The 113617-nt window shown below is 65.3% G+C and carries 111 protein-coding genes and 6 pseudogenes (1 of these 117 cut by a window edge); 82 read left to right on the top strand and 35 right to left on the bottom strand.

Annotation, left to right across the window (positions count from 1 at the left end; translation table 11 throughout):
* Nucleotides 1–845, top strand: partial view of an FtsX-like permease family protein gene (locus tag AB0M24_RS30360; protein ID WP_363775414.1) — the final stretch only. The gene continues 922 nt to the left of window position 1, outside the view; the window shows 845 of its 1767 coding nt (coding positions 923–1767); the start codon falls outside the window, past its left edge; the stop codon is at nt 843–845.
* On the opposite strand, the gene AB0M24_RS30355 is transcribed toward AB0M24_RS30360, so the two are convergent.
* Nucleotides 846–1616, bottom strand: a complete 771-nt coding sequence (locus tag AB0M24_RS30355; RefSeq protein ID WP_363775411.1) for a hypothetical protein — start codon at nt 1614–1616, stop codon at nt 846–848.
* A 56-nt stretch (nt 1617–1672) separates the two neighbouring features.
* Here AB0M24_RS30355 and AB0M24_RS30350 point away from each other — a divergent pair, with 56 nt between their 5' ends.
* From AB0M24_RS30350 to AB0M24_RS30320, 7 genes are all read left to right on the top strand, one after another.
* A complete protein-coding gene (locus AB0M24_RS30350) occupies nt 1673–2665 on the top strand; it encodes a class I SAM-dependent methyltransferase (RefSeq protein ID WP_363775408.1) in 993 nt (330 codons plus the stop codon).
* A 197-nt stretch (nt 2666–2862) separates the two neighbouring features.
* Nucleotides 2863–4200 (top strand): ammonium transporter, encoded by a 1338-nt coding sequence (locus AB0M24_RS30345; RefSeq protein ID WP_363775405.1) that lies wholly within the window; start codon nt 2863–2865, stop codon nt 4198–4200.
* Nucleotides 4197–4535, top strand: coding sequence for a P-II family nitrogen regulator (locus tag AB0M24_RS30340; RefSeq protein WP_363775402.1), 339 nt, complete (start codon nt 4197–4199; stop codon nt 4533–4535). Before AB0M24_RS30345 ends, AB0M24_RS30340 begins: the two co-directional genes overlap by 4 nt.
* Before the next feature lie 21 nt (nt 4536–4556).
* Nucleotides 4557–6881, top strand: a complete 2325-nt coding sequence (locus AB0M24_RS30335) for a [protein-PII] uridylyltransferase (protein WP_363775399.1) — start codon at nt 4557–4559, stop codon at nt 6879–6881.
* A gap of 364 nt (nt 6882–7245) precedes the next feature.
* Nucleotides 7246–8256, top strand: a complete 1011-nt coding sequence (locus tag AB0M24_RS30330) for a hypothetical protein (protein ID WP_363775396.1) — start codon at nt 7246–7248, stop codon at nt 8254–8256.
* Nucleotides 8257–8324: 68 nt separating this feature from the next.
* On the top strand, nt 8325–8885 hold the full coding sequence (locus tag AB0M24_RS30325; RefSeq protein WP_363775393.1) for an AAA family ATPase: 561 nt from the start codon (nt 8325–8327) through the stop codon (nt 8883–8885).
* On the top strand, nt 8882–9496 hold the full coding sequence (locus tag AB0M24_RS30320) for an HAD-IA family hydrolase (protein WP_363775390.1): 615 nt from the start codon (nt 8882–8884) through the stop codon (nt 9494–9496). The genes AB0M24_RS30325 and AB0M24_RS30320 overlap by 4 nt, the downstream gene beginning before the upstream one ends.
* Here the strand turns inward: AB0M24_RS30320 and AB0M24_RS30315 are convergent.
* Together AB0M24_RS30315 and AB0M24_RS30310 are read right to left on the bottom strand one after the other, a co-directional pair.
* On the bottom strand, nt 9489–9797 hold the full coding sequence (locus AB0M24_RS30315; protein WP_363775387.1) for a hypothetical protein: 309 nt from the start codon (nt 9795–9797) through the stop codon (nt 9489–9491). The two genes, AB0M24_RS30320 and AB0M24_RS30315, sit on opposite strands and share 8 nt — an antisense overlap.
* A gap of 64 nt (nt 9798–9861) precedes the next feature.
* The gene (locus tag AB0M24_RS30310; RefSeq protein WP_363775383.1) at nt 9862–13071 is read right to left on the bottom strand and encodes a hypothetical protein; all 3210 of its coding nucleotides are present in this window, start codon (nt 13069–13071) and stop codon (nt 9862–9864) included.
* Between the two features lie 25 nt (nt 13072–13096).
* Between AB0M24_RS30310 and AB0M24_RS30305 the strand changes: the two genes are divergently transcribed.
* Genes AB0M24_RS30305 through AB0M24_RS30295 form a run of 3 tightly spaced genes read left to right on the top strand, consistent with a single transcriptional unit; the run spans nt 13097 to nt 16202 of the window.
* Nucleotides 13097–13561 (top strand): NUDIX domain-containing protein, encoded by a 465-nt coding sequence (locus AB0M24_RS30305; protein ID WP_363775380.1) that lies wholly within the window; start codon nt 13097–13099, stop codon nt 13559–13561.
* A gap of 26 nt (nt 13562–13587) precedes the next feature.
* Complete coding sequence (gene ffh / locus AB0M24_RS30300; RefSeq protein ID WP_363775377.1) at nt 13588–15144, top strand: signal recognition particle protein; 1557 nt, start codon at nt 13588–13590, stop codon at nt 15142–15144.
* 2 nt (nt 15145–15146) lie between these two features.
* Nucleotides 15147–16202 (top strand): amidohydrolase family protein, encoded by a 1056-nt coding sequence (locus AB0M24_RS30295; RefSeq protein ID WP_363775374.1) that lies wholly within the window; start codon nt 15147–15149, stop codon nt 16200–16202.
* Here AB0M24_RS30295 and AB0M24_RS30290 read toward each other — a convergent pair.
* Entirely contained in the window at nt 16199–16672 is a 474-nt protein-coding gene (locus tag AB0M24_RS30290) for a carboxymuconolactone decarboxylase family protein (RefSeq protein ID WP_363775371.1), read from the bottom strand. The two genes, AB0M24_RS30295 and AB0M24_RS30290, sit on opposite strands and share 4 nt — an antisense overlap.
* Before the next feature lie 116 nt (nt 16673–16788).
* On the opposite strand from AB0M24_RS30290, the gene AB0M24_RS30285 reads away from it, so the two are divergent.
* The 16 genes and pseudogenes from AB0M24_RS30285 to AB0M24_RS30210 all read left to right on the top strand — a co-directional run bounded on the left by AB0M24_RS30285 (nt 16789) and on the right by AB0M24_RS30210 (nt 27953).
* Nucleotides 16789–17664 carry an RNA polymerase sigma-70 factor gene (locus AB0M24_RS30285; protein WP_363775368.1) on the top strand — a complete coding sequence of 292 codons (876 nt, stop codon included), beginning with the start codon at nt 16789–16791 and terminating at the stop codon, nt 17662–17664.
* A gap of 422 nt (nt 17665–18086) precedes the next feature.
* Nucleotides 18087–18863 carry a type II CAAX endopeptidase family protein gene (locus AB0M24_RS30280; protein WP_363775365.1) on the top strand — a complete coding sequence of 259 codons (777 nt, stop codon included), beginning with the start codon at nt 18087–18089 and terminating at the stop codon, nt 18861–18863.
* Nucleotides 18863–19594 (top strand): 5-oxoprolinase subunit PxpA, encoded by a 732-nt coding sequence (locus AB0M24_RS30275; RefSeq protein WP_363775362.1) that lies wholly within the window; start codon nt 18863–18865, stop codon nt 19592–19594. The genes AB0M24_RS30280 and AB0M24_RS30275 overlap by 1 nt, the downstream gene beginning before the upstream one ends.
* Nucleotides 19595–19720: 126 nt before the next feature.
* Nucleotides 19721–20164, top strand: a complete 444-nt coding sequence (rpsP, locus tag AB0M24_RS30270) for a 30S ribosomal protein S16 (protein ID WP_363775359.1) — start codon at nt 19721–19723, stop codon at nt 20162–20164.
* The gene (locus AB0M24_RS30265; protein ID WP_030468017.1) at nt 20161–20400 is read left to right on the top strand and encodes an RNA-binding protein; all 240 of its coding nucleotides are present in this window, start codon (nt 20161–20163) and stop codon (nt 20398–20400) included. Before rpsP ends, AB0M24_RS30265 begins: the two co-directional genes overlap by 4 nt.
* Before the next feature lie 20 nt (nt 20401–20420).
* Nucleotides 20421–20936, top strand: a complete 516-nt coding sequence (gene rimM / locus AB0M24_RS30260; RefSeq protein ID WP_363775355.1) for a ribosome maturation factor RimM — start codon at nt 20421–20423, stop codon at nt 20934–20936.
* The gene (gene trmD, locus AB0M24_RS30255) at nt 20926–21672 is read left to right on the top strand and encodes a tRNA (guanosine(37)-N1)-methyltransferase TrmD (RefSeq protein ID WP_363775352.1); all 747 of its coding nucleotides are present in this window, start codon (nt 20926–20928) and stop codon (nt 21670–21672) included. The genes rimM and trmD overlap by 11 nt, the downstream gene beginning before the upstream one ends.
* 152 nt (nt 21673–21824) lie before the next feature.
* A complete protein-coding gene (gene rplS / locus AB0M24_RS30250) occupies nt 21825–22184 on the top strand; it encodes a 50S ribosomal protein L19 (protein ID WP_109634051.1) in 360 nt (119 codons plus the stop codon).
* Nucleotides 22185–22187: 3 nt separating this feature from the next.
* A pseudogene (gene lepB, locus AB0M24_RS30245) lies at nt 22188–22919 on the top strand (signal peptidase I); the annotation flags it as partial.
* Between the two features lie 16 nt (nt 22920–22935).
* A complete protein-coding gene (lepB, locus tag AB0M24_RS30240) occupies nt 22936–23799 on the top strand; it encodes a signal peptidase I (RefSeq protein ID WP_363775348.1) in 864 nt (287 codons plus the stop codon).
* Nucleotides 23796–24587, top strand: coding sequence for a ribonuclease HII (locus AB0M24_RS30235; RefSeq protein WP_363775345.1), 792 nt, complete (start codon nt 23796–23798; stop codon nt 24585–24587). Before lepB (AB0M24_RS30240) ends, AB0M24_RS30235 begins: the two co-directional genes overlap by 4 nt.
* The gene (locus tag AB0M24_RS30230) at nt 24587–24910 is read left to right on the top strand and encodes a DUF2469 domain-containing protein (RefSeq protein ID WP_030468024.1); all 324 of its coding nucleotides are present in this window, start codon (nt 24587–24589) and stop codon (nt 24908–24910) included. Before AB0M24_RS30235 ends, AB0M24_RS30230 begins: the two co-directional genes overlap by 1 nt.
* 189 nt (nt 24911–25099) lie before the next feature.
* Nucleotides 25100–25471, top strand: coding sequence for a YraN family protein (locus AB0M24_RS30225; protein ID WP_363775341.1), 372 nt, complete (start codon nt 25100–25102; stop codon nt 25469–25471).
* Between the two features lies 1 nt (nt 25472).
* A pseudogene (locus tag AB0M24_RS30220) lies at nt 25473–26393 on the top strand (ATP-binding protein); the annotation flags it as partial.
* A 334-nt stretch (nt 26394–26727) separates the two neighbouring features.
* A complete protein-coding gene (locus AB0M24_RS30215; RefSeq protein WP_363775338.1) occupies nt 26728–27357 on the top strand; it encodes a NucA/NucB deoxyribonuclease domain-containing protein in 630 nt (209 codons plus the stop codon).
* Nucleotides 27345–27953 (top strand): hypothetical protein, encoded by a 609-nt coding sequence (locus AB0M24_RS30210; protein ID WP_363775335.1) that lies wholly within the window; start codon nt 27345–27347, stop codon nt 27951–27953. Before AB0M24_RS30215 ends, AB0M24_RS30210 begins: the two co-directional genes overlap by 13 nt.
* Before the next feature lie 73 nt (nt 27954–28026).
* Here AB0M24_RS30210 and AB0M24_RS30205 read toward each other — a convergent pair whose 3' ends face one another.
* From AB0M24_RS30205 to AB0M24_RS30160, 10 genes are all read right to left on the bottom strand, one after another.
* On the bottom strand, nt 28027–28617 hold the full coding sequence (locus AB0M24_RS30205; protein ID WP_363775332.1) for an ATP-binding protein: 591 nt from the start codon (nt 28615–28617) through the stop codon (nt 28027–28029).
* A gap of 241 nt (nt 28618–28858) precedes the next feature.
* Nucleotides 28859–29215, bottom strand: coding sequence for a recombinase family protein (locus tag AB0M24_RS30200; protein WP_363775329.1), 357 nt, complete (start codon nt 29213–29215; stop codon nt 28859–28861).
* A gap of 117 nt (nt 29216–29332) precedes the next feature.
* Nucleotides 29333–29689, bottom strand: coding sequence for a hypothetical protein (locus AB0M24_RS30195; protein WP_363775326.1), 357 nt, complete (start codon nt 29687–29689; stop codon nt 29333–29335).
* Nucleotides 29689–30336 carry a dTMP kinase gene (gene tmk, locus AB0M24_RS30190; RefSeq protein WP_363775323.1) on the bottom strand — a complete coding sequence of 216 codons (648 nt, stop codon included), beginning with the start codon at nt 30334–30336 and terminating at the stop codon, nt 29689–29691. The genes AB0M24_RS30195 and tmk overlap by 1 nt, the downstream gene beginning before the upstream one ends.
* Nucleotides 30314–30892: a 3'-5' exonuclease gene (locus tag AB0M24_RS30185; RefSeq protein WP_363775320.1), complete on the bottom strand. Its 579-nt coding sequence runs from the start codon at nt 30890–30892 to the stop codon at nt 30314–30316. Before AB0M24_RS30185 ends, tmk begins: the two co-directional genes overlap by 23 nt.
* On the bottom strand, nt 30889–32040 hold the full coding sequence (locus AB0M24_RS30180; RefSeq protein WP_363775317.1) for a radical SAM protein: 1152 nt from the start codon (nt 32038–32040) through the stop codon (nt 30889–30891). Before AB0M24_RS30180 ends, AB0M24_RS30185 begins: the two co-directional genes overlap by 4 nt.
* A 128-nt stretch (nt 32041–32168) precedes the next feature.
* Nucleotides 32169–32999, bottom strand: a complete 831-nt coding sequence (locus AB0M24_RS30175) for a helix-turn-helix transcriptional regulator (protein ID WP_363775314.1) — start codon at nt 32997–32999, stop codon at nt 32169–32171.
* A 25-nt stretch (nt 33000–33024) separates the two neighbouring features.
* Nucleotides 33025–33540: a DUF6879 family protein gene (locus AB0M24_RS30170; protein ID WP_363775562.1), complete on the bottom strand. Its 516-nt coding sequence runs from the start codon at nt 33538–33540 to the stop codon at nt 33025–33027.
* A gap of 8 nt (nt 33541–33548) precedes the next feature.
* Nucleotides 33549–33785 carry a hypothetical protein gene (locus AB0M24_RS30165; RefSeq protein WP_363775311.1) on the bottom strand — a complete coding sequence of 79 codons (237 nt, stop codon included), beginning with the start codon at nt 33783–33785 and terminating at the stop codon, nt 33549–33551.
* Between the two features lie 338 nt (nt 33786–34123).
* Nucleotides 34124–36136 carry an ATP-binding protein gene (locus tag AB0M24_RS30160; protein WP_363775308.1) on the bottom strand — a complete coding sequence of 671 codons (2013 nt, stop codon included), beginning with the start codon at nt 36134–36136 and terminating at the stop codon, nt 34124–34126.
* Between the two features lie 378 nt (nt 36137–36514).
* Here AB0M24_RS30160 and AB0M24_RS30155 point away from each other — a divergent pair, with 378 nt between their 5' ends.
* Nucleotides 36515–37186: a hypothetical protein gene (locus tag AB0M24_RS30155; protein WP_363775305.1), complete on the top strand. Its 672-nt coding sequence runs from the start codon at nt 36515–36517 to the stop codon at nt 37184–37186.
* Between the two features lie 79 nt (nt 37187–37265).
* Here AB0M24_RS30155 and AB0M24_RS30150 read toward each other — a convergent pair whose 3' ends face one another.
* Nucleotides 37266–37952 (bottom strand): hypothetical protein, encoded by a 687-nt coding sequence (locus AB0M24_RS30150; protein WP_363775302.1) that lies wholly within the window; start codon nt 37950–37952, stop codon nt 37266–37268.
* Nucleotides 37953–38548: 596 nt separating this feature from the next.
* On the opposite strand from AB0M24_RS30150, the gene AB0M24_RS30145 reads away from it, so the two are divergent.
* From AB0M24_RS30145 to AB0M24_RS30130, 4 genes are all read left to right on the top strand, one after another.
* On the top strand, nt 38549–38770 hold the full coding sequence (locus tag AB0M24_RS30145) for a hypothetical protein (protein ID WP_363775299.1): 222 nt from the start codon (nt 38549–38551) through the stop codon (nt 38768–38770).
* A gap of 210 nt (nt 38771–38980) precedes the next feature.
* Nucleotides 38981–39841, top strand: coding sequence for a sigma-70 family RNA polymerase sigma factor (locus AB0M24_RS30140; protein ID WP_363775296.1), 861 nt, complete (start codon nt 38981–38983; stop codon nt 39839–39841).
* A 154-nt stretch (nt 39842–39995) separates the two neighbouring features.
* A complete protein-coding gene (locus tag AB0M24_RS30135) occupies nt 39996–40568 on the top strand; it encodes a hypothetical protein (RefSeq protein WP_363775293.1) in 573 nt (190 codons plus the stop codon).
* 418 nt (nt 40569–40986) lie between these two features.
* Nucleotides 40987–42648 (top strand): hypothetical protein, encoded by a 1662-nt coding sequence (locus AB0M24_RS30130; protein WP_363775290.1) that lies wholly within the window; start codon nt 40987–40989, stop codon nt 42646–42648.
* A gap of 1059 nt (nt 42649–43707) precedes the next feature.
* Here the strand turns inward: AB0M24_RS30130 and AB0M24_RS30125 are convergent.
* The gene (locus AB0M24_RS30125; RefSeq protein WP_363775287.1) at nt 43708–44250 is read right to left on the bottom strand and encodes a hypothetical protein; all 543 of its coding nucleotides are present in this window, start codon (nt 44248–44250) and stop codon (nt 43708–43710) included.
* 178 nt (nt 44251–44428) lie between these two features.
* Between AB0M24_RS30125 and AB0M24_RS30120 the strand changes: the two genes are divergently transcribed.
* The 7 genes from AB0M24_RS30120 to AB0M24_RS30090 all read left to right on the top strand — a co-directional run bounded on the left by AB0M24_RS30120 (nt 44429) and on the right by AB0M24_RS30090 (nt 49580).
* The gene (locus tag AB0M24_RS30120; protein ID WP_363775284.1) at nt 44429–44746 is read left to right on the top strand and encodes a hypothetical protein; all 318 of its coding nucleotides are present in this window, start codon (nt 44429–44431) and stop codon (nt 44744–44746) included.
* The gene (locus tag AB0M24_RS30115) at nt 44743–44916 is read left to right on the top strand and encodes a hypothetical protein (protein ID WP_363775281.1); all 174 of its coding nucleotides are present in this window, start codon (nt 44743–44745) and stop codon (nt 44914–44916) included. Before AB0M24_RS30120 ends, AB0M24_RS30115 begins: the two co-directional genes overlap by 4 nt.
* A gap of 292 nt (nt 44917–45208) precedes the next feature.
* Nucleotides 45209–47368, top strand: a complete 2160-nt coding sequence (locus AB0M24_RS30110; protein ID WP_363775278.1) for a hypothetical protein — start codon at nt 45209–45211, stop codon at nt 47366–47368.
* A 78-nt stretch (nt 47369–47446) separates the two neighbouring features.
* A complete protein-coding gene (locus AB0M24_RS30105; RefSeq protein ID WP_363775275.1) occupies nt 47447–47641 on the top strand; it encodes a hypothetical protein in 195 nt (64 codons plus the stop codon).
* 47 nt (nt 47642–47688) lie between these two features.
* On the top strand, nt 47689–48204 hold the full coding sequence (locus AB0M24_RS30100) for a hypothetical protein (RefSeq protein ID WP_363775272.1): 516 nt from the start codon (nt 47689–47691) through the stop codon (nt 48202–48204).
* Nucleotides 48205–48350: 146 nt separating this feature from the next.
* Nucleotides 48351–49079: a replication-relaxation family protein gene (locus AB0M24_RS30095; RefSeq protein ID WP_363775269.1), complete on the top strand. Its 729-nt coding sequence runs from the start codon at nt 48351–48353 to the stop codon at nt 49077–49079.
* Between the two features lie 216 nt (nt 49080–49295).
* The gene (locus AB0M24_RS30090) at nt 49296–49580 is read left to right on the top strand and encodes a hypothetical protein (protein WP_363775266.1); all 285 of its coding nucleotides are present in this window, start codon (nt 49296–49298) and stop codon (nt 49578–49580) included.
* 498 nt (nt 49581–50078) lie between these two features.
* Here the strand turns inward: AB0M24_RS30090 and AB0M24_RS30085 are convergent, their stop codons facing one another.
* Complete coding sequence (locus AB0M24_RS30085; protein ID WP_363775263.1) at nt 50079–51272, bottom strand: L-histidine N(alpha)-methyltransferase; 1194 nt, start codon at nt 51270–51272, stop codon at nt 50079–50081.
* A 246-nt stretch (nt 51273–51518) separates the two neighbouring features.
* On the opposite strand from AB0M24_RS30085, the gene AB0M24_RS30080 reads away from it, so the two are divergent.
* A complete protein-coding gene (locus tag AB0M24_RS30080) occupies nt 51519–51815 on the top strand; it encodes a hypothetical protein (RefSeq protein ID WP_363775260.1) in 297 nt (98 codons plus the stop codon).
* A 182-nt stretch (nt 51816–51997) separates the two neighbouring features.
* A complete protein-coding gene (locus AB0M24_RS30075; protein WP_363775257.1) occupies nt 51998–52495 on the top strand; it encodes a hypothetical protein in 498 nt (165 codons plus the stop codon).
* 840 nt (nt 52496–53335) lie between these two features.
* Here AB0M24_RS30075 and AB0M24_RS30070 read toward each other — a convergent pair.
* Entirely contained in the window at nt 53336–53557 is a 222-nt protein-coding gene (locus tag AB0M24_RS30070) for a helix-turn-helix transcriptional regulator (protein WP_363775254.1), read from the bottom strand.
* A 242-nt stretch (nt 53558–53799) separates the two neighbouring features.
* Between AB0M24_RS30070 and AB0M24_RS30065 the strand changes: the two genes are divergently transcribed.
* The 7 genes from AB0M24_RS30065 to AB0M24_RS30035 all read left to right on the top strand — a co-directional run bounded on the left by AB0M24_RS30065 (nt 53800) and on the right by AB0M24_RS30035 (nt 61040).
* Nucleotides 53800–54918 carry a hypothetical protein gene (locus AB0M24_RS30065; protein ID WP_363775251.1) on the top strand — a complete coding sequence of 373 codons (1119 nt, stop codon included), beginning with the start codon at nt 53800–53802 and terminating at the stop codon, nt 54916–54918.
* Nucleotides 54919–55077: 159 nt separating this feature from the next.
* Nucleotides 55078–56019, top strand: coding sequence for a toll/interleukin-1 receptor domain-containing protein (locus tag AB0M24_RS30060; RefSeq protein WP_363775248.1), 942 nt, complete (start codon nt 55078–55080; stop codon nt 56017–56019).
* Between the two features lie 102 nt (nt 56020–56121).
* Nucleotides 56122–56475 carry an Lsr2 family protein gene (locus tag AB0M24_RS30055; RefSeq protein ID WP_363775245.1) on the top strand — a complete coding sequence of 118 codons (354 nt, stop codon included), beginning with the start codon at nt 56122–56124 and terminating at the stop codon, nt 56473–56475.
* Between the two features lie 184 nt (nt 56476–56659).
* Nucleotides 56660–57631: an NPCBM/NEW2 domain-containing protein gene (locus AB0M24_RS30050; protein WP_363775242.1), complete on the top strand. Its 972-nt coding sequence runs from the start codon at nt 56660–56662 to the stop codon at nt 57629–57631.
* A 39-nt stretch (nt 57632–57670) separates the two neighbouring features.
* Complete coding sequence (locus AB0M24_RS30045) at nt 57671–58885, top strand: hypothetical protein (protein ID WP_363775239.1); 1215 nt, start codon at nt 57671–57673, stop codon at nt 58883–58885.
* Nucleotides 58886–59212: 327 nt separating this feature from the next.
* Nucleotides 59213–60046 carry an ETEC_3214 domain-containing protein gene (locus AB0M24_RS30040; RefSeq protein WP_363775236.1) on the top strand — a complete coding sequence of 278 codons (834 nt, stop codon included), beginning with the start codon at nt 59213–59215 and terminating at the stop codon, nt 60044–60046.
* Nucleotides 60047–60116: 70 nt separating this feature from the next.
* On the top strand, nt 60117–61040 hold the full coding sequence (locus AB0M24_RS30035) for a hypothetical protein (protein WP_363775233.1): 924 nt from the start codon (nt 60117–60119) through the stop codon (nt 61038–61040).
* Between the two features lie 35 nt (nt 61041–61075).
* Here the strand turns inward: AB0M24_RS30035 and AB0M24_RS30030 are convergent, their stop codons facing one another.
* The 6 genes from AB0M24_RS30030 to AB0M24_RS30005 all read right to left on the bottom strand — a co-directional run bounded on the left by AB0M24_RS30030 (nt 61076) and on the right by AB0M24_RS30005 (nt 68330).
* A complete protein-coding gene (locus AB0M24_RS30030; protein WP_363775230.1) occupies nt 61076–62509 on the bottom strand; it encodes a site-specific integrase in 1434 nt (477 codons plus the stop codon).
* Nucleotides 62509–62730, bottom strand: a complete 222-nt coding sequence (locus AB0M24_RS30025; RefSeq protein WP_363775227.1) for a helix-turn-helix domain-containing protein — start codon at nt 62728–62730, stop codon at nt 62509–62511. Before AB0M24_RS30025 ends, AB0M24_RS30030 begins: the two co-directional genes overlap by 1 nt.
* A gap of 55 nt (nt 62731–62785) precedes the next feature.
* Nucleotides 62786–63562, bottom strand: a complete 777-nt coding sequence (locus AB0M24_RS30020) for a replication-relaxation family protein (protein ID WP_363775223.1) — start codon at nt 63560–63562, stop codon at nt 62786–62788.
* 175 nt (nt 63563–63737) lie between these two features.
* Nucleotides 63738–65933, bottom strand: coding sequence for a type IV secretory system conjugative DNA transfer family protein (locus tag AB0M24_RS30015; RefSeq protein ID WP_363775220.1), 2196 nt, complete (start codon nt 65931–65933; stop codon nt 63738–63740).
* A 158-nt stretch (nt 65934–66091) separates the two neighbouring features.
* Complete coding sequence (locus tag AB0M24_RS30010) at nt 66092–66403, bottom strand: hypothetical protein (RefSeq protein WP_363775217.1); 312 nt, start codon at nt 66401–66403, stop codon at nt 66092–66094.
* 334 nt (nt 66404–66737) lie between these two features.
* The gene (locus AB0M24_RS30005) at nt 66738–68330 is read right to left on the bottom strand and encodes a recombinase family protein (protein WP_363775215.1); all 1593 of its coding nucleotides are present in this window, start codon (nt 68328–68330) and stop codon (nt 66738–66740) included.
* 55 nt (nt 68331–68385) lie between these two features.
* Here AB0M24_RS30005 and AB0M24_RS30000 point away from each other — a divergent pair.
* Together AB0M24_RS30000 and dprA are read left to right on the top strand one after the other, a co-directional pair.
* Nucleotides 68386–68997 (top strand): annotated as a pseudogene (locus tag AB0M24_RS30000) (ATP-binding protein); the annotation flags it as partial.
* Nucleotides 68998–69738: 741 nt separating this feature from the next.
* Nucleotides 69739–70977 carry a DNA-processing protein DprA gene (gene dprA, locus AB0M24_RS29995; RefSeq protein ID WP_363775212.1) on the top strand — a complete coding sequence of 413 codons (1239 nt, stop codon included), beginning with the start codon at nt 69739–69741 and terminating at the stop codon, nt 70975–70977.
* A 157-nt stretch (nt 70978–71134) separates the two neighbouring features.
* Here the strand turns inward: dprA and AB0M24_RS29990 are convergent, their stop codons facing one another.
* The gene (locus AB0M24_RS29990) at nt 71135–71659 is read right to left on the bottom strand and encodes a hypothetical protein (RefSeq protein ID WP_363775209.1); all 525 of its coding nucleotides are present in this window, start codon (nt 71657–71659) and stop codon (nt 71135–71137) included.
* 157 nt (nt 71660–71816) lie between these two features.
* On the opposite strand from AB0M24_RS29990, the gene AB0M24_RS29985 reads away from it, so the two are divergent.
* Both AB0M24_RS29985 and AB0M24_RS29980 read left to right on the top strand, forming a co-directional pair.
* Nucleotides 71817–72794, top strand: a complete 978-nt coding sequence (locus AB0M24_RS29985) for a tyrosine recombinase XerC (protein ID WP_363775206.1) — start codon at nt 71817–71819, stop codon at nt 72792–72794.
* A pseudogene (locus tag AB0M24_RS29980) lies at nt 72769–73781 on the top strand (FliA/WhiG family RNA polymerase sigma factor). The gene AB0M24_RS29985 and the pseudogene AB0M24_RS29980 overlap by 26 nt, the downstream one beginning before the upstream one ends.
* Before the next feature lie 767 nt (nt 73782–74548).
* On the opposite strand, the gene AB0M24_RS29975 reads toward AB0M24_RS29980, so the two are convergent.
* On the bottom strand, nt 74549–75028 hold the full coding sequence (locus AB0M24_RS29975; protein WP_363775203.1) for a M23 family metallopeptidase: 480 nt from the start codon (nt 75026–75028) through the stop codon (nt 74549–74551).
* A gap of 357 nt (nt 75029–75385) precedes the next feature.
* Between AB0M24_RS29975 and rpsB the strand changes: the two genes are divergently transcribed.
* From rpsB to AB0M24_RS29940, 7 genes are all read left to right on the top strand, one after another.
* Nucleotides 75386–76207, top strand: a complete 822-nt coding sequence (rpsB, locus tag AB0M24_RS29970; protein ID WP_363775200.1) for a 30S ribosomal protein S2 — start codon at nt 75386–75388, stop codon at nt 76205–76207.
* Nucleotides 76208–76278: 71 nt separating this feature from the next.
* Nucleotides 76279–77094, top strand: a complete 816-nt coding sequence (gene tsf / locus AB0M24_RS29965) for a translation elongation factor Ts (protein WP_363775197.1) — start codon at nt 76279–76281, stop codon at nt 77092–77094.
* Nucleotides 77095–77179: 85 nt separating this feature from the next.
* Nucleotides 77180–77926 (top strand): UMP kinase, encoded by a 747-nt coding sequence (gene pyrH, locus AB0M24_RS29960; protein WP_363775194.1) that lies wholly within the window; start codon nt 77180–77182, stop codon nt 77924–77926.
* 61 nt (nt 77927–77987) lie between these two features.
* The gene (frr, locus tag AB0M24_RS29955; protein ID WP_363775191.1) at nt 77988–78545 is read left to right on the top strand and encodes a ribosome recycling factor; all 558 of its coding nucleotides are present in this window, start codon (nt 77988–77990) and stop codon (nt 78543–78545) included.
* A gap of 69 nt (nt 78546–78614) precedes the next feature.
* Nucleotides 78615–79472 (top strand): phosphatidate cytidylyltransferase, encoded by an 858-nt coding sequence (locus AB0M24_RS29950; protein ID WP_363775188.1) that lies wholly within the window; start codon nt 78615–78617, stop codon nt 79470–79472.
* A gap of 31 nt (nt 79473–79503) precedes the next feature.
* Nucleotides 79504–80040 carry an RNA polymerase sigma factor gene (locus AB0M24_RS29945; RefSeq protein ID WP_363775185.1) on the top strand — a complete coding sequence of 179 codons (537 nt, stop codon included), beginning with the start codon at nt 79504–79506 and terminating at the stop codon, nt 80038–80040.
* Nucleotides 80037–80570: a hypothetical protein gene (locus tag AB0M24_RS29940; protein WP_363775182.1), complete on the top strand. Its 534-nt coding sequence runs from the start codon at nt 80037–80039 to the stop codon at nt 80568–80570. The genes AB0M24_RS29945 and AB0M24_RS29940 overlap by 4 nt, the downstream gene beginning before the upstream one ends.
* Here AB0M24_RS29940 and AB0M24_RS29935 read toward each other — a convergent pair whose 3' ends face one another.
* Entirely contained in the window at nt 80571–81389 is an 819-nt protein-coding gene (locus AB0M24_RS29935) for a VOC family protein (protein ID WP_363775179.1), read from the bottom strand. It abuts the gene before it with no gap.
* A 94-nt stretch (nt 81390–81483) separates the two neighbouring features.
* Here AB0M24_RS29935 and AB0M24_RS29930 point away from each other — a divergent pair, with 94 nt between their 5' ends.
* The 4 genes from AB0M24_RS29930 to AB0M24_RS29915 all read left to right on the top strand — a co-directional run bounded on the left by AB0M24_RS29930 (nt 81484) and on the right by AB0M24_RS29915 (nt 89047).
* On the top strand, nt 81484–82227 hold the full coding sequence (locus tag AB0M24_RS29930) for a class I SAM-dependent methyltransferase (protein WP_363775176.1): 744 nt from the start codon (nt 81484–81486) through the stop codon (nt 82225–82227).
* Nucleotides 82224–83024 carry a GNAT family N-acetyltransferase gene (locus tag AB0M24_RS29925; protein WP_363775173.1) on the top strand — a complete coding sequence of 267 codons (801 nt, stop codon included), beginning with the start codon at nt 82224–82226 and terminating at the stop codon, nt 83022–83024. Before AB0M24_RS29930 ends, AB0M24_RS29925 begins: the two co-directional genes overlap by 4 nt.
* Before the next feature lie 119 nt (nt 83025–83143).
* A complete protein-coding gene (locus tag AB0M24_RS29920; RefSeq protein WP_363775169.1) occupies nt 83144–88042 on the top strand; it encodes a fibronectin type III domain-containing protein in 4899 nt (1632 codons plus the stop codon).
* Between the two features lie 30 nt (nt 88043–88072).
* Nucleotides 88073–89047, top strand: coding sequence for an aldo/keto reductase (locus AB0M24_RS29915; RefSeq protein ID WP_363775166.1), 975 nt, complete (start codon nt 88073–88075; stop codon nt 89045–89047).
* Nucleotide 89048: 1 nt separating this feature from the next.
* Here AB0M24_RS29915 and AB0M24_RS29910 read toward each other — a convergent pair whose 3' ends face one another.
* Nucleotides 89049–89435, bottom strand: coding sequence for a PadR family transcriptional regulator (locus tag AB0M24_RS29910; protein ID WP_363775163.1), 387 nt, complete (start codon nt 89433–89435; stop codon nt 89049–89051).
* Nucleotides 89436–89638: 203 nt separating this feature from the next.
* Here AB0M24_RS29910 and rlmN point away from each other — a divergent pair, with 203 nt between their 5' ends.
* The 5 genes and pseudogenes from rlmN (at nt 89639) to AB0M24_RS29885 (ending at nt 92926) form a co-directional block, all read left to right on the top strand.
* Complete coding sequence (gene rlmN / locus AB0M24_RS29905; protein ID WP_363775160.1) at nt 89639–90745, top strand: 23S rRNA (adenine(2503)-C(2))-methyltransferase RlmN; 1107 nt, start codon at nt 89639–89641, stop codon at nt 90743–90745.
* An 82-nt stretch (nt 90746–90827) separates the two neighbouring features.
* Entirely contained in the window at nt 90828–91073 is a 246-nt protein-coding gene (locus AB0M24_RS29900) for a plasmid stabilization protein (RefSeq protein ID WP_363775157.1), read from the top strand.
* The gene (locus AB0M24_RS29895) at nt 91070–91501 is read left to right on the top strand and encodes a type II toxin-antitoxin system VapC family toxin (RefSeq protein ID WP_363775154.1); all 432 of its coding nucleotides are present in this window, start codon (nt 91070–91072) and stop codon (nt 91499–91501) included. Before AB0M24_RS29900 ends, AB0M24_RS29895 begins: the two co-directional genes overlap by 4 nt.
* Nucleotides 91502–91505: 4 nt before the next feature.
* Nucleotides 91506–91670 (top strand): annotated as a pseudogene (locus tag AB0M24_RS29890) (23S rRNA (adenine(2503)-C(2))-methyltransferase RlmN); the annotation flags it as partial.
* A gap of 611 nt (nt 91671–92281) precedes the next feature.
* Nucleotides 92282–92926, top strand: a complete 645-nt coding sequence (locus AB0M24_RS29885; RefSeq protein WP_363775151.1) for a hypothetical protein — start codon at nt 92282–92284, stop codon at nt 92924–92926.
* A gap of 174 nt (nt 92927–93100) precedes the next feature.
* Here the strand turns inward: AB0M24_RS29885 and AB0M24_RS29880 are convergent.
* Both AB0M24_RS29880 and AB0M24_RS29875 read right to left on the bottom strand, forming a co-directional pair.
* Nucleotides 93101–93469 (bottom strand): annotated as a pseudogene (locus tag AB0M24_RS29880) (carbonic anhydrase).
* A 64-nt stretch (nt 93470–93533) separates the two neighbouring features.
* Nucleotides 93534–94679, bottom strand: coding sequence for a ricin-type beta-trefoil lectin domain protein (locus AB0M24_RS29875; protein ID WP_363775147.1), 1146 nt, complete (start codon nt 94677–94679; stop codon nt 93534–93536).
* A gap of 178 nt (nt 94680–94857) precedes the next feature.
* Between AB0M24_RS29875 and AB0M24_RS29870 the strand changes: the two genes are divergently transcribed.
* Together AB0M24_RS29870 and AB0M24_RS29865 are read left to right on the top strand one after the other, a co-directional pair.
* Nucleotides 94858–96447 carry a serine/threonine-protein kinase gene (locus AB0M24_RS29870; RefSeq protein WP_363775144.1) on the top strand — a complete coding sequence of 530 codons (1590 nt, stop codon included), beginning with the start codon at nt 94858–94860 and terminating at the stop codon, nt 96445–96447.
* Nucleotides 96448–96491: 44 nt separating this feature from the next.
* Entirely contained in the window at nt 96492–97931 is a 1440-nt protein-coding gene (locus tag AB0M24_RS29865; RefSeq protein ID WP_363775559.1) for a serine/threonine-protein kinase, read from the top strand.
* Here AB0M24_RS29865 and AB0M24_RS29860 read toward each other — a convergent pair.
* On the bottom strand, nt 97918–98280 hold the full coding sequence (locus AB0M24_RS29860) for a helix-turn-helix domain-containing protein (RefSeq protein WP_363775556.1): 363 nt from the start codon (nt 98278–98280) through the stop codon (nt 97918–97920). The genes AB0M24_RS29865 and AB0M24_RS29860 overlap by 14 nt on opposite strands.
* A gap of 103 nt (nt 98281–98383) precedes the next feature.
* Between AB0M24_RS29860 and AB0M24_RS29855 the strand changes: the two genes are divergently transcribed.
* The gene (locus tag AB0M24_RS29855) at nt 98384–99283 is read left to right on the top strand and encodes an NADP-dependent oxidoreductase (RefSeq protein ID WP_363775141.1); all 900 of its coding nucleotides are present in this window, start codon (nt 98384–98386) and stop codon (nt 99281–99283) included.
* On the opposite strand, the gene AB0M24_RS29850 is transcribed toward AB0M24_RS29855, so the two are convergent.
* The gene (locus tag AB0M24_RS29850) at nt 99280–99537 is read right to left on the bottom strand and encodes a DUF2631 domain-containing protein (RefSeq protein WP_363775138.1); all 258 of its coding nucleotides are present in this window, start codon (nt 99535–99537) and stop codon (nt 99280–99282) included. The two genes, AB0M24_RS29855 and AB0M24_RS29850, sit on opposite strands and share 4 nt — an antisense overlap.
* Before the next feature lie 155 nt (nt 99538–99692).
* On the opposite strand from AB0M24_RS29850, the gene AB0M24_RS29845 reads away from it, so the two are divergent.
* Entirely contained in the window at nt 99693–100832 is a 1140-nt protein-coding gene (locus AB0M24_RS29845) for an ABC transporter ATP-binding protein (protein WP_363775135.1), read from the top strand.
* Nucleotides 100825–101949 (top strand): spermidine/putrescine ABC transporter substrate-binding protein, encoded by a 1125-nt coding sequence (locus AB0M24_RS29840; RefSeq protein ID WP_363775132.1) that lies wholly within the window; start codon nt 100825–100827, stop codon nt 101947–101949. The genes AB0M24_RS29845 and AB0M24_RS29840 overlap by 8 nt, the downstream gene beginning before the upstream one ends.
* Here AB0M24_RS29840 and AB0M24_RS29835 read toward each other — a convergent pair.
* A complete protein-coding gene (locus AB0M24_RS29835; protein ID WP_363775129.1) occupies nt 101936–103063 on the bottom strand; it encodes a cytochrome P450 in 1128 nt (375 codons plus the stop codon). The two genes, AB0M24_RS29840 and AB0M24_RS29835, sit on opposite strands and share 14 nt — an antisense overlap.
* A gap of 132 nt (nt 103064–103195) precedes the next feature.
* Here AB0M24_RS29835 and AB0M24_RS29830 point away from each other — a divergent pair, with 132 nt between their 5' ends.
* The 3 genes from AB0M24_RS29830 to AB0M24_RS29820 all read left to right on the top strand — a co-directional run bounded on the left by AB0M24_RS29830 (nt 103196) and on the right by AB0M24_RS29820 (nt 105702).
* Nucleotides 103196–104035 (top strand): ABC transporter permease, encoded by an 840-nt coding sequence (locus AB0M24_RS29830; protein WP_363775126.1) that lies wholly within the window; start codon nt 103196–103198, stop codon nt 104033–104035.
* The gene (locus AB0M24_RS29825) at nt 104032–104838 is read left to right on the top strand and encodes an ABC transporter permease (RefSeq protein ID WP_363775123.1); all 807 of its coding nucleotides are present in this window, start codon (nt 104032–104034) and stop codon (nt 104836–104838) included. The genes AB0M24_RS29830 and AB0M24_RS29825 overlap by 4 nt, the downstream gene beginning before the upstream one ends.
* Nucleotides 104839–104916: 78 nt before the next feature.
* Complete coding sequence (locus tag AB0M24_RS29820) at nt 104917–105702, top strand: winged helix-turn-helix domain-containing protein (RefSeq protein ID WP_363775120.1); 786 nt, start codon at nt 104917–104919, stop codon at nt 105700–105702.
* Nucleotides 105703–105716: 14 nt separating this feature from the next.
* Here the strand turns inward: AB0M24_RS29820 and AB0M24_RS29815 are convergent, their stop codons facing one another.
* Nucleotides 105717–106157 (bottom strand): hypothetical protein, encoded by a 441-nt coding sequence (locus tag AB0M24_RS29815; RefSeq protein WP_363775117.1) that lies wholly within the window; start codon nt 106155–106157, stop codon nt 105717–105719.
* 173 nt (nt 106158–106330) lie between these two features.
* Between AB0M24_RS29815 and AB0M24_RS29810 the strand changes: the two genes are divergently transcribed.
* The 3 genes from AB0M24_RS29810 to AB0M24_RS29800 are packed head-to-tail and all read left to right on the top strand — an operon-like array spanning nt 106331 to nt 109412.
* Nucleotides 106331–107935, top strand: a complete 1605-nt coding sequence (locus AB0M24_RS29810; RefSeq protein WP_363775114.1) for a histidine kinase — start codon at nt 106331–106333, stop codon at nt 107933–107935.
* Entirely contained in the window at nt 107932–108582 is a 651-nt protein-coding gene (locus tag AB0M24_RS29805; RefSeq protein WP_363775111.1) for a response regulator transcription factor, read from the top strand. Before AB0M24_RS29810 ends, AB0M24_RS29805 begins: the two co-directional genes overlap by 4 nt.
* Entirely contained in the window at nt 108582–109412 is an 831-nt protein-coding gene (locus AB0M24_RS29800) for an aminoglycoside phosphotransferase family protein (protein ID WP_363775108.1), read from the top strand. The genes AB0M24_RS29805 and AB0M24_RS29800 overlap by 1 nt, the downstream gene beginning before the upstream one ends.
* Nucleotides 109413–109463: 51 nt before the next feature.
* On the opposite strand, the gene AB0M24_RS29795 is transcribed toward AB0M24_RS29800, so the two are convergent.
* Entirely contained in the window at nt 109464–109730 is a 267-nt protein-coding gene (locus AB0M24_RS29795; RefSeq protein WP_363775105.1) for a GlsB/YeaQ/YmgE family stress response membrane protein, read from the bottom strand.
* Between the two features lie 135 nt (nt 109731–109865).
* Here AB0M24_RS29795 and dxr point away from each other — a divergent pair, with 135 nt between their 5' ends.
* From dxr to ispG, 3 genes are read left to right on the top strand one after another with little or no spacing between them, the layout of a single operon-like run.
* Entirely contained in the window at nt 109866–110996 is a 1131-nt protein-coding gene (gene dxr / locus AB0M24_RS29790; protein ID WP_363775102.1) for a 1-deoxy-D-xylulose-5-phosphate reductoisomerase, read from the top strand.
* A 7-nt stretch (nt 110997–111003) separates the two neighbouring features.
* Nucleotides 111004–112215: a site-2 protease family protein gene (locus AB0M24_RS29785; protein ID WP_363775099.1), complete on the top strand. Its 1212-nt coding sequence runs from the start codon at nt 111004–111006 to the stop codon at nt 112213–112215.
* Between the two features lie 55 nt (nt 112216–112270).
* Complete coding sequence (gene ispG, locus AB0M24_RS29780) at nt 112271–113401, top strand: flavodoxin-dependent (E)-4-hydroxy-3-methylbut-2-enyl-diphosphate synthase (RefSeq protein ID WP_363775553.1); 1131 nt, start codon at nt 112271–112273, stop codon at nt 113399–113401.
* Nucleotides 113402–113617 lie beyond the last annotated feature (216 nt).

The raw sequence follows: 113617 nt of genomic DNA, 5'->3' as shown, positions 1-113617 counted from the left end.
CGTTGCCGTTGGCGATCGGGATCTTCGGGCTGTTCCTGACGTCCTACCTGCCGGGCTTCGCGGAGCTGACGTCGTTGTTCGTGATCGCGACGCTCGTGGGTGTCGCGGTGGTGGGTCCGTGGGTGTGTCTGCAGGTCGGTCATCTGCTGGCACGGGCGTCCAGCGCCACCGCGGTGCTGGCCGGGCGTCGGATCGAACACGACCCGAAGGCGTCGTTCCGCGCGGCGAGTGCGCTGGTGTTCGCGGCCTTCGCGGCGACCTATCTGAGCGGTCTGGTCAGCGCGTACGGGGACGAGCCCGGCACCGGGACACCACCGGGCGTCGTGACCGTGTTCGACGGCCGTGACCGCGAGATCGTCAGCGACGGCACGGTGGAGGACGAGGAACGCATCCGCACCCGCGAGGCCGTGGCCGCCCCGCGCGCCATCATCAACACCCGCCGCGAGTTCGTGCTGCGAGAGCAACGGTTCTGGGGCGACGTCGAAACCGCCGTCCACTTCGCCATCGCGGCCGTCGTGGTGGTGGCGGCCTGCGGTGTCGCGACCGGCGCGGTGGGAGGCGTGCTCGAACGGCGGCGCTCGTTCGCGTTGCTGCGGGCGGCCGGCACGACGGTCGGTCAGCTGCGGAAGGTCGTGCTGCTGGAGACCTCGGTGCCGCTGGTGGCGATGACGGGTCTCGGTGTTCTGCTGGGCGTCGTGACGTTGTTCGCGACTCGTGGCCCGCTGCCGACGCTCGGGTTCGCGGTCGTGGTCGCGAGCGGTCTGGCAGCCGCGTTGCTGATCGCGGCGACTCCGTTGGTGTTGCTGAGTCAGAGCACTCACGCCGAGGTCGTCCGCCGCGAATGATCAGCAGCTCCCGTCGCCCCACCTCGGGTGCGGCGGACCGCACCACACCCGGTTGGCGTGCGCGTCCTCCTCGCGAGGCCCCGGCCCGGAGACGAACAGCTCCCCGCCCTGGTCGGCGAGCCGCATGATGGTCGAGGTCCGTCCCTGGTGCACGTACTCGACCACGACCTTCCACTCGTACCTCTTGTCGTGCGCGAGCACAGTGGCACTGACGGACTTCTCCTGGACGTTCTGCCCGGAGAACTGCCACGGCAGTGTCGTGTCGTCCTGCCGGCGCGCCTTCCAGGAGAAGTGCTCGTGCGCGGTCACCTCGTACTGCGAGTCGAAGGTCTTCCTGCCGCGAGGTTCCTGCGGCGTGCAGTGGTAGAGGTACGAGGGAGACGTGAAGTACGGCCACGATCTCACGTGGCTGATGCGCACATCGGTGACCTGTACTTCTCGGAACGGCTTCGAGATCACCCTGACGTTGATGGTCGGAGACTTCGCGTGGGCGATGCCGTTCAGCATCCGGTACGGCTCGTCACAGCTCCGCGACGGCTCGACCGGACCGGTCGCGGGCGACGGCGTCAGCTGGTCCACGTGCGTCGCCGAGACGAGGGTCCAGCCCTCCGCGCCCGACCGCGAGATCTCGACGAGCACGGGTTCCTCCGCGAGCGTCGGCACCACGACCGGTGGCGGCGCCTCGTCGGCAGGCCGGGCGACGAAGGACCAGGTGACACCGGTGAGCACCAGACCGGCCACGGCGGCGACCGCGATCTCCGAACGGCGCATGACCCGACGGTAGCGAACGAAATGGCGGAACCGCGCGAATCCGAGATCATGGGCAGATGACCTCTCCGGTGGAACGGTTCCAGCTCGCCATGGCCGCTGAGGCGAAGCTGTCGTCCTGGTCGGCGGGCGCGCAGATGCTGGCCCTCGTCGACTTGCTGCGGGACAAGGGCTGGCTGCGGTTTCTCGGCGAGCCCCGCGAGTTCGACGCACTCGCCACGTTCAGCGGCCTGCCCGTGTCGCGCGTGCGAGACGTAGTCGACGTGCTGACCGCGCACGGGATCGCTGAGGTGAACGGGACCGTGCGGCTCACCTCGGAGTTCCGCGAGTTCAGCGCCCCTGACGCGTTCATCGGGCTGGACGACGCCGTGGACAACGCGTTGGTGCTGCTGCGCGCGGTGCCGGAGATCGACGCACCGCTGACCGAGCCGGACGCGCTGGCCATCGCGAAAGCGGCGGGAGGCAGGGCGGGCGAGATCGGCGCGGCGGTCTACGCCTTGTTGCTCGCTCAGCTCGACGAGATCCCGGCCGCGATCAGCCGTGGCCGGTGGCTCGACATCGGCTGCGGGGTCGCCGGCGCCACGCTCTCGCTCGCCTCGACGCACCCGGAGATGCGGGCGACGGCGATCGAGCTGCTGCCGACCGTGGCCAAGGAGGCGCAGCGGCGGGCCGAGGAACTGGGCGTCGCCGATCGCGTCGACATCCGGTGCCTGGACGCGCGTGACTTCGCGGAACGGGACGCGTTCGCCGGGGCGTTCTGGGCGCAGCCGTTCTTCCCCGAGGACAGCAGGCCCGGCACGCTCGCGATGATCCTCGGCGCCCTGGAGCCCGGCGGCGAACTGTTCCTGCAGGAGATGGAGTCCGAACCCGAGGGCGACGGGCTGGGCGCCTACCGGTTGCGGCGGCTGGTCTACCAGGGGTGGGGAGTGCCGTTCGGCAGGCCCGCGGAGGACCTGGCGGCCGAGGCTGAGGCCGTGGGGTTCGAGCTCGTGCGGATCGCGGTGACCGACTTCGGCCGGTGTGTGGTGGCGCGCAAACCCAGGGAGGCGTGACCCGGACGAGTGAGGCCGGCGACTACTTCTCGTTATCCCCTGTGTGCCGTGAGGTGGCCGAATCGAGACCGTGAACGGCGCGAAACGCAGACGTAACACGTCCAGGTCGTCAGTTCACCTCCGCGAAACGTTCGGCGTAAGTGGGGGAAACAGGACATCTCGATGCTCCCTGCAACCGACGTGCAGTGGAGGTCGAAGTGAACACAGGTGACACGGCCTGGGTGCTGATCAGCGCAGCGCTGGTCATGCTCATGACGCCGGGCCTGGCCTTCTTCTACGGGGGCATGGTCCGATCCAAGAGCGTCCTGAACATGCTCATGATGAGCTTCATTTCCCTGGCCGTGGTCAGCATCCTGTGGGTGTTGTACGGCTACAGCCTGGCGTTCGGCAACGACCTCGGTGCCGGCCTGCTGGGCAACTTCGACAACATCGGGCTGAAGGGCATCTTCGGCACGGTGGGCGGTCCGGCGGACCACCAGTTCCCGACGATGGCGTTCGTGATGTTCCAGCTGATGTTCGCGATCATCACGCCCGCCCTGATCTCCGGTGCGATCGCCGATCGCGCGAAGTTCTGGGGCTGGACGCTGTTCATCGGCCTCTGGGTGACGATCGTGTACTTCCCGGTGGCGCACTGGGTGTTCGCCTTCTCGAGCGCTGACGGCTCGGTCGTCGGTGGCTGGATCGCGAACAACCTCAAGGCTCTCGACTTCGCCGGTGGTACCGCGGTCCACATCAACGCCGGTGCCGCGGGTCTCGCGGTCGCGCTGGTGCTCGGCAAGCGCAAGGGCTGGCCGAAGGAGCCCATGCGGCCGCACAACCTCCCGTTCGTGCTGCTCGGTGCCGCTCTGCTGTGGTTCGGCTGGTACGGCTTCAACGCCGGTTCGGCGCTGGGTGCCAACGAGACCGCCGCCGTCGCGTTCACCACGACCACCGTCGCCACCGCCGCCGCCGTCCTCGGCTGGCTGCTCGTCGAGCAGTTCCGCGACGGCAAGCCGACCACGCTCGGTGCCGCGTCCGGTGCGGTCGCCGGCCTCGTCGCCATCACCCCGGCGTGTGCGTTCGTCAGCCCGCTCGGCGCCATCGCGATCGGTGTCATCGCCGGTGCGCTGTGCAGCCTCGCCGTCGGCCTCAAGTTCCGCTTCGGCTACGACGACTCGCTCGACGTCGTCGGTGTCCACCTCGTCGGCGGCCTCGTCGGTACGCTGCTGATCGGCTTCTTCGGCACCACCAGCATCAACTCGGCCGGCGCGGACGGCCTGTTCTACGGCGGTGGCTTCGGTCTCCTCGGCAAGCAGGCCATCGCGGCCGTCGCGGTGCTCGCCTTCTCGTTCGTCCTCACGTTCATCATCGCGTTCGTGGTGAACAAGACGGTCGGCTTCCGCGCTGACGAAGAGTCCGAGGTGGGTGGCATCGACGAGGCGGAGCACGCCGAGTCGGCCTACGAGTTCGGCGCGTTCTCCAGCGCCCGCGGTGCGAACAAGGGCAGTGTGGCCGCGGGTGCGACCGCGGTTCTCGAGGGGAGCAACAAGAAATGAAGCTGGTCACCGCGATCATCAAGCCGTTCACGCTCGACGACGTGAAGAGCTCCCTTGAGCAGCTCGGGGTGCTGGGCATGACCGTCAGCGAGGTGCAGGGCTACGGCCGCCAGAAGGGCCACACCGAGGTCTACCGCGGCGCCGAGTACTCGGTGGACTTCGTGCCGAAGATCAAGATCGAGGTCGTCATCGACGACACGCAGGTCGAGAAGGTGCTGGAAGCGGTCGTCGAGGCCGCCCGCACCGGCAAGATCGGCGACGGCAAGGTGTGGGTGACTCCGGTCGACACAGTCGTCCGTGTTCGTACGGGTGAACGTGGATCGGATGCGCTGTAACTAATCTTGGGGAGACGGCCCGTGGAGAACAACGAAACGGCCGTCGTCACGGCTGACGACCTGGTGCGAGCGCGCGAACGCCTGCTCGCCCCAGGTCGTCGTCGCTTGGCCGCCGAACCTTTGCGCGAAGCACTCGTGGACCTGCACGAGTTCTGGTTGACCAAACACGCGGGGGGAGCGGGGATATCCGGATCGGGTATCGCGCTCGTGGCGGTCGGCGGGCTGGGGCGGCGCGAGCTCGTGCCCTACTCCGACCTCGACCTGGTGCTGGTGCACAGCGGTGTCAAGAACATCGACGAGGTCGCCGAGAAGCTCTGGTACCCGTTGTGGAACTCCGGCATCGGGCTCGACCACTCGGTCCGGACCGTCGGTGAGGCTCTGCGGGTCGCCGCGGGCGATCTGCGCACTGCGTTGGGACTGCTGGACATCCGGCACATCGCCGGCGATCCGGAGGTCACGGTCAAGCTCGCCGACGGTGCGAAGCAGGCGTGGCGCGGCAACGTGCGCAACCGGCTGGACGAGATCGCCGAGTCGTCGCAGAAGCGCTGGGCCCGCAGCGGCGAGATCGCGCACCGCGTCGAACCCGATCTGAAGCACGGGCGGGGTGGCCTGCGCGATCTGACCATTTTGGACGCGCTGTCGTTGGCACAGCTCGTGGATCGGCCCTCCGCCGACGTGGACGAGGCGCGCAAGCTGTTGCTGGACGTGCGCACCGAACTTCGCCGGGTCGCTCGCAAGCCTCGTGACGTGCTGCGGGCGCAGGACGGTGACGAGGTGGCCTCCGCTCTCGGTTTGGCCGACCGGTTCGCTTTGGCCCGTTCGCTTTCTTCCGCCGCACGCACTGTCGTCTACGCGTTCGACGTGGCGACCCGCGCGGCTCGTGCGGCCGCACCGAAACGCGGGCTCGGGGCGTTCCTCCGCGGACAGCCACCACGCCGCCCGTTGGACGAAGGTGTTGTGCTGCACGGGTCTGAGGTGTCGCTGGCCCGTGACGCGATTCCCAGCCGTGATCCCGCGTTGTTGTTGCGCGTCGCGACGGCGGCGGCACGCAGCAAGCACCCGATCGCGACCGGCACGCTGTCCCGGCTCGCGGACTCGGCGCCCGAACTGCGCCAGCCGTGGCCGCGCGAGGCCCGCGAGGAGCTGTTGGCGTTGCTGGGCAGCGGCACCGGACTCGTGGACGTCGTGGAGGCGTTGGACCGCACGGACCTGTGGGGCCGGTTGTTCCCCGAGTGGGGCGCTGTCCGGGATCTTCCTCCGCGCGACGCCGCGCACATGTGGACGGTCGACCGGCATCTCGTGCAGACGGTGGCGCACGCCGCCCGGCTGGTGACCACGGTGTCCCGGCCGGACCTGTTGCTGCTCGGCGCGTTGGTCCACGACATCGGCAAGGGGCGGCAGCAGGACCACTCCGAGGTGGGTGCCGCGCTGGCGACCCAGATCGGTGAGCGGATCGGGTTGTGGCCGCAGGACGTCGAGACGTTGTCGATGATGGTCCGGCACCATCTTCTGTTGCCGCACACCGCGACACGGCGTGACGTCGAGGACGAGGCGACAGTGCACCGCGTCGTGGAGACGCTCGGTGGCGATCCCGTTCTGCTGGAACTGTTGTACGCCTTGGCGGAAGCCGACTCTCTCGCGACCGGTCCGGGTGTGTGGACGGACTGGAAGGCCTCGCTGATGGCCGACCTGGTCGCCCGCTGCCGCAAGGCGATGGCCGGCGAGGCGTTGCCCAAACCGGAACCGCTCGACCCCGCGCACGTGGCAATGGCGGAACGTGTTGCGGCGTCCGGAAAACCGGACGTGCTGCTGGAGAAGCAGGACCACGCGGCGATCGTGACGGTGCTCGTGCCGGACCGGCCCGGCGTGCTGTCCAAGGCCGCCGGCGTGCTCGCGTTGAACTCGCTGGAGGTCCACGCTGCGACGTTGCGCTCGCACGGTGGCGCGACGGTGGACGCGTTCACGGTGTCGCCGCGCTTCGGCTCGCTGCCGGACGCGTCGCTGCTGCGCGAACAGCTGGCGCGGGCGATCGAGGGCTCGTTGCCGTTGGCGGACAAGCTCGCCGCGAAGGAACGCGACTACGGTGGCCCGCCGCTCGACCCGCCGCCCGCGAAGGTGCTCTGGTTCGACGACGAGGCGACCGGCGCGGTGGTGCTGGAGCTGCGCGCGGCCGACCGGATCGGGCTGCTGCACCGCGTGGCCGGCGCGTTGGAGCAGTGCGGCGTAGACGTGCAGTGGGCGCGCGTGTCGACGTTGGGCGCGACGGTGGTTGACTCGTTCAGCATCACGGCCACCGACCTGGACCGGAAGCGGATCGAACGGGCGGTGCTGGAGGCGGCCAGGTAGTGGTTGAGTAGCTCTACGCACAACCACTCGGGGGTGCTCACGCTCCTTTCCTGTTCCGGAACCTTGCAGTCTTGTGGTGTCCGGAAAGCGTCCTCGAGGGGTGGAACACTTTCTGGACGGGTTGACCCGGCCGGGGCAGGCCGGCAGTGATCATTCGCGGCGCTGGGGGAGGCACCGTGCAATGTCACCGCCCGACGCTCCGGCCGGTGTTTCCCCTTGTGCGCAGATCCGTTCTCGTCCTGTCCGCGCCTGGCTTCCCCCAAGCGGTTCTCCGGCGCTGACAACGAGACAGCTTGCTGGACAACGGCGGCGCGACGCGGGCAGGGTGGCAGGTAAGGGATTCGCGAAGCTGGGGGTATGCATCGTGAAGAACAAACTGTCATTGGCCTGCGTCGTGGCCGTCGTCGTCTCCTTGTCCGGGCCGGTAGCGCGTGCTGCCGGCGTCGAGGACCTCGGCACGTTGCCGGGAGACACGCGCAGCACCGCGCAGGACATCAACGAAGGTGGCGCCGTCGCAGGGGTTTCGGCGGGCGTCTCGCAGCACGCGGTGCGCTGGGATCCAGGCGCACCCGTGAAGAAGCTGGCCGACCTCGGTTCCGACACGTGGGCGGCCGCCATCAACAGCCAGCGCATCGTCGTGGGCTACGCCGTCGACTCGACTGGTCGCGCACAACCGGCCCGGTGGGACTTCAGTGGTTCGCTGACCGTGTTGACCGTGCCGGGTGCGGCCAGCGGGGTCGCGTACGACGTCAACGACTCCGGTTCGGTCACCGGGAACGCGGTGATCAACGGCGTGAGCCACGCGGTCGTGTGGGACAGCGCCGGGGTGGCCACGGTTCTCGGTGAGGGTTCCGGGCGCTACCTCACCCAGTCCGGCACGGTGATCGGTTACTCGGGTGACCAGCCGGCGCGGTGGGACAGCGGCCTCTACGTCTACGACAACCACGGTGCTTTGCTGTCCGGCCACAACGAGGCCGCCGACGCCGTGGGCACGTCCGGCGGCGAGGGCGTGCTCTGGCTCGGTCGTCGTCGCTCGCTGCTGGGCGCCGGCACCAGCCCGCGTGACATCTCCGACAACGGCTGGGCGGTCGGCGTCTCGGGCTCGCAGGCCGTCCGCTGGGAGGCCTCCGAGTTCACCACCGCCCAACCGCTGGCCCCGGCCCCGTCCGCCGCGCAGAAGGTCAACAACGCGGGCACTGTCGCGGGCACCGCCGGTTCGTGGGCTGTGACGTGGAATACAGCCGGCGTGCAGACAGCGCTGCCGGTGCTCTCGGGTTCGAACCGCAGCGCCGTGTCGGGTTTGACCGAGAACGGCCAGGTCATCGGCATCGCAGGTTTCGCGGACGGCACGTGGCGGGCAGTCGTGTGGCGGTGAAACCTGTGCATTTCGCCTGAATTCGGACCAAACTGAACGAGAAGGAAGGTCAGAACGTCTTCTAGGACATGACCGCCGTGTTGAACACGCAGACCGCAGTCGTCCGAGTCGCGCCACGCTCGCTCGTGGTCCTCGCCGGCATCCCCGGCGCGGGCAAGACGACGCTGCTCAGCCGCCTCGACGCGGACGAACCGGTCACCGTGCTCGACTCCGACCAGGTCCGTCTGTGGCTCGAACCGCGCGTGCGGCTGCCGTACAAGTACTGGCGCGTCGTCGTGCACCTCACGCACCGGCTGCGGGTGTTCTGGTCAGCGCTCTTCTGCGCCGGCCTGCTGGTGGTGCACGAGCCGTCCACCCGTCCCGGCACGCGTTTCATGCTCGTCCTGGCAGGCCTGCTGTCGGGGCGTTCCCGCCACTTCCTGTGGCTCGACGCCTCGGCGGCCCAGGCCCTGGACGGCCAGATCGCCCGCCGGCGAGTGGTCCGCACTCACGCTTTCGAGCGACATGTCCGACGGGGTGCCTCGATGCGTTCCCAGTTCGAGGCGGGCTGGGTGCCCTTCGGCTTCAGCGGCGTGACGCTGCTCACCCGTGCGGGAACCTCGGGTGGTCTGCGCATCATGGTGTCGTGATCAAGGCTGTCCTCTTCGACTTCGCAGGCACCCTGTTCGGGCGTCCCACCACCCGCTGGCTCTCCCCGCCGCACCTCTCGGTCCTGCGCGCCCCGGCTCCGTACGTGGCGCGCATGAACGCGGCCGAGCGAGCGGTGTGGGACGCCCGCGACCTCACCCCGCTGGCCAACCGCTCGGCCTACTGGACCCTGTTCCGCCTGGCAGGACTGACGATGCCGGACTCCTTGTTCCAGCGCCTGCACGACCCGGCGTACTGGCTGCCCTACCCCGACGCGGCTTCGGCTCTGGCGGTGGCGCGGCCGTTGAAGGTCGGGGTGCTGTCGAACATCTCTTGGGACATCCGCTCGGTGTTCTCCCGCGAGTCGTTGTCCGTCGACGCCTTCGCCTTGTCGTTCGAGATCGGCGTTTCGAAGCCTTCTGCTCGGGCGTTCGAGGCGGCCTGCGTGCGGTTGGACGTTGCTCCGTCCGAGTGTTTGTACGTCGGCGACGATCCCGTTTCCGATGGGGCCGCGGTCTCTGCCGGGCTTCAGTTCGCGCAGATCGCGACGGCACCGGTCGGGCGTCGTGAACCGGTGCTGCTGGAGGCTCTGGCGCGGCACGGCATCAACTGATCCGGCGCCGCGCCTCCGCGATGAGGTCGTCGCCGCCGGACAAGGGGTGGGTGAAGCCGTCGCTCGTGTCCCAGTACCGCGCTGTGTGGTCCGCGGAACCGGTGACCGCCAGGCCCGCCGGTGACCACAGCACCGAGGTGACGGCTGCGGTGTGTCCGATGAGCGCGGTGCGCTGGCCGCCAGTCTCGGGGTCCCAGACGCGTGCCGTGCGGTCGTTGGACCCGCTGAGCAGGCTGCGGCCGTCCGCGGACCAGGCGACGGCGGTGACCTCGTCGAGGTGGCCGGCCAACTCTGCTGTCATGGTGAGTGTTTCGGTCATCCGCAGCAGCAGGATCGTGGCGTCCGCGCAGCCGACGGCGAGCAGCTCACCGTCCGGATGCCACGCGGCCGAGGTGAAGCGTTTTGGGGGCGCGGAAGCTGCACAGGGTGCCTTCCATCGAGTTCACCGTGACCAGGTTGTCCTCACCCGCGACCGCGAACACCTGGCGTTGTGGATGCCACGCCACCGCGCGGAGGAAGCCGGAGTGCCGAGTCCACTTAGGAGCGTCGAGGAGAGTGCCTTCGCGGTCGTAGACCCTGGGCAACCAGGAGCGGTCGCGCGAGACGACCGCGAGCAGCTGCCCGTCCGCGGACCACTGGACGTCGTGGATGCCGTCGGTGGCGTCCGTCAGCTGGAGCTGGGTGAGTCCACTGCGGTGGAAGACTTCGACCGATCCGTCGACGTAACCCACGGCCAGGAGCTGTCCGTCAGGTGTCCAGGACAACGAGTTCGCCTGGGAGAACTCGTTCATGCTGTCCCGGCTGGTCGAGAGGTCGTCGTCGACCGGGTCCCAGGCCATCGCGCGCACCGGTTCGCGGATGTCGACCCACTTGGTCTCCGGTTCCGAGCCGATCTTCCAGACCCGTTGGGTGCCGTCGTCGGCGACGGTCGCCAGCCGGTCTCCGCCGTGTGACCACGCGACGTCGCAGACGCCCTGTCCGTGGCCGCGCAGGCACAGCACCTCCTGGCCGTTCAGCACATCCCAGACTCGGGCGGTCCCGTCGGCGGAGGCGGTGGCGAGCCTCCTGCCGTTCGGAGACCACGCCACCCTCCTGACCTGGTCCGAGTGTCCGGTCAGGCTCGCCGCGGAAGGGCGGATCCCCGCGTGCGCGTCCTGGCTGCCGGTGGCGTACACATCGGGCTCGTGCGGGTGGAAGCGGACGGAACGCACAGCGGTGCTCGCCACGGGCAAGGTGCTGCGCGGAACCCAGCCCGGCCTGGCGAGGTCGATCCGGCCGTCGTCCCTGGCCAGCGCGATCGTCTCACCGGTGGCGTTGATGTCCGCGTCCCACAACCGGACGGCCTTGCCCTCCTCGTCGACGCTCTTCGTTTCCGCGACGGGAAGCCTGTCGCGGCTGACGGTCTCCCACAGATAGGCGCCGCCGTCCGCGCAGGCGACCAGCACCCGTTCTCCCGCCCTGTCGAAGCGAACCGACCAGGGGCGGTCCGGAAGAGGGATCACCCTGAGCTCGCGGCGGTCCTGTGCCGACCACAGCCGCAGCGTCTCGTCCGTCGCGACCGAGGCGATCACGTCGCTGTTCGGTGACCACGCGACCGACCGCACCCAGCCGGGATCGTCGCCGCGATGTTCTTTCCCGTGGTGGAAGACGTGCAGGCACTCGGTCGTCTCGGCGTCCCAGAGGCGGACCGTGCCGTCCTTGGAACCCGTGACGAGCATCGTGTCGTCGGGTGACCAGTCGACGCCCCAGATGCCTCCCGAGTGACCGATGAACCTCCGCAGCCGATGCGTGGAAGCCATGGTGCGCAACAGGCTTTGCCGCCAACCGGACAGGTCTGGCGCGTGCAGCAGCAACCTGGAGCCGAGGTCGTCGCCTGCCAGCAACCGCAACGCGTCGTCGGGGTCGAGCACGCTGGCTCGCCGTACCTCGTCGTCTGCCCGTTGCTGCAACGAGAGTTTGACCAGCTGCACGGCGTTGGCCGAGAAGTGCAGCCCCATCAGGGTCTCTTCGAGTTGTGGCCAGCGCGTGTCGTCGTCGTTCGGCGAGAGCGTGCTGAGCAGGGACACCAGTCGTGATGGCGCGATCAGCTGGTCCGGGTGCTTCACCCATTCCGCGGCGATGTCCTCGACCTCACGCCGTGCTCTGAGTGCGGCGTGGTCGCGTTCCAGCCCTTCCTTGAGGCGAGGCCAGTGCAGGAGAAGGCTTTCGTGCGCCACCTCGATGGTGTGCTGAGTCGCGGTGAGCACGCGGTTGGTGATGAACGGGTCGAGCAGCTGCCGTTCGTCGTCGGGCAGCCCCGTGATTGGTCGTTTGGTGAACTTGCCGCTCTCGTCGACCGCGACGAGCCGGCGGAGGGTTCGCAGCACTCGACGTTCGGCTTCTTTCACCGGTGGCCACGAGCCGTCCTCGTCGCGCACCAGGTCGCGCGCCATCGCGAAGGCCTCGTCGGCTTGGCGCCGCAACACATCCATCACGCGGCCGGAAGCCACGTACTCGGCGCGGGTGATGGGTCGAGGGGCGAGTTTGCCGTCGGGGTTCACGTGCCGCCACAGGTTCTCCAGCGCGAAGGCCAGCAGCGGCAACGACTCGCGGCTGGCGTCCTCCTGGATCAGGCCCAGGGCGGCGTCGTCCACGCTCCACCCCAACGAGCGCAACGGGCCGTTGACCACCACCGGGAGCTCGGCCTTGGTGAGGGGCGTGACGAGGAAGTTGTCGCGGAAGAGCGGTTCGAAGTCCTCGTGGCGCATGAGTTCGTCGAGGAAGTCGGCGCGGACCGTGTAGACGACCCAGGCCTCGCCGCGGCTCGCCTCCACGAGCCGGTGCAGCAGCTCGCGGGAGTCGTTCTGGAGCAGTTCCTCGGCCTGGTCGAGCACCACGAGCCGACGTCCGGGCCCGTCCACCACCGGCAGCACGCCTTGTGACGGAGTCAGCGGGCCGATAATCGTCCAGCCCGCACGCCGCAGCAACGGGATCAAGCCCGCGCGGACCAGTGAGGACTTGCCCGCACCGGACGGGCCGATCACCGCAAGAGAGCCGAACCTGCGGCGGCCCAACAGAGGTTCGGCGAGGCGTTGGATGTCGTCTTCGCGGCCGAAGAAGAGCGAGGCTTGGTGTTCGTCGAACGCCTTCAGACCTGGGTAGGGCGAAGAGAGAGGCGCGGCCTTACCCACACCCGCGAGAGCGCGCAACGCCGTGTCGCGCGCGGCCGCCAACGACTCGGACGAGGTGTGGTCGACGCGTTGGGCTTGGAGGTCGTTGAGCAGAGCGCGGTTCGACGAGCGAGCGCTGAAGAACTCGATGCACGGCGCTGAGGGCTTGCGTTCGCGGAAGACCGCGGACTCCCAGGTGCACCACTCCGAGTAGGAGCCGGGCGAGGTGACGACGATCAGGGCGTCGGCGCCGAGGAGCTCGCGGCGCAGGCTGTCCTTCCACGGCAGCGAGACGTCCGGGCCCGAGCCGGGCGCGGTGTAGGCGTGGACGTCCTCGTAGCCGGCAGCGAGCAGGGCGTCGCGCAGGTAGAGCGCGATGTCGTTGCCCTCGTCGTGGCCGTGGTAGCTCAGGAAGATCCGTCCCACCCGGTGCATCCTGCATCATTCGGCCATGAAGAAGGACTACTTCCACGACCCCGCTGCGCCGAGAGCGAACAGGTTGTGGCCGGTGGTGCAGGTCGCCGTCCACACCGGGGAAGGACTTCTGCTGATCGAACGCGCGGACGACGGTTATTGGGCGATGCCCGGCGGCATCGTCGACGTGGGGGAGACGTTCGCGCAGGCGGCTGTCCGGGAGGCCGGGGAAGAGACCGGGCTCGACGTCGAGATCACCGGGCTCGTGGGCCTGTATTCGGATCCACAGCACGTCACGGCCTATGACGACGGCACGGTCAACCAAGAGTGTTCGATGGTGTTCCGCGCGCACGTAGTAGGTGGTGCGGCGACGGCCAGCGACGAGTCCACGCAGGTGCTGTTCGTGAAGCCGGAGGACATCGCGAGCCTCCGGATGCACCCGTCGATGCGGCTGCGGGTGGAGCACGCGCTGGGGCCCGTTGGGGAGCCGCACCTCGGGTGAAGGGGAGGTTAGCTAGTCTGGACGGCGTGTTCTCCACGCTTTCCGACCGGCTGACCACGGTTCTCCAGGGCCTTCGCGGCAAGGGCCGGCTCAGCGACGCCGACATCGACGCCACCGCGCGCGAGATCAGGGTCGCCCTGCTCGAGGCCGACGTCGCGCTGCCCGTTGTGCGCAACTTCATCTCCAAGGTGAAGGAGCGGGCCAAGGGCTCCGAGGTCCACCAGGCGCTGAACCCGGCGCAGCAGGTCGTGAAGATCGTCAACGAGGAGCTCGTCAACGTCCTCGGTGGCGAGACGCGGCGGCTGAACCTGGCGAAGAACCCGCCGTCGGTGATCATGCTGGCGGGTCTGCAGGGTGCCGGTAAGACGACGCTCGCCGGCAAGCTCGCCAAGTGGCTGAAGGGGCAGGGCCACACGCCGCTGCTCGTCGCGGCCGACCTGCAGCGCCCGAACGCCGTCACGCAGCTCCAGGTCGTCGGTGAGCGCGCGGGTGTGCCCGTGTTCGCTCCCGAGCCCGGCAACGGCGTGGGCGACCCGGTCTCGGTGTCGCGGCGCGGTGTCGAGGAAGCCAAGGCGAAGCAGCACGACATCGTCCTCGTCGACACGGCCGGCCGGCTGGGCGTCGACGAGGAGATGATGAAGCAGGCCGTCGACATCCGGGCCGCGGTCAACCCGGACGAGGTCCTGTTCGTGGTCGACGCGATGGTCGGTCAGGACGCGGTCAACACGGCCACGGCGTTCCGCGACGGTGTCGGCTTCACCGGTGTCGTGCTCACGAAGCTCGACGGCGACGCCCGCGGTGGTGCCGCGCTGTCGGTCCGCGAGGTCACCGGCCAGCCGATCCTCTTCGCGTCCAACGGCGAGAAGCTCGAGGACTTCGACGTCTTCCACCCGGACCGGATGGCGTCGCGCATCCTCGGCATGGGTGACGTCCTCACGCTGATCGAGCAGGCCGAGCAGCACTTCGACCAGGAGCAGGCCGAGAAGGCCGCCGCGAAGCTGCACACCGGCCAGCTCACGCTCGAGGACTTCCTGGAGCAGATGCTCGCCATCCGCAAGATGGGCCCGATCGCGAACCTGCTCGGCATGCTCCCCGGTGCCGGTCAGATGAAGGACCAGCTCGCGATGCTGGACGAGAAGCACCTCGACCGCATCCAGGCGATCATCCGCGGCATGACCCCGGCCGAGCGCGACGACCCCAAGATGATCAACGCCTCTCGCCGGCTGCGCATCGCCAACGGTTCGGGCGTCAAGGTCAGTGACGTCAACGACCTGGTCAACCGGTTCTTCGAGGCCCGCAAGATGATGGCGTCGATGGCCGGCCGGATGGGCTTCGGCGGCGGTGGCGGCAGCAAGAGCCGCAAGGGCAAGAAGGGGAAGAAGGGCAAGGGTGGACGTGGCCCGACGCCTCCCAAGATCAAGGGCGGCTTCCCCGGGATGTTCCCCGGCGGCATGCCCGGAATGCCGGGGATGCCTCCCGGTGGCATGCCCAAGATGCCGGACCTCGGCGGCGGCATGAACGAGCTTCCGCCCGGCTTCGACCCGTCGAAGTTCAAGTTCGACGGCGACGACAAGAAGAAGTGACCATGCACCTGCGCGGCGTCGTCCTCCCCGACGGCGAGCCGCGAGACCTGTGGGTCGTCAACGGTCGTGTGCGCACCCAGCCGGTGCCGGGCGCCCAGACCGTGGTCGACGGCGGGTTCCTGGTTCCGGGCCTGGTCGACGCGCACTGCCACGTCGGCCTGGGCCCGCAGGGTGGCGTCGAGCTGTCCGAGGCCGTCGATCAGGCGATCACCGACCGCGACGCGGGCACGTTGCTGATTCGCGACTGCGGCTCGCCGATCGACACGACGCCGTTGCAGGAGCGCCTGGACCTGCCGCGGATCATCCGGTCGGGCCGGCACATCGCCCGTCCGAAGCGGTACATCCCGTACATCGGCGTCGAGGTCGAGTCGGATCTTGCCGGCGCGGTTGCCGAACAGGCCGCGTACGGCGACGGCTGGGTGAAGCTCGTCGGCGACTGGATCGACCGCGGTGTGGGAGATCTTGCTCCACTGTGGACGGATGCGGAGCTTGCCGACGCGATCAAGGTCGCGCACGACGCCGGTGCTCGCGTGACGGCCCACGTGTTCGGCGAGGACGCGTTGCCAGGCCTGATCAACGCCGGTATCGACTGCATCGAGCACGGCACCGGCCTGACCGACGACACGATCTCGCTGATGGCCTCACAGGGCACGGCGCTGGTCCCGACGTTGATAAACATCGAGACCTTCCCCGGCATCGCCGACAAGGCCGGCAAGTACCCCGCGTACGCCGACCACATGCGCTCGTTGCACGCCCGCGTCTCGACCACCGTGGCGTCGGCGATCGAGGCGGGCGTGCCGGTCTACGCGGGCACCGATGCGGGCGGCGGCATCAAGCACGGCCGCATCGTCGACGAGATCGTTTCCTTGCACCGCGTGGGCATGAGCGCCGTCGACGCGATCGGCGCCGCGTCGTGGAACGCCCGCTCGTGGCTCGGCTTCCCGTCCCTGGTGGAAGGCGCGGCCGCGGACATCGTGGTGTACGACGAGGATCCGCGTGTGAACCTCGACGTCCTGCGGTCGCCGCGCATGATCATGCTCAGGGGCAGGATCCACTAGCTCTCGAAGTTGGCCATTGCTCCTGCCTGGTACGAGCCGCCCTTCTGGTGCGTGATCACGGCCATCCGGTTGGCCGCGTTGATGAGCCCGATCAGGCACACCAGCGCGGCGACCTGTTCGTCGTCGTAGTGCTTGCGGACGTTCGCCCAGGTGTCGTCGCTGACGCTCACGTTCTTCGTGCCCTCCTCGGCGAACGCCAGCGCGGCCTGCTCGGCCTCGGTGAACACGGTCGTCTCCCGCCAGCCGGCGACCAGGTGCAGCCGCATCGGGTCCTCACCGGCCGCGACGGCTTCCTTGACGTGCATGTCGAGGCAGAAGCCGCACCCGTTGAGCTGGCTCGCCCGCAGGCTGACGAGCTCGGCGGTGATCGCCGGCAGCGACGTCTGGTGCAGCGCCATGCCCAACCCGGCGAACCGCTTGCCGATCTTGGTGCCGGTCGCGGTGCTGAAGAGGTCGAAGCGCGGTTCCATGATGTGCTCCCTCGTGGTTCTCGACTTGGTCGACCACGAGATGCCGCCGCCGCAGTTCTTGTGACTGTGACTCACGCCACTGTCACAAGAACCTTTCGAGTGGTGTCTTAGTGCTCATGGACACCGCCACCGACTCGTTCGTCAGCCACCGCAACCTGCTCTTCACGATCGCCTACGAGATGCTCGGCTCGGCCGCCGACGCAGAGGACGTGCTGCAGGAGACGTGGCTGCGCTGGTCGGGAGTGGATCTCTCGGTCGTCGAGAACCACCGCGCCTACCTGGTCCGCGTCGTCACCCGCCAGGCGCTGTCCAGGCTGCGCACCCTGAGCCGCCGCAAGGAGTCCTACGTCGGCTCGTGGCTCCCCGAACCGCTCCTGACCACCCCGGACGTGGCCGAGGACGTCGAACTGGCCGACAGCGTCTCGATGGCGATGATGCTGGTCCTGGAAACCCTGACCCCGACCGAACGAGCGGTCTTCGTCCTGCGCGAGGTCTTCTCACTCGACTACGACGAGATCGCCTCCGCCGTCGACAAGAACCCCGCCGCCGTCCGCCAGATCGCCCACCGCGCCCGCTCCCACGTGGCCGCCCGCCGCCCGCGCGAGCGCGTGTCCGCCACCACGACCCGCGAGGCCCTGACGGCGTTCCAGCGCGCGATCGAAACCGGCGACCTGCAGGGCCTGCTGGATCTGCTCGCACCCAACGTCGTGCTCCTGGGCGACGGCGGCGGCGTGAAGCAGGCGGTGCCGCGCCCGGTGACCGGCTCGGACAAGGTCGCGCGCCTGATCCTCGGCGGCCTGCTCAAGGTCTCGGGCTGGACGCTGGAGCCGGGGCACGCCAACGGGCACCCGGCGTTGATCGTCAAGTTCGGCGGCGAGCTCGACACCGTGATCGCCCTGCGGATCGACGACGGCCTGATCAGCGGCCTGTACGCGGTGCGCAACCCCGACAAGCTCTCGCACATGGAGCAGGAGACGACTCTGCGTCGCTAGGAGTTTGCCGTGCACCCCGCCTCGTACTTACGCGCGCGCACGCCGCCCCTACACCAGCATGTCGTTCCACGAGCCTGTGCCGTCCGTACGCGCGCACAACATCCAACGCCGAGCCAACAGGGGTTTAGTACCAGCCTCTGTCTGCCGATCCATACCACCAGGAGAAGGACATTCGGCGGCGACCCGATCTGACCATCTTTTGGCCAGATGCTTGGCCCGGTTTCCGTCAGTGCCGCACGCTAACCTCGGATTCGGGGCGGCTGATCGCGGTCCCCACTCCACTCGTATCGCGAGGCCCCGGTCGAGCATCGGTGCTTCAGACGCCGTCGATCGCGAGGTGAGCCGATCTTGAATGCTCCACGAACCACACCGCCGGCCGCTGTCCATCCGCAGGTAGCCGCGGCGTGACTAGATTGCAGAGCGTGAGTGAGCCGGAGTCCCCGAAGCCGGGCAGGCGCTTCATCGAGAGCGTGCGGGACATCAGCCGCAACCCGGAGCCCGAACGGGTCGGCCAGCGGTGGGGCTTCGGCGCCTTCATCCTGGTGGAGGCAGTCTTCATCCTGAGCGCCGTCTTCATCACCGCCGTCGGCAAGAGTCTCGGCGCGAATCTCGAGAACTCGACGTCGCTGGTGCTGATCGGCTCGCTCGTGCCGATCATCCTCGCGGCCGGCCTGGCGATCGTGATCACGTACGTCCGCGGCAACGGCCCGAAGCAGGACCTCAAGCTCAGCTTCACCAAGGAAGACCTGGTCATCGGGCTCAAGATCGGTCTCGGCGGACTGGTCCTCACCCTGCTCGCGGCCAAGCTGTGGGCCAGCCTCGTCGGCGAGGAGAACGCCACGAGCGCGGTCGGCGAGCTGTTCACCGACGCGAACCTGCCGCTCTCCGCAGCGATCCTGATGTTCCTCTACATGAGCTTCATCGGGCCGATCTGCGAGGAGATCATCTTCCGCGGCCTGCTCTGGGGCGCGGTCGAACGCCAGGGCTGGAGCCGCTGGGCCGCGTTCGTGCTCACGACGGTGATCTTCGCGGTCAGTCACCTCGAACCCCACCGCACGTGGCTGCTGCTGGTGATCGCGATCCCGATCGGCATCGCCCGCCTGGTCACCCGCAAACTCGGGGCGAGCATCGTGGTGCACGTGATGAACAACTTCCTGCCCGGTCTCACCCTTCTGCTGATGTCCGCCGGGGTCATGTGATGGACCTCAACAGCGACCTCGGCGAGGGCTTCGGCATCTGGAAACTGGGCGACGACGCAGCGTTGCTGGGCGTCATCACCAGCGCGAACGTCGCGTGCGGCTTCCACGCGGGCGATCCCAGAACCATGCGTCAGGTGTGCGAGGAAGCCGCTAGGAACGGCGTCAGGATCGGCGCCCAGGTGAGCTACCGCGACCTGGCGGGCTTCGGGCGCAGGTTCATCGACGCCGACCCGATCGAGCTCGCCGACGAGGTGCTGTACCAGATCGGCGCGCTCGACGCGTGCGCACGAGCAGCAGGCACCGAGGTCGTCTACGTGAAGCCGCACGGCGCGCTTTACAACGCCACGGTGCACCACGAGAAGCAAGCGGAAGCCGTGGTCAACGGCACGAAGGCGTTCAAGGACCTGCCGATCCTCGGCCTGCCCGGCTCCCAGCTGCTGCGCAAAGCGGAAGCGGCAGGTCTGCGGCCGGTCCAGGAAGCGTTCGCCGACCGCGGTTACACCCCGCACGGCACGCTGGTCCCGCGCAGCGAGCCGAACGCCCTGCTCACGAGCACCGCGCAGATCATCGAGCGCGCGTCGAGGCTCCAGAACGGCGAGATCGTCGCGGTCGATGGCACGATCATCAAAACGAGCGCCGAGTCGCTGTGCGTGCACGGCGACACACCGGGCGCGGTGGAGCACGCGAAAGCGGTCAAAGCCGCGCTGAAGACCGTCAAGGCGTTCGTGTAGAGCCCCGATTCGGATCCACCGGCCCCCATCTGGCACAATCGCTGGTTGTTCCGCCGTGGTCGGCCCCTCTGCCCGTGCCGCGGCTGTGCGAACCACCAACACAGAGTTCTGAGGAGTACCAGGCCCGTGGCCGTCAAGATCAAGCTTCAGCGTCTCGGCAAGATCCGTCAGCCGTACTACCGCATCGTGGTCGCCGACGCGCGCACCCGTCGCGACGGCAAGGCGATCGAGACGATCGGCAAGTACCACCCGAAGGAAGAGCCGTCGTTCATCGCGGTCGACTCGGAGCGCGCGCAGTACTGGCTGGGTGTCGGCGCGCAGCCGACCGAGTCGGTCCAGCGCCTCCTCGAGATCACCGGTGACTGGCAGAAGTTCAAGGGCCTGCCGGGCGCCGAGGGCACCCTGAAGGTCAAGGAGCCGAAGCCGTCGAAGGCCGACCTGTTCGCCGCCGCTCTGGCCGCCGCGAACGAGGAGCCGATGACCGAGGCCACCACGCCGAAGGCGAAGAAGGCCAAGAAGGCCGACGAGGCCCCCAAGGCTGACGCCGAGGCCACCAAGGACGAGGCGTGAGTTTGTTGGCTGACGCCCTCGAACACCTCGTTCGCGGCATCGTCGACCACCCGGACGACGTCCGGGTGAACCTCGTGACGACCCGCCGCGGCCGCACCCTCGAGGTCCACGTCCACCCGGACGACCTCGGCAAGGTGATCGGTCGTGGCGGTCGCACCGCGACGGCTCTGCGCACCGTGATGGCCGGCATCGGCGGTCGTGGCGTGCGGGTCGACGTCGTCGACACCGACCGCTGAGAACGAGATTTTCAGGGCAAATGGACGTAGTTGTCGGCCGTGTGGCCAAGGCGCACGGGATCACCGGCGAACTAGCCGTTGACGTGCGCACTGACTCTCCCGAGATGCGATTCGCGATCGGGGCGACGATGCAGGCGAAACTGCGCGACGGCACGTCTCGAAGCCTCACCGTGTCAGCCGCCCGGCCTCATGCCGGGCGGCTGCTCGTGCGTTTCGAGGAAGTCGTGACGCGCGACGTCGCGGAGGCTTTGCGCGGCACGTTGTTGCTGGGCAGCACCGACGACCTGCCGCCGAACGACGACCCGGACGAGTTCTACGACCACGAGCTCGAAGGGCTCACGGCCGAGCTCGCCGACGGCACGAAGATCGGCACGGTCAAGGAGATCCTGCACGGTCCGGGTGGCGAGCTGCTCGTGATCATCCGTGATCGCGGGGAGGCGCTGATCCCGTTCGTGCGCGAGATCGTGCCGACGGTGGACGTGCGCGGCGGCCGCGTCGTCGTGACCCCGCCAGAAGGCCTGCTCGATGCAGATTGACGTCGTCACGATCTTCCCGGAGTACCTGGCGCCGCTGCGTGCCGCGTTGCTCGGGAAGGCGATCGACAAGGGCCTGATCAGCGTCGGCGTCCACGACCTGCGCGACTGGACGCAGGACGTGCACAAGGCCGTCGACGACAGCCCGTACGGCGGCGGTCCCGGCATGGTCATGAAGCCGGACATCTGGGGCCAGGCGCTCGACGACGTGTGCACGGACTCGACGCGGCTCATCGTGCCGACGCCGGCTGGTCGCCCGTTCACGCAGGCTCTTGCGCACGAGTACGCGTCGGAATCGCACCTCGTGTTCGCGTGCGGCCGCTACGAGGGCATCGACCAGCGTGTGGTGGATGACGCTCGTCGGCGCGTGCGCGTTGATGAGGTGTCCATCGGCGACTACGTGCTCGTGGGCGGTGAAGTGGCCGTGCTCGCCATCGTGGAGGCGGTCGCTCGACTGCTGCCGGGCGTGCTCGGCAACCCGAAGTCGCACGCCGAGGACTCGTTCCAGGACGGGTTGCTCGAAGGCCCGAGCTACACGCGGCCGGAGGTGTGGCGCGAGCTCGCCGTGCCGGACGTGCTGCGGTCGGGGAACCACAAGCTGATCAACCGCTGGCGGCGTGACCAATCGCTCGTCAGGACCTTCGAAAGACGTCCTGACCTGCTGGAGGCGCTGCCGGCGGAAGCGTTCGACAAGCACGACCGGGCCTTGCTCGCGCGCCTGCGCGAGGGCGGGGAGTAGCCCGATTTCATTCCGGAGTGCCTGGTCTGGCACACTGGACCAGTTGCCGCACCCGGTCGTCGTACCGGCGTGCGCACCAAGCCGACCCCCATCATGTCGTGCACGGTCATGGAACATGCTCTGGGGAGTTCACAGACACGTGAGGACCACCGATGAACATCCTGGACGCAATCGACGCCCAGTCGCTGCGCTCTGACATCCCGAGCTTCCGCGCGGGTGACACGCTGAAGGTTCACGTCCGCGTCATCGAGGGCTCGCGCGAGCGCGTCCAGGTGTTCCAGGGCGTCGTGATCCGTCGCCAGGGTGGCGGCATCCGCGAGACCTTCACCGTCCGCAAGGTCTCGTTCGGCGTCGGCGTCGAGCGCACCTTCCCGGTGCACTCCCCGAACATCTCCGAGATCGAGGTCGTCACCCGCGGTGACGTGCGTCGCGCCAAGCTGTACTACCTGCGCGACCTGCGCGGCAAGGCTGCGAAGATCAAGGAGAAGCGCGAGGCCAAGCCGGTCTCCTGATCGGTGGCTTCGAGCCCAGAAGACTCGGAAGACGCCTCCGCACCGGATGAACCGGAGCGGGGGCGTACTCCTGTTTGGAGAGATGTTCTCTACGTCGTCGTGACGGCCGTCGTGCTGACGGTGCTGATCCAGGCGTTCGTGGCGCGGGTCTACGTGATCCCCTCGGCGTCGATGGAGCACACGCTGCACGGCTGCACCGGCTGCGAGAACGACAGGGTGCTGGTCGACAAGCTCACCTACCGGTTCGGCGACGTCGAACCGGGTGAGGTCGTCGTGTTCCGCGGCCCCGAGTCGTGGACGACGCACGACTTCCGCGCTCCCGCACCGTCGACGAACCCCGTTGCGCGCGTTGTGAGGAACGTCGGTTCGTTGCTGGGCATCGCGCCCGCCAATGAGCGCGACTTCGTCAAACGCGTGATCGCGCTGCCCGGCCAGACGGTGACGTGCTGCGATGAGCAACACCGCATCCTCGTGGACGGCAAACCGCTCGATGAGCCGTACATCTACTGGCAGCCCGGCACTTCTCCCGCCGACCACGAGCCGTTCGCTCCGGTGCTCGTTCCGGAAGGCCGGTTGTTCGTGATGGGGGACAACCGGATGAACTCCACCGACTCGCGCAAACAGGGCGGCGGGGGCGTTGCCGGGACGATCCCGATCGAAAACGTCATCGGGAAGGCGCGGTACATCGTTTTCCCGAAAGATCGGTGGAGTGTTGTGTCGGATCACAACCCGCAGCCCCTAGGCTGATCTCGTGGTTGACGTCGATCCAGAGCAGACCCCGTCCAGCGACGAGCCGACTTCGGACGCTTCGGATGTACCTTCGAAGAAGAAGAAAAAGGGCAACTTCTGGAAGGAACTGCCGGTCCTCATCCTGGTCGCGTTCGGCCTCGCGATCGGCATCCAGATCTTCCTCGGCCGCGTCTACATGATCCCGTCGGAGTCGATGGAGGCCACGCTGCACGGGTGCACCGACTGCTACGGCGACCGGGTGCTCGTGGACAAGGTCACCTACCGCTTCACCGAGCCCTCGCCGGGCGACGTGATCGTGTTCCGCGGCCCGCCGTCGTGGCAGAACGACTTCATCACCGACGAGCCGGGCAACCCGATCGCGCAGGGGCTGTCGTGGCTGGGGTCGTTGATCGGTCTGCCCTCGGCGAACGAGGAGGACTTCGTCAAACGCGTGATCGCCGTCGGCGGGCAGACCGTGAAGTGCTGCGACGAGCAGAACCGCGTGACGGTGGACGGCAAGCCGCTGGACGAGCCGTACAAGCACTTCGACGAAGGCTCCGAGGCGGTGCAGGAGTCGTTCGAGGAGCTCAAGATCCCGGACGGGATGCTGTTCGTGCTCGGCGACAACCGCAACCACTCGTGCGACTCGCGTTGCCAGGGCCAGGGCGGCCTGAACGGGCTGGTGCCGGTGGACAACGTGATCGGCAAGGCACGCGTGATCGTGCTGCCTCCGTCGAGGTGGGGCGGGGTGACGGACCACAACCCGCAGGTCGTTTCGATGGGTGCGCCGGGCTGGCAGCAGAACGTCCCGCTGGGCGTGGGTATCGTCGCCGCGTGGCCGCTTCTGCTGCTGGGACGTCGAGTGCGAGACCGATTCCGCCGATGACGATGCTGTTGCCGCCCCGCGCGGTCGTGCGGGGCTCGTCGGGGAACTGGGCGTTGCAGGGCACGCTGGAGCGCCGCGGGCTGGGGCCCGTCGCCGGCGTGGACGAGGCGGGCCGTGGGCCGTGCGCTGGGCCGTTGGTGATCGCGGCGTGCGTGTTGAGGCCGGGTGACGCGTCGCGGTTCGAGGGCCTGAACGACTCGAAGCTGATGACGGCGTCGGCGCGCGACCGGATGTACGACCTGGTGCTGAAGCGTGCCGTGGATCACTCCGTGGTGGTCGTGTCGCCCGCCGAGATCGACTGGCTGGGCATCCACGTGATGAATCTCGAGGGCATGCGGCGCGCCGTTGCGCGGATGGCGACGCATCCCGGGTACGTGCTGACGGACGGTTTCAAGGTGCCCGGCATGCCGGCGCCGAACGTCGCGGTGATCAAGGGCGACCAGGCCGCGGCGTGCGTGGCGGCGGCATCCGTGCTGGCCAAGGTCACGCGGGACCGGATCATGGCCGATCTGCACGAGCGTTATCCCCAGTACGGCTTCAACGTGCACAAGGGCTATTGCACGCCGGATCACACGGCGGCGTTGATGGAACACGGCCCGTGTGCGGAGCATCGCTGGTCGTATGTAAATGTGGCAGCGGCGGCGTCGAAGCACGGTCTCGCCGCGCCGCACAGGGTGGCGCGCGGCACGACCGCGACCGCCGTGGTCCAGAATGATGCAGCCCCGGTTGACGCCGGGGAGCTCGCGACGAGGGAGGGCGCGGAGCAGATGACCCGCGCGGAGGCGTAATGAGTGCAGAGGATCTCGAGAAGTACGAGACCGAGATGGAGCTGTCGCTGTACAAGGAGTACCGCGACATAGTCAGCCAGTTCTCGTTCGTCGTGGAGACCGAACGGCGTTTCTACCTGGCCAACTCGGTGGACGTGCAGGTGCGCAACGCCGATGGCGAGGTGTACTTCGAGGTGCGCATGTCGGACGCGTGGGTGTGGGACATGTACCGCCCCGCTCGGTTCGTCAAGAACGTTCGTGTCATCACGTTCAAGGACGTGAACGTGGAGGAGCTGGACAAGCCGGACCTGCGCCTGCCGGAAAGCGGGCCGTTCCCGACGTAGTGGCGTGGTGGGGTGGCGCTGGAGCCCTCTAGCACACCCCACCGACAACTCGGCCGTTCCAAGATCGACAAAGGCCGACTTGTCCACAGCCGCTGAGTTGTCCACAGATTCCCCTCAGCCCGACCACCCACCCCGCCCCACCCTGCAAGGTCGTACCCAACGACCCGCAGGAAGGCGAGGACAGTGGTGGTGGCAGAGGCACTGGTCGAGACCAGGCAGCAGGAGCTGGGCCGGCAGGGCGAGGACCTGGCGTGCGAGTACCTGGAGGGGAAGGGCCTCGTCGTCCTGTCCCGCAACTGGACGTGCCGCGACGGTGAGCTCGACGTCGTGGCGGTGGAGGGCGACCGCCTGGTCGTCTGCGAGGTCAAGACGCGGTCCGGTCCGGTCTGGGGCCGTCCGGACGAGGCAGTCGACCAGCGCAAGCTCTCCCGCCTGCGCCGAACAGCCCTGCGCTGGCTCGCCGCACACGGCGTGGGCTGGTGCCCGGTCCGCGTCGACCTGATCTCGGTCATCTGGCCACCAGGTGGCTCCCCGCACCTGCAATACCTGCGAGGGGCCTGACATGGGCCTGGCGCAGGCGTGGTCGGTCGCGCTCTACGGCGTGGACGGCCTGGCGGTCGAGATCGAGGCCGACGTGGGCGTGGGCCAGCCCCGCACGCACCTCCTGGGCCTGCCCGACGCCGCCTTGCACGAGTCCAAGGAGCGCGTCAAAGCCGCCGTCCGCAACAGCGCGGAGGAGTGGCCGAAGCAGCGCATCGTGCTGGGCCTCTCGCCGGCGAACATCCCCAAGGGCGGCAGCAGCTACGACCTGGCCATCGCCTGCGCCACTCTGGCCGCGGCGGGCTCCGTGCCGCCCGACCGCCTCTCCGGCACGGTCCTGCTGGGCGAGCTGGCCCTCGACGGCCGAATCCGCCCGGTCCGAGGCGTCCTGCCCGCACTGCTGGCCGCCCGCCGAGCAGGCCTGCGCAGCGCGATCGTTCCGGTCGACACCCTTCCCGAAGCGGCGCTGGTGGACGGCATGACGGTCCACGGCGCCCTCACACTCGCCGAAGTCCTGGCGTGGCTGCGCGGCGAGGGCGCAGATCTCCAGCCGCCTCCGGACGCGGGGCTGTGCCCGCTCCCGGACGCTCCGGACCTGGCGGACGTGGTGGGCCAGCCGGAAGCCCGCTGGGCCCTGGAAGTGGCCGCGGCCGGAGCCCACCACCTCCTGCTGACCGGCCCGCCCGGCACCGGCAAGACGATGCTGGCCGAACGCCTCCCGGGCCTGCTCCCACCCCTGAGCCGCGAGGACGCCCTGGCGGTCACCGCGGTCCACTCGGTGGCGGGCACGCTCTCGCCGGACTGCCCGCTGGTCGCCATCCCGCCGTTCGTGGACGTCCACCACACCACGTCCATCGCGGCCCTGATCGGCGGCGGCACCGGCATGGCCAAACCAGGCGCCGCCTCCCGAGCCCACAAGGGCGTCCTCTTCCTGGACGAGGCCTGAGATGGGCTATTCACCCTTGGACAAACCCCAGTCTACCAGGGGAAACAGGGCTTCCCGTGATCGAGACCCCTCCGCCGGACGTCCCGCCCGTGTGGCCCTGCCTGGGCCTGTGAGCAGCACAGACAGGGCGACGGCTGTGATGTCGGCCCGGGCAGGCCCCAAGATCAACTTTTGTCGCTTCTGCAAGCGCTTGATCCGGCCGATCTAACGCGCACCTGTGCACCGCTAGAAAGCACCGATCATTTCTGTCAGACCCCGCTGCCATACTCGCCCTGTTCAACCGAACGTAGTTGCGCACGTACAACGCGTTCATCTAGGGCGAGGGGGACTCGTGGGGACCAAGAGCAAAGGCGGCCTGCTTCTACCGGTCGTTGCCGTGGTCGCGGCCGTCGCGTACTTCGCTCCGGAGGCAGCGCGCGATGTTGTCGGCAACCTGCTGCCCAGCGACCCCGTGATCATCGGCGTTGAGGCCGAAGCAGTCATGGTGGCGGATGGTGCCGGGGATCGGGTGCGCCAGTGCACCGCTGCCCAGGTCGTCAGCCAGAAGAAGTGTGGTGACCTGAAGGTCATCATCATGGACGCGGCCAAGATGCCGTACATCACCCGCAACATCGCCCTTGCCTGGGGCGAGGGCAAAGACTTCATCCTGACCCGCAGCAGCACACCCCGAGACGCCAACTACAAGGCGGCTTGCGGCGGCTTCGTGAAGAAGTACACCGACGGGTCGTGCGATGAGTTCGCGTTTGCGTCCACAGAGCAGGGTGGAGCGGGCGCGCGTACAGAGGAAGTCCCGTCGCGCGAACAGGACTGCCAAGGTGGCACCATCGGGAGCGCCTACCGATGGCAGCAGATCAAGGCTGGTGACGACTTTCTAGTTGTCATCAGCAACCCAACCAAGGTGGCTACCAAGCCCTACGTGGGCACCGACATCGCCGAGGACAAGACGTCATGCGGGATCTGATCGAAAAGTACGCCTGGGCCGACGAGGACGACGACCTTGTGCTGACTCTGGGCGTCTTCCCGCGAGGGTCGATCGCAAGGGCTACCCGCATCTACGGTGCCGACGACGGCGAAGTTGACATCATGACCCACTACGACGCGTGGGTGCCGCAAGAAGACTTCGGCTCGTACTTCCGTGTACAGATCGCCGAGGCACTCAACGCGGCGTATGGAGCGGTGGTCGCCATCGAACCCAACGGCTGGACGGGCGCTGTTCCAGAAATCGCGCGGCGGGCCTCAGAAGGCGGACGCTTCTTCAGCGTGAACTGGAGTATGTCTGGCACCCGTCGCATCGTTGAGGCCGTCAGCGGCAAGGTGACGGCCTTCTTCAACCCCTTCCTGATCGGGGAGCCTGGTGGTATGGGTGACGTGGTGCCCGACTGGGTGGAAGACGTCGTGTTCGACATCGACCAGCCGAACGCTTCCAGTTTCGCGGCCGTCGAACTGCGCACCGGCGTTCAGGTTGAACAGGCCTGGTTCACAGAGCCGCTACCCACCTACCGCATCCCTGACCCAGACGTCTTGCTGGCAGGCGTCGAGGGCGCGCGGGTGCCGTAGAAGCGCCGGAACAAGGCGCACCCCCTCGACTGGGGGAGAGCGTCGAGGGGGTGCATATGGTCCCCGCAGGGTGTTACAGCTCTTTCAACCTGTCGTACACCCTGCGGAGAAAGTCGTCACCAGGGGTCTCTGCCGGCTCGTCGCTAGGGGGCGGCGACCAAGCAGGTGGGCGGGGGTCGCGTACGGGTAGCCCTGCTTTCGTCCGTCCGTACACGGCGATTTCGGCCCAGTTCACCCGTCCCCGCGGAGCCATGAAAGAGCCCCACCGGTCGGCTACGGCGTCGATGAGGCCAAGCCCTTCGCCTTCAGGCACCGTGTGTGCGAGGTCAAGGACAAGCAGCTCCTTGGCGCTGTCGGTGACCTCGAAGACGATGTGTCGCTCGTATCCCAGCATCTGAAGCCTGATCCGCCCGGTTGGGCGTTCATCGGTGGGGCCGGTGTCCCTGATCGACAGCTCCACCAGCTCGACAGCGAGTCGCGCGATGTGGTCCTCAATGAACAGCGCGTCCCACTGCCGCAAGGTGTCGTTGACGAAGATGCGCGCCACCGTGATGGCCGTCGGCAGGGCCACCAGCCCAAGTTCGCGACGAAATCGTGGCCGTTCAGGTTTTGCAGGCACGGCCGCCTGCTTGAGCGATTCAACGTCCATGAGCGTGTCCACCACGGCCGTTCACCCTTGCGACGGCAGGCAAGGGACTGGTCCGTGCCGTCTGAACCGAGTGCCTGCGCGGATCAGCCCTTGCCGCACTGTCCAGTAAGACAGGCCCGCCATGTCACTCACTTTGAGGATTGACGCGCCAGCGTCGTAAAGCAGCCGCATTTCGTTCTCGGCCTGCAGTCGTACGGGGTCGTCGGTCTTCCTGAACCGCACGCGCTCGCCGATGTTGAGCCCGTGTTCTGGTGTCTCACTCATCAGGCATTGCCTCCTGGACGGTCGTCTCCAGGCTGTGGTCGGGTTCGTCATGCACCTCGATCACCACGGAGCCCGTGGCCTTGATCAGCCGGTACAGCTGGGCACGGGTGGTGGCCTTGGACGACAGATCATCGAGACTGGTGACGACAACGCCGTGCGTGTCGGGAAACGCCAGTACATCCAGCAGACCAATGAGGCCAGGCCGCACGGTGGTTTCATCCGGTATGTCGCGGTCAGTGAAGATGACTTCCAACCGAAGGTGTTGCTGGATGCAGAAGAGCGCGATTTCCTTGTGCTGCTTGGCAATCACGCGGTCGTTGGATTTTCTGGCCAGCACGTAGCCGTACACGACCGGACGGTCGCCCTGGGGCAAGCGCTTGGGCCTAGACGTTGGCATCACGGCGGTTGACCTTCCTCATACGCCGCAATGCGAACGCGGCCCCATCGACATGGGTCACCGCTTCCATCAGGGCGTCCAAAGGAGACGTGACTTCGTGACCAAGGTGGGCGCGCCGCGCTCACCTGGTTCCGGCAAGCCAAGAAGGTCGTGCACGACTTCTTGAAGATCAGCGCCCGACTTCTTCCAGACGCAGCCTCCGCCGTAGTCGTCGGCCAGCAGCCGGACGCCGCTCACGTTGGTGTCGTCAAAGATGAAGAGCGCATCGGTGTATTGCTTGCGGCTGTGGCTGGCAGCGATGCCGGACAAACGGTGCGCCTCGTCCTCGATGACGTGGAACGTCCATCCAGCTCGTCTGACCGACACCAGGGCTTGTAGCTGCGGGTAACGCCGTACCGCGTCGTCCTCCGTGATCAGCTCGTCCATTAGCCCAGCACCTCGCTTCGGGCAAACAAGTCCACGAGTCGGTTACGGATGATCGCGGCGGACTGCTCGGGCGGACGGCTTGTGCAGTCCACCTTGAACACCTCGAACCCCGCGCCATGCAGGGAGTCGGTGGCGTGCCGGTAGAACTCCACCTCGGTGTAACTGCTGCCCGCCGTGTGCTGGAAGCGGTTGTGTGGGTCGCGTTCGCTGAGGCGGCTTGCGATTACTTCAGGGTTAGCCTCAAGGATGACTGCGAGGTCGGGGCGTTTGGCTTCGGCGTTGAGATGCCATAGGAACTCCAGGGCTACGCCGTCGAATCGCTGGATCACCAGGCCAGAGGCGATGTAGCGATCGGAAATGACTGTGTGGCCGTCCTGCAGGAGCGGCAGGACTTCGTGCTCAACGTGGTGGTACCTGTCGGCGGCGTACAAGCAGGCAAGCGCATGACCGGTAACCGTCTCGGTCAACTCCGAGGCCAGCTTCCCGATTGGCCCGCCGGATGGCTCCGCAGTCAGGTGGACGTGTTCGCCCTCGGCCAGGAGCATCTGGGCGAGGTGGCGAACGATCGTGGTTTTCCCTGCACCGCTTGGGCCATCAACGGTGACGAACAGGCCGCGCCCGCAGTCAGAAGAGAGCTGGCTCTTCATCGGAACCACCCCCTGCCGGTTGAGCCCGTAGCTCTTCGAGGCTTCGCCGGCCTGCCAGAAGAACGAAGAGCCTTGCCGTCACGATCGCGTCGTACTTGGCGCGGTGCGGCTTCTCCTCGCTGTCGAGGCCGCTTGCGAGCTCGTACTTCTCGACGAGCGCGCTGAGCTTGTAGGACGGGAGACCAGGTAGCAGACGCCTGGCGAGCTTGAGCGTGTCGAATACTTCCGGGCATTCCCAGTCACCGAGCTTGCGCTGGATGACCCCCACATCCACGTGCGCGTTGTGGCCGATGAGCGCGGAAGCATCCAACGCCTTCAGCACATCCGCTTCCACGTAGGCGAACAGTGGCGCCGACAGCACGTCGTCGTTGCCGATGCCGTGAATCCTTCGAGCGAACCCGGTGATGGGCTGATCCGGCTTCACCAACCACGTCCGCGGCTCGCCGATGATGCCGTCCACGATCGGTATGGCGGCCAGCTCTACGAGGTCGGGAGGCTGTTGGCCGTTGCCCTCCACATCGACAACGACGTAGTTCAAAGAAGTCCAGTGCGTCATGCCGACGCTCCTTCCCATCCGATTTCTGCGCGGCCATGCCGCTTCTCGCGGTGTGGGTGCTGTTCGTCGTGCATCTGGAAGCCAAGGGAGTGCTGAAGGAAGTAGCGAGGCTGCTCGGTCTCCAGACCGCTGATGATGGCGGCCCGGTTGCTGATGTCTACGACCTGGAGGTTGGCCGCTTCGGGCAACACGCTGGCGACTCGGCGCATCTCCTCGGCGGAAGGCACCCGGTGAGCGCTCTGACAGAGTTCGAGCTGGCTCAGCGGGCAGATGTCGCAGAGTTCTCGGACCCCGATGTGGCCGTTGTAGTCGGGAAGCCCATGCACATATGAGACGGCGCAGGATGTCTTGCGGAACAAGGCCGAGGAGTTCGAGAAGACGTCGAGCACGCGGGCTTCGAGCTCCTCGGGCACAATCTTCCGCCGCGCCGTTGCTTTGAAGGGCTCGGGGAGGTTGTGCGCCTTGTAGTACTCGGCGATCTCTTCGCGGTAGAAGAGACCGGTGAACACCGTAGCGTCGGCGTACTTGCTCAGCTCATGGGCGGTGGCCAGGTGCTCGTCGGTGTCGTTGAGTCCAGGAACCAACGGACGCCAGTAGAAGATCGTGCGGTACTTGCGGGTGCTCGGCGCGCTCATGAGCTTCATCGAGTCGGCCGCCACGTGGGACGGGTAGGGCTCGATGTCCCTGTTGTCGATGCCGGAGTAGGTGAAGAGCAGCGTCACCTTGAGGTGGCGGAGCTGGTTGAGCCGCTCGATGTCGTGCTCATTGAGCTGGTGCCTGGTGATCACCAGTACCTGGTTCGTGAGCTGGCGTTCATCCAAGTTTTCGAGTACCGCGAACGTGTGCGGGCGCACCTTCGGCAGGAAGGGCTCGGTAGCGCGGTTGAAGAGCTGAATCGGCGTGCGATGCGGGCGGAAGTAGCGGTGGTTCACCAGCTCCTCGACGGCCTGCGCGTCGGTCATCAAGGCTCGGGGAGTTTCCTCGTCTGACAGGCCATAAGTAGTCTTGATGCAGTAGGCACAGCGGAGTGGACAGCCTTGAATGTGGTTCAGGCTGAGACCGCTCTTGCGGTACTCCACAACCTCTTGGGCACGGGCCGAAAGGCGAGCGATCTCGTCCCTGCTGAGCAGGGGCACAGGCGTGATCACGCGGCATTCTCCAAGGTCAGCGGGGTGCGATGCCTCGGAGCGTAAGCAGTCCGCTACACCCAGGAATAGCAAGTTGCTCGTAGTTGCTCGCAACCCTGAAATTGGTGCGGCGCGGAAGCAACTCGGCGCTACTCCTCCTCGGGGAGCTGCTGCACCAGATCGTTGATCACGCGGGTGATGATTGCGGTGGCAGACCGGCCGTAGCTTGCGACAGCCGCCAGCTCGCTGAAGACGTTGCTGTAGAGGTCGAGTTCCTGGGGCTGGGCAAGGTTGAAGGCTGCCGAGTACGTCTCAACCAGCACCTTGTCGTCGTCGTAGATCCAGAAGCCGTGCCAGGGCGACGCGGTGTACTGGGTCTCGAAGCCGATGATCCCGAGCTTGACGTTGGGAAGCGCCGACAGTGAAACGAGCCTGTCGAGCTGGCCGAGCATGACGGGTATCGAACACAGGCGGAAGCGGAGCGCGGCCTCGGTCAGAACGAAGTGGAAGCGCTTGTCTGGCCGATAGAAGATGTCCTGCCGCTTCATCCGGCCCTCGACGGCCGCGTTGATGTCGTTGGGCAGCTTGAGGATGCGGATGCCCTCGGCGAAGCGCGTACGGGCGTACTCGGATGTCTGGAGAAGGCCGGGGATCACCGTGGACTCGAACACCCGGAAGAGCCGCGTCTTCTGGTCGAGCTCCGCCAGCGAGTTCTGCCTTGGTCGGACGCCGCCTCGAAGGATGCGTTGCCACTCGGCATGTTGAATCTCAAGCGTCTGAAGGGATGCGAGCAGCGCGGGCTTCTGATCTTCGCTGCCGGTTGCCCTCGTCCAAGCCTCGATGTCGGCGACGGTAGGCGTTTGCTTGCCGTTCTCGATCTTGGAGACCTTTGAAGTCTGCCATGACAGAGGCTCCGCGAGCTGCTTGCCGGTTAGTCCGGCTTGTTCGCGCAGCTCGCGGAGTCGTTTGCCAAGTGCCATCCGTGCCTCGTGAACGTTTGAGACATTAGAGGCCTTGTTCTGTGGCAAAGTCGTCCCGCCGTATCGCGTGATGCCAGGCAGCATCACGCCAGTAGTTGTGTCGAACTATCTCGGCTGGATCCTGGATGACCTCGCCACCAAGGAAGGCCATCTGATCATCGAAGTGCATCCGGACCAACTTGCGCGAGTCGAACAGCCAGTAGTCGTGCTTTGGTAGGCCGCCGGCCAGGTCGCGTGGAAGATAGCGGATGTCTTCACCTGCACCGCCGGTGAACTGCGAGCACCACACCCCGAAGCGGCTGTAGTCCGTGAGCGGCATCGTGACGATACGCACGCGGCTAAAACGTCGACCTTCCGCGGTGGCCTCTCCGAGCATCGTCAACCAACTCTGCATCCAGGGCCGGTCATCCGGTTCGCCAGCCAGGAACTTACGCAGCGACTCATTCTCGTACGAGGCGTCGTACTGGTCGAATACCTCCAGGCGGAAGGCTGTGTGCTCGAAGGTGTGGAAGAGGTCCCTGAACTCCGGACCCGGCTTGATCAGCTCGGTCAGGACTGCCCCTCCTGCTGCGCGTAGCGGAGGGCGTACATCTTCAAGACGTCCTCGGGGATCTCGATCAAGGTCTCATGGTCAGGGACCGGGCCGATGTCAGCCAGTACCTGCGGATCGGTCACCTTCCAGCCTTGAGCGATGTAGGTGACGCGGTCTTCCCGGTCGGTAGCGAAGAGCGTCGGCGAGTTGTCGATCTGCGATTCGGGGTCTTTGCCGAGGAAGCGGGCACGCATTGGGTCTCCTGTTCGAGCAACTTGCTGGATGTTGCTCCATCAGCGTCCCGGATGCCGTCGAGGGCGTCAAGGTGTGCGTCTGCCGGACTGAGAGAAGTTTGCGCAGGTAGAACCAGGTGTTCAAGGCGCGCCGCAGGGAATGGGTGATTGATCCGGTCTACGTGTCCGGCCGGCATCCGCTCGTGTCGCGGCCTTGGTGTCGCGCTTCTACGTCCGAGATCGGGCGAGGCTTCTGGCAGGTCGATGACCGCCATGAACGGTCTGACATGTGTGTTGGCCGCGGCGGCTAAAAGATCGCAACGTCCTCGGGACGCGGCTCGAGACGTTGCGATCGCCTGTTAGCTGGCTTCTTCGTCGAGAGCGTCAGTTGGCGCTTCGGCCTGTTCGCCGCTGTCTGGTCCTTCGTCGGCGAGTACGGGCGGTAGATACTTGGCGTGAGTCGTCCTCAAATACTCCAGCCCGCTGTCATGGCTGACTTGGTAGTTAAGGCTCTTCTCGACGAACTTCAAGCGGTGCTTGGCGGCGTTGATCACCTCGGCCCAGGTCCTGACCTGAATCGTGTAGCTCGTTGAGCGCTGGATGTACCCATATGGCAATCCGACCTGGTCACGCCTGGACTCGGCGTACTCGTCGATGGTGTTGCCGATGACCCAGAAGTCCCAGGTGACGTTCGGCTGCTGAAACCGCTCGTCTCTTGCAACGGCTAGGGCGTACTCCTCGATCTGGCCGACTTCCGCCTTGCCAATCGTCACCTTGGGGCGCTTGAGTTCGATCACGAGCATCTCGACGCGATCCTGCGCAATCTGGCTCTTCCTCGACAGGACGAGGTCAGGGATTGGATTGGTGCCGTCATGCCTCAGGACTGGCCCGTTGTCGGCCAGCTCCACGTCCTCTCCCAGCAACTCCAAGTACTTACGCAGCACCTTCGTGAGGGCTTCATCGTCACCGGTCAACGCGTACTCTTCGCCGAAGAGCCAGGTCTCGTTGGCGAGAATCCTGTGTAGCTGGCGACGCTCCAAGGTTTGCTTCCGAGGCTCCTCGTCGAACAGCACGGCGTCGAGCCCCACAAGGAAGTCCAAGCGGTCAGCGACTTTCTTGGACGTGTTGATGACCGAGGACAACGTCGTGCGCTCAAGGAGCTTGCTGAGTTCCGCGATGCGGTCCTGCGGCAACTCCAAGACGCTCTTGAGGACATTGTGGAGGTGGCCAGGGTTGGTCTCCACCGCTTCCCGGAGCAGACGCAGAGAGAGCCTCTTCGCCTGCTTGTCACCAGCGTTGACTGCAGGGGCTGCGGCGTAAGCGACGACGTCGAATACTTGGCGCTCTGCGGTTTGGAGCTGGGTCTGCGTCGTGGTCGGCGTGGCGTAGGGGTACACGCCTTCTGCGATCCAGTCGCGGATGATGGCGCGCTGACGTTCGATGGCGCGCAAGCGGAAGTGCTCGCGCATCTTGTCGCGGGCGGCTTCGATGATGGACGTCATCGGCTCAGCACCCAGGTCTGCCAGAAGTACGTCATGTCCGGCGAAGCCGGACCACTTCAAGTAGGCCGTGAACTCGCTGCCAGGGGCTTGGATGCCTACCTTGGTCTCGCCGTTCGCCATGCCGTCCGAGTTACACAGGTAGAGCGTCCGCTCTACCTGCCGGTTCCACTCGATGATCACGAGCTTCGGAGTGCCCTCGATCTCGTGGCTTTCCTTGACCTTGGTCAGGTCGAGCTCGTACTCCTGCCGGTTCTCCTGCATGGACGACGGGTCGAGCTTGTCGCCGCGGAACGTGATCTGAACCTGCGGATAGGACTCGAGGTACATCGCGAACGTCGTCGCGAGACTGTCCTTTGTGGTCTCGCGGTCCAGCCACCGGGCTGTTGATTCCGGCAGACCTTCGACGGTGACTTGAGTACCGGAGCGCGAGGTCACAGGAATCGGTGGTGAGATGTCGAAGTCGCGCAGACTGCTCCGGGACCCGACGATCTGGATCTCCTGACGACTGCCTTCCTCGCCAGCGACGGTCACCCACTTGACGCGTTCGCCCAGCCCGAACGCCGCGAACCGGCCTTGCCCCTGCTCCCCGTGGAGGCGTCGCTGCTCGCCGCGAGAGACCTTGTCTTCCTTCTTCCACGAACCGCCGAGGGCCTCGAAGCCCTTGTTGGCGTCGTCCTCATCCATGCCGTGGCCATCGTCGGTCACGATGATCTCGTCGGCAGCCCCGAGCGGGGTAAGTCCAACGGCCACGTCGACCTTCCTGGCGTCGGCGTCGAGCGCATTCCAAATGAGCTCGGCCAAGCCAGTGCTCGGCCCTCGTACGAGCCGGGCAAGGTGGTCGTTCTTCAGTGCGACGGTGATCCTCGCCATTTTTGCATCCAAGCACAGAGCGTCGTGAGTTTCTGGCAGCTACAGCCATCCAGACCAGCAAGTTCCGCTTGGTCCGACGCACATGGCTTCCGGTGCTTGGGCGACGAACCCGTCACTCGATCGGGCGGTCTCTAGCGTGCAGTTGTACGAAGCCGCCATCCCAGGCGTCCGTGTCCATGAGCGCTCAGCTGCATGAGGCGCTCGGCTCAGCCCGCAAGCCCGTGAGATGGAGCAGCAGTGTCGGACGGCAGTACATCGCCAGAACCTCCAAGAGACCCGAGAGACCGGCTTGCTGCCCTTCTTCGGTCGCTCCTGCCAATCGTCTCGCTCGTCGCAGACTGTCTCGCTCCAGTAACCCTGTGGCTTCAAGGTGCAGGGATGAACGACTTCTCGGTGGCTGCAACTGGGTTTGGCGGGGTGGGCTTCCTTATTGCTCTGACGTACCTCGTCGCAACGCGAGGCCGCCGCGAGTGGCAGACGATCTTGGCCACCGTCGCACTCGTAGTGGGTCTTCAGCTGGCACTCATTGGGGTCTTCGACCTGAGGATTTCTCTTGGATCGTCGTCCTCGACCACTACGACGGCTACGAGCGCTTCTTCAGGCAGCGCAACGACTGCAGCTCCGGTCACTACCACGGCGCAGCCCTTGTCGGGTGTCATAACCAAGCCGACGCCCAACGACAAGGTTGATCGATGTATCAAGGTGCGCGGCAGTGGGGTTGCACCGGAGGGTTACACGCGGCGCTTTGGGGCTGCACCAGTTCATGAGCAGGACTCCAACTACTACTTGCCGCGGGATCAACGTGGCGACGGGTCGGCGTGGCCCGTGTACGTCGGCGCTCTGGGCGACTACAACCAAGACTTCGATGTTGTGGCGTATGACGTGCCAAACGGCGTTCTGTCGAGGTACAGCGCAGACAATGTCCGTTCGCTGCCCTACAGCCTGGCCAAGTTGACTGAAGACGGGATCAAAATCGTGGACAAGGTACGCGTTAGCCGGAAGGACGCGGCGAACACGTCGAACGACGCCTGCGCTAAAGAGCCGAATTAACGCTGAGCAGTGCAGGGGAACTTTGACGAGGGGCGATCGGCTGCTGTTGATCACACCTTGTTTCTGGAAGATGCGGGCCTCAGGCAGGCAGAAGCAGCGGAGCCCACTGCTTCCCCAGGCTTCCGAACACGCCCGTTCGCCACGCTCGCATGATCAGCTCCCGCCAACCAACGATCGAGTTGACGATGAGCTGGTTGAGCTCCGCCCGCGCAGCTTGCGACTGGTCGACGGACGCCAACTGCATTAGCAAGTGAGGATGGAGTTTGAGCAGTCCGTGGTGCAGGGCTTCCCACAGCTGCCTTGGGGAATCGCCTGGCTGTGGAGTGTCGGCCAGATGGTCCAGGTTGTAGAACCTGCCCCTGATGGCATAGGTGCCGAGCACTTCCAACACCCTGTCGATGTGCGGATCGTTGTCCACCTTGTCGACTAGCTCGCCGATGTAGCCGGGAACTGTGCTGCGGGTGGGCGCGTTCTGAATGATGAGGCCTCGCACGTGATTGTGCAGCTGAACGATGTCGTGGCCGATGCCTGTCATCACAGCCTTCGACGGCCAGCTCCCCGATGTATCCAACGCGTGCAGGCCAGTGCTGAGTTTGAGCAGCTTCTCCGTGCCGCCCGCCAGGCAGACGAACACGGTGTCGGCGTCGCGGGACGCGAAGGCATAGGACTTGAGCGCCGTCAGCCCGTGCCGCAGGAGCGACGCGGCGGCGTCCACCTCGTCGCTGAGCGCGATCACCTTGTCGATGGGCATCGAGGTGTTGGTCACGGCCATCAGAGTGCGCCGCCGGCTCCCGGATTGGCGAACGGAATACCTGTGAGCCGCGGCGCGAGGGTGAACGGGGCCGTCAACGACTCGGCCGGCAGAGGGGTGTAACGGGCGCGACCTACCGCTCGATATGTACGGAGACTGGGAGCGTGCGGACCCGCCCTTACTGCCACACGGTGGCAATTGATGCGAGGTCTTGTCGGACTACGCCGACAAAGGTGGGATCTTCCGCTCAATGGAGTGCTCTGGGTGAACTGAACGTCCTAGGTTCACCGGCTCCGAGATCAAGTTCTCTTGGTCATGCTGCAGGTCGGAAGTAGTTTATGACCGGATTTCATGTTTGACGGCCCATTGTTGGGTTTATTTCCTATACCGGGAAGTTCCGGTGTGGGATCGGTTCCACATTTGACCGGCGCGTCAACTTAAGGGGTGGTTACGAACCTGTTAAGGGTTCGTGATTAACTCCGGCTCGGCGGTGCGCAGAGGGCGCTCCGCTTACAACTGAATGTGCTCGCTCGTGATGACCGGTTCAACCGGCCTCACGGTCAGGACGAACCGTTCTGCGGGAGAGCCTCCATCGCTGCGAGGAGGTGATCATGAGCAGCACCCCCGGTTCAGACGGCGGCAACACGCTGGAGCCCGAGGACAAGCAGGCGAGGCCGACGGCCGAGCCTGTGAAGCCTCAAGACGGCACGCCCGAAGAGCAGGACACCCAGAAGAAGGCGCGATGGCGCAAGTTGGCCAAAGCGGCCCTCTCCTGGGCGTTCCGAACCGCAGTCACCTGGTTGATTTCTGAGGTCTGGCCAGGCGACAACTAGTTCAACCGCAAGCGCAGAGGCGGAGGTGAGACCAAGCCGGGTGGTGGGGTTCCAGCCCCACTGCCCGGCGCCACGTCCCGAGATCACATCGGGACAGTCTTACTAGCCGCTGCACACCCGGTCATAGGTCAGAGTAACGCGGTCATCCCACGCGCGATGCTGAAAAATTCACATATGGCCTGGTCGGGTGCCCACATGATGGAGCCATCAGTGACCAACGTCCTTGATCGAGAGCTGGCAGACGCCCCAGAGGAGCTGTCTGCCGCCCGCACACAGGCAGCTGGTCCTCCTGAATCGACTCTTGAGGACTACAGCGCCATCTTCGTCAGCCCTGGATCGCGCTGGCGGGCGGATCAGCTCCTCCTTGACCACGTGAAGGAAGAGAGCCTTGGCGGCCCGCGCTTTGAAGCGCTTCTCAATGAACTGATTGCCTACGCCCTGCCCGTCATGGAGTCGTTCATCAGGTCTGGGCGAATCTTCATGGAGACAGCCAGGCACGGCCGACCGGTTGCCAAGCCTGACTGGTTCACGCCTGATGATGCCGAGGACCTCGTCGCTGAGACGGTGGTCGAGGGCATCAGGCTCTTTCGTGATCAGCTGGAGCAAGGTGCCTGGAACCCCAGCGAGAAGACGTCTCTATCGACTTACATGGTCGGTGCTTGCGTTCGTAGCTTCCCAAACGTATTTCGGCGGTTCGAGCGTTCCCATGCAAAGTGGCTCACACACAACCTAGCCGCAGGCGTTGTGGACTATGAGTTCTTCCATGCTGAAACGACTCGCTCTGCGGAAGATACAGTGCTCGCAAGGCAGTCGATCTGCTCTGCTATCGCTGACCTGAGCTGCTCAAAGCAGAAGTTGGTCTTTTTAGTGGCGCATGAGATGCCGCAGGATGAGATTGCCAAGGAGCTAGGCATTTCGACCAGGGCGGTAGAGGGTCGTGTGCGTCGCGCGCGGGAGGAGCTACGTGAGCTCCTTGCTAGCAAGTCCCGACGTTGGTCGGTGGTATCGGCCCGCGAGTACGACACCTGCCCAGCAAGCCGATACTGGGTCGACGCGTGTTCAGATAAATAGGGGTCGCCAATCTTCTATTCGATGGAGGACTGGTCGCGAGATGTCTAACCTGTCGCCACGGCGAAGACCGCCGCTTCCGCAAGTAGTGCTGCATCGCAGGCAAGTCAGACGCATGGTTGCTGCTCGTGTCGGCAAGCGATCGCGAACCAGTTCGGTGCTCGTTAAGTTGAATTCATTTGCGACTTGGGACGGCTGGACCAAGCTTGGCGTGCTCGTTGCTGTGGTGGGACTCCTCTTCACGCAACAGTCAGTCGGGGTGTCTCAGAAGCAGTTTGACTTAGCTGAACAGGCGCAGATCAATGACCGCTTCAGTAAGGCTGCTGAACAACTCGCATCCAAAGAGGCTTTAATGCGAGTTGCCGCCATTCAATCGCTTCAAGGTGTGGCTACACGGTGGCCGGAGCAGAAAGGTGCTGTCAACAGCATCCTCTCCAACTTCGTGCTTGGTGGATTACCTGCTGGATCGGATTGTGCGGAGATCGTTTCCCCTGACGCCCTGCAGGCGCTCGATGTGATCAATCTCGGGCGAGGAGACGCTCTCTGGGGGTTTCCCGCCACCACTTTATCGCCAGGCTACATCGTGGTATATGGAGATCATAAGCGTAAGGCCCAGATGGTCCCGGTTGTTATTAACGTCGCGGTTATGGCGGCCTATCGGCAACGTGCGGCAGCGACAGTGGATGTGGGTTTCAATCCCATTTCCTATAGTGTCTGCCAGTTCTATTAGGTTCGCCAGGTATCGGTGCGGTGCTATGAAATTTGTTATCTGGTCGTTGAGAGTCTAATCGCCGGACATGTGGGAGGTACAGTGATTGGCGGTAGAGAGATCGGCATCGCGTATTTGGATGCTGCTAGCAGGGAACTTGGTTCGCAAGGTGGTTTTGAGAGTATTCAGCTGGCTCGCACCACCGCCCAGGTAGGGCTCCGGGCTGGAACGTACGCCACGTCAGTGAAGGTCGTCATCTACCGAGGCCGGACTCTTGCTGAAGGCGAAGTGCTTGAAGAGGTAGCTCTCAGCCGTTGACCGCGGGCGTGGCTGACCCTGCCTTAATCGCTTGTCTATGCGCGCTCAAGGTTGAACGATCCAACGCAACGCGCCGGCCGTCGGCTTGGTCGCCACCTTCCACAACCTCTGAGAGAGCCAGATGAACGCCAGGGATGATGCAGCGTGGCTCAGGTTTGACGATCTCCGTCACTACGCCGAGCACAAGCTGGGTGCAGAAGACTGGCTCACCCTGTACTCGTTCAAGGACGACACCGACGACAGCAGAGAAACGATCTTCTGCGCGCTGGTGAGTCCTGATCATCTCGACGAGTCGTTGTCAGACACCAACTGGGATCTCACGCCCGGTGACGGTGGCCCTCACCTCGAGGGACCCGGGGAGGACTCGTACCGTTACGTGCGCATCGGCGAAGAGCCGGTCGAGCCATTCGTGCTCTGTCGCCATTTCCCAGGTCCGAGGCCGTCTTACTGCGAGCTCTCAGAGGAGTTCCGGCTTTTTCTCGGCTTGTACGAGGACAAGAAGACTGGCGAGTACTTCCAGTACAACGAGGCCGGAGATGAAGTCGTCGTCGCACGGATCACCGCGGACACCGTGCAGGTCCGGCTCCGCTACCTCAAGGAGTACCTGACCGTCCGCGACATGTGCCTGGTGATCTTCTTCGAGTACGCCAGGTTCTCGCCGTCCACTCTGGAAGACCTCGGCTTGTCGGCTGAGACGCGCTGGACCAAGCGGACAGACAACGTGGCATACCGGGGCCTCGTCGAAGAGTGGGACAAGATCGCCTCGCATCAGGCGTCCAACTCCTGCGGTCTGCTGCGCGGGAAGAAAGTAGTCCGAGGCAACCCAGGCTTCCGTGATCCCTTCCAGCGCAAGCGCAAGTATGAGCAGTTCATCTACGGCGTCGACGCGGACGGCGAGGACCTGCTCTTCACGTGCGACAAGGCGCAGCTGTCCAACAACTTCGGCATGAACCCAGGCGCGCCGAACTACCTGACCCCTGTCTTTTTTCAGCGGGAGGTGCTGGGCAAGTACTACAGGTCACCTGACCGCTACGAGGTCACTGACAGCCGCGTTTCGTGTGGTGGCTCGTGGAGCGCGCGGATCGACAACAACCACCACGAGTACGTGACCGCCTTCCTTGGCGACTTGGGCGATCTGCCGCACAAGGAGCAGCTGTACTGGAAGAGCTTCAACATCCCGCCCGAGGGGACGATCAGCCAGACAGCCTTCGAGCGCAGCTTCCTAGCCCTGTGGGTTGAGCCGAGCGAGCCAGACCTCTTCTTCCGCTCGCGCTACGTCATGTTTAGGCGCGACTGGCACGAGAAGTTCGGGTGGGACCTGTTTCGCTCGTTGAGCGCCCCAGACGCGCACCACTTGAGCACCCTGCACATTCCGAGGGATGGCAACGAAGCCGAGTTCGACGGCGTCGTCCTCTCGCTGACCAAGCTCCTGATCGAGTCCTTGAACGGCAAGGAGTTCGACAAGACCTTGGCGAAGGTCGAGAAGGAGGGGAGCATCGCGAGGTTTGAGCGCTACCTCGCGAGCCAGAACTTCCATCCTGCGGACACCAGGCTCAGTCTGTACCGCAACCTGCAAGAGCTCCGTAACGGCGCTGCGCACGTCAAGGGGAGCAACTACGCCAAGCCCGCCAAGTTCTTCGGCCTGGAGGAGAAGGGCCACGCAAAGGCGTTCGCGGACATCCTGAAGATGGCCACGGACTTCCTCTACGAGCTTGCAGATCACTTCGGACTCAACTGGGAAGACCCGGAGGAGCATCAAGGGCTGCTGAACAAGCTGCGGTAGATGCCGGTCGACGTGCGCGACGGCATCGACTAGAAGCACGGTCCCCTGTTGAGGCCGGGCTTCCTGCTTGTCCATGACGCTTTGAACGGCCTGACCTGTGTGCTGGCCGGCGAGCCGAAGGAACACAACATCCTCGTCAACGCGCCTCGCCAGGTGTAGCCAAAACCCGCATGTCGTACAGCAAGGACGCCCGGACCCCGGAAGACGCCGCCGCCTCCATGTTGTGGCTGACCACACTGCCCGACGATGGACCAACAGGCGGGCTGTTCCACGTGACAAACGGCTTCCTTGGTAGTCGCATGATTGAATGTGAATATACTTACGCTTCGTACATGCTTGCTTACAGGACCAGAAGGTTCACTTCTTGGCATGAGCCTGTCGGGTGATCTCTTTGTATATTTTTCCTAACGCTGTCACCCTATAGGGTGCACCAACGTCACGTTAGGGAGTTTTTTGGGGTTGGCTTGTCCAAGTTGGACGGTCGTTGCTAGTGTCCGCACTTTGATGTAGGTGGCGACGACATCTAGCCCCCGAGATGTCACTTGCCTTCGTCGTGCATCATCGGCGGCTATCACTTGGTGTTTGTCCGTTGTCTCCTGGTGAAGCTGGTTGGCCGTCGCGGACGCTTGGCGTGGACCTGTGATGCGGAGAATCAGTTGGCAGCAATACCGGGCGATTTGGGTCAGCAACTCAGCAAGTGCACTCGCCACGGGGCGGGGGCGTTCACTTTGTACACGCGAACACCAGAGGTTGTGCGGGCGCTGTGTCCAGATAGTGAATGCCCTGACGAGAACCTTCAGGAGTGTGCAGAGCGGCTAGAAGCCGAGCTTAGAGTTGTGATTCCTATGCTGGGTTATCCGGTCGCAGGGCTAGTGTTGGACGCCTTAAAGCTCAACCCTGAAACGGCCCACTTGCCTGCGTATGAAAGGTGGGTGGAAGCTGGGGAAGGTATTTTCGGCGTCCAGCGAAGCAGGGTATATGACCGCTGCGGCGAAGTGCTCGAATATCTGGGCTATGCCATAGGTCGACACCGCAGAGGGTTGGATATCCAGCCTTGGGTCAATCCGACGAAGCGGTCGGAGGGTCGTCGCTGACGACCTTTAGCTTTGCTCGGCCGTCGCGGATCAGGGCGCGCTCGTAGGCGACATCGTATTCCCGCAAGATGGGGGCCGCATCTTCTTCGGAGATGTGGCCCTCTTGTATCGCACGTTCTACCGACCACCACGCCCGGCCACGAACGCTGTGGTCGAGATCGTTGAACGTGCGAATGAACAGCGCCATGCCGACTTCTTGATCGGCTTGGTAGAGGCTGGTGGCGTTAAAGGCGGCGGCTTTCCGGATGACCGGATCCTCATCTACCGCCATGGTGCTAAACAACTCAATGGCGAAATCAAGATCAACACTTGGCAGCTGGTGCATGATGTCGCCGAACGCGTCCAGCTCGCGATCTTCGCTGCGTTCGACGAAGTTTGTTGCCAGGGGGTATATGCGTGGTCGGTATTTTCGGCGCCACTCAATAACCTCCTCAACCGATGTCCAGGGGTGAGTTCGCGCTTTCCAGTTCTCGTGGTTGAGCTCAGTTCCATAATAGCCTTCTTCCATATTGCAGTAGCAGTTGTAACACGAACCTAAGATTTTGCCAAGACAAGCTCAGGACATCTGCTGGACAAGCTGTGGACTAGAACGGGATGAACTTTTCTTGGGGTCGTGCTGGACTTGGTAAGCCAGCGTTGCGTCTTTGAAGGCGTGACTCACTCCGCACAGAAAAGCTCTCCTACCGATGCGCAATGAAATACAAGTCCCATACGCAAGCCTCGCCTGCGGCCCAGGTGGTCGCGCGTTCCTTGCTAACAACCTGGCCGTCTACCGCGAGGGTGCCATCGCTCGTGGTCAGCTCGAAGTGATTACCGACTTCACCTGGGTAGCGATGGATCGCGTGGTGAAGCTGGAGAGCAGGCGGCGCGACCTCATCGGCGATGACCAGCTGTTCATCGCGGCAACCTCCCCGCTGATGTCACGGTGGCTGGCGAAGACGCACGAAATCCAGGCTGGACTGTTCCAGGCTCAGAACGGCAACCCGTACGGCGGCCAGTGGTGATCGTCCTGTCTTTAGGCCTTGGCGTGCTGCTCCTGGTGGTGTTGTTCGTGCCCAACCCCGCCACCGGCCGCCCGTTGGTTCCACTGACCAAGAAGGCTCGCGCCGTTCACAAGCTGCACCGCGAATACAAGAAGACCTTGCGGCAGATGCGCCAGGTGGTGGGCGAGTGAATCGCAACCAACGCGTCGTGTACGTCGCCCACCTTACGTGCAAGGTTGTTTGGTACGCCGTAGGCGTCATGTGGCAGCTCACTCGGCGAGGGTGGCGCTTGTTCTTGCGCTGGGCTGCGTACGGCCGTTCCAACATCTTCATGCGCTGACCGTGGCTCCGTAAAACCTCTTTTCAAGCGGCCTCCGCCGGCACGACCGGTGGAGGCCGCCTTCTTTGGCTGCCCTGCAGGCGGCTTGAACCTGGAGTTCTCCCGTGTACGAACCCCAACCCCCACGGCCACCTGTTGGCCCGATGCTGGGCTACGAGCTGTTGTTCCCCTCATCGCTCGACACCAAGCAGACCAAGAACGTCATGCGCATCTTGGCCGGACGACCCTACGGCTCGAAACCGATCGGCTTTGAGCTCTGGTCGATGGCCAAGGGATTCACCTACCGGTTGCGCGTGCCCAGGGTGGAGGCACCGGCCATCGTGCAGCAGCTGCGCGCTTTGGTGCCGGGGATCAACGTGACCCCTGAGCACCAGCCGCCAACGCACATGTGGACTGACGTTCTGGAGCTCGGCGACAGTGCGAGGGGGCGGACGCTTTCAGTTGACAGCCCCGAGGCTGTAACCGCCGCCGTCTTGGCCAGCCTCCAGGTAGAAGACGACGAAGCTCTGATGATCCAACTCGTCGTGGCTCCGCCGATGCGGCCGTTCGTTGCACCTGTCGAATCAACTCCACCGCGGACTGGCAACAAGGGCGTGAATTTCCTGCTGCACCGGTTGGCGACGAGTAAGGAGGAGATCACCGACCGCCAGACCAAGTTGAAGACCGCCAACGTCGAGGGCGTGTTGCGGGTCGCTGTTCGTGCTGCATCTCCGGAACGCGCCGGCCGCCTCTTGATGGCCGTGACTTCGGTGCTGGGCTCGCTGCGGGGTGGTAGCAGCCTTACCCCGCTGCGTCGATCACCAGAAGAACGGTTCGATCTCCTGGCGCGGTTGGTCGATGGGAGTTCGCTTAACCCAAACCCCTTGCAGCTCAACGAGGATGAGTTGGCCGCGGTTGTCGCCTGGCCGGTTGGAAGTCCGGTGGTTCCAGGGGTGCCGCAGAGCCGTTCGCGACAGCTGCCCATCCACCCGAGCGTGGCGGCAACCGGCATCGTGGTTGGGCATTCCAACGTGCCCGGCCGCGAGCGTTCAGCTGCTCTAACTGAACACGCCATGACGATGGGCATGGCGTTCTTCGGACCAATCGGCACAGGGAAGACCGTGGCTGAGGCCAACGTCTTCGCCCAGTTTGTTGCCCGTGGTGGTGGCGCGCTGCTGATCGAAACCAAGGGCGATCGCGGTGACCTCTTTCATTGGGCGCTGAACCTGATCCCCGAGCACCGCGTGAAGGACTGCATCGTCCTCGACGTGACCGACGCGGATTGGCCGGTCGGCTTCAACGTCTTGGAGCAGGGCAACCCGCAGGCGGTTGCCAGTGGGTTGGACGCCTTGTTCCAAGAGATTTACGGCCACCTCGGCGTGCGGATGCCTGCTGCGCTCTACCACGGGGTCATGACGGCGATGACCACCACCAAGGCTGAGCAGCCGTTGACCCTGGCGGACTTGCCGATTCTCTACGCACCGCGCACCGAAGGAGAACGCAGCTACGCCGCGCGACTGGTTGAGGGAACCCCTGACGAGGAAATCCGGCGCTGGTGGCAGCTTGTGGACGGCCAGTACTCCACTGTGGAGCGTCGGACAGCCTTCTTTGAACCGGTGCTGCAACGCCTGTGGCAGGTGAATGGCCGCCGAGAGCTGCGCAACGTGTTCGGGCAGAGCGTATCGAGCTTCAACCTGCGCGACGCTGTGGCGACCAACAAGATCGTGTTGGTCAACCTGGCGGGGCTCGGCAGTCAGGTGAAGAACCTCTTGGGCTCGGTGCTGGTCGATCTGTTCTGGGGTGCGATCAAGGCTCGTGCTGCGAGGCGGCCGTATGCGCTGTTCCTCGATGAGTACCAGAACCTACCGGTGTTTGCTTTGGACACCGGCGTTCAGATGCTCCGCGAGGGGCGAGCCTTCAACCTCTGTTCGGTGCTGGGGACGCATGGCCCTACCGAGCTAAACCCCAAGCTCGCTGAAACGGTCATGTTGAACAGCTTGTCCAAGTTCAGTTTTCAGACCGATTCGTCCAACGCACGCGCCATCGTGCGGGAGTTCGGCCGGTTCACTACCGAGGAAGACGTCCTCAACCTAGGTCGCCACGAAGTCGTTGCGCGGCTTATGGGTTCCGACGGTGTGAGTCCGCCAATGACGCTACGGATGTGCCCACCGCCCAATGCGTTGGGCAGCGCCCACATGGTGCGCTTGTTCTCTCGGCAGGCTTACGGACGTGAGGTTGCTGCCGTCGAAGCGGCCATCGGCGCGCGTCGAGGTGGCAACGACCAACGGCCACCGCGGCCGACTGTTGGCGAAGCGGTCTGGTGACAGATGCGCAGTGGACTACAAGACCTGGCCGGTGAGGTCGCTCGGTTGAGGGCTGAATGCAGTCTCTTCCAACGAGGGTTGGACTTCCTAGAACGCCTGAGCGATGCCCGCGAACACCTGACCGAGGCGCAGGAGGGCGAGATCACCCGAATCAACGGTGTCTACGCCTGGAGCGCCAAGGAGAACTTGGAGCGCGCGACGGAAGACCTCAAGAACTGGTGGCACGAGCTCGACGGTGCCGTACAGCAAGCCCAAACCTTCCTCGCCCGCTGACTGCGGGCCTTGAATCGAAACGGCGGTAACCCCCGATGGGGCAGAGAGTGGTCAGCTTCTCCGACTTGAGCGGTCGGCAGTTTGAACCCGGCGACCAGGCCGTGCGGTTGGTGGTGTTGGAACATCCAGACCTCGAGAACGCGCCGGCCGCCTTGGAGGCCTTCCAATCAGAGGTGACCCCGCTGCTGGATGGTGCGCTTGCGGTGGCCGTCGTCGAACTGCACAGCCTGGGCGACGATCAACCGCAGCGCGTGGTCGTCGAGGTGGAGACGTTCAACAAGCTGGCCGGCGTCGAGCCCATGCCGATCCTTCTACGGCAGGCACCCCGGGCGAAGGTCGGCCGTACCCAATCGCCTGCAGGACGTGTGGATTACACGTCACTCCAACACGCGGGCACCCCGCACCGCGGGGCGGTCACTTCTGAGGAGGCCGCGGTGGTGCGGGAACACCTTGACCAGGTGAACGCGCGCCTCGCTGCGGCCGGCTGCCGGTTGATCGACCCGACCAACCCCGAGCACGCCCGTCGGTATGGGTTCGCGTCTGACGAGGGCACCGCCCCGTGATGGATGGCCGTGTTTCTGGTGTGTCCTCGCCTGTGTCTGTCGGGGCACACCAGAAACCGCCGCCACGCTGCGAGAACGACCAGGTGTCCGGCCGGACTACAGCCCCACGAACTGAGGTTGCTCGGCTGTCGGCGCGTGACCGGACGGTGGTCGAGCTGGTGGCCGAGCTCGGGCAGCTCCCCGCGCGGCTGATCGGTGACTTTTGCTTCTACGGCCTGCGATCGGCAACGCCGCTCAAGCGCAGTTTGCATCGACTTACTCAGCACCAACTGCTGTCGCGGGTGGAGCTCCGGTTGGTCGGGGGTGCCGGTGGGGGCAGTCGGCAGTTCGTCTACCAGCTCGGCAAACAAGGCGGCCGGTTGCTGGGCATGACCAAGGAGTGCCCGCGCTTCACACGGTACGACCCGCACATGGTGATGACCGCTGAGTGCGTTGGCCTCGTGAGGCAGCTGGAGCACACCGGACAGCTTGCGCTGCTGGGGTTCAAGGGGGAGGACACGGCGTACACCGACGTTCGTGATCCCTCGACGGGGCAGCGGATCAAGCTCACGCCCGACGCTTGGTTGGACGTTGGCGTACACGAGCCGCGCCGACGCCTGGAGCTTTGGCTTGAGGTTGATCGAGGGACGGAACACAACAGCGTGCAGATCGCCGCGAAGTTGGCGCGGTATGTGCAGGCCTACCGAGCATGGGACACGAAACGACACGGCGCGGTTTTCCCGCGCATCGTGTTTGTTGCGCCCGACAGTCGGCGCGTGCGGCGTCTATGGCGTGAGCTGGGCAAAGTGCCTGCTGAGTTCAGAATACTGTTCGCGGTCGAAGAATTTGCGACTTTTCCACAGGCGGCGCTAACAGAGGTGAAATCTATTGACTAACGGAGGTAGAGGGCGCATAATAAAAGAGTAAAGAAAAGCCCCGTTTGCGGCAGGGCTTCCCGAGAGTTTGACTAGAACAAGTAGCCAAACCTCGTTGCTATTAATAGCACCTCCTGTCGCCTTTGGGCAAGGAGGTCATTTTTCAAACAGAGCATCACCCAGATCATAGCAAGCAATTTGCCCGTTCACGGCAGGGTTACAGCGTCACTTGGGTGAGTGGGGCTCCTGCTGTCATGGGCAGGAGCCTTTTTCGTGGAACAACAACAGAACAAGTCGCCTAAGGTGATCGACAACCGCGAGTTCGTCGTAACGTGGATAAACAGCCTGACTGTCGGCGCTGTTGCGAGCGCGCTAGGCATAACCAAGAAGTCAGCCTCAACTCGGGCGTCGTATTTAAGAAAGCTCGGTGTCAAGTTGCCAAAGATGCGCCCACCAGTTGCCGACAACCTTGAGGTTGCGCAGCTGAACTCGCTCATCAAGCAGCACACCAGGAGCGGCTAACGCGAAGAAGTGCCACACAGCCGCCCCGCATACTTTGTGGGGCGGCGACCATGTAGAACGGCCATCGCTTGTTTGTGGTGGATACCCGAGCAGCAGGCCGAGTCACTGGACTGCGCTAGAAACCAACTAACGGCGGTTTATCGCCAAGGAACCTATGCAATGCAAGAACTCTCATGCACCCAAGAAGACATATGGGCAATCTGCCCTCAATGGAATCGTTGGTCTGTTGACGAGAAGGGGGAGCCGGAACACATGCAAGAGCTGGGTGAACCGAGCTACCTCACAGCGGACGAGTATGTTTGTAACAGCTGCTCGCTCTACTTCACGCCTCGTGATGGATCGTCAAGAGCCCGCAGAATAGCCTGGCAAGAAGCGATTGCTCATGTTGCGGAGCAGCAAAGGGTGACAGTGAAGAAAATTGTGCACCGTCGATAGGTGGATAGTGAAGATCAAACCGAGCCCGCGGTGCGTCTGTGCTGCGGGCTTAACGTCGTTGCGCTAGCGGCGGTTGCTCGTGCCTGCAAGGTCACAGATCACGAGTAAGAACTCGTGATCTCCAGTTTGACTGGCTTGTAGCGTGTTGAATCCGTTGCGTTTGAACTGCTCAATCACATCGTCCGCCGACTGGTGGCGGTAGTGCCACAGCAAGATAGATTCGTCCTTCTGCAAGTCAACCTGCCGAGTGCCCGCTTGCAGTTCAAATTTAATCGACAGTGCGACTTTGAGTTTAGCGCGTATGAAACGCCCACGGGATCGCGGGTCGTAGCCCATATCCACCGCGTAGTAGGACTGGTCGATATTTAGAAGGTCGAACAGGTAACTATGGGTAGGCGAGAGTGCAACGGACTTGGTCTCGGGGTGAAAGTCGAACAGCGACCGGTTATCGTCGGTGTCAAGCTTGAGGTTGTACAGAAGTAAGTCGTTGCGGCCCATGCTGTGGTAGATAACCCGCAGCGCCTCATCTGGCGCAGCCAAGTTGCCGAGCGTTCCGCCTAACAGCAGTACAAGATTGATCGTATCGTCTGCTTGCTCGCCTATGTACGCGCCTGCGAGCTGGTCAGCGAATCGCTCGTGGGTGATGTCACGGATGTCTGCTTCAAAATTCACCGCGCCGTTGAACCACTCTTTGATGTTTCGCTCTGCAATCGCTAGCATATCCGCACTAATGTCGATTGCGAGATAACGACCGAGCTTCCCTTGCTCCAGAAGGCGGCTAAGCAAGTCTTTCACAGGGAAAGCATTGCCTGGACCAACGTCGATGACGTTGATGTGCTTGTACTTTGCAAGGATAGAGTCTATATAACTGCGGCTCATTGCGAGCTGTTCCACAGTGCGTGTGGGTGAACTTGGCGAGTTTTCCTCGATCAGCCGATTCTGATACCTATCCCAGCTGGCAGCGCCGTCACCGAAGTAGTTGTACTGGCGCAGGGTTTCCCCGCGAATGTCCAGGTTGGCGATGATGTCAAGTACATGATCGGGATTAAATAGCTCATAGAACTCTCGCTTTGGAGAGATGGTTTTGAGGCTCAGGCCGTTAAAGTACTTCTTGCGCTCCTGAACCATGGCCTCTATGAGCGTTCGATTCCGCGTGGTCGCCGCGATGTAGGACTTACCATTGTCCTGAATCAACGCCAACTTCAACTTGCCCTTGCTGGCGGAATCAACCCACTTGCCTACTGCGGATTGCGACACATGATAGAGCTTGGCTAGCTCATGGTTTCGATAATACTGCATATGGGTGGTACTTAAATCCACTAAGTCGTTGACACGACTTAGTGAGTGAATATATCATTTGGTTAAGCAATTGCTCAACATCGATGATTACTCGTTTCAGTTACCAAGCGTAGCATATCCCTTTGTTTTGTTCCATACTTTGCGCGCTGTGGGCACTGACACTGGTGAGGTCAAGCAAAAAGTAATCAGGGTCATATTATGGACATGAGGGCAACTTCTAGAGGGATTGATAAGAAGCGTAAGTCGGCGGTCGAGTCGTACGGCGAAGTTAAGATCGAGCCGGGCCAGTCTGGTGAGCTGCTTATTGGGTATTTCGAGCAGGGGATGCCGGAGCCGGAGTTGGACGTCTCCTGTGTGCCCGACGTAGGGGAAGACATGGGGCGGTCGTTGGATCGGCTGAACGGCGTTGGCGAGTATGAGCTGATTTATCACTTCACCAACTTTGGCGCCGTGCCCTCCGTGGTTACCGTGACTGGCCGTCCAGAAGGATGGCAACGGTGATCTTCCTGTCGCCGGTCGGTGGTTCTGACCCTAGCGAACGGTGCTGTCTGTGTAGCGACCCACTTTCATTTGCGAAGGCCACAGTTATTGCTGCGTATTCGAATGGCGACCCTGCGCTAGCGCATGAAAGCCATCGCGCTAACCACTTGAAGTGGGTTCACGCTTGGGCGAATTTCCTGCTGATGCACTTCGCCGCAGAGTTGGACAGCCCGGCAGACGAGGGTGTCAAAGCGAGCGTGGAAAACCTCTATATAGAGCACCGCCCGGCGAAGGGAGCGATAGCCCCCACAGTCGACATTGCACAGCACCTACAGACGCGCAGCTCGGCGGGCAGGGTTGTGGTTATTGCGGATAACCCATACGGCTTCCATTCGGCGCTTCGGAAGAGCTGGGTGGCCTTGCAGCGGCGTCTTGAACGGGAGCGTGCCAAGTTGTTGGGTGGGTCGCGATCAGGCTTAACCTTAGCCTTGAACAGAATGCACGCTGTCCGTTTCAGCTCCACGCCAGGTGTAGAGGGCGTTGATGTCCTGATCGTGCCCCCGACGGAACAGTTACAGGTTGTCGATGGGTGCAAGACGCTCTACATATGCTGTGGCCTCGGGCCTGAGATCTACGCGCAGATATTTGACCTGCTGCCAAAAAGCGCGGTCGTTGTTGTCAGTAGGGCAGACGGCGTGTGACGTTGAGTCATTAGCCCCGTACTCGCCGGAATCCGCCGTTTGGCCGATGAAAAAAGGACGACCCGGTTGATACACTACTTCTAGTGCGCAAGCACAAGGGTTTCGGCACCTACAAGGTTCAACTCCTGGCCCTCGTGACTCTACTGCTGCTGGTAAGTGGGCGGTACTGGATTAAGAATCACGTACAACTAAATAAGGGAGGCTCCGATGAGTGATGAACGAAGCTGGCGAGATGAAGTTCTCGCCTGGACGATTGAACTGTATGAGTTTGTGTGGAACGGAGCCTCGGGGGCAGTGGTAGTAGGTGTCTTCTTCTTGAAAACCGTCCGCGTGAGCTGACCGCGGGCGGTTTTTCTTTTGCCGGAGAGCGTCTTGGCTTCTGTCGCTTGGAATATCCGGCGCTGCCTCGAGTTGATCAAGACGTCTTGCACTTCGTATAGGTCCGGCTGATGCGGGACTTGTCGTTGGCTGTCTTGGCGGCTGCAAGGATCGTGTATGGTCTGCTGCGTAGCACCCCTTCCATCCTCTGCCTTCGTGTGGAGGTGCCGTGGCGACAGGGCACCTCTTCCCGTAGATGACTATCGCAGAGGATGGGAGGGGTGTAGGTGGAAAATCTGTTTCAGTGGGGATTGGTGTACCTCGCTGTCGGAACGATCTGCCTGACGGTCTTGCTCAAAAGGTCGGAGCCATTTGGGCGCATTAAGTGGCTGCTGCAAGCACTCTTGAGAATGCTTGGCCGCTAGACCGTAACGGGAAGCTAAGATGGTCCCCGGCTCCGACCCGGGGACCATCTTTTTTGTCTGCATCTGTCTAACGTGTTGGTGCGCCGCTTCCGCTGGGCTACTTCTCGGCTGATCGCAGTAGATCTAGTGGATCGACCTCGAGTCGAGAGGCGATCTGCTCCAGTGCAACGAGCGTGATGTTCCGCTCGCCGCGCTCTAGGCCGCCCACGTAGGTTCGGTGGTAGCCGAGCAATTCGGCAAACTTCTCTTGGCTGAGCTCGCGCTGAAGTCGGTACAGCCGCAGGTTGCGGCCGACTGTGCGCTGGAGCTCACCCGTCACCTTGATCAGGTTCGAGACTTGCTACTTGAGCGTCTACAGACTTATAAGTAGCATCGGCTCTCCAAGCTGGCCTTTTGCTGGCAGAACGATCGGTGAGGGGGTGCACATGTACGGAAGCGGCGGCAGTGGCGGCACGCGCTAGGTAGCGATGGCAAACAAGCGACGAGGTCCTGGGTGTCTGTAGCACCCAGGACCTCGTCGTCTATTCAACACCAACCAGAATTTTGGTACAATCGTACTAAATGACCGATCCGCTCGACCAGCTCTACAAGACCAAGCTCCAGCTCATCGCTGTACTTCTTGCCGCCGCCGGCATCGGGCTGATCATCTGGGGTTACTGGCTTGCTGCGGACGCTCGAGAACCAGATGTTCTCAGCGCAGCCGCGGTCAACTTTGGGTTCGCCTTCGTCACGACCGCGCTTGTCGCTTTCATCTTCGAGTACCTCGACCGAAAGTACGGCGAGCAGCAGACCAAGCAAGGGCTTCGCGAGGCCGTTCGAGCGGAAGCTCCGGCGATCCGTGAGGCAGTGCTCGACAGCCTCGCCTTCAACACGGAGGAGCTGAAAGACATTGTCTCCAAGGAGCAACTCGACCGCATCGCCGCGGGCGCTCTAGCGCTGAGGCTGGAAGACAAGCAGCTAGCGCATGAGCTGTACGCAGACCTCCGAGACCAGGTCATCACTGCGCCGGAGCGCTGGCATGACGTGAATATCAACGTCTCGCTCCGCCCGTGGGAGCACGGTTCTGTCTCCGGTACCGGCTCGATGTTCGTTGCGACCATCCGCTGGGAATACAAGACCAAGCTGTCTTCGAACATCATGCGCTTCGCCTGTGTAGCGGACGGCCAGGAGTACCGCGAGCTGCTGCGCGATCCGACTGTGACGTCGGCCTGGCACTTCGACGCCTCAGGTGGCGTCGATCCTGTGGGACGCGATGTGTTCGAGTTGCTTTCGTTCACTGTGGACGGTGCAGAACGCAAGATCCGTAGGACAACCCGGCTCGGTGCTCAGATCTACTCCGTTGGACTTGCTGCTCGGGCCGCGGATCGTGAGGTCACGGTCGCCTACACCTACCGCGTTCTGGCGCAACGAAACGGACATCTCTTGTATCTGGACCTTCCGCGTCCGGTGAAGGGACTACGGCTGCGGCTCGACTACAGCCAGGCAGAGATCAAGCGCGTGAACGTCCTGGACTACTTCGCCAGCAGTCAGGTCAGCCGTGTCGAGCAAGCGCAGGCTGTGACCGATGCCAAGGTCGTGAACATCAGCTTCGACGGTTGGACGTTGCCGCGCGCCGGAGTGGCGTTCGTGTGGGTGCTCAAGGACGAGTTGGTCGCTACCGAGCACACCGGCACTCACTAGACACCAACCTACAAACCGCCGTCCTCGGAAGTTCCTGTTAGGTCGCGACGTTTGCTGAGGGCCTTGGCCCTTGTAGCGCTGCGGTCATCCCCGCCGATGTCCGAAGCAAGCTGTAGGTGCCTGCTGGGGTTGTCGGTGGCGGCGGAAGTAGAGGTGCTCGTGACTGAGTTGGACAGCAGAAGCATGTTCTTGTCGCACAACGCTGAGGACAAGCCCTTCGTCCGACGCCTTGCGATGGACCTGAAGGCGGAAGGCGTCAAGGTCTGGTTCGATGAAGCCGAGATCAAGGCCGGGGAGTCCCTGCTCTACAAGATCCAAGACGGTATTGAAGAGATCGACTACGTCGTAGCTGTCCTCTCGCCGACTTCGATCGCCTCTAGTTGGGTGCAGACCGAGCTGGAGATGGCGATGGTGCGCCAGATTGACGAGCGGCAGGTCCGAGTCGTCCCGATCTTGTACCGGGACTGCGCCGTCCCGCTGTTCCTGAGAGGCAAGCTGTACCTCGACTTCCGTCGGGATGAGAAGTACTGGCAGGTGTTCGAGAGGCTCCTCGACGTCGCGCTTCCCGGTCGGAAGAAGTTGTTTCTCACGGGGAAAGAGGCTGCTCGACGGGTCAAGACGACACAGAGCCCGCCCGGAGGGCTGGTCGGCTTGTCCCAGCGCGGCATGAACCAGGATTACTACACGAACCAGGTGATGAGCGATCGCGATTGGGTTCACGCAGATGCGAAGTCTGGCCGAAGTCGGATGTGGGTCGCGGAGTACTACAACGAGGCTGACCGGACGTATCGCTCCTACGGCGTGTACGACGAGCGGATCACGGCCATGCCCTACCTGAACGTCAAAGGCGAGGAGCCACCTTGCATCACCAGAAGCTTTGTCGACTCTGACCGAGCGATCGCAACCGCAGTGAAGGAGGCGGTTAGTCGAAAGTTGGTACCGAACGAAGATGACTTCTTCCTGATCACGAAGCTGCGGCACTACTCGTCGACTGGGCTTGTGTGGGCTATTACTTTCATGGACGAAGCGTTGAGGGGCTACACGATCGGCGCGATGGTGGACGCGTACACCGGCGAGCTGAAGAGCTTGGAGCCTTCCTAGTCTCACGAAGTCGGAAGAGTGATCTGTGGTTGCGTAGTAGTAGAAAAGTAACCTATCGCTGCTACTCTCACTCACTAATCCCTATCTATGTGAGGTATTCGCGTGGCACAGAAAGTTCTCGTCCAGCTCAGTGATGACCTGGACGGCACGGTGGCCGATGACATCGAGACCATCAGCTTCGCGCTCGACGGTGTCGTGTACGAGATCGACCTCAAGCAGGGCAACGCGCAGAAGCTTCGCGATGGTCTTGCTGACTTCGTCGCCAGCGCCCGTAAGACCGGCGGACGCTCGAGGCGAGTTGCTGCTGGTGTGGTGCGCAAAGTCGCCGGGGAAGGCCGAACCAAGGAACAGAGCCAAGCAATCCGCCAGTGGGCGAAGGTGAACGGGTACGACCTCTCGGACCGCGGACGCATCCCGGCGAGCGTCATCGATGCGTTCGAGCTGGCTCACCGCTGAGTTCTGTTCAAAGGCCGCGCCCCGCGCTGATATGGCGTAGATCTTGAGTCCTCCCGCGGCAGCGTGTTGATGGTCGCGATCAACTGCGGCCGGCGCTGAGATGCAGCCGGTAGCGGTTGTCTGCGGTAAGTAACTCTGTAGCGCACCGCAGCGATGGTCGGTCTGCGACCAGCTGCTTGGTGACGTGGCAGTGGTTGCCAACCAACAAGGGGGCGCGGCCGCGTTGAACGGATCACCTGACGAGGAGTTGCCTGCAGAGGGCAACTCTCATGCTCGACGACTCGGCGTAGCTGCAGACGGGCTCGGGTTCGTTCTGGTGATCGTTAGCGCTTTCAGCCTTGAAGGCGTGCAAGGTGCAGTAGTGACCTTCGGGTCCCTCACCGTCGTCCTGAGTGCAGGCTTCTTGCTCCTCGCGAGAGTGAGGAGTCGATCTCAGAAGCGCGCTGCATGGGTTGCCATCCTGGTGGGCTTAGTGGTGGCTGGGCTGGCCCTGATCGTTCCCGACGGCAAAGGGGAGCAGAAGCGGACGCCAGCAGCACCAACGACTGGACTGCCCTCGCATACGTCACCCCCGAGCGCCACCAGCACAACGCCGGTAACCGCAATGACTACCAGCAGCACCAGAACCTCGTCGTCGAACCCTCCACCTAGCGGGATCGACCTGGGCGACCTCGCGCCTGTTGCAGCCGACTTCGGCTACGACAAAGAATCTGTTAGCTTGAATGGTTCCTCATATGTTCGAGCAATCCAGTTTCCAGCTACGAGCAGCGAGGAACGAACCGTCGAGTACAATCTCGGCGGTAAGTTCCGCACTCTATCTGGCCTTGCTGGGTTGGACGACGCTACGCCAAATAGCAACGCAACCGCGTATTTTCGCTTCCTTGATGACAGCGGTGGAGTTATCGCTAAGGCTGACGGATCGATAGCTCGACCTGCTCAGCTTGCAATAAAGGTTGAAGGCGTGGTGCGGCTAAGGATTGCCTACATGGTGATCGACCGCAGGCAGAACTACTACATCGAGAAGTTGCAAGTCACGCTTGCGGGTATGGAGTTGAAGTCCTATCTGCAGGGTCTGTGGTCGCGATCAACTTGTGGCTCCTGCGGGCTGTCGCTTGTAGCAGTAACTCTTTCGCTCGATGAGACGATGGTTCGTTGACTGAGTAGATTTCGGGGCCCGGGAGGAGATGTAGCCGCGATGCAGACGACAGTCGTAAAGATCGCGTCGGTGGGCGGAAGCTTCCTCGCACTTCTCCTATTGCTTGCGCTTGCGAACCTCGGCTTTAGATTCACTCTGAAAGAGTGCGTAGAGACCTCAACTCGGAGGCTGAAGGAGAAGGGGCGCGCAAGAAGTCTTGAGCAATACCGGAAGGACAATGCTGGTCGACTAGCTGGCCTGCTGCTAGCTGCATTTGGATACGGCCTGACCGCTCGGATCATCGCTGGGAGTATTGCGATACAGCCTTGGCCTGCAGGTTCCGATTCAACGAACTGGTATATCCCCGTGTACCTGGTGACGGCCGCTCTCTATCTCGACAAGGTCCTCTCGCTGAACCGAGACTATAGAGCGTATCGCGAGAGTACCAACTTTCGCCTCTGGTTTAGAAGTGCAAGGACCGAAGCTCCTCGTGTTGCCGACCTCTATTTCTACGCCGGGTGGATACGCCGTCATATGGAGCAAAGCTGTGCGGGGGCTCAAGCTACGATCGTCGCCCTTCTGGTGCTTCGCTTTATTCTATCGGCGAACAAGTACCCATCTGGCGATCCGCGGATGTTCGCTGCGTTACCTTTGACCATAGCTTCGATCGTAGCTGTCATCGTTCTCAAGCGCCTCGTCTTGACCGCTTGGACGGCGCTCCGTCCAGACCTTGAACTAGCGGCTATCGCGACCGTGCCATTTCCGGAGGAGCGCTGGCGGAAGCCAAAAGCTGGGAGCGCCATCGCATACGTTCGTCCAGGAAACTGGCGGACTCCTAGCCACTTCGCGAGCTTTCGTGCTGCTGAGTGCGTAGAGCTGTGCGTGCGTGCCGTGAAGAACCGCCTGGCATCGGATCAAGGAGAAAAGGTTGAGTTGGCTGCCCGTAAGATCGCTGAGGCGCTCAGGCTGCGCAGCTTGCATGTTGAGGAGAGCCTTGAAAATAAGAAGCTGTTTTGTGAGCAACTCTTCTATTCGCTCAGACTGGTGACAGGCAGCGACCCTGTCGCGGCCGTTGAACCGATCAGAATGCTGACGCTTTCTCATCCGCACCCGCCGCCTCCTCTTGCGCCAAGAAGGGCACTCCGTGCAATCGAGGTAATTGTTGGAGCTATCAACGTCCACTGGCCCCCGCTGAAGGTGATCCTTATAGTCGCAGCGATCATCGTGATCCTGCTGGCGGGCAAGCAGACGGACATCCTCACGTTGCTGAAGTAGAGCCGGTCGAGTCGGGAGCGGGGATCGGAAGCCAGCCATCAGGCGAGGCGTGACGATCAACCTTGCAGGTCGCAGCCGCGCTCGGCCGGGTGCCATCGAGGCGTTCGAGCAGGCGCATCGCTGAACGACTGGTTCAACGGGCGGGCCGGCGGGGAGCTTGGGAGGCGACCCGATACGGGTAGCCGCGGCTGCGTTTGATCCGCGAGCTCCTCCACCGCCCGTGGCTACACGATGGTGGGGACGTTCAACGCGCAGCCGGCGCCAGGCGTCTAGTAGCCGACGTTGAACGGCTCGACCAACCGGCTGGCCCGGTGCTGGAGGTAGTGGGTGAGTTTCAAGGACCTGTTGGGCAGCCTGGACAACGTGACTGCCAGCGTGGTGGCCATCGTGCTGATCTTTGGGATGAGCCGTGGCCTCTACCGCAAAACGGTTGGCAGTCGACGAGCTGAGCGATCAAAGCTCGACTCTCTTAGCTGCGGGAACCCGCTTGAATATGTAGAAGACCTGTTCGGCCCGTCCCGCTACCGCAACACCTCCATAGGTCTGCTTCGTTCACCAGAGGGCAGAGTGACTGTTGAACGGCGTGTCTATAAGACAACGTATGGATGGCTGACTGTTCATTTTGTTGACGCGGCTGTGGTTGGCTACGCCTTCACCCTGACGCATAAGCGATTTCGCTACGATCTGGCCGTCCAGTCATTCGGTCAGATTAGCGGTGCACTGGGGCATCGAACGTTCGCCGACTTCCACCCTGGCAAGCCACAGCATGGCGAGTTGTTCAAAGGCGCGTCCGAATGTGACTATACGGAGTTCGTAGAGTTCGGCAGGCCTGGGCAGTACCAGGCTTACGGGTTGTCAGCCTCGATGTCCGGGTGGAGCAATGCCCGTCCGTCGTATGAAGACGTCAGTCCAACTGCCTGGGGTGCGTACGAGAAGCCAAAGAAGAAGTTGAGGCTTCCTGAGCTAAAGCTGGGCATCGAGGAAGCACTGGTTGTCCAGTTCCGTAAGAACACAGCGCCAGACACGTTTGCCGTCTTCGGCGGCTCCTACGTGTTTGAGCACTACAAATCGCCAGCCTGCAGTGGTGCGATTGGTAACGGGCAGATGGTGTTGCTGAACAAGCGGCAGCTTGTTTCGCGGCCGAGGCCATCCCTCAAGTAGATTGTCAAGCACGTGGCGACACGTCAGCTTTAGAATATGAAGATCCATAGTATCTTGGTAAAGTGGGAGCATGGACGAGTTCTGGCGCAGGGTAGGAGACTTCACACCCGTTGAGTGGGTGCAGGTCATTTCGGCAATCGGCACTGTGGCTGCCGCAGTTGTCGGACTTCTAGCGGCCTTCGCGGCGCGCCGCTCGGCAAAATTCGCCGAGAAGCAACTCCCGGAGCTCCAAAAGCAGGTCGAAGCCTCTAACGTGCAAGCTAAAGCAGCACAAGAACAGATCGAGCTTGCACAGAAGGCGGCGAACGCCGCAGTAGCAGCCGTGCGCGAAACCACGCGAACCCGCGCCGATCAGCAAGCGCCGCGCGTGATAGTTGCCGCATTGGCTCCCGAATGGCCGCCTTTTGTCGATCAGGCGCGCGGCGGCATGCCCTTCGCAGACGAGCTCCGTCTAAATGATCCTGCGTCGTTTGAACGCGCTCGTCGAGACATGACCGAGTTTTATCTAACGGAGCATGGACACTGGTTCATGTGGTTTGCTGGATTTGGGCACGTAATCAACGAGGGCGTTACCACGGCGCGGGTCCGACTGAATGGTGAAATGGAATTTGTGAAACATGACCTGAAGGTGTCTGCGCGGGCCTTTGCCTCCTACCCGCTGAGTGAGGCAGAAAGAATCAACAACCCTGAGCGCAATGAGTACCTCGTTCCGCCGAAGACCACGGCTATGTTTCGATGGGCTGTTGGATGTCCTGTGCGTGAGTGGGCGGAGAAGCATGACGCACCACATGCTGCGGGCGGATCGTTTTCCGTGGACGTTTGGTCATACGGCGACGCTGGCGTTCTTGATAGCTTCACTACCGAGTTCTCGGCACGTCCCCTGATCCCTGGGCGTGGTGGGGAAAACCACTGGACGCTGGCGGACAACCCTGCTGAGAAGCTTGGTGTCGTCACCTATCCGATGAAGCGCCAATGGCTCTTTGAGAAAGACTAGTATGACCTGCGTAGTCCGCAGTCGTACGCATACAACTAGACATCTTTGACGGCTAAGTTGACGGCAACCTTACCAACTTTCCAGCGTCGTCGACGGACGGTCAGGAACAAACTTACCTCTGTTAGGCCGGTAAATAAGGAGTGCTCTGGCCTGTATGGTAAGGATGAGGTCCCGGGTTCAAATCCCGGTTGGGGCTCCATGAAGTAATCTGTTAGATGTCGCAGTGTCGTAGAAAATGTCGACCCTGACGGCAGTAGTTGACGGCAACCGCTGCCGTCAACAGCAAACAAACTAGATAGAAGACCAGCGCCTGGCGCTTGGTCTTCTTCCGTTTCGGTGGTGAGTGCGTCGCCTAGCTTGGTAAGCGACTCTCTACGAAGTGCTTGGTTATCGTGCTCGTAGACACCGAGTGTCATATCTAGTTGCGAGTGTCCAAGGATCAGTTGTCGATCTCGCGGTTGGACACCAAGCATCTTGAGTAGGGTATTTGTGGTGTGCCTGACGTGGTGAACTGTTATTTCCCGTATCTCGTTCTGCCGGCAGATGCGGCGAAATGCCCTCGTAAAGTTCTTCGGGTCAACGGGCAATCCTGAACTCGTCGTAAAAACAAGATCTTTAGCTGGGCCTGATGGAGAAGCCTGAGTGTCGTACAAACTCTGTTTGCTCCGGTGGGCTAAGAGCGCCATTCGAGCCTCATCTATCAGGGGAAGAGTGCGGCGTGCGGAACTCGTCTTTAAAGGCCCTGTGTAAAACCCAAGCCTTTTACTCCATTGAAGTTGTTGCTCGATGTGCAAGCTGTTCTTGCTGAAGTCGACATCGCACCATCGGAGTCCTAGTACCTCACCACGTCTTAAGCCGTACCGAACAAGGAGCACATACGCTGCACGCATAGGCTCTTCGTCGATGGCTTGCAGAAATTGAGTTGCTTCCTCGAAGCTCCATGGGATCACCTGTCTTGTGGTGTGGGTAGGCACCACCACGAGGCGTGCAACGTTGCGTGTAACTAGCTCCTGACGCATTGCACTTGTGAGAGCTGAACTTAGAACCTTGCGGATAGTCGCCGCATTGGTAAGGGACCGACCCGAGCTGATCTGATCATTAATGAACCGTTGGACGATCGGGACGGTCAATTGCGAGAGGCTGTAGCGTCCAAGGCCGGGTTTCAGGTATATCCGAGTGATGCTCTCGCATTGGTCGTACGTCGACGGTCGCTTGTTGGTTAGCACTTCGTGGCTTAGCCAGTTGTCTAAGAAGTCTCCGAGCTTCCAAGTTTTGTCGGGTATCGGAATCCCGCGTTGTGCTTGAGCCAGTGCGGCGGTTAGCTTGTCGTGCGCTTCTTTATGGGTCTTGCCATAGAAACTGCGAGGCTTGTGTTTTCCGCTAGCTGCTAGGAAGTACGCACGCCCTTCATAGCGCCCGTCTGGTCGTCGCCATACGGACCCCTCGCCGTTTGCCGCACGGCGGGCCATTACGCAAAGTCCGCCCGCAGGGTGTTGTTGATGTAGGCGGTGATGCTAGATGTGGGGATGCGTCGGCTGCGGCCGATCTTTATGGTTTCCAGCTCGCGTGAGCGGATTAGGCCGTACAGAGTCCAGCGGCTTATGCGTAGAACCTGGCACGCTTCTAAGACAGTCAGCAGTGCAGGGCTTAAGGTTTCTCGGTCGATGGTGCGTTCGGTTGGTGAAGACATAGTTTCTTGCTTTCATATTAAGTTGTTGTGCTTATGCTGTGAATAGTAATTTTGTCTACGGCGGTGCGCGGTCGTTGGTGTGTTCGTCCATCCCTGCGGCCGGCGGTGCGCTTAGAAACGCTGGACCATCGGCGGCCAGCGCAACCGTGAAGAGCTGAGCTTCCTCCATGGTGAACCTGCGGATGACCCGCTGGATGTTTTGGCGGCGGCGTTCATCTGGGACAAGCCACACGACCATCGGGTAGACCCCGTGTCGTTGCTGCTCGACACCAGACCGCCAGTGGGCGATGAACCGGAGACACTTGCGTTCGATCGTCGGCAGGCTCTCAGTAGAGAGGTCCACCTCGACGAACGCCCGGCGCTCGAACTCCTGGAAGCCAACACGCACGTAGGCGTCCGGCTTCACCATGACCAGCTCGCCGCCACTGCCGGTGAAGTGCCGCCAAGAAGCGGGTTCACCATCGAAGGTCAGCAGTTCCATGTGGTCGTGGCGTTCCAGTTCACGGAGCCGTACGTACAGCTCGGCGACGGCCAACATGTGGTCTTGGAAGTACGGCCGGGTGTCCCACACCCGGCGGCGTGGCCCACCAGCTGGTCCGCCGACTTCTAGAACCGTCTGACCTACCGCTGACAATCCGTACACGAAGCCCGACGAACCAGCCCGAACCCCACCGATCAGGCGGTCGAGCCGGACCACTAGGCCGAGCTCTTGCAGGCGCTTCAGTACGTACTGGGCGCGGCGGATACGCGAGAGGTGCGGACCGTCCACAAAGTGCAGTCGTTGCACCTGGGCCGTGGTGAGCAACCGGAAACTGTGCAGCGACTTGAGCATGGCGAAGTCGCGGACACCCAGGCGTTCGCGGAGTCGGATGGCACGGCCGCGCGCTTGACGATCCGTCATAGGGAACCCCTTGACGGTAAGACAGTCGTTGCACGTTCTGTTCGGCGGACAGATTGAGTTGGTCGGGTCTTACCGACACGACACGTAGGGCGAAGCGAACACGGCATCACGCAGCCCTCCGGGTAATGCCGATGGGGCCGTGTGGCCGGGAACCGTTGTAGTACCAACGGGTTGTGAGCGTCGCGTCGAGGTCATCACCGTTCACGCCGTAGCGCTGTCGGCTGGCTGTACGGAGGTCGACGGGGTTGGACAGGCTGGCACCAAGGCCGGTGGTGCGAACCGTGAACGGTGCGGTCATCGTGTTGTCCACGACCAGGCGACAGCAGGCTTCAAAGCGGCCGAGGTGTTCAAGCTGCGCGGCGGTCACGCCACCGCCCAGTACTCCAGCAAGTGCGCGGGAGTCCTCAGTACTGGGATGGAAGACCATCCGGGAGCGGGCGTTAGCAAAGAACGCGGCCCGCAGGTTGGGGGTGAGCTGCCCAAGGTGCTGGTGTGCGGCCGTGATCCCAACGCCCAAAGCGCGGGCCTGGGCCAACATGTTGCCGATGTCCACCGGCAGTTTCAGGTAGTCCTGGACCTCATCGACCACCACCATCACCGGGTGGCGCTCTGCTGGTGGTAGCTGTGCGCGGCGCAAGGTGGCCTGCCACAGTTGCGTCAGCAGGAGCGCGCCGATCAACGATGCCGCTTCGGCACCGATGACCCCGGTGTTCAGGTTCACCAGGACGATGCGCCGGTGTGTGAACAACTCCTCTAGCTGGAACCGCGGCGTGGCCTGGCCCAGCAGCCGACGGAGGTTGGTGCGGCTCAGGAATCCGCGCACCTTGTTCAGTACCGGTGCGATCACCTGGGCACGCTCGGCGTCGGAAATCCCGTCGTACCAGGCAAAGAACGGTGCCAGCACCAGCGGGTCCGTGACCTCGCCGAGCAAGCGGCGGCGGAAGGTGCTGTTGGTCAGCAGCACCGGTAGGTCAGCCAGCGTGCCTGTTGAACAGCGCGCCAAGGCCGTGAGCGCGTGCAGCAGAATGTCGTTGCTTCTAGGGCCGATGCCGGCATGGCCGAAGACTTCGCGGAACAAGTGCAACACCTGGTCAGCACGGAGCTCGGCGTCTTCGGCCGCACCGGCCAGGGGGTTGATCCCGACGACCTCGCGCCCGATGCCGGGTTCGATAACTACCACGTCATCACGTCGCCCTGCAGGGACCCCTAGAAGAACGTCGTTTACGAGGTCTCCGCGGGGCTCGATGAGCAGCACGCTTCTACCAGCCGCCATGTCGGCGCGGATGAACGAGGCCAGTTGGGTGGACTTCCCGGAGCCGGTAACTCCGGTGACGTGCAGGTGGCGGAGCGCAGTTTCTACGGGCAGCGCGACGAGCTGTTGATCGTCGGCCGGGTGCAGGCTGTGCCCCAACATCCTGGTGTCGGGTCGGTGTGCTCCAGGAGCCTCCTGATTCAACAGTTGCGGCGGCGCTGGGTTCGGCGACGCTCCAAATCCCAGGAGGTTGCCGTGTGGCCAACCGATGAGCGTGGCCAGCTCGGCGGCGTTCACCACGCCGGTCCAGCGACGGTTGGTCCGTGGGGCAAGCAGACTGACAGCACCACGTCGTGATGGTGGGGTGCTTCGTACTTCGGTGTGGCTGGCACTGGCCAGGGCGAGTGCCTGCGCCACCAGGTGAATCAACGTGCGGGCGTGCGCCGGATGATCGGTGTGGGCACCGATCCGCCCGCGCACGGCAAACAGCGGCTCGGCCGTCTTCTTGCGCCAATGCTGTTGGTCGTTGATCTGTGGTTCTAGGGCGCTGCCGAAGCCGAGCAGTTGGGGGAGGTTCTTGCGTTGCGGCCGGCTGCGCCGTGGTTGGGCTGGACCAACGGTCCACTGGACGACGGCTGATTCGCGCGGCTTCAAGTTCTGGAGGGCGTTCACGAGTCCCTCGCTGACAGCCGAGGCCATGTCGATGCGCAGCGGCTCCGACACACCGGTGATCCGTAGGTCAGCGGTAAGCAGTGGCGTCGTTCGCCGCGGGGCGTTTTCGCGGGTGAGCACCAGCGTTGGAAGCTGGGCGTTCAGCTGGCCGGGCAGGCTGCGTAGCTGCGGGTCGACACCAACTAACCACGTCAGCGTGCCGCCGTGCGACCACACTTCAAGGGTGACAACAGGTGTTCGGTTAGTCAGCCCAAGCCTTGGCCGATGGGCAAGCGGGCGGAGGAACGCCATCACGTCGACGACGTCGAGCCCGGATGGAAGGTGCAGCCTGTACCAGGTAAGTCCTTGACGGGTAGCTGGTTGTGGCGTGCCCGCCATAGATTCCTCCTTAATTTTGTAAACTTAATATTCTCCAATTGCAAGCATGAGCAGGTTGGATGATTTATTCCGATCTGTCGGATGGGCCCGCCCGGCTCACCTGCGATGCAGGGGCCGGGCGGGAAAGTGGATAGCCCAGGGGCTGGTGGGCGTGACGGCTAGGCCATCCGCGTGCCGGGAAGGCGTCCACGCGTGCCGCGTGCGTTCTTGAGCACCTCGTCCATGTCCGGTGCAGCCTTGTTGAAATCGGCCACCCGAACGTATGCCTCGCGGCTGTCGCCGTAGGGCATCTTGATTTCCAAGATCACCAGGTCACCGATGTCCTTGAAGGAGCTCAGCTCGGTTACCAAGATGTCCAGAGCTTTGGGCTGGTCCAGCTTGGGGTGCTGTCGTACGACCACCTGTGCGAAGTCGGTTTCTGCGCCTTCCTCGCCGGTGAGGTCGGAAACCTTGCGGCTGACGATTGCCATGGTCGTTCTCCACTAACTTGTGAGTTGCGCCAGAGCAGTTGCTTTGGCTACTCACATTTAGACATCCGGGCGCACGCTTGCATATGGTAGAAAAATGTGGTGTTGCTCGGCAGTTCCTGCAAGTCGCGAGAAGGGCTAGTGTGTTGCCTGTGGCTAGCTGTAGGGGAAAATGCTATGCTGAAGTTGATAAACGAGTGATTTCAAATGGTGGAAGTCAAAAAACGAGCACAAAAAAGTAGCGACACCCGCTCGCTGGTCGAAAGATCAACCAAGGCAAGCGGTGTGCCGCTACAGGTGAAGGATCAGAAAACGATCCAAGCGCTAGCGCGCTTGGTTAGAATTTCCAGTGAATCTTAACGTGGCCTGGCTCGAAGTGGTAACCGTTCCACATGTTACCTCGCGGGTGACCCGGCAGGATTTCAACGTAGTCAACGATCAATGAGATGACCTGACGCTTCCAGTTGAGTCCTTGGCGTTCACCCATGCTTCGTAGCGTTTCCCCGGCAGGGATCGAAACGGCCCTAACTTTCTGAATCTTCGCTAGCTCGGCGTCAGTCTGCTGGAGTTTTTCGGCTGCCGCCTGCTTCGCGATAACCAGTTCCTCGCGAGTAAGAATCCCTGCGCCGTAGTCGCTTACGAGCGATTCAAGGTGCAAGCGCTGCTTGGTTTGAAGCTCGACAAGTTGCTTCAAGCGCTCTCTGTCTTTGCCGGGAGTCAAAGCCGCCGTCACTTCTGGAGTGTCATACCGATACATGACCTGTTCCCAGACGAGTAGGTCAACGGGTTCCGCAGTGCGGTAGACCTTGGCGCAGCCAAGCTTGTCACCATAGTTGTCCCGGGCTTTACAGCCGTACCGGCGGTGGTAGCTACCGTCCGTCCGCTGTCGGCCCTTGCCGTACATTGGAGTCCCGCAAGCTCCGCAACGACAGATGCCACTAAGAAGGTAGGCCCTGCCTTTGGGGCGGCCGTTGTAGTTTTCCTTCTTGGTGAGTTTGATTGCGGCGACCATGAGTTCGTAATCTTCTTTAGATATGATAGCATCCCAGATCGCCGCGTACTCTTTGTCCTTGTGGACCCGGGTTCCGGGGCCTGGAAAAGTCCCGAAGGCTACGGCGCGCTTGCCAAGCAGCCAACGGCGTAGGTTCCCAATCCGCCAACGGCCGCCGCCTGGTGCCGGGATTCCTCGTTTGTTCAGATCCTTCACTAGGTCACGTTCGGTTTCGCCTGCGATGGTGCGTTGAGTGCACTCGTGGCGGATGGCCGCCTCATCTTCAAGGATGCGGCAACCAACTTCGCCAGGGTTGAGTAGGCGACCATTAATCACTTCGCCATCTGGAGTGGTCAACTTTTCGTAGATGGCACCGACGTAACCATGAGGGCGTTGGCCACCATGAAAGGCGCCCGCTTCGGCTTGCTTGTTTTTCTTCTTGCCCTGGCGGTCAGAGCTTTGGTCGGTCTCAAATTCGGCATCGCTGACCGCATCGCGGAACGCCTTGCGTCCGCGAGGTCGACGGAGGTCGTAGATCATCCCGTCCGTGGTGGCAACAAATTGCAGTGCCGTGGTCTTGCTAAGGTCGATCAGTTCTAGGGCATCGGCCATCTGGCGGCATAGGCGCGGCACTTCGGTGACGATGATCTCAAGGACCAGATCGGCGCGGATGGCGTCGAGAAGGTCCAGGTATCCGTCACGCGGCTTGGTGCCAAAAGTCGAAGCGCTGATGTCGTTGTCTTTGAAGACAAGATGCTGGCCGATGGCATCGCCCGTATCGAGGGCGTGATCGTCAATGTCGGCGAGCTGATGCGTAACGTTGACGCTCTTCTTCGACTTATCCTTGCTAAGGCGCGCGTACGCTGCTCGTCCTGGAGGCGCCGAACTGACAGACCACGGTGTCTGTGGCGCTGCCAGAATATTTGAAACTATCGACATTACTTGTTACCCACTGCGCTTTAATTAAAGCAAATTGTGGGTGAATAGACAATCACTCGACGAAGCCTGCGAGTTCGGCCAGAAGACCATCGACACCCTCCGCACGGCCCTCGAATCAGGCGAAGTCCGCATCCCGCGCCGCGACGGCATAGCCCGCTACCCGGCCCGCTTCCAGCTGATCCTCGCCACCAACCCGTGCCCGTGCGCCCCGCCGAAAGAGATCGACTGCATCTGCACCACCACGGTCCGCCGCCGCTACCAGGCCCGCCTCTCCGGCCCCCTGCTCGACCGCGTGGACCTCCGAGTCCGAATGCGAGCCACCACAGCCATGACCAACGCCGAAGCCACCCCGCCCGAACCCACCTCGGTAGTCCGCGAACGAGTCCTCAAGGCCCGCTCCCGAGCCGCCACCCGCTGGTCCGCCCACGGCCACACCTGGCCCACCAACGCCCAAGTCCCAGGCCCAGCCCTACGCCGCGAGTTCGCCCTCCCACGCACCTCCACAGCCCTCCTGGACCGAGCCCTGGCCATCGGAGCCCTAACAGGCCGAGGCGCAGACCGCTGCCTCCGCGTCGCCTGGACCCTCGCCGACCTGGCCGAATCCGACCGCCCCACAGCCGACCACGTAGCAGCAGCCCTCCAATTCCGAGAACGCCGCTCAACCTGACCGCGCCCACCAACCCACCCGCCCTGCACCACCGCCACCGCCACCGCCCCGACCCAGCTCGCCCCGCTGGTCTGCCTCAACCTCGCCAGGTCCAACTCCGCCAGGCCCAACTCCGCCAGGCCCAACCCGCCTGGTCGAACCTCGCCCGGTAGAACCGCCCGGCCCGCCTCAGACCCCAGCCGCGAGGCCCCAGAGCAGCCGGACGCTGAGCAATCGAGCCCCTGCTCCGCGTCCGGCCCAGGTCGAGCGGGACGCCCGAACACCCCCCAGCGGGCGTCCCGCTCACCCCACCCGTCCCCACTCCCAGGCCGACGTCGGCACTCCCCGGCATTGGCCGCCACTGGCCTTGCCTGCCACCGGCCCTGCCCACCACCGGCCCTGCCCACCACCGGCCCTGCCCAACCCGAAAGCCGCCGGGCGCGGAGCCCACTCCCACTCCGCGCCCGGCACCTCGGTGCAGCCCCCAGCCACCGGACGCAACGCCTCCTGCCTCGGCTCGCGTCCGGTTCCGAGCGGACCGCTCGTCCATCCCCAGCGGGCGGTCCGCTCACCCCCTGAAACCCGAACAGGAGCGCCAACCATGACCCCACTGCTCGCTCAGGCCGTCCCTTCGACGCCAGCCGCAGCGCCCGCCCTGCTTCGCCTGCCCTGCACAGTCCGAAGGCGCGCGTCCGGTGCCAGCCCGCCAAGCCCGTGGCTCCCCGATCCATGGCACCGCTGGCTGCCCTGGTGGTGGTTCCGATGAACGCCCCACCGAGCGAGCCGCCGCCGATCACGCCATCCGCGGAGTCGTCGATACCGCTGCCGGCCGAGCCTCCGCTCACGTCGCCGACTACGTCGTCGATTGCGTCCGCTACCGATGCCGTCCGGCTGGCCAGGGCCTACCTCTCCCGCGTCGCTGAGCCGTATCCGGCGGCGCTGGCAGCGCTGGTGGCCGAGGTCGGACCGGTCGAGGCCGCGGAGATGGTGCGTTCCGGCGAAGTTTCGCCGTCCGTCGCTAGTCAGACGGCGGCTCGGCGCGCTGAGGAGCGGGTGCACGAAGACCTTGAGCTCGTCGGCAAGCGCGGTGGGCGGCTTCTCATTCCGGAGGACGACGAGTGGCCGCGGTGGCCGTTCGTCGCTCTGAGTGGTGCGTCGGGGCAGCGGTGCGGTGGTGAGCCGTTGGCGTTGTGGGTGCGAGGGCCGTTCGACCTGGCCGAGGCGACGGAGAAGGCCGTGGCGATCGTCGGGTCGCGGGCGGCCAGTGGGTATGGCGAGCACGTTGCCGGTGAGTTCGCGTACGGGTTGGCTGCGGCGGGCGTGACTGTCGTGTCCGGTGCGGCGTACGGCATTGACGGCGCCGCTCACCGGGGTGCGCTTTCGGCCGGTGGGATCACGGTTGCCGTGCTTGCTTGCGGCGTGGACTTCGCTTATCCCGCTGGGCATCAAGGGTTGCTCGGGAAGATCGCTCGGGAGGGGGTGATCGTCAGCGAGTACGCGCCTGGGGTCACGCCCGCGCGGCATCGGTTCCTCACGCGCAACAGGCTCATTGCCGCGCTTGGTGGTGGCACGGTTGTGGTGGAGGCCGGGCGGCGTAGCGGTGCCAAGAACACGGCTGCGATCACGCGGGCGTTGGGGCGGCCGTTGATGGTGGTGCCTGGGCCCGTGACGTCGGCGAGTTCGCTGGGGTGTCACGAGTTGCTGCGGGACAAGCACGCTGATTCGGTCAGTTCGGTGGCCGAGATCATCGAGTCGGTGGGGCGGTTCGGCGACGACCTCGCCACCGAGCCCGCGGAGAAGGACAGCGAACTCGGTGCGCCGCAAGGGGAAGCCATGCGGGTGTACGAGGCCCTGGGCAAGCGGTCCGGGGTGGGGGACGAGGTCGTGTCCGTCGAGTCCGGGGTGCCGTTGGAGCGGGTGCGGGCGCTGTTGCCGGAGTTGGAGCTCGCCGGCTTGGCGCAGCAGGTCGACGGCGGCTGGCAGAAGGTAGAGGTGAGGTGATCAGGCTCCGCAGATGGAGTAATACGTGGTGGTTCGACCTCCGCAATGTCCACAATGGATAGAGCTCCGGTAGGCGAACGATCAGCTGCCACCCCCGGCGTTTGCCCAGGTTGATGTTCACGCGGCGTGTGGCGGTCGGCCTGTGGCTTCGCTGCCGTCAGCTTGCGGCGTCACCGGGCTCTCGTCCAGGGTCCTGGTCGTTGTCGCGCAGTACGAGGGCGGCGAGGACGGCGTCGGCCAGCGCTTCGGCCTTCTGCTGCTTCATGCCGAGGGAGAGGGCGCGTTCGAGGGCGATTTGGCGCACTTCGGCCAGTTGGGAGGTGGTGAGCGGGGTTGCGAGCAGTTCGAGCGGCTCTGCGGGCTTGCCGCGGAGCTTGCGCCACGTCCTGCGCACCGCGTTGGTGGTGCCGTCGCGCACCGCCTTGCCGACGCTGTCCGAGACGGCGGTGATCACGCTGCCGGACACGAGGGCCACGACGGGCGTGGCCATCGCGACGATGTCGCCCAGGCCGAAGCCCAGCGGGTCGTCGTAGGCGCGGCGCAGGCGGCGTTCGGCCTGCTCCGGGGTCTCCAGGTAGGGGGCGGCGACGATGTCGAACGAAGGCAGTTCCTCGGGGGCGATCCTCCGCACGACCCGGCGGGCTAGTTCATCGGCTGTTCGGACGGTGGTGCTGGCTGCCATCGCTACTCCGAAAGGTGATCTGTGCGTGCCACCAAACCCCTGGTCGTCACAGGGAGTTGAAACGTTATCGTGTTGGCGATCATGAGAGCGCTCTCAACTGGCGCGAGGGTGTGGCGATACTTGACCAAACGCCCCGACTGGCGCAGCGTCTTGGCCTATGTCCCCGCCGCCGCATGGTCGGACACGCCGTGTCGATCTCGTTCGCCTGCGCGAAAAACTGCCGGCGTCCGTCGCAGACGTGTTGCGGCAGTACGAACGGCACCTGACTTTGGAGCGTGATCTGTCACCGCACACGGTGCGCGCGTACATCGGCGATTCGGTCGCGCTGCTGGGACATGTCGCGGGGAATAGCCCTGAACAGGCCGATGTCGGACGCATCGACCTGACGAGCCTGCGCTCATGGCTTGCCGCGCAACGCACTGCCGGTGCCAGCCGCACCACGCTCGCGCGGCGTGCTGCCGCGGCACGCACTTTCACGGCGTGGGCGCACCGCGCGGGGCATCTGCCTGCGGATCCGGGGCCGCGCCTGGCCGCGCCGCGACCACATCGGACGTTGCCGTCCGTGTTGCGCGAGGACCAGGCGAAGGACGCGATGAACGCCGTATCCTCTGGCGCTTCCGAAGGCGATCCGGTTGCGCTGCGTGATCAGGCCGTGGTGGAGTTGCTGTACGCCACAGGTATCCGCGTGGCCGAACTCTGTGGTCTTGATCTCGACGACGTGGACTACTCCCTAAGGGTGATTCGAGTTCTGGGCAAAGGTGGACGCGAGCGCAGCACGCCGTTCGGCGTGCCGGCCGAGCGAGCGCTGCTGCGATGGCTGGACGAGGGGCGAAACGCCCTGGTAGCACCGGATTCGCCGCCGGCGTTGTTCCTCGGGGCCCGCGGCGGCCGGCTGAACCAGCGGGCCGTTCGCACTCTGGTGCACGAGGTGGTCGCCGTGGTACCGGATGCGCCGGACATCGGGCCGCACGGGTTGCGCCACTCCGCTGCGACCCATTTGCTGGAAGGAGGAGCGGACCTGCGCACCGTCCAAGAACTGCTTGGTCACGCTACGCTCGCAACGACTCAGCTTTACACACACGTCACTGTCGAACGGCTGAAGGCGATCCATGACCGAACCCACCCCCGTTCCTGACGCCGCAGGGGGAGGATCGCGTACGGCGACCGTGCCCCCTGAACCCGTCGTGCCCGCACCAGCTTCGAAGCAGGCGAGCAACGGGCACCGTCAGAACGGCGCGCCGCGCACCGAGGCGAGCACCGGGGAGTCCGCGGAGCCCGGTGCGGAGACGCATGTCAACGGCACGCCCTCGGCCGTCTCGACCGCTGCTGTGACGCGCGCGGACGCCAGGTCCGGTGACGACGTCGAGGCCGGCATCGTTGCGCTGTGGCGCAGCTACGGCGAGTCGCACGACCAGGGCCAGCGCGACCGCCTGGTGCTGCACTACGCGCCGCTGGTCAAGTACGTCGCGGGCCGCGTCGGCACCGGTCTGCCCGCCCACGTGGACGTGGCCGACCTGATCCAGTCCGGCATCTTCGGCCTGGTCGACGCGATCGAGAAGTTCGAGCCGGAACGCGGCCTCAAGTTCGAGACCTACGCCATGCAGCGCATCCGCGGCGCGATCCTCGACGACCTCCGCTCCCAGGACTGGGTGCCGCGCTCGGTCCGCAGCCGCGCCCGCGACGTCGAACGAGCCCTCGAACGCCTCGGCGCCAAGCTGCAGCGCACGCCCACCGACCGCGAGCTCGCCGCAGAGCTCAAGATCGGCCTGGCGGAGCTGCGCGAGCTGTACGGCCAGCTCCAGCTCACCAGCGTCGTCGCCCCCTGGACGAGCTGATCGCCCCGAACAAGGGCGGCTCCTCCCTGGCCGAGTCGCTGCCCGACGACGCCGCCGAAGATCCGGTGGCGAGCCTCGTCGACCAGGACAGCCGCCGTCAGCTGGCGGACGCGATCGCCCAGCTGGCAGAACGCGATCGCGTGGTCGTGACCCTCTACTACTTCGAGAACCTGACGCTCGCCGAGATCGGCAAGGTCCTCGGCGTGACCGAGTCCAGGGTCTGCCAGCTGCACACCCGCGCCGTCCTGCGCCTGCGCACCAAGCTCAACGAGCAGTCCGAGGCCTGACCGCGCCTCGTCCCACACCCGCAACCCGGCCACAGCCGGGCTGCCGCACGGCCGCACCGTGACGCCGCCGCACACTCGTGCTGGCTTGCGCGTCCTTCCTCATCCGCAACCCGGCGGCCGCAGCAGGGCTGCCGCGCCGTGACGCCGCCGCACGTCGGGATCGCCCCGCGCGGTCGCGTCGAGAAGCCGTACGAGCCTCACAACCATCGCTTCAAACCTCTTTCCGCCCCTTGCCAGGGCTAATTCACTCGAACGGGTGGGTCTTGGGGTGGCTCCAAGCACGCCGTGTGCCTGTCACCGCCTGTGCACGAGGTCAGCAACGCGATCGCTTTGGCCAGGCCGCCGTGCGCGTGTTGAGGAGGGGCCGGGCAGATGTGGTGCGTCGAACGGCGCGGGTTCCCGTGCGGGTTGCGGGCTGGTTGGCGGCTCGGCTGGGGGCGCACGGCGGACCAGCGGGCGAACCGGGGTCGCGCAGGAATCTGGGCCGGTTGGGTTGCGACGTGGTTGAGCCGCTCGGATCTCCACCGAGGTTCGCGGGCCTGGAGTGACGGCTCAGCGTTGAGGTGTGCACAGGCTCGGAGCATTCGTGTGTTGGGCGGTGCAGGTGGGCCGGGAGGCGGGACAGGCCGGCCGCCTCCCGGCACCTGCCGGGCGCTCGCGGCGCGCAACGGGGACGCGCCGCCGGTCAACCGCCGGGGGAAGCGGCGGGCGAAGCGCCCGGTCGGGCAGCTGCGCAGGGGGGACAGCGCCGCCACGCAGCGGAGGTGTCAGCCGCCGCGGGACGGCACCGGTCCGTACAACGGCAGCAGGCGGACGGGCGCCCACCTCACCAGGCGCAGCGGATCGAGGTACTCCTCGCCTCGGCGGACGCCCCAGTGCAGGCACGGTGAGGCGCAGTGGCCTTCCTGGAGGTGCCCGATGACGTCGCCCCGCCGCACCGTGCGACCGGCGGACACGGCCGGTGTGATCGGTTCGTACGTCGTCCGCAGGCCGCCCGCGTGCTGCAGGGACACGAGGGTTCGGGCCGCGACCGCGCCTGCGTAGACCACCACGCCGTCGCCCGCGGCCAGGACGGGCGAGCCCACGGCGGCGGACAGGTCGGCGCCGCGGTGGCCGGGGCCGAACGCGGACGCGGGGGCGTGGAACGCGCGGACCACCGGGTGCGGGGGCGGCAGCGGCCAGGAGAAGCGGGCGGGTGAGGGGGCCAGCAGGGTCGTGAGCAGCAGGGCGGTGGGGAAGAGGGGCATGGGTCAACGGTGGGGGTAAGGGCAGGTTGGGGACCAGCGGGTATCGGGGATCTGTGGACAACTCGGCGGTTGTGGACAACTACCCGCGGTGAGCAGGGGGCGATTCGAAGTTTGTCGGGGGTGGGGAGTAGACTTTCGGGCGCGTCCCGTCTGTCGCGGGACGACTTCGCGTGCCAACGCAGATCCGACCAGCTGATCCCAGCCGGGTCGAGTCACGACGTCCGACGGTCCTGACGGTGGGGAAACCCCTCCGCGGGTGCGGGCGGCGGCATAGGCACCAGGGCTTCGGGCCACCGGCTCGGAGCGTCAACCGAACGACGCCACCAAAGCGTCCTACAGATGAGGTGCGAACCGGCCATGGCCGTCGTAACCATGAAGCAGCTGCTCGACAGCGGCGTGCACTTCGGGCACCAGACCCGGCGCTGGAACCCGAAGATGAAGCGCTACATCTTCACCGAGCGCAACGGCATCTACATCATCGACCTGCAGCAGACGCTGACCTACATCGACCGGGCTTTCGAGTTCGTCAAGGAGACGGTCGCGCACGGCGGGTCGATCCTGTTCATCGGCACCAAGAAGCAGGCGCAGGAGGCCATCGCCAACGAGGCCCTCCGCGTCGGCATGCCCTACGTGAACCAGCGCTGGCTGGGCGGCATGCTCACCAACTTCTCGACGGTCCACAAGAGGCTTCAGCGCCTCAAGGAGCTCGAGTCGATGGAGCAGACCGGTGGTTTCCAGGGTTTCACCAAGAAGGAAATCCTGATGATGAACCGCGAGAAGGACAAGCTGGAGCGCACGCTCGGCGGTATCCGCGACATGTCCAAGGTGCCCAGCGCCGTGTGGATCGTGGACACCAAGAAGGAGCACATCGCGGTCGGTGAGGCTCGCAAGCTGAACATCCCGATCGTCGCGATCCTCGACACCAACTGCGACCCGGACGAGGTCGACTACCCGATTCCGGGTAACGACGACGCGATCCGTTCCGCGGCTCTGCTGACCAAGGTCGTGGCCGAGGCCGCCGCCGCCGGTCTCATGCAGCGCTCCGGCGCCCGCCGCGACGCCGCCGAGGGCCAGGACAAGCCCGAGGTCGCGAGCGACGAGCCGCTGGCGGAGTGGGAGCAGGAGCTCCTCGCCCCGGCCACCGCCGAGGCCCCGGCCGAGCAGCCCGCCCAGTCCTGATTTCCCCCACGAGGTGCCCGCGACCAGCGGGCACCTCGTGACTCAAGCGCGTACATCGCAGAAGGAAAACGATGGCGAACTACACCACCGCGGACGTCAAGAAGCTCCGCGAGCTGACCGCCGCCGGCATGATGGACTGCAAGAAGGCGCTGGACGAGGCTGACGGCGACTTCGACAAGGCCGTCGAGATCCTGCGCATCAAGGGCGCCAAGGACGTCGGCAAGCGCGCCGAGCGCACCACGTCCAACGGCCTGGTCGCGGTCAAGGACGGCGCGATGGTCGAGCTGCGCTGCGAGACCGACTTCGTCGCCAAGAACGCCGACTTCATCGCCCTCGCGGACGAGATCGTCGCGATCGCCAAGGCCAACAAGGTCGCCGACGTCGAGGCCCTCAAGGCCGTCGAGGTCGACGGCAAGTCGGTCGACGCGCTGGTCCAGGAGTTCTCCGCCAAGATCGGCGAGAAGCTCGAGCTGGCCAAGGCCGTGGACTTCGACGGCACCGTGTCGGTCTACCTGCACAAGCGTGCCGCTGACCTGCCGCCGGCCGTCGGCGTGCTCGTCGAGTACACCGGTGACAACGCCGAGGTCGCCAAGGGTGCCGCGATGCAGATCGCCGCGATGCGCCCGAAGTTCGTCACCCGTGACGAGGTTCCCGAGGAGCTCGTCGCCAACGAGCGCCGCATCGCCGAGGAGACCGCTCGCGAGGAGGGCAAGCCGGAAGGCGCGCTGCCCAAGATCGTCGAGGGTCGCGTGAACGGCTTCTTCAAGGACGTCGTGCTCCTCGAGCAGGCTTCGGTGACCGACAGCAAGAAGACGGTCAAGGCTCTCCTGGACGAGGCCGGCGTGACGGTGACCCGTTTCGCTCGGTTCGAGGTCGGCCAGGCCTGATTCGCATGAGGGCGGGGTTGCAGGCACTAGCGACCCCGCCCTTGGCGTGTCATAAGACTTCTCAACGGCGCGAGGTGAGGAACCTGTGAGCGAAGAAGGTAGCCACGGCTACAACCGGGTGATGCTCAAGCTCGGTGGCGAGATGTTCGGCGGCGGTGGCGTCGGCGTTGACCCCGACGTCGTCCAGACAGTCGCCAAGCAGATCGCGGCAGTCCACAAGTCCGGCGTGCAGGTGGCCGTCGTGATCGGTGGTGGCAACTTCTTCCGCGGGTCCGAACTCCAGCAGCGCGGCATGGACCGTTCGCGCGCCGACTACATGGGCATGCTCGGCACGGTCATGAACTGCCTGGCGCTGCAGGACTTCCTCGAGCGCGAGCACGGCATCGACACCCGCGTGCAGACCTCCATCCAGATGACGCAGGTCGCCGAGTCCTACATCCCCCGCCGCGCGATGCGCCACCTCGACAAGGGTCGCGTCGTGATCTTCGGCGGCGGTGCCGGCCTGCCGTACTTCTCGACCGACACGACCGCCGCCCAGCGCGCGTTGGAGATCGGCTGCGAGATCGTTCTGATGGCCAAGGCCGTCGACGGCGTCTACACCGCGGACCCGAAGCACGACCCCGACGCGTTGATGTTCGACAACATCACCCACCGCGAAGTGCTGGAGCGCGGCCTCAACGTCGCCGATGCCACGGCCTTCAGCCTCTGCATGGACAACAACATGCCGATCCTCGTCTTCAACCTCCTCACCGAGGGCAACATCGCTCGTGCGGTGCGTGGTGAGAAGATCGGCACCCTGGTGAGCACCCCCGGTGGCCGTCCGGCCTTCTAGACCTGGTGGGATCACTCCAGGACCGGGAATTGGGCACGAACACGCAGAGCAAGGAGCAGTCGTGATCGACGAGACCCTCCTCGACGCCGAGGAGAAGATGGAAAAGGCGGTTTCGGTGGCGAAGGAGAACCTCTCCTCCGTCCGGACCGGTCGTGCGACTCCCTCGATGTTCAACCGCATCCACGTCGAGTACTACGGCTCGCCCACCCCGCTGAACCAGATGGCCAGCATCACGGTTCCCGAGGCGCGCATGGCGGTCGTGAAGCCGTACGACGCGAGCCAGCTGAACGCGATCGAGAAGGCGATCCGGGACTCCGACCTGGGCGTCAACCCGAGCAACGACGGCACCATCATCCGCATCGTGATCCCGCAGCTCTCCGAGGAGCGCCGCCGGGACATGGTGAAGGTCGCCAAGCAGAAGGGCGAGGACGCGCGCGTCTCCGTCCGCGGTGTCCGTCGCAAGGCGAAGGAAGAGATCGACAAGCTCGTCAAGGACGGCGAGGTCGGCGAGGACGACGGCGCGCGTGGTGAGAAGGAGCTCGACGCTCTGACCCACCGCTACACCGCGCAGGTCGACGAGCTCGTGAAGCACAAGGAAGCCGAGCTTCTCGAAGTCTGATGTTCCTGATGGTTTCGCCCGGCCGACTCGCGCCGCAGGCGTGAGTGCCCTGGCAGGGCGGAGGTCGTGATGGGAGCACAGGTGGCAGGCGGTCCCGCGGACGTGCCCGCGTCGAAACCGTCGCGCGCGGGCCGTGACCTGCGTGCGGCGATCCTGGTCGGCGTCGGGCTCGGTGCCGTGATCATCGTGTCGCTGCTGACCGTGCGGCAGACCTTCATCGCCATCGTCGCGGCAGCCGCGGCGGTGGCGACGTGGGAGCTCGCGGGCGCGCTCAAGAAGAACGGCATCAACGTCGCCCTGTGGCCCGCGTTGATCGGTGGTCAGGCGATCATCTGGCTGTCCTGGCCGTTCGAACGCTCGGGCATCACGACGGCGTTCGTGATCACCATCCTGGTGTGCATGGCCTGGCGGTTCCGCGGTGGCTCCGACGGCTATCTGCGCGACCTCAGCGCGTCCGTGTTCACCGTCGCGTACGTGCCGCTGATGGCGGCGTTCGCGGCGATGCTCGTCGTTCCGGAGAAGGACGGTGCGGGCCGGGCGTTCGCGTTCCTCATCGGCGTGGTGCTGTCGGACGTCGGTGGCTACGCGGCCGGTGTCTTCCTCGGCAAGCACCCGATGGCGCCGACGATCAGCCCGAAGAAGTCCTGGGAGGGCTTCGCCGGTTCGCTGGTCGCGGGCATGGTCGGCGGTGCGTTCACGCTGACGCTGCTCCTCGACGGCCAGTGGTGGCACGGCGTGCTCTTCGGTGCCGCGCTCGTCGTCACGGCCACGGCGGGCGACCTGGTCGAGTCGCTGATCAAGCGCGACCTCGGCATCAAGGACATGGGCACGCTGCTGCCCGGCCACGGCGGCATCATGGACCGGATGGACTCGCTGCTGCCGTCCGCCGTCGCCTCCTGGTTGCTGCTGCACCTCTTCATCCAGTGACGTTTTCCGCGCAACGCCGCAACTAGTGGTTGTGAGAGACCACGAGGCACTGGCGGCGTTCGAGCGGATCTACCGCGACAACGTCGGCGCGATCACCCGGTTCTTCGCGCGACGGTGCGTGGACCCGCAGCTCGTCGGCGACCTGACGGCGGACACCTTCGTCCGCGCGATCACGTCGTTCGCGACGTTCGACGCGGCCAGGGGGTCCGCGTCGAGCTGGCTGTACGGCATCGCCCGGCACACCTTCGCGGCGCACGCCGAGCAGTCCGCGAAGGGCGGTGAGCTGGCGCGCAGGGTCGGCGGCCGGCGTGAGCTCGACCGTGACGAACTGGCCGAGCTCGAAGCCCGCATCGACGCCGAACAGCCCGGTCGCGCGCTGCTGGAACGGCTCGCGGAACTGCCGGAGCTCGACCGCGAGGCGATCGAGCTCGTTCATCTCGGTGGTCTCTCTCCCAAGGAGGCGGCGGAAGCGCTCGGCGTGCCCAAGGGAGCGATGCGGACCCGTCTGTACCGCGCCACGGCACGTCTCCGCGCGGTCGTCGAGGACGACGAGGTGGAGGCACGATGAGCAAGTTCGAGGACAACCTCTGGGCTCAGCTGGAACGCGACCACGCGCCGGTTCTGCACGAGAACGTCGCCAGGAAGCGGCGTACCAACACCAGTCGCTGGCTGGCCGCAGCAGCAGTTGCAGCCATGTTGGGCACCGCGGCGGCGATCGCACCGGCTTACTTCGGTGGTACGCCACCCGCGTATGCCGTGATCGACAACCGGGACGGCACGGTGACGTTGAAGGTGCGGGAGATCGAACAGGTCGACGAGGCCACGGCGAAGATGCGCGAGATGGGCATCCCGGTCGCCGCGGTGCCACTGCGGGAGAACTGCCAGATGAGGGGCCGCAAGATCAACCCTCCTGGCGACCCGATGTTCGACGTGCTGAAGTTCCAGTCGGTGGACAACGAGTTCGCGATCACGATCACGCTCGCTCGCATCCCGGCGAACGGCACGGTGGTGTTCGCGGCCGGGAAGTGGTTCGAAATGCCGATCATCCGCGGCGGGATGTACGCAAGCGATGACCTGCCCGACTGCTTCTCGAAGTGACTAGTCGTCGTACGGGTCGTCCGCCTCGATGCGCGGCCCGGCCTCGATCACGCGGGACTGGTCGATCACCGAGAACGCCATTCCCGCGTGGTCCTCGACGACGGTGATGCGTCCGTACGGGGTGTCGTAGGGCTCGACGGTCACCTGGCCGCCGAGCTCCAGCACCCGGTACGCCACCGAGTCGGTGCCGATCTCGGGCGCGGCGTTGAAGTAGACCATCCAGTGCGACTGTTCCCCGTACGGGAACTCTCGCCCCATCTTCTGCCTGCCGATGACCTCGGTGCCCTCGACGGAGTACGTCGCGTAGTCCAGCCGGTGGCCGTCGCCGATCTGCGTGATGTCGTAGTGGCACAGCTCGCCGAAGAACTCGTCGGCCGCCGCGCCGTCGCGGGTGTTCAGCTCGGCCCACGCGTAGGAGCCGTGCCCGCCCATGCCGAACCGCCAGTCCGGTGGCACGTGCCGGAACCCGACGACGGCTCCGGTCGGGTCGGCGATGACGGTGCTCTGCGTGTGGTCGGCGGCGTCCTCGGGGTTGCGCAGCACCGATCCGCCGAGGTGGAAGGCCTTCTCCGCGGTCGCTCTCGCGTGGGGTGTGACCAGGTACAACCGCCACGGCTCCGGTTCACCCTGCGGCAGTCCTGCGACGGGGATGCCGTCGACCATGGCCACCGTGTAGCCCGCGTCGTCGGCGTAGTGCCAGCCGAACAGGCCGGTGTAGAAGTCGATCCCGGCTTTGAGGTCCTCCACGGTCCTCTCCACCCAGCACGGGCTTCCTCCGAGCAACGGCGCGAGCTGGGGCGTGTTGGGCGCGATCGACACTGCCGCCTCCTGCTGGGGAGAGATGCGATCACGCTACGCCGTAGTTGGACGAATTCGAACAGTCACCGGCAAATCGAGGCCCTACAGTGTCTCCGTGAGGGGATTCGTGCGGGCGGCGCTGAATGCGGTGCGTCCGGTAGATGTCGTGCCGAGCCCGAACATCTGGCATTGGCCTGACATCTACGAGGTCGAGAACCGCGCGCAGGACGCCGGTGGCGCGATCTGGGCGGCATTGCGCGAGGAATGTCCGTTTTCGGGGGTGGACGTCGTGGACGTCGGCTGCGGTGACGGCTTCCACGTGCCGATCTTCGCCTCGGAGGCGCGGTCCGTCGTGGGCGTCGAACCGCACCCGCCACTCGTCGTCCGCGCGAGGCACCGGGTTGCCTCGCTGCCCAACGCACGCGTCGTTTCCGGTCCCGCGCAACGGCTGCCGCTCGACGACGCGTCCGCCGATCTCGTGCACGCCCGCACCGCCTACTTCTTCGGTCCGGGCTGCGAACCGGGCATGCGCGAGGCCGACCGGGTGCTGCGGCCGGGCGGTGCGCTGGCGATCGTCGACCTCGACGGTGCGGCCTCGCCGTACGGGCCGTGGCTGCGTGCCGACGAACCGCGCTACGACCCGGCGGCGGTCGAGAAGTTCTTCGCGGACAACGGGTTCTCGCTTCGACGGGTCACGGCGGAGTGGCGCTTCGAAAAACGGGAAGACCTGGAGTCCGTGCTGCGCATAGAGTTCTCGGCCGGGGTCGCCGAACGCGCGATCGCGTCGGTCGACGGGCTGAGCTTCCCGGTGGGTTACCGGCTGCACGTCCGTCGCAAGCCCAAGGGGTTGATCTTGTGATCCGCGAGATGCAGCGGCTGACCCAGCGGCTCTGGTCCCGCGAAGCCAACTGGCACGTCGGAGACCTTGCGTGGCAACGGTTCGAGCACGTCGGCCGCGAACCGGAGTGGCAGTTCGAGCTGTGGCACCGCGACGGCGAGGTGGCGGCCTGGGCGTGGGAGCAGCGCGGCAAGGACCTCTTCCTCCAGGTCGACCCGGCGCATCCGGACCTCGCGGACGAGGTGCTGAAGCGCTTCCCGGACCGCCGGGTGATGATCCTGGACGCCGAGAAGCACCTGATCGCCGCGCTGGAACGGCACGGGTACGCGGCGCAGGACGGCGAGTACCAGGTCTTCATGACCCACGACCTGCGTGATGTGCCCGAGCCGGTCGTGCCGGACGGCTTCACCGTTCGCTCCATCACCGAAAGCGACCTGGCGCGTCGCGTCGAGATCCACCGACGCGTGTGGCACCCGTCCCGCGTGACGGAGGAGAGCTATCGCAACGTGATGGCGGCATGGCCTTATCGCGCGGAACTCGACTGGGTCGTGGAGGCGCCGGACGGCCGGTTCGCCGCGTACTGCCTGATGTGGCTGGACGACCAGAACCGCGTCGGCGAACTGGAACCCGTTGGCACGCATCCGGAATTCCGGAAAATGGGGCTGGGGCGTGCCGCCTGTTACGGCGCAATGCGCGCGCTGCGTGATTTCTCCGGCGACCAGGCGATCGTCTACCCGTTCCACGGAAATCCGGCGGAGTCGTTCTACCGGAAGTTGGGTTTCCGGCCGTACGCACGAACCATGACGTACGCACGATAGCCCGTTCGGCCGCTGTCGTCCGAGGTCACCGCAGACGTACAGTCCCTCAGCTTCGTCGCTACGACGACGTACTACCTGGGGGGTAGGCGATGAGACGCCGATTTCTGCTGTCATTGTTGATGTTGTTCAGTCTCATCGCCGTTCCACCGCCGACCTCGTTCGCCGCGCCGCCCGCCGCCGACCTGAACGCGATGTTCACCGCCTACGGAAACCAGGGCGGGCACTGGACCGGCGGCGACAGCACGGTTTCGGTGCCTCTGCCGGACGGGCGCACGGCGTGGCTTTTCTCGGACACCTTCCTCGGCACGGTCAACGCCGACTTCAGCCGCCCGCGGACCGCTCCGTTCATCCGCAACTCGATCGTGGTGCAGCAGGGCTCCCAGCTGGTGCAGACCCTCCACGGAGGCACCGCGCAGGACCCCACGACGCTGGTCACCGGCAGCAACCCCGACGAGTTCCACTGGATCGGGGCCGCGACGGTGCAGGGCGGCACGCTGAAGGCGTTGTACGGGCGGTACAAGAACGCCGGCTCCGGCCCGCTCGGGTTCCAGCGGGTCGGCACCAGCCTGGTCACCTTCACGCTGCCCGCGCTGACCGTCGCGAGCGTCACCGACCTCCAGCTGCAGAACAAGATCGGCTGGGGTTCGGCGATCCTGACCGACGGCGGCTACGACTACGTCTACGGCACCGAGGACGTGGACGGCTTCAAGTTCGCGCATGTCGCCCGAGTGCCGGCCGGCAACCTCGGTGCCGCGTGGCAGTTCTGGAACGGCTCGGCGTGGGGGAGCGACGAGACGCAGTCGAAGCGCCTGTTCTCCGGTGGCGGCACCGGGTTCTCGGTGGTGCGCAAGGACGGGCAGATCGTCGTCGTGACGCACGACGGCAACGTCGGCTTCAGCCCGTGGTTCGTCGCGTACACGGCCTCGGCTCCCACCGGACCGTTCATCGGCCCGACCTACCTGCACAAGGCGCCTGAGCCCGGCCAGAACCCGTGGCACTTCGCCTACGACGCGCAGCTGCACCAGGCCCAGGCGGCCGCGGGCACGTTGCTCATGTCCTACAACGTGAACAGCTTGCAGGACGACGACAACTACGCGGACGCGCGGATCTACCGTCCCCGCTTCGTCGACATCACCTGGCCGCGGCCGAATCCCGGTCCCGGCGTGCCTGCCGCGCCTGCGAACGTGAATCTGGCGCTGGGTACAGACGGCACCGGCGAGGTCACCTGGAGCGCGCCGGACGGGCTCAGCTTCTGGCTCTACCAAAGGGATGTGACGGCCGGGCAGACCCACTTCTCGCGTGGCCCCAGCAGCGTGACGACCAAGTCGCAGGAAGTCGGTGCGCTCAAGGACGGTCACGTCTACGAGTTCAAGGTCTCCGCGGTCAACGGCACCGGGGAAGGTGCTTTCTCCGCAACGGTTTCCGGCACCGCGCACGTCACCGCTCCCAACGCGCCGGTGAACCTGCGCGCCACCACCGGCACCGATGTGGACGTCGCGCTGGCCTGGGACGCTCCACCTGGCAGCAGCAACGTGCAGTACACGGTGCGCAAACGCGATGTCACCGCAGGCGAGACCAGCTTCTCCGAGGTGTGGTTCCCGAGTCCTTCCAACACGAACCACACCGTCACGGGCCTGCAGCACACCCACGTGTACGAGTTCCGGGTGACCGCGCGCAACGGTGGTGGCGAAAGCCCGCCGTCGAACACCGTGCAGGCCACCGCGGCCGGGTCGGCGCCGCCGGTGCCGACCGGGCTGACCGCGGTCGCGCAGGGCGACGGGAGCGTCAAGCTCACCTGGAACCCGGCCGGTGACGGGCTCTGGTACTGGGTCTACCAGCGCGACGTCACGGGCGGGGAGGCGGAGTTCCGCAAGCTGGAGTATCCCGTCACGAACGGGACCTCGGCGCAGCCGGGGCTGTTGGTCAACGGGCACGAGTACGAGTTCGCGGTCAGCTCGATCAACCGCCACAACCTGGAGTCGGCGAGGTCCGGCGCGGTGCGGGCGACCGCCAGGCACGACAAGCCCGGCGCACCGGCGAACCTGACCGCGACGGCGCAGAACGACGGCGGGGTGAAGCTCACCTGGACCGCCACCGGAGAGAACCACTGGTACTGGGTCTATCAGCGGGACGTCACGGGCGGGGAAGCGGAGTTCCAGAAGCTGGAGTACCCCGTCACGTCCGGGACGACCTTCACCGCCGGTCTGCTGCTGAAGGATCACGAGTACGCGTTCAAGGTGAGCGCGCTCAACAGCGGCGGCGAGGGACCGGCGAGCGCTGAGGTGCGGGCGACCGCGCGGTACGACGCACCCGCCGCCCCGTCGAACCTGACGGCGACGCCTGGTGATGGAACCGTTGCGCTGCAATGGAACGCGCCCGCTCCCGGGGCGTGGTACTGGATCTACCAGCGTGACGTCACCGCGGGCGAGGCGAACTTCACCAAGCTCGAGTACCCCGTCACCAACGGCACCTCGTTCACCGCGGGCCTGCTCGCCAACGGGCACACCTACGAGTTCAAGGTCTCCGCGATCACGAACGGCGGTGAGGGGCAGGCGAGCGCCGTCGTGTCCGCGAAGCCGTTGCCTCCTCTGCCGGCCAAGGTGACCGGCCTGACCGCCGTGCCGACCGCGAACGGCGAGATCAAGCTGACCTGGAACGCGCAGAACAACGTCCTCTACTGGATCTACCGGCGGCCCGCCGGCGGCCAGTTCACGAAGCTGCAGTTCCCCGCCTCGCAGGCGGAGTTCACGGCGGGCGGTCTCACGCACGGCCAGGCCTACGAGTTCAAGATCGCGGCGACGAACCTCGCCGGTGACGGCCAGGAGTCGGACATCCGCGGCGCCACCGCGAACTTCGCCGTTCCCGCCGCGCCCGCGAACCTGCGCGGGCAGGCGTCGGGTGACGGAAGCATCGCGCTGCAGTGGGACTCGGCGGGGCCGAACCTGTTCTACTGGGTCTACCGGCGCAACGTCTCCGCGCAGGAGACCGAGTTCACGCGGGCGGGGTTGCCCACCGAGCGCACCGGGATGTCGTGGGACGGCCTGCGGCACGGGGACGTCTACGAGTTCTACGTGCGCGCGGAGAACGCCGGTGGGCTCGGACCGCAGTCGAACACCGTGTCCGTGACGGCGCTCGGCGGGCTGCCGGAGCCGCCGCCGTCCCTCACCGCCACGCCGGGCAACGGCAGGGTCGTGCTGAACTGGCCCGCGAGCCCCACGCCGAACGTCTTCTACTGGGTGTTCCACCGGAACGCCTCGAAGGGCGAGGGCTTCCGCAAGATCGAGATCCCGTTCAGCTCGACGACCGCCACGATGGAGCCGTTGACCAACGGCGACACCTACGAGTTCAAGGTGGCGGCGACGAACTCGGCCGGTGACAGCCGGCACACGGCGGTGGTGAGCGCACGACCGTTGCCGCCGGTGCCCGGTGCCGCGTCGTTGACCGCCATCGCAGGCAACGGCGAGGTCGGTCTCGGCTGGAACGCCGTCGAGCACGCGACCTACTTCTGGGTCGAGTACCGCGACATCACCGCTGGTCAGGCGGGCTTCCAGCGGTTGCCGCTGCCGGTCACGAGCTGGGCGCACACGGTGAAGCCGCTGGCGAACGGCCACCAGTACGAGTTCCGCGTGATCTCCGGCAACGTCGCAGGGGAGAGCGGGCCGTCGAACGCGGTGCGCGCCACCCCGCTGCCGCCGCCTCCTGCCGCGCCGTCGAACCTGCGTGCGGTGGCGGGCAACGGCCAGGTGTCGCTGACGTGGAACCCGAGCCCGAGCGGTCCGGTGTACTACTGGGTGTACTTCCGGCCGCAGGGACACAGCGCCTGGTACTACTTCCAGTACCCCGCGAGCGGAACCTCGTTCACCGCGACGGGTCTGCTGAACGGGTTCAACTACGAGTTCCGGGTGACTGCGGCGAACCTCGGCGGGCAGAGTCCACCGTCCAATGTGGTCAGCGCGCGGCCGTTCCTGCCGTTGCCCGCCGCACCGTCGAACCTGAGGGTGACCGCGGGCGACCGTCAGGCCTCGCTGACCTGGAACCCGAGCCCGAGTGGTCCGGTGTACTACTGGGTGTACTTCCGGCCGGAGGGGCACAACGACTGGTACTACTACCAGCTACCGGCGAGCGGAACCTCTTTCACGGCAACAGGTTTGTTGAACGGGTTCAACTACTCGTTCCGCGTGACGGCGGCCAACGCGGCGGGGCAGAGCCCGCCGACGAACGAGGTGACGGTGAAGCCGCTGCCGCCGCTTCCCACCAAGCCGACCGGCCTCACGGCCACGGCTGACCGGGACTCCTCGCGGATCTGGTTGAGGTGGAACCCGAGCCAGGGAACCGGCATCACGTACTCGGTCGAGATGCGCAACTACAGCCACAACGGCCCGTGGTACCCCTACGAGGTGGTCGATGACACCGACACGGTGTTCGACCCGGAGTCGCACAGCATGGTCTGGGAGTTCCGCGTCGTCGCCAGGAACATGGCCGGTGGTGTGCCTTCGGACCTCGTGCGGGAGGCCAACCATCCATGGCTGAACTGGGGAGCGGCGCCTTCCTACGGACGCAACGCCAGCAACGGGGCGAACAACGCCGCGCGCTACCTTTTCGCTGATCTGGGCTGCTCGGCCAGCTTCCAGCAAATGGTGTGTTTCCACCGGTCGCCAGGTCTGCGCCAGCCGGCGACCGTCGGCGACTACGCGTTCTACCCCTACAGCAAGGACCGCCTGAACCTGAGGCTCCGGTGCGAGGCGTTCGCGAACGCCTCGCTGCGCCGGTCACACGGGGACGAGGTCGTCGAGTCGCAAGGCCAGGATCTGCTGCGGCACGAAGCCATCCACTCGATGCAGGAAGGCGGCTACCTGATGTTCGCCCAGTTCCTCGCCCAGTACGGGTTCGTGTCCAAGCTTTCGGAGGTCGCCACGGGCAACCCGTGGGAGGCCAACCCGTTCGAGATCGCCGCGGGTCTGCATCGCGGCAACTACTACGCCCCTATAGGGGGAGTGACCGACTGCAGCCGCCTGTAGCCCACGGACACAGCGACTAGGCTCTGGTTCGTGGAGAAGCGAATCGCAGGCAGGTTGAACCGCCAGGTCGGCGTCGTGGGGCTGGGTTGCTGGCAGCTCGGCGCCGACTGGGGCGAGGTGGACGAGAGCGAGGCGCTCGCGTTGCTGCACGCCGCCGCCGACACGGGGGTCGACTTCTTCGACACCGCCGACGTGTACGGCGACGGTCGCAGCGAGACGCTCGTCGGTCGGTTCCTCAAGGAGCGTGGGGACGGCGTTTTCGTCGCCACGAAGATGGGGCGGCGGCTGCCGGCGCAGACCACGGAGGGGTACAACCGGGAGAACTTCCTCGCGTGGAACGACCGGAGCCGCCGCAATCTCGGTGTCGACACGCTGGACCTGGTGCAGCTGCACTGTCCGCCCACGCCGGTGTACAGCCGGGACGAGGTGTACGACACCTTGGACGAAATGGTTGAGCAGCAACGGATTGCTGCTTATGGCGTGTCGGTGGAGCGGGTCGAGGAGGCGCTGGAGGCGATCAGGCGTCCGCACGTGGCCAGCGTGCAGATCATCCTGAACGCGTTCCGGCTCAAGCCTCTCGAAGAGGTGCTGCCCGCGGCTGCCGAGGCGGGCGTCGCGATCATCGCGCGGGTGCCGCTCGCATCCGGGTTGCTGACCGGGAAGTACGACAAGGCAACGACTTTCGGCGCTGATGACCACCGCAACTACAACCGCAACGGTGAGGCGTTCGACGTCGGCGAGACCTTCTCCGGGGTCCCGTACGAGGTCGGGCTGGAAGCCGTGGAACGGCTCCGGCCGCTCGTGCCGGACGGTGCCACGATGGCGCAGTTCGCGCTCAGGTGGATCGTGGACCAGCCCGGCGTCACCGTGGTGATTCCCGGCGCGCGCAACGTTTCGCAGGCGCGGGCGAACTCAGGGGCTGCGGATCTGCAGCCGGTGGACGGAAAGGCTGTCGCCGCCGTCTACGACGAGCTGATCCGGCCGCACGTGCACGACCGGTGGTAGGTCACTCCTCGGCGAGGATGGCGTAGAGCTTGCGCCGCAGTTCGTTGTAGAGCTCGACGGTGCGGGCCTTCTGCTCGGGCGTGCCCGCGTGGGAGATCTGCTCCATCGCGCTGCCGAGCAGCCGGACCGCGGTGCGCAGTTCGCCGTCGACCGGGTCGAGCTGGATGTCGATGTCGCGCCAGGGCGGGGCCGTGTGCTCCGTCCTGCCGTGTTCGGTGACTGTGAACAGCTTCTTGCCTCCTTCTTCCGCTGAGGAGATGAGGCCTTCGTCGGCGAGCATCTGCAGCGTCGGGTAGACCGAGCCGGGGCTCGGGCTCCACACGCCGCCGGTGCGCCTGGCGATCTCCTGGATGATCTCGTAGCCGTGCATCGGCCGTTCTGCCAGCAAGGACAGAACCGCCGCCCGGACGTTGCCGCGCCTCTGGCGGCCGCCCCTGCCACCGCCTCTACCGCCCCCGAAGGGGCCGTGGCGATGCCTCTGGTGGTGCTCTCTGTGGTGTGGTCTCATCATCATGTCGCTAACGATATATCGGAATCTATCGCGATGCAACGGTCTTGTGCCGGCGAAGTTCGTGGGACACTAGATGTGCTATGACCTCGCTTCCCCTTGTCTTCGACGCGCCCAAGCGCGGCCTGCCGCCGCGCCACCTGGTCGACCTCTCACCTGCTCAGCGCGCGGAAGCCGTTGCGGCCCTTGGTGAGAAGCCGTTCCGTGCCAAGCAGCTGTCGAACCACTACTTCAGCCGCCTGACCGTCGACCCGGCCGAGATGACCGACATCCCGGCCGCCACGCGCGACAAGCTCGTCGCCGACCTGATGCCGCCGCTGTTCACGGTCGTGCGCAAGGTCACAACCGACGAGGGGACCACCGCCAAGACGCTGCTGCGCGCCCACGACGGCACGCTCATCGAGAGCGTCCTGATGCGCTACCCGGACCGCGCGACGCTGTGCATCTCGTCGCAGGCGGGCTGCGGCATGGCGTGCCCGTTCTGCGCGACCGGCCAGGGCGGCCTGCAGCGCAACCTGTCGACCGCGGAGATCGTGGACCAGGTCCGCCTGGGTGCCGCGGCGATGCGCGACGGCGACCTGCCCGGAGGCCCCGGCCGCCTGTCGAACATCGTCTTCATGGGCATGGGCGAGCCGCTCGCGAACTACAAGCGCGTGATCGAGGCCGTGCACCGCATCACGGCTCCGGCGCCGGACGGTCTGGGCATCTCGCAGCGGACGGTGACGGTGTCGACGGTCGGTCTGGTGCCGGCGATCAAGAAGCTGACCGAGGAGAAGTTGCAGGTGCGGCTGGCGGTGTCGTTGCACACGCCGGACGACGAGTTGCGCAACACGCTGGTGCCGGTCAACACGCGGTGGGACGTGGCCGAGGTGCTGGAGGCCGCGCGCGGGTACGCGGACCAGACCGGGCGGCGGGTGTCGATCGAGTACGCGTTGATCCGGGACATCAACGACCAGGGCTGGCGGGCGGACCTGCTCGGTAAGAAGCTGCGCAAGCACCTGGGGCAGTTGGTGCACGTGAACCTGATTCCGCTGAACCCGACTCCGGGGTCGAAGTGGGATGCGTCGCCGAAGCCGGTGGAGCGGGAGTTCGTGCGGCGGGTGCGGGAGCAGGGTGTGGAGTGCACCGTGCGGGACACGCGTGGGCAGGAGATCGCGGCTGCCTGTGGTCAGCTCGCGGCTGAGGGCTGAACAGCGCGCCTGGCCGACTTGACCCGTCACCACCATCCGTAGGTGCTAGCATTGACTGCAATGACAGCATCGGAGGTGGATCATGGCGGTCCTTACGATCCGCGACTTCGACGAGAGTCTGAAGGCAAAACTGAGGATTCGCGCGGCTGAACACGGCCGATCGATGGAAGCCGAAGTGCGTGCGATTCTCGCTGCGGTGTTGACCAAGTCCGAGTCGGGGCCCGGTATGGGGTCGAGAATCCGGCAGCGTTTTGCCGACCTGGATGATGTCTCCTTCGAGCCTCCGCAGCGTACGGAGCGGGCGCGAGCAGCGGAGTTTCCCGAGTGATCGTTCTTGACACCAACGTCGTTTCCGAACTCATGAGGCAGGTTCCGAACGACGAGGTGGTTCGCTGGGTCGATCGGTACCCGGCTGATGAAGTCTTCATCACCGCTGTCACGGCTGCCGAGCTTGCGTACGGCGTCGAGCGAATGCCGGATGGCCAACGCAAGACCACACTCGCGGTCAAGGTCTCCGAACTCCTGACCGAGGACTTCCAGGGGCAGATCCTGCCGTTCGATGGCGTGGCAGCTGCGCACTACGGCGAGATCGCAGCGGTACGTGAGGAACAAGGTTCTCCGATCAGCATGGCCGATGCGCAGATTGCTGCGATCTGCCGCCGCTTCGCGGCTTGCTTGGCCACTCGTAACACCAAGGACTTCATGGACACGGGTATCACCTTGCTGAACCCGTGGAGCGACGCCGAGCGCTTGTAGTTCGCAGCGGACGGTCACGGTGTCGACGGTCGGTCTGGTGCCGGCGATCAAGAAGTTGACCGAGGAGAAGCTGCAGGTGCGGCTGGCGGTGTCGTTGCACACGCCGGACGACGAGCTGCGCAACACGCTGGTGCCGGTCAACACGCGCTGGGACGTGGGGCAGTTGGTGCACTTGAACTCGCTGGAGGAACGTCCGCGTGGTCGGCATGATCGCGTCATGCACGAGCCAGTCCTGAGCTGCACCCGAGAGTTCGAGCCTGCCTACGAGGTCGAGGTGGGGCCGGAGTTCCCGTCCAACGGCGACTGGTCCTGCCCTGTCTTCGCCTTCGATCGCGATGGCCGGGTGGTCGAGGAGTTCGTGTCGCGGTGGGGCGCTTCGCTCACGGTTCGGGTGAAGCCGGGCGAGGACGCGGAGTGGGTGGGTCTCTTCCCCGCCGGCGGGCTCGGCGGTCTGGACGGCGTGTTCGCGTGCCCGGCGGCCGCGCAGTTGTGCGTTGTGGTGGACGGGTTGGCCTTCTTGCTGGACGTTCACTCGCCTGTCGCGGCGGTCGTTGCCCAAGACCAGGTGACGCAGGTCGTGCCCGTGGTCGGTGCGCCGCTGGTCCTGCTGGTCAGGTGCGTCGACATCGTGGCCATCGGGCCTGAGGGCGTTGCTTGGCGATCTCCGCGCTTGGCGTTGGACGGTCTGCGCGTGGTGCACGCGCATGTCGACGGCATCCGTTGCGTGGACGACGACAGTGCGGGCGTCGTGGTGGATCCGGCCACCGGTGAACCTCGGCGATGAAGCTCGAGGGGGAACGCTGGCGCGCGCTCGTCAGCACGGTCAGGCTGGGGCGTGACGAGTACAGGGTGGTGCAGCCGGCCCGGCCGCTCACGCACGCGCCGCTGTACGAGGGGTACCTGGGCGTGGAGACCTGTGTGGACAAGGCGTCCGCGCGGGCGATCGCCATGGCTTGGGAGTTCGCGATGCGGTCGCCACGGACGTTGGTTCACTTGCCGTTGCGGCGCAGCGATGTTGGGTGCCGGTGGGGTGGCGACGGGCCGTTGCTGGATCTGGTGCTTGTGCACCACAGTCTTGGGTTCCGGCTGTCCAAGTGGAAGGACGTGCGGGCGAAGCTCAAAGGCGGGCGGCCGCACACCGTTGAGTGCCAAGGGTTTCAACGGGAACCTGACTACGAGAGGTTGCAGCACAAGGGCAACCGGGACTTGCTCCGGGGCGAGATCGTGGCCGACACGGTGTTCGTGGTGGGGAGCAGGGTGGCGTTCGAGGTCGAGGGCCAGAAGTTGAAGGGCCTGGTCGAGGACTGTCCGCGGCACATGCACGAGAGTCCTGGCACGCATTGCTGTGCGGAGATCGCTGAGGATCGGTGGAATCCGCAGTGGATGCACGTGGTGTACTGCGACGAGCATCGGGTTCATGCCTGAGGGGGCATCGTGGGAGTGATGTACGACTACTTCGCGTGGTGATGGGACAACTGGAAGAGCGCTCACGGGACGGACTTACGACCCGGCTTGGCTGGCCGACGTTCTGAGTGAGCTCAAGGCGTTGGCGATTGAGGCCGTGAGCAAGGGAGAGCGGCTTTACTGCTGGATGTGCCTCTAGGGTTTCACCTCGGCCAACGAACCGGTGGCCACCTCGAACACGAAGCCCCGCACGGAGTCCTTCACCGGGATGAACGGGTTCGCCTGCACGCGCGCGATCGACTGGCGGACGTCCTTCCTCCAGGTCGCTTAACGCCTCGGCGGCCCAGGCCGGTTTCACGCCGACGTCGTCCAGGATCGACTGCTTGAAGGCGTCGTCGGTGAACGTGAGCATGCCGCAGTCGGTGTGGTGGGTGAGGATGATCTCGCGGGTGCCTCGGCGGGCCCAGCGCGCGGTAGACGTCGAGGCGAGCATCCATGCAGGCGACCACGGCCACTTGTTTGGCTGGCGGTAGGGGAGCGGCCGGAGAACTGGGTGGCGTACACCGCGTTGTGTGCTCATGAGGTGGGAATGGCCCCCGCTCAGACATGAGCGGGGGCCGAGACAAACCTAGAGCTGCCAGTTCTGGTTGGCGGCGCCCGAGCACGTCCAGATGATCAGCCGGGTGCCGTCGGCCGAGGAACCGCCGGCGGCGTCCAGGCACTTGCCGGACTGGGGATTGCGCAACGTCGTGCCCACGAGCGACCACGCCTGGGCGCCGGTGCCGTTGCAGGTCCACAGTTGCACAAGGGTTCCGTTCGAAACTCCGGAGCCGGCCACGTCGAGGCACTTTCCCAAGGCGCGCAACGTGTCGCCGGTGCGCGACCACTGCTGGGCGCCCGTGCCGTTGCAACCCCAGAGCTGCACAGGAGTTCCGTCGGCGGTCGAGGAACCGTTGACATCAACGCATTTTCCGCCGATGCCGACGATCGAACCGGAGCCGGAAGACACCAGGAACTGGCTGCGCGCGACGTTCCAATGCGTTGCCAGGTAAGAACCCGCGGCCGGGTTGGTGTGGAAGTAGTCGTCGCCACCGCAGTCGATCTGGTTCTCCGGCGCGCCGGGGCACACGTTCACCAGGCCGCCGGGCGGCGACGGGATGCCGCCGTCGTCGTAGCACATGATGTCCTGGTCGTCCCAGCAGTGACCGTAGGCGGTCGAATGCGGGGCGGAGCGCTGGACCGCGCCCAGGGTGTGCAGAAGTTCGTGGGCGCTGGCTTGCCACGTCCAGCAGCCTGTTCCGACCGCGGCGTAGGACGGTCCCGAGTTGTAGCCGTTGTCGGCGCCTGGACGGTCGTCGCCCGGCGCACCCCACGCCACGCCGCAGCCGCCGGAGTCGTGCCAGAACAGGTACTTGCGGTCGGTTCGGTTGTAGCCGCGCAGAGCGAGCTGGTCGGCGATGGAAGAAGGCGAGGACATCGCTGACTGAGGCACGACAACGTTGTCCACGGACGCACGGCAGGAAGAATTCGTCACGAAGCGCACGTGCCGGACGCCGCCGCCCAGACGTGAGGCCGCCTCGACGAACGTGTTGTCGATCTGGTCGGCGAACGTCTGGAACTGGCCCACGAACTGCGCGTACCGGTCCGCGGACTGGTCGCCGCGCACGTAGACCGCCTGCACGCGCTTGCCGCTGACGCCGTCGCCATCACACACGACGGACTGGATCGAAACGTCCGAAGAAGGCTCCCGGAACTCGTCGGGCAAAGAGTCCACGACCGGACTGAGCAGGGATAAAGCCGCCAACAACACACCAAAGGACATGACAGGGACCGCCTTGCTGTGTGAACAACAGGGAAGCGGTCTAGACCAATGATAACCGTAGCGAATCGGACACGCGGTGTCAGCGGACAGAACCGGACAGGAAACCGGTCGCCGAACGGGTGCCGATACCATGCCGCGCGTGGGGGAACCGACGAGGCTGGTCGCGGGCAGATACGCGACGATCAGAGAGCTCGGCCGGGGCGGCATGGGGGTCGTCTGGCTGGCCGAGGACCGGGTCATCGGACGGCAGGTCGCGCTCAAGGAGCTGCGGACCACCGAGACCGAGCGCGTGCTCCGCGAGGCGCGCACGGCAGGGCGTCTGAACAGCCCGAACGTCGTCGGCATCTACGACGTCATCGTCGAGGACGGCGTCACCTACCTGGTCATGGAGCTCGTCGAGGCCCCCACGCTCTCGGAGGTCATGACCCGCAAGAGCCTCACCGAGGACGAGGTCGCGGACATCGGCCTGCAGGTGCTCAGCGCGCTCGAAGCCGCCCACGCGGCGGGCATCGTGCACAGGGACGTCAAGCCCAGCAACATCATGGTCACGCAGAACGGCACGGCGAAGCTCACCGACTTCGGCATCGCCAAAGCCATGGACGACCCCGGGTTGACGGCCACGGGCGGCATCATGGGCTCGCCCGGCTACATGGCGCCGGAGCTGTTCGCGGGCAAGCAGCCGTCACCGGCGAGCGACCTGTGGGCGTTGGGCGCCACCATGTTCCACGCCGTCGAGGGTCGTGCACCGTTCCAAAGGGACACGACCGCGGCCACGATGCACGCGATCATGTACGAGGAGCCGGTGCTGCAACGCACCCAGGGGCCTCTCGCCGCCACGATCATGGCGCTGCTCACCCACGACGACGCCCAGCGCATCACCGCGCCCCAGTTGCGGGAACGGCTCAACGACCGCACCAAGGTCGTCCGGCCGCCCACGCAGTCCGAGCAGACCGTCGTCATCGAGCCGGTCACCACGTTCGTCGCGCCGAACACCCCGACGCGCGACGACTGGGATGCCGAGAAACCCAAGTCCCGCAAGAAGATCGGCGTCATCGCGGGCGCGACCGCCGCGGCCGTGGTGGTCGCACTGGCCGCGGTGTTCCTGATCAAGCCGACCACGCCCGGCACGGCATCGCCGCAGCAGGACCAAGGCTCCAGCGAGCAGCCGACGAGCGAGACGAGCAGCACCGCCTCCAGCGCGCCGTCCAGCAGCTCGGCCCCGAGCAGCAGCAGTGCGGCGCCGTCGTCCAGCCAGGGCCCGAAGCCGACGCAGGGCCAGACGCAGCCGAACCAGCCACAGCCGACCACGACGCCGCCCAAGCCGCCGAGGGAAAGCCTCGTGTTCTCCCGCTACCGCAACGGTGGCGGCTGGCACTACAGCGGCACCTCGCGCGTGCCGGTGCCCGCGGGCTTCTCGGTGGAGAACACCGGCGGTCTGGGCAAGCTGCTCGCGAAGTCCGAGCCGAACACGCTGCCGTTGTACGCGTGTCAGGTCAACAACTCCGAGGACCGCATGACCTCGGCCGCGTCCGACTGCGAGAAGCAGCAGGTCTCCAGCACCACCCCGCTCGGCTGGGTCTTCAAGAAGGACGCGAAGCCCTCGGACGTCAACGTGCTGCCGTTGTGGCGCTGCAACATGGGCGGTCACCACTTCGACTCGGTGACGAACAACTGCGAGGGCAAGACCATGGAGTTCCAGTTCGGGTGGGTCCTCGCGTGATCGCCGGCCGGTACCGCACGATCCGCGAGCTCGGCCGTGGTGGCATGGGCGTGGTCTGGCTGGCCGAGGACCAGGTCATCGGACGCCAGGTGGCGCTGAAAGAGCTGCGCACCACCGAAGTCGAGCGCGTGCTCAGCGAGGCCCGCACCGCAGGCCGCCTGAACAGTCCGAACGTCGTCGCGATCCACGACGTGATCACCGAGAACGGCGTCACGTACATCGTGATGGAGTTCGTCGAGGCGCCCACGCTCACAGACCTCATGGCGCGCAGGACGTTCACCGAGGACGAGGTCGCGAGCATCGGCCTGCAGGTGCTCAGCGCGCTCGAAGCAGCGCACGCGGCCGGCATCGTGCACCGGGACGTCAAGCCCAGCAACATCATGGTCGCGCCGGACGGCACGGTGAAGCTGACGGACTTCGGCATCGCGCGAGCCATGGACGACCCCGGTCTGACGGCCACGGGCGGCATCATGGGCTCGCCCGGTTACATGGCACCGGAACTGTTCGCGGGCCAGCCGCCGTCACCCGCGAGCGACCTGTGGGCGTTGGGCGCCACCATGTTCCACGCGATCGAGGGCCGCTCACCGTTCCAAAGGGACACAACAGCGGCGACGATGCACGCGATCATGTACGAGGAGCCGGTCCTCCAGCGCACCAGAGGCCCGCTCGCGAACGTGATCATGGGGCTGCTGCACCAGAATCCAGCTCAGCGCCTCAACGCGGCCCAGACCCGCGCACAGCTCGGCTCACCGTCCGAACGCACCGTCGTCATCGAGCCGGTCACGACCTTCGTGGCGCCGACCCGGGAGGAGTTCCCCGAGCCCAAGCGCAGGACGGGCGTGATCGTGGGCGCCGGCGTCGCCGTCCTGGCGGTGATCGCTCTCGTCACGTTCCTGATCGTGCAGCCGAAGGACGAGCCGATCACCCCGGCTGCGCAGCAGAGCACGACCACCACGACCACGACGGCGACGACGTCCAGTGCCGCGCAGAGCAGCAGCTCAGCGGTGCCGTCGTCGAGTGCTTCCAGCCCGCCTCCGTCCAGCCGGACGAGCACTCCCCAGACCACGCAGGTCGCGCAGCCGCCGCAGAAGCCGAAGCGCAAGACCAAGGCGCTGACCCGCTGGAACGACGGCAAGTGGTACTTCACCACCTCCGACGGGTTCGCGAAGCCCGCGCAGTTCAACGCGCTCGACGGCCCGGCCGGCTGGGTGGCCGCGGAGCAGGAGCCGGGCACCCGCGAGCTCTACGCGTGCAAGATCGGTACCGCCGGCGACTACATGACCGCGGTCAACTTCGACTGCGACGGCCACCAGCGGCTCGGCTCGCTCGGCTACATCTTCGTCAACAAGCCCGCGGAAGGCGCGGTCATCGCGCTCTACCGCTGCACGAGGGACAACGGCACCCGGCACTTCGACGCGCTCGACAGCAGCTGCGAGGGCGAGCATCTCGACGGTCAGCTCGGCTGGGTGCTCAGCGGGCCGTAGCGGGCTCCAGTCCCAGCGGCTCGGCGGAGTCGAACGTCTCGCGCGCCTCGGCGACGGACTCGTAGTTCCGCTGCGCCCACGACCGCAACGCGGCGAGCGGCTCCGTGACGCTGCGACCGAGCGCGGTCAGCTCGTACTCGACGCGCAACGGCACCGAGGGGTAGACCGTGCGCGTGACGAGCCCATCGCGCTCCAACGTGCGCAACGTCTGCGTGAGCATCTTCTGGCTGACGCCCTCCAGCCGGCGCTTCAGCTCGCCGAACCGCTTGGGTCCGTCCTCCAGCGCTCCGATGGCCAGAGCGGTCCACTTCGATGCGACCATGTCCAGCAGGTCGCGGCACGGGCACATCTTGAGGTAAACGTCCCTGATCACGCCTAGTTTCTACCAGGTACCTAGTGCACAAGATAGTGCCTAATTGCCAGGAGAGACCTGCTCTCCCAAGCTAGTACCCATGCGAGCGATCATCCAGAACGAGTTCGGCGGCCCTCTCACCCTCACCAATGTCCCCAAGCCCCAGCCCCTCCCGACCGAGGTGCTCGTCAGGGTGCACGCGGCCGGCGTGAACCCGGTCGACTGGAAGACCAGGGCCGGCAGCGGCATGGCCGGCCTGCAGAGCTTCCCGTTCATCAACGGCTGGGACGTCTCGGGTGTCGTCGAGGAGGTCGGTTTCGGGGTGACGACGCTCAAGCCCGGCGACGAGGTCTACGGCATGCCGCGCTTCCCGCACGCCGCGAGCGCCTACGCCGAGTACGTCACCGCGCCGAGCAGGCACTTCGCGAAGAAGCCGAAGAGCCTCACGCACGTCGAGGCGGGCGCGTTGCCGTTGGCCGCCCTCACCGCGTGGCAGATCCTCAAGGACACCGCCGACGTGCAGCCGGGGCAGAAGGTGCTGATCACGGCCGCGGCGGGTGGCGTCGGCCACCTCGCGGTCCAGATCGCGAAGGCGCAGGGCGCGTACGTCGTCGGCACCGCGCGCGAGGCCAAGCACACGTTCCTGAAGGACCTCGGCGCGGACGAGGTGATCGACTACACGCGGGCCGACTACCAGGGCACGGACATCGACGTGCTGGTCGACCTGGTCGGTGGCGCGTCACCCGACCCGGTGCGGCCCGGCGGGTTGTTCGTCGGCGTCCCGTCCGGAGTGGACAGCGTGAGTCGCGAGGGAATCCGGATCAGCCCGATCCTGGTCGAACCGGACCGCGCGGGACTGGAGGCGATCACCGCGCTGGTCGACCGGGGCGCGCTCAAGGTCCACGTCGACGCGACGTTCCCGCTGGAGGACGCCGGAAAAGCGCATGCCCTGGGCGAGACGGGTCGCACCCAGGGCAAGATCGTGCTCGAAGCGCTCTAGCGGCGCCAGGACGTCTTGCGACGAGCGGCGTCCCACACCAGGAACGCGATGATCGTGACCCCGGTGGCGACCAGGTAGACGTTCTCGGTGTTGCCGTGGTGGTTACCGATCAACATCAGGAAGCAGAAGCCCGCGGAGAGCCAGCCGGCGATGCGCGTGCCCTTGGGGAACGTGCCGTGCCAGCCCCACTCGTGCGACGGCTCCTCGTGAGGGTCGACGGCAGGACGCTTGTCCAGTTCCGAGGACGAAGCCACGGTTTCCTCCACTGCTCATCCGGATTACCGGGTCATCGTCGCACACGTTCATCAGCACGGAGGTGTGAGGTCGCGCGCGCACGACTTACGGGCGAGGTCGTGCGCCGATACTCTCAGCGCGGCCACACCCTCTGATCTTGTGAAGGCGCCTCGACTTGACCGGCTTCTCTCCCGCTGAGGCCTCCACCCCGGACACGTTCGCTCCCGTCGAGATCGGTCTCCACGGGGTGCGCAAACGCTTCTCCGACCAGGTGGCGGTCGACGGCATCTCGCTGAACGTCCACGAAGGCGAGTTCTTCTCGGTTCTCGGCCCGTCCGGCTGCGGCAAGACCACCGTCCTGCGGATGATCGCGGGCTTCGTCGACCCGGACGAGGGCCGCATCGAGCTCGACGGCAACGACATGGTGGGCGTTCCTCCGTACCGGCGGGACGTCAACACCGTCTTCCAGTCCTACGCGCTGTTCCCGCACATGTCGGTGTGGGACAACGTCGCGTACGGCCTGAAGCGCAAGAAGATCCGCGGCGAGGAGCTCAAGAAGCGCGTCGGCGAGCACCTCGAACTGGTGCGGCTCTCCCAGTTCGCCAAGCGCAGGCCGACCCAGCTGTCCGGCGGTCAGCAGCAGCGCGTCGCCATCGCCCGCGCGCTCGCCGCCGGGCCACGGCTGCTGCTGCTCGACGAACCACTGGGTGCTCTCGACGCCAAGCTGCGCAAGGAGCTGCAGATCGAGCTCATGCGCATCCAGCGCGAGGTCGGCACGACGTTCCTCTACGTCACGCACGACCAGGAAGAGGCGCTGGTCCTCTCGCACCGCATCGCCGTGATGAACGCGGGCAAGGTCGAGCAGGTCGGCTATCCCGAGGACGTCTACGAGCGCCCCGCCACCCGGTTCGTCGCGGGCTTCATCGGCACGTCCAACATCCTCGACGCCGAGGTGTCCGGTGTGGACGGTGAGTTCGCCGCGCTGACCGCTCCCGGTGCCACGAACCTGCGCGCCAAGTTCTCCGGCAGCGTCAGCCACGGCGCGAAGGTCGCCGCGACCGTCCGCCCGGAGAAGGTGCACCTCTACAACGAGACCGCCGAGCCGCCCACGGGCTGGTGCGTGCTCAAGGGCGTGGTCCAGGACGTCGTCTACACCGGCGTCTCCACGCAGTTCGTGGTCGACACGCCCGGCGGCGAGCTGGTCGCGTTCGTGCAGAACGCCCAGCGCATCGACGACGCGGGTGCGCCCGGCCAGCCGGTGCGGATGGCGTGGGATCCCGAGTTCACCGTGCTGCTGGACAAGGCCAATGGCTGAGCTGCGGATCGCCCGGCTCTGGGACAGTCCGAGGATGACCCGGCGGGCGATGCTGGGTTCGATGGCGTACTTCGCTCTGGCGGCCTGCGCGGTAGGCCCGGCACCGACGAACAGCGCGGGCGGGGGCACGGCCAAGGCCGTCAACCTCGTCGACGAGCCCAAGCTCAACTTCTACAACTGGACCGACTACATCGCGCCGGAGACGTTGCCGGGCTTCCAGACCATCACCGGTATCGAAGTCACGTACGACAACTTCTCCACCAACGACGAGATGGAAGCCAAGATCGCGTCCGGTCAGGCCGGCTACGACCTGGTGGTGCCTTCGGACAACTTCCTGCGCCGGTTCCTCAGGTCGGGCCTGCTGCAGCCGCTGGACCACGACGCGATCCCGAACCTCGTGAACCTGGAGCAGCGGTTCGTCGAGGCCGACTACGACCCCGGTAACAAGTACTCCGTGCCATGGGCTTGGGGCACAACGGGTCTGGCGTACTCGAAGTCGCAGATCGGCGGCGACGTGACGGGGTTCGACGCCTACGACCTGCCGAACGCCGAAGGGCGCAGCTCGATCCTGGACGAGGCACGCGACGGCCTCGCGCTGGGTCTGCTCAAGCTCGGCCACGACCCGAACACCACGGACGCGAGGCAGATCGACGACGCGGCGAACTTCCTGCTGTCGTTGAAGAAGAAGCTCGGCCAGATCACCTCCGACGTGATCGAGCCGCTGACCTCGGGTCAGGTGCGGCTGGCGCAGTCGTACTCCGGTGACGCGTTCCAGGCGAAGGCGGCCAACGACGACATCGGGTACGCGATCCCGACCGAGGGCGGACTGTCCTACGTGGACCTCCTTGTCATCCCGAAGGACGCGCCGCACGCCGGGAACGCGCACCGGTTCATGGACTACATCCTCGGTGCGGACACGGGTGCGGCGCTGTCCAACGCGGTGCGCTACGGCAGTCCCAACGCTGCTGCGAAACCGTTGATGGACAAGGACCTGCTGAACGACCCGGTGGTCTACCCGTCGGAGGAGCAGCTCAAGAAGCTGCCGTTCACCAAGGACCTCGGCGGCGAGGCCGAAGCCCTGTACGCCGACGCCTGGACGAAGGTCAAGACCGGCTGACCGGGAAGCTCGCCAGACCCCTGATCGTCACCGAGGAGCGGAAGATCACCGGACCGTTCTGGCGCAGCTCCGGCATCCGGCGGGCCAGCGCGCGGAATGCCACCTCGCCCTCCATGCGGGCGAGCGTCGCGCCCAGGCAGTAGTGGATGCCGCTGGAGAACGCCAGGTGCTCCGGCTTCTGCACGCGCATGACGTCGAACCGGTGCGGCTCGGGGTAGACCTCCGGATCGCGGTTGGCCGCCCCGATGATGATGTTGACCATCTCGTCGGTGCGGATGTCGTCGACCTGCTCCTGCGCGATGCGGCCGGTCAGCTGCACCGGCGGCGCCCAGCGCAGCGTCTCCTCCACCACGTCGGACGCGAGCTCGGGATGGGCCTTGAACAGCGCCCACTGCGCCGGGTGGTCGAGCAGCGCCCGCGCGCCGTTGCCGATCAGGTTCACCGTGGTCTCGAACCCGGCGACGAGCAGCAGCACGAGCGTGCCCATCAGCTCCTGCGCGGTGAGCTTCCGCTCGGCCTCGGCCGCGACCAGCGAGCTGATCACGTCGTCGCCCGGCCTGGCGCGGCGTTCGGCGATGAGCCGCTCGAACAACGCGAGCACCTTGTCGTTGGCGTGCCTCATCTCCCCGGTGACACCCGTGTCGAACGACCTGGCGACGAGCGCGCCGTAGTCGGCGAACTCGGCGGTGTCGGAGTCGGGCACGCCGAGCAGGTCGCTGATCACCGCGATCGGCAGCGGCGCCGCGAAGTCCGTCATCAGGTCGAACTCGCCTGCGTTTGAATTCTCAGGGTCCAGCAACGACTCCGCGACCTTCTCGACGCGCGTCCGGTACTCGTCGATCTTCTTCGGGCTGAACGCGGGCATGGCCAGCCTGCGCAGCCTGGTGTGGTCCGGCGGGTCCAACTCCAGGAACGACTGCGGCAGCAGCCCGGCGAAGCCCGGATAGGTGCCGTCGGTGAACCGCATGCCGAACCGCCGGTCGCGCAGGACCTTGTTCGACACCGCGTGGCTCGTCGTGACCCACTGGCCGCCTACCTCGACCAACGGTCCTAGCGCGCGCACCTGCTCGTAGATCGGGTGCGGGTCCTCATGACCGGTCAACTCCTCGAACATCGCCTACCCCCTCCAACGCTCCCAGCTCCAGCGTAAGGATCAGGGTGTGCGGTTTCACATCTCGTTCCATTAGCCACGGTCAGGGCCTTGAACAGCGTTGACGTGGCTGTTCGCATGGCATGATCTGCTTCTGTGTTGCGACGCTGGCTGAAGGCCAACGCCCTGCTGGCGCCCACCGGGCTGTGGCTGGGGATTTTCCTGATCGCGCCGCTCGTGGTCGTCGTCGAGTTCAGCTTCGCCACGCGGGACACCGGTGTCGCCCGCGCGGTGCTGCCGTGGACCACGCAGGCCTATCTGAGGGCGCTCGACCCGGCGTTCCTGCCGATCTTCGGCCGGACCCTGGTCTACGCGGTGGCGACGACCCTCGCCTGTCTGCTGCTGGGTTTCCCGCTGGCGTGGTTCATCTCGCGCTACGGCGGCCGGTACCGCACGGTGCTGCTCGCGGCGGTGCTGATCCCGTTCTGGTCGAGCTATCTCGCGCGGATCTACGCGTGGAAGGCGTTGCTCGATGGCGAGGGTCTCGTCAACACCGTGCTCGGCTGGGTGGGGCTCAACCGAGACGGCGGGTTCCTGCTGACGCACGGCGCCGTGATCCTCGGGCTCACGTACGGGTTCCTGCCGTTCATGGTGCTGCCGCTGTACGTGGCGTGCGAGCGGTTCGACTTCCGGCTCGTCGAGGCGTCGTTCGACCTCGGGCACGGGCGGGTGTCGACGTTCTTCCGGGTGGTGCTGCCCGGTGTGTTCACGGGTGTGCTGGCCGGCTCGTTGCTGGTGCTGGTGCCGTCGGCGGGTGATTTCGTGACGCCGAAGTTGCTCGGCGGTGTCGACCAGTCGACGTTCGGTTCGGTGATCGACGACCAGTTCCGCGGCGGCAACAACTGGCCACTGGGTTCCGCGATGGCGGTGCTGCTACTCGTATTGGTGGTGCTCGTGCTGCTGCTGCGCGGGCGACGAGGGGAGGACGTCCTGTGAACCGTCGTCCGTGGGCGCTCGGGCTCGTCGTGGCCTTCGTCTTCCTGTTCCTGTACGCGCCGATCGTGTGGCTGGCGCTGGCGTCGTTCAACTCGTCGCGGTCGTTGAGCAAGATCAGCGGGTTGTCGACGCAGTGGTACGCCGAGCTGTTCGACGACACCCGCGTGCTGGACTCGTTGCGGCTCACCCTGCAGCTGGCGCTGGCGTCGGCGGTGATCTCGACGGTGATCGGCACGCTGGCGGCGTTCGGGCTGCGGCGGGCGTTCCCCGGTCGCGGGTTGTGGACGGTGTTGCTGTCGCTGCCGCTCGTGGTGCCCGAGGTCGTCATGGGTGTGGCGATGCTGGGGTTCTTCGTGAAGCTGGCGGGGATTCCGCTCGGGTTCGGCGCGTTGCTGTTCGCGCACGTGGCGTTCTCGTTGAGCTTCGTGGTCGTGGTGGTGCGGTCGCGGGTGTCCGGAATGGACGTTCGGATGGAGGAGGCCGCCGCGGATCTCGGGGCGTCGCCGTTCACCGCCTTCCGAACTGTCACGCTGCCGTTGGTGGCGCCCGCGGTGGTGGCCGGTGCGGCGTTCGCGTTCTTGCTGTCGTTCGACGACGTGGTGATCTCGTCGTACCTGACGGGGGTCGGGTCGACGACGTTGCCGGTGTTCGTCTACGCGCAGGCCTCGAAACGCGGTATCTCACCGGAGATCGTGGCGTTGTCGACGTTGATGGTGACGGCGACCGCGGTGCTGCTGATCACGGGTGTGGTGATCGCGTCGTGGCGCGCGCGGAAGGCGGGATCCACCGCGCAGCTGGTCTAACTTCGCGCCGGAGCTGTATCTGGGCGCCGGTGCCGACGACTTCCCAGGTGGTGACACCGGCAGTTCTTGGGGGAAGACGTGCCGCAGTTGCGCATTCACTTCACCGATCGGGACATCGCGCGGACGCGGTTGACGCTGGCACCGGACGTGCTGCGGGAGATCGTCGGCAGTGCCCAGATCCTGCGTCAGCCCGGCCAGGCCTTCGGTTCGTGGCGCAGACGCGTGCACGAGCTGGCCGTGCACGACCCGGAGTTGCGCACGGCACTCCGCACGGTGCTGTCGACGCGGCCTGGGCGCCTGCGGGAGAACGACGGGGCTGTGCGCGTCTACTTCAGGGACCTGGTCGAGCCGTACCTGCCGATGATCGAGGACGCGCTGTGCACCGACGTGGCGGCGGGGATCCAGCGGTATCTGCAGTGCGGTCCGGAAGGACTGCTCGGGGTGCTCGGTCCTGCCACGCGGTGGGATCCGCCGGTGTTGTCCGTCGACCACCTGCGCCCACACGAAGTGCACCTCGGCGGGCAGGGGATCGTGCTCGTGCCGTGCTACTTCGCTCTGTACCACCAGATCGCGCCCGGTCCGGTGCTGGTCTGCCCGATCCGCACCGAGTCCCGGCGGAAGGCGGAGCGCGGCGACCACGTGACCGCGTTGCTCGGTGCCACCAGGGCGTCGATCCTGCGTTCTTTGGTCGGCGGGAGCACCACCTGCAAACTGGCGAAGCAGGTGGGTGTCGCTCCCGCCACGGTCAGCCATCACACCGGCGTGCTGCGCGAGGCGGGCCTCATCGCCACCGAGCGCGAGGAGAACTTCGCCCGGCACCTGATCACGCCGCTGGGGCTGAGGGTGCTCGCCGCGGACCGGTGAGCACCCTCACCAGGTCACCAGCAGGTGTTACCGGTGACCCACTTGTGCGAGCGGATCTTCACGTTCGGGAAGTTGGGTGCTTCCGCACCCCGGACGACGTAGTACGCGACGTCGCCGCTGTAGTTCGCGCCGGGGTAGAGGCACACCCTGGCGTAGGACGTGTTCTGCCCGGCGTTCTCGACGGCCCGCACGGCACGGGTCCCCGACCACGAACACCTGACGGACCCGCCCTGCCAGTCCGGGTCCGCACTGCCCCAGCTGCAGCGGCTGCTGCTGCCGTCGGCCACCGGCCACGCGCACATGTTGCCGGCACCGCACGACAGCGCCTGGGCGGACACGTCCGCCACCGGTGCCCCCACCTCGATCTCGGTCTTGCCGCTCGCCGCCGACGCGGTTCCCAGCAACGACATCAGCATCAAGGCGGCGGCGAACAGCACAGCCATCGTTTTTCTCATGTTTCCCCCTGAGAGAATTGATGTGCAGGCCGGGAGTCTGCCGAGACAGACGGCTGTGCGGAGCGTCCTTCGAACCTCGTCGAAGGGCTTCCACGTGGCACGTCAACTTTCGTCGCGCGAATTCGATACTCCAGCGTGCCGCGCGAACGTGGGACGTCTCGTAGCTTGAAAACGTGATTACTGCTGTGCGGACCAGGGCCGACGCCGTGTGCGCCGACACCCTGGCCCGGCTCAAGGCGCTGACGCCCGTGCGGGTGGTCGGCGAGGTGGTCGTGATGATCGCCGCGATCCTGCTGGACCTGTGGCCGGGGCCGTGGGCCGAGGAGAAGGCGTCCGGCTGGGCGCTGGCCGGGTTCATCGCCGTCTACCTGGTGCTGCTGCCGTTGCGGCAGGTGTTCCCCGCGGTGGTGATGATCGGCGGCGCGGCGATCCCGTTCCTCGGGCCCGCGCTGATGGTCGTGCTGAGCTACACGGCCGGGCGGCGGATCGAGTCGTGGGTCAAGGCCGTCGTGTCGACCGCGGTCACGTTCGTCGTCGTGGTGCTGATGTGGGACTGGGACGCGCGTCCGGTCGACATCGAGCCCGTCTACGGGATGCTCATCCTGGTCACGATCTTCGGCGTGGGCGTGGCGCTGCCGTTCCTCGTCGGCCGGTACCTGGCGCAACGCGAGGCGCTCGTGCAGGCGATGCGCGACCGCGAGACCCGGATGCAGGGCGAGCACAAGATGTTGTCGCGGCAGGTGCGTCTGCGCGAACGCAGCCGCATCGCCCAGGACATGCACGACAGCCTCGGCCACCGGCTTTCGCTGATCTCGGTGCACGCGGGGGCGTTGGCGCTGGACCCGTCGCTGGGGGACAAGCAGCGCGAGGCGATCGGGGTGCTGCGCTCGGCGGCGTTGACCGGCATGGAGGAGCTGCGGGCGATCATCGGCGTGCTGCGTGCGGAGGACGGGCCCGACGACGACCCCGCCACACGCACTGTGGAGTCCATCGACTCGTTGGTGAGCGACGCGCGCAAGGCCGGTGTGTTGGTGTCGTTGGTCCGTGGCGGGCAGGCGCACCCATTGCCGTCACGGGTGTCGCACGCGGCTTATCGCGTGGCGCAGGAAGGTCTGACCAACGCCGCCAAGCACTCGCCAGGCGCCGCCGTGCAGGTCACGGTGAAGTACGAGCCGGACGCGCTGGTCGTCGAGGTCCGCAACAACCCGTCCCGCAGCGGTTCCAGCGGTGGGGAGCCCGGTGTCGGCCTGATCGGGCTCACCGAACGCGTGCGCGTCGCGGGCGGCATCCTGCACGTCGGCGCGCTGCCGTCGGGTGGCTTCCGGATCGCCGCCGTGCTGCCGTACGAGGAGACCGCGCTCCCGGACGAGCCGGAGGACGAGCAGGACGAGACCGAGTCACCGCAGGGGATCCGCAAGTGGGCGGGCATCGGGTCGATCGCCGGTGCGTCGACCGTGCTGGCGATCATCATCGGCGGCTTCACCTACCTCGGCGCGCAACCGGTGACCGAGGTCGTGACGCAGCAGAACCTCGACAGGATCCAGGAGGGTCAGTCGGAGGCGGAGGTGATGAAGCTGCTGCCGTCGGGCGACGAACCCCTGGTGGGCGACGGTGAACGCAAGTCGCAGGCTTCTCCGGAACCGGCCGGCGCACGCTGCGTTTATCACGTCACCGACGAGCAGTCGTACCTCGCCAAAGGCACCCGAGTGGTGCGCTTCTGCTTCCGGGACGGCAAGCTGGTCGAGAAGAAGATCCACGTGCAGAGGACAGGTTCATGATCCGGGTGCTCATCGCCGACGACGAGCCGTTGATGCGCGCCGGCATCAAGGCCATCCTCGGCACAGCCGACGACATCGAGCTCGTCGCGGAGGCGGGCGACGGCCGCGAGGCGGTGCAGATCGTCCGCGAACGCCGCGTCGACGTGGCCGTGCTCGACATCCGCATGCCGCGGATGGACGGCCTGGCGTGCGCGAAGGAGCTGCGGGTCGTCGCGCCTTCCGTGCGGGTCGTGATGCTGACGACGTTCGGCGAGGACGAGAACATCGTGCGCGCGTTGTCCGACGGCGCCGCCGGGTTCCTGTTGAAGGACTCCGCGCCCGAGGAGCTGCTACGGGCCGTGCGTGCGGTCAACAACGGCGAGGCGTACCTCTCGCCGATGGTCACCTCGCGCGTGGTCGGAATGGTGGCGACTTCCGGCCAGCCGAAGAGGCAGGAAGCGCAGAAGGCCGTAGCCGGGCTGACCGAGCGCGAGGTCGAGGTGCTGGCGTTGCTCGGGCAGGGGATGTCGAACGCGGACATCGGCGCGAAGCTGCACATGTCCGAGGCGACGGTGAAGACGTACGTGTCGCGGTTGCTCGCGAAGCTGGGGCTGACGAACCGCGTGCAGGCCGCGCTGCTCGCACGGGACGCGGGGCTGGCGAGCTGATGGTTCCCGCAGATCTCCTGGAAATCGCCGAAGCGCTCGTCCCCGGTGCTCGGCTCGACTCCGCACGCCTCGCCGACATGGGCAACATGCACCACGTCGTGCTGCTCTCCGGCGTCGCGGCCGTGCGCATCACCAAGCGCCCCAGCAGTGCCGCCGAGATGCCGCGCCGCATGGCGAAACTTCGCGCCATCGCGGCTGCGGGTTTGCCTTTCGCCGTGCCCGAGCCGCTGACCCCGGTGACCGAGTTCGGTGAACGCACGGCAGTCGCGATCTCGTGGATCGGCGGCGACGGACTACCGGAGGGCGTCGGCGACCCGGCGGCGTTCGGGCAGCTCTTCGGGGCCTTGCGCGAGGCCGAGATCACGCCGGAGCTCGAGGCCGTCCTGCACGTGCCGCGGAAGTACGCCGACGGTGTGGGATGGGCCGAGATCCTCGACGGCGTCGTACCCGAGTTGCCCCTGAAGTGGCGGGACCAGGTCCGGCGCGGGGTCGACACGCTGCTGGAGCTCGACGAGGTCCCGCCCCGGCTCGTCCACGGCGACCTCGGCGGCCCCAACGTCCACTTCGGCGAGGACGGCAAGCTGGTCGGCGTTCTCGACTGGGACCTGTCGACCCTGTACGACCCCGCGGTCGACGCGGCGCTCGTCGCGAGCTGGCACGGCTGGGACGTCCTGCGCGGTGCCGTCGACGACGAGACCTACCGACGGGCCCACGCCTGGCACCACTCGGTCGGCGCCGAGCACCTGCACGCGGTGCTCGCGGGCAAGCCCCTGGCGCACACCGGCGGTTTCGTCGGCTCGGTCGTCGCCTGGCTGGAGGAGTCCGGCTGAGACGAGAGGCCGTCCGGGTGTCACCCGAACGGCCTCAAACGTCCTGCACGGCTAAACGCGGCTTCGCCTGCCGGTCACCAGGCGGTAGATGGCGAGCAGGATCAACGACCCGACGATGGCGAGCAGCCACGTCCGGAGTTCGAAGAACGAGCCCAGATCGGTCCCGAAGAGCGCGGATCCGATGAATCCGCCGAGGATCGCGCCCACGATGCCGATCAGCATCGTGATGATGATTCCGCCGGGGTCGCGGCCAGGCATGATCGCCTTCGCGATGGCACCGGCCAGCAGACCGAGCACGATCCAACCCAGGATGCCCACGGAGAGTCTCCTTCCATCCGCTTGTCGCGAACGGAATGCCCCCGAACTGGCGACTTCACGCCTCCAAAACCACTCCGTTATCAAAGTAACGGGCTGTGCCGGGCTCTCAGGCACTCTCCGGAACAATGAGGGGCGATGAGTACTCCACGCACTGTCCTGATCCTGGGATCGACCGGCTCCGTCGGCACCCAGGCGCTCGACGTCATCCGGCGCAACCGCGACCGCTTCCAGGTCGTCGGGCTCGGCGCGGGCGGGCGTCAGCTGGACCTGCTCCAGCAGCAGGCAGCCGAGTTCGGCGTCGGCACGGTCGCCGTCGCGAACGGCGCTGACGTACCCGGCGTCAAGACGCTGACCAGCATGGTCGACCTGATCGAAGCCTGCCCCGCGGACGTCGTGCTCAACGGCATGGACGGCTCGCGCGGGCTCGAACCGTCGCTGAAGGCGCTGGAGACCGGCGCCAAGCTCGCGCTCGCGAACAAGGAGTCGCTCATCGCGGGCGGGCCGCTCGTGCTGAAGGCGGCCAAGCCCGACCAGATCGTGCCGGTCGACTCGGAGCACTCGGCGCTCGCCCAGTGCCTGCGCGGCGGCTCCCCGCACGAGGTGGCCAAGCTGGTGCTCACGGCGTCCGGTGGCCCGTTCCGCGGCAGGACCCGCGCCGACCTGGCCGACGTCACCGTGCAGCAGGCGATGGCGCACCCGACGTGGTCCATGGGCCAGGTCGTCACGATCAACTCCGCGAACCTGGTGAACAAGGGCCTCGAGCTCATCGAGGCGCACCTGCTGTTCGGCGTGCCCTACGACCGCGTCGACGTGGTGGTGCACCCGCAGTCCATCATCCACTCGATGGTGACCTTCACCGACGGCTCGACGCTCGCCCAGGCCTCCCCGCCTGACATGCGTCTTCCGATCTCACTCGGTCTCGGTTGGCCCGAGCGCGTCGCCGGTGCCGCGGCCGCCTGTACCTTTGACACCGCCACCTCGTGGACGTTCGAGCCGCTGGACAGCGTCACGTTCCCCGCGGTCGAGCTCGCGCGGCAGGCGGGCAGCGGCGGAGGCTGTCTCCCCGCGATCTACAACGCCGCGAACGAGGAGGCACTCGCTGCTTTCGTCGCGGGCAAGACGTCGTTCCTGTCGATCGTGGACACCATCGGCCAGGTTCTCGGCGAGGCGAATGACTGGCAGAGGGACCCCGCTGACGTAGCGGAGGTCCTGGCCGCCGAGGACTGGGCACGCGCACGTGCCCGCGAGCTGGTTGGAAGGAACTGAACTTCTCGTGAACACATTCATCAACATCCTCGGGGTGCTGTTGTTCGCGTTCGGCATCGCGGTGTCCATCGCGCTGCACGAGTTCGGGCACCTGCTGACCGCGAAGGCCTTCGGCATGAAGGTCACCCGCTACTTCATCGGCTTCGGCCCGAAGCTCTTCTCGTTCCGCAAGGGCGAGACCGAGTACGGCCTGAAGGCGATCCCGGCCGGCGGTTTCTGCGAGATCACCGGCATGACGGCCCTGGAGGACGTCCACCCGGACGACAAGCCGCGCGCCTTCTACAAGCAGAAGGTCTGGAAGCGCGTCGTCGTTCTCAGCGCCGGCTCCATCACGCACTTCCTGCTCGGCATCATCATCCTGCTGATCCTCGCGATGTCGCTGGGCCTGCCGAACAACAAGGACGTCCCGGTCCTCGCCCAGGTCTCCGACTGCGTCCAGGACTACACGGTCCCGTTCGACGCCCCGTGCCCCGCCGGCGCCCCGTCGCCCGCGAAGTCGGCCGGCCTCAAGCCCGGTGACCAGATCGTCTCGATCGCGGGCAAGCCCATCGCCACCTGGTCGGACATGCAGAAGGTCACCCGCGACCTGAGCGGCCCGAACGAGTTCAAGGTCCTGCGCGACGACAAGGAGATCGCCCTCACCGTCGACGTGCCGCGCGTCACCCGCCAGGTGTCCGACGGCAAGGGCGGCGTCGAGGTCAAGACCGTCGGCGCCATCGGCGTGATCGTCCAGCAGGCCTTCACCTACGGCCCGATCGACGCGATCCCCGCCACCCTCTCGTTCACCGGCGACATGTTCGTGAACACCTGGAAGGGCCTCCTGCGCTTCCCGGAGCGCATCCCGGCCGTGGTCAAGGCCATCGGCGGCGGCGAACGCGACCTGGACACCCCGATCTCGGTGGTCGGCGCCTCCCGCCTGGGCGGCGACGCGGCCGAGCGAGGCCTCTGGGCGTTCTTCATCCTGATGCTCGCGGGCCTGAACTTCTTCGTGGGTGTGTTCAACCTCCTGCCGCTTCTCCCGCTAGACGGTGGTCACATCGCCGTCAACCTCTACGAACGGGTGCGAGACTGGATCAGGAAGCTGCGCGGGAAGCCTGCCGGCGCCCCGGTCAACTACATGCGCCTGCTGCCCCTCACCTACGTGGTCATCTTCATCGGCGGCGCCATCACGCTGCTGACCGTGACCGCCGACATCGTCAACCCGATCAGGTTGCAGTAGTAGTGAAGAAATACGGAAAGGTGCACAACCCATGAGTGACGGCGTGATGCTCGGAATGCCGGCACTGCCGCCGCCGGTGCTGTCGGAACGTCGCAAGACCCGCCAGCTGATGGTGGGCAACGTCGGTGTGGGCAGCGAGTTCCCCGTCTCCGTCCAGTCGATGACGACGACCCTGACGTCGGACGTCAACGCGACGCTGCAGCAGATCGCCGAACTAACGGCGGCAGGCTGCGACATCGTCCGAGTCGCCTGCCCCTCGCAGGACGACGCGGACGCCCTCCCCGCGATCGCCCGCAAGTCCCAGATCCCGGTGATCGCGGACATCCACTTCCAGCCGAAGTACGTCTTCGCGGCCATCGAAGCCGGCTGCGCGGCAGTCCGAGTCAACCCGGGCAACATCCGCAAGTTCGACGACCAGGTGAAGGAAATCGCGGCCGCCGCTCGCGACCACGGCACCCCGATCCGAATCGGCGTCAACGCGGGCTCCCTGGACCCCCGTCTTCTGCAGAAATACGGCAAGGCCACCCCGGAGGCCCTGGCCGAGAGCGCCATGTGGGAGGCCTCGCTCTTCGCCGAGCACGACTTCCACGACATCAAAATCTCGGTCAAGCACAACGACCCGGTCGTGATGGTCCGCGCCTACGAACTGCTGGCCGAGCAGTGCGACTACCCGCTCCACCTGGGCGTCACCGAGGCGGGCCCGGCCTTCCAAGGCACCATCAAGTCCGCCGTGGCCTTCGGCGCTCTGCTCCGCCAGGGCATCGGCGACACCATCCGGGTGTCTCTGAGTGCCCCGCCGGTAGAGGAGATCAAGGTCGGCCACCAGATCCTTCAATCCCTCAACCTGCGCCCGCGCAAGCTGGAGATCGTCTCCTGCCCGTCCTGCGGCCGGGCCCAAGTGGACGTCTACACCCTCGCCGAGCAGGTCACGGCCGGTCTCGAGGGCATGGAGGTGCCGTTGCGCGTAGCCGTAATGGGCTGCGTGGTGAACGGCCCTGGCGAGGCCCGCGAGGCCGACCTGGGCGTAGCCAGCGGCAACGGCAAGGGCCAGATCTTCGTGAAGGGCAAGGTCATCAAGACCGTCCCCGAACACGCGATCGTGGAAACCCTCATCGAAGAGGCCATGCGCCTGGCCGAGGAGATGGAGCCGGTAGAGGGCGAGTCCCCGGCAGTAACGGTCGGCTAGACACCTTAAGCACCACGAAGGCGCTTCCCCAAGGGGAGGCGCCTTCTGCTTTAGCGAAGCCGCAGGCGAGCAGGCGATGGCGAAGCCGAGCTAGGCGATGCCGAAGGCGAGCTGCCCTTCTCGTGCGCTCCGGCGGGCCCCGTCACGAGTCGTGCCTGATCGTTGGCCGCGCCAGAGGGGTTGGGTCAAGTCGACACGCTTTTCGTCGACTTGACC

Source organism: Lentzea sp. NPDC051838 (assembly GCF_040681245.1).
In the GTDB taxonomy this organism is placed as follows: domain Bacteria; phylum Actinomycetota; class Actinomycetes; order Mycobacteriales; family Pseudonocardiaceae; genus Lentzea.
The sequence above is the reverse complement of the archived record's forward strand: the minus strand, read 5'-3'. Positions and strand labels throughout refer to the sequence as shown.

Coding starts and splice junctions, on each gene's coding strand:
- AB0M24_RS30155 (WP_363775305.1), top strand. CDS start 36,515: ATGAACGACTTCTCGGTGGCTGCAACTGGGTTTGGCGGGGTGGGCTTC.
- tsf (WP_363775197.1), top strand. CDS start 76,279: ATGGCGAACTACACCACCGCGGACGTCAAGAAGCTCCGCGAGCTGACC.
- AB0M24_RS30045 (WP_363775239.1), top strand. CDS start 57,671: ATGCAGACGACAGTCGTAAAGATCGCGTCGGTGGGCGGAAGCTTCCTC.
- AB0M24_RS29800 (WP_363775108.1), top strand. CDS start 108,582: ATGGTTCCCGCAGATCTCCTGGAAATCGCCGAAGCGCTCGTCCCCGGT.
- AB0M24_RS30165 (WP_363775311.1), bottom strand. CDS start 33,785: ATGCGTGCCCGCTTCCTCGGCAAAGACCCCGAATCGCAGATCGACAAC.
- rplS (WP_109634051.1), top strand. CDS start 21,825: ATGAACATCCTGGACGCAATCGACGCCCAGTCGCTGCGCTCTGACATC.
- AB0M24_RS30035 (WP_363775233.1), top strand. CDS start 60,117: ATGGACGAGTTCTGGCGCAGGGTAGGAGACTTCACACCCGTTGAGTGG.
- AB0M24_RS29805 (WP_363775111.1), top strand. CDS start 107,932: ATGATCCGGGTGCTCATCGCCGACGACGAGCCGTTGATGCGCGCCGGC.
- AB0M24_RS29835 (WP_363775129.1), bottom strand. CDS start 103,063: ATGTTCGAGGAGTTGACCGGTCATGAGGACCCGCACCCGATCTACGAG.
- AB0M24_RS30235 (WP_363775345.1), top strand. CDS start 23,796: ATGACGATGCTGTTGCCGCCCCGCGCGGTCGTGCGGGGCTCGTCGGGG.
- AB0M24_RS30160 (WP_363775308.1), bottom strand. CDS start 36,136: ATGGCGAGGATCACCGTCGCACTGAAGAACGACCACCTTGCCCGGCTC.
- AB0M24_RS30355 (WP_363775411.1), bottom strand. CDS start 1,616: ATGCGCCGTTCGGAGATCGCGGTCGCCGCCGTGGCCGGTCTGGTGCTC.
- AB0M24_RS29885 (WP_363775151.1), top strand. CDS start 92,282: ATGAAGCTCGAGGGGGAACGCTGGCGCGCGCTCGTCAGCACGGTCAGG.
- AB0M24_RS30065 (WP_363775251.1), top strand. CDS start 53,800: ATGACCGATCCGCTCGACCAGCTCTACAAGACCAAGCTCCAGCTCATC.
- AB0M24_RS30285 (WP_363775368.1), top strand. CDS start 16,789: ATGGACACCGCCACCGACTCGTTCGTCAGCCACCGCAACCTGCTCTTC.
- AB0M24_RS29920 (WP_363775169.1), top strand. CDS start 83,144: ATGTTGTTCAGTCTCATCGCCGTTCCACCGCCGACCTCGTTCGCCGCG.
- rlmN (WP_363775160.1), top strand. CDS start 89,639: ATGACCTCGCTTCCCCTTGTCTTCGACGCGCCCAAGCGCGGCCTGCCG.
- AB0M24_RS30005 (WP_363775215.1), bottom strand. CDS start 68,330: ATGTCGATAGTTTCAAATATTCTGGCAGCGCCACAGACACCGTGGTCT.
- AB0M24_RS30015 (WP_363775220.1), bottom strand. CDS start 65,933: ATGGCGGGCACGCCACAACCAGCTACCCGTCAAGGACTTACCTGGTAC.
- AB0M24_RS29840 (WP_363775132.1), top strand. CDS start 100,825: ATGGCTGAGCTGCGGATCGCCCGGCTCTGGGACAGTCCGAGGATGACC.
- AB0M24_RS30075 (WP_363775257.1), top strand. CDS start 51,998: ATGCACTTCGCCGCAGAGTTGGACAGCCCGGCAGACGAGGGTGTCAAA.
- AB0M24_RS30210 (WP_363775335.1), top strand. CDS start 27,345: ATGCGGGATCTGATCGAAAAGTACGCCTGGGCCGACGAGGACGACGAC.
- ispG (WP_363775553.1), top strand. CDS start 112,271: ATGCCGGCACTGCCGCCGCCGGTGCTGTCGGAACGTCGCAAGACCCGC.
- AB0M24_RS30325 (WP_363775393.1), top strand. CDS start 8,325: ATGACCGCCGTGTTGAACACGCAGACCGCAGTCGTCCGAGTCGCGCCA.
- dxr (WP_363775102.1), top strand. CDS start 109,866: ATGAGTACTCCACGCACTGTCCTGATCCTGGGATCGACCGGCTCCGTC.
- AB0M24_RS30120 (WP_363775284.1), top strand. CDS start 44,429: ATGCGCAATGAAATACAAGTCCCATACGCAAGCCTCGCCTGCGGCCCA.
- AB0M24_RS29865 (WP_363775559.1), top strand. CDS start 96,492: ATGGGCGTGGTCTGGCTGGCCGAGGACCAGGTCATCGGACGCCAGGTG.
- AB0M24_RS30010 (WP_363775217.1), bottom strand. CDS start 66,403: ATGGCAATCGTCAGCCGCAAGGTTTCCGACCTCACCGGCGAGGAAGGC.
- AB0M24_RS29815 (WP_363775117.1), bottom strand. CDS start 106,157: ATGAGAAAAACGATGGCTGTGCTGTTCGCCGCCGCCTTGATGCTGATG.
- trmD (WP_363775352.1), top strand. CDS start 20,926: ATGCAGATTGACGTCGTCACGATCTTCCCGGAGTACCTGGCGCCGCTG.
- AB0M24_RS29950 (WP_363775188.1), top strand. CDS start 78,615: ATGGGAGCACAGGTGGCAGGCGGTCCCGCGGACGTGCCCGCGTCGAAA.
- AB0M24_RS30030 (WP_363775230.1), bottom strand. CDS start 62,509: ATGGCCCGCCGTGCGGCAAACGGCGAGGGGTCCGTATGGCGACGACCA.
- rpsB (WP_363775200.1), top strand. CDS start 75,386: ATGGCCGTCGTAACCATGAAGCAGCTGCTCGACAGCGGCGTGCACTTC.
- AB0M24_RS30080 (WP_363775260.1), top strand. CDS start 51,519: ATGAGGGCAACTTCTAGAGGGATTGATAAGAAGCGTAAGTCGGCGGTC.
- AB0M24_RS29900 (WP_363775157.1), top strand. CDS start 90,828: ATGGCGGTCCTTACGATCCGCGACTTCGACGAGAGTCTGAAGGCAAAA.
- AB0M24_RS30290 (WP_363775371.1), bottom strand. CDS start 16,672: ATGGAACCGCGCTTCGACCTCTTCAGCACCGCGACCGGCACCAAGATC.
- AB0M24_RS30295 (WP_363775374.1), top strand. CDS start 15,147: ATGCACCTGCGCGGCGTCGTCCTCCCCGACGGCGAGCCGCGAGACCTG.
- AB0M24_RS30185 (WP_363775320.1), bottom strand. CDS start 30,892: ATGACGCACTGGACTTCTTTGAACTACGTCGTTGTCGATGTGGAGGGC.
- AB0M24_RS30175 (WP_363775314.1), bottom strand. CDS start 32,999: ATGGCACTTGGCAAACGACTCCGCGAGCTGCGCGAACAAGCCGGACTA.
- AB0M24_RS30020 (WP_363775223.1), bottom strand. CDS start 63,562: ATGCTCAAGTCGCTGCACAGTTTCCGGTTGCTCACCACGGCCCAGGTG.
- AB0M24_RS29860 (WP_363775556.1), bottom strand. CDS start 98,280: ATGTGCCCGTGCCGCGACCTGCTGGACATGGTCGCATCGAAGTGGACC.
- AB0M24_RS30110 (WP_363775278.1), top strand. CDS start 45,209: ATGCTGGGCTACGAGCTGTTGTTCCCCTCATCGCTCGACACCAAGCAG.
- AB0M24_RS30315 (WP_363775387.1), bottom strand. CDS start 9,797: ATGACAGCAGAGTTGGCCGGCCACCTCGACGAGGTCACCGCCGTCGCC.
- AB0M24_RS30275 (WP_363775362.1), top strand. CDS start 18,863: ATGGACCTCAACAGCGACCTCGGCGAGGGCTTCGGCATCTGGAAACTG.
- AB0M24_RS29870 (WP_363775144.1), top strand. CDS start 94,858: ATGCCGCGCGTGGGGGAACCGACGAGGCTGGTCGCGGGCAGATACGCG.
- AB0M24_RS30195 (WP_363775326.1), bottom strand. CDS start 29,689: ATGGACGAGCTGATCACGGAGGACGACGCGGTACGGCGTTACCCGCAG.
- AB0M24_RS30025 (WP_363775227.1), bottom strand. CDS start 62,730: ATGTCTTCACCAACCGAACGCACCATCGACCGAGAAACCTTAAGCCCT.
- AB0M24_RS29975 (WP_363775203.1), bottom strand. CDS start 75,028: ATGCCCCTCTTCCCCACCGCCCTGCTGCTCACGACCCTGCTGGCCCCC.
- tmk (WP_363775323.1), bottom strand. CDS start 30,336: ATGAAGAGCCAGCTCTCTTCTGACTGCGGGCGCGGCCTGTTCGTCACC.
- AB0M24_RS30350 (WP_363775408.1), top strand. CDS start 1,673: ATGACCTCTCCGGTGGAACGGTTCCAGCTCGCCATGGCCGCTGAGGCG.
- AB0M24_RS30305 (WP_363775380.1), top strand. CDS start 13,097: ATGAAGAAGGACTACTTCCACGACCCCGCTGCGCCGAGAGCGAACAGG.
- AB0M24_RS30125 (WP_363775287.1), bottom strand. CDS start 44,250: ATGGAAGAAGGCTATTATGGAACTGAGCTCAACCACGAGAACTGGAAA.
- AB0M24_RS29940 (WP_363775182.1), top strand. CDS start 80,037: ATGAGCAAGTTCGAGGACAACCTCTGGGCTCAGCTGGAACGCGACCAC.
- dprA (WP_363775212.1), top strand. CDS start 69,739: ATGAACGCCCCACCGAGCGAGCCGCCGCCGATCACGCCATCCGCGGAG.
- AB0M24_RS30230 (WP_030468024.1), top strand. CDS start 24,587: ATGAGTGCAGAGGATCTCGAGAAGTACGAGACCGAGATGGAGCTGTCG.
- AB0M24_RS30340 (WP_363775402.1), top strand. CDS start 4,197: ATGAAGCTGGTCACCGCGATCATCAAGCCGTTCACGCTCGACGACGTG.
- AB0M24_RS30130 (WP_363775290.1), top strand. CDS start 40,987: ATGAACGCCAGGGATGATGCAGCGTGGCTCAGGTTTGACGATCTCCGT.
- rimM (WP_363775355.1), top strand. CDS start 20,421: ATGGACGTAGTTGTCGGCCGTGTGGCCAAGGCGCACGGGATCACCGGC.
- AB0M24_RS29985 (WP_363775206.1), top strand. CDS start 71,817: ATGTCCCCGCCGCCGCATGGTCGGACACGCCGTGTCGATCTCGTTCGC.
- AB0M24_RS29855 (WP_363775141.1), top strand. CDS start 98,384: ATGCGAGCGATCATCCAGAACGAGTTCGGCGGCCCTCTCACCCTCACC.
- AB0M24_RS29990 (WP_363775209.1), bottom strand. CDS start 71,659: ATGGCAGCCAGCACCACCGTCCGAACAGCCGATGAACTAGCCCGCCGG.
- AB0M24_RS30145 (WP_363775299.1), top strand. CDS start 38,549: ATGAGCAGCACCCCCGGTTCAGACGGCGGCAACACGCTGGAGCCCGAG.